The following is a 112,142-nucleotide window of genomic DNA, read 5'->3' as shown; positions in this document are numbered from 1 at the left end:
CTCACGGTCGAGGACACGCCTTTCCTCGCCCAGGATCAGGAAACACGCCCCGATCTCGGCAAATAGGAATTCGGCCGGTTATACAGCCAGGGCTCCGGTGCAGACCGGGGCCCTGGCTGTGACCGGGCTTACCCGACCGGAGGTCAGACGCCCTCGCTGATGGCTTCCTCCGAGTCCAGGCAGGCCTGGCACTCCTCCTCCACCAGCAGCGCGTTGATGGCCACGGCAACCCGGTAGGCGTCACCCGCCGCCGGCACGAGTTGGGCTGCAGGATCGGCTGCGTTGCCGACGGCCCAGACCCGCTCCACGGACGTGCGTCCGATATCGTCCGTGACGACGCAGCCGTCGTCGCGCATGTCGCAGCCGAGGGCATCGAGTAGTGGCAGTCCCGCGTCCGAACCCGGCTCGCAGAAGACGGCCGAACACGGGACCAGCGGTCCGTCGTCGAGCTGCACGCCGCGAAGGGGCCGAGGTGTGCCGTCGCCGATCGGTCCCAGGACCAGACCCTGCACGTGTCCCTCCATGATGCGGATGCCGCGCGTCCGGAGGCGGCGCTCGTCATCCTCGGACAGCGGGGCGAGGTCGTGGGGGAAGAAGGTGACGTCGTCGGACCATTGGCGCACGAGAAGTGCCTGGTGGAGGGACGTCGGAGTGGAACCGAGGACCCCGAGCGCCTGGTCGCGGACCTCCCACCCGTGGCAGTACGGGCATTGGAGCAGGCCGCGACCCCAGGCCTCCCGTGCCCCGGGCACCTCGGGAAGGACGTCGCGCAGACCGGTGGCGACGACGATGTGCCTCCCCTCCACCGACGTGCCACCTGAGATCGCGACGGACCATCCTTCTCCGTCTTCGCGGGCATCCTCGGCGGTACCGTCGAAGAACGTGACTCCGTAGGGGTCGAGGTCGCGCCGAGCGAGGGCGACGAGGTGGTCCGGCGCGGTCCCATCCCTTGTGATGAAGCCGTAGGCCGCATCGGCCGGGGCATTACGTGGTTTTCCGGTGTCGATGACCGCAACGGTGCGGCGTGCTCGTCCGAGGACGAGCGCGGCGCTCAGGCCCGACACTCCCCCACCGATGATGACGACGTCGTATCTCTGCTGGCTGTCCATCCCTCTATCCGATCATGCGTCACCGCGCTGATGCGGAGCGAGATTTCGCTTGCGGTCAGGTGAGCGGACCGGTGGGTTGCTTGCCAGGGGTCGAAATACCGAGGGCTGCGACGAGGGAGGCGAAGCGCTCGCTCCCCGTGAGGTCCTCGACCAGGACTGCCCTGCCGTCGGCGTCGGCCAGGGGTATCTGCCAGTTCGGGTACTCGTCGTTGGTGCCGGGTTGATTCTGGGTGCGCCGCTCTCCTACCGCGTCGGCGAGAGCGACGCCCAGGAGGACGGACGGCGTCTCCGCGATGAAGGCGTGCAGCGCCTCCACGGTCTCCTGCACGCTTGCTTCCCCCTTCGTCAGCAGGTTCCGCTCCCGCAGGAGGGAGATGAACTTCTCCTGGGCCGCGCGATCCTCGGCCTGCTCCTCCTCCGCAGGCCGGCTGAGGAGGCCCAGCCTGTCCCGCAGCTTCACGTGTTCACCCGCGAGGTAGCCAGCGCTCGGCGGAAGGTCGTGGACGGTCACCGTCGTCAGACAGCCCTTGCGGTAGGACTCGGGAGGCAGGGGCCCGTCCTCGTCCTGCTCGAACCAGAGGATCGAGGTGCCGAGGATCCCGCGCTCCCCCAGGTATTCCTGCACGCCGGGCTCGAACACGCCGAGGTCCTCGCCGACCACGATGGCCCGGGCGCGCTCCGCCTCGAGCGCCAGAATGCCGATCAGGGCCTTGTGGTCGTAGTAGACGTATGCTCCGGCCCCGGGCTCCTGGCCCTGCGGGATCCACCACAGGCGGAACAGCCCGAGGATGTGGTCCACCCGGATACCACCCGCATGCCGCAGGATGTTGCGGAGCATGTCCCGGAACGGTGCGTATCCTGCTTCGGCGAGCCGCTCCGGATGCCACGGCGGCTGGCTCCAGTCCTGGCCGTGCTGGTTGAACATGTCCGGCGGGGCCCCGACGCTGATACCGGCGGCCAGGACGTCCTGCAGCGCCCAGGCATCGGCGCCGCTCGGATGCACGCCGACGGCGAGGTCATGCACCACGCCGATCGACATGCCCGCACCCGTGGCTTCGAGCTGCGCCTCCTGCAGTTGCTCGTCGACGAGCCACTGCAGCCACTCGTGGAATTCGATGCGCGCGGCGTGCTGCTCCGCGAAGGCTCGTGCACCGGCCGAACCCGGCCGTCCGACGTCGTTCCACTCCGGAGCGCCGGGCTCGAGCGTCTCTGCGAGCGCCGACCACAGCGCGAAGTCGGCCAGCCCCTGGCCCTGGTGGGCGCGGTAGGCGTCGAAGTCGTGCTGGCGCTGTTCCGGCCGCTTGACGGCGTGGACGAGTTCCAGCGCTTCCAGCTTCGCCGCGTAGGACGAGTTCCGGTCCAGCAGGTCTGTCTGGGTATTGGCCTCGGCGAAGCCTGCGGCGAGTTCGGCGATCCGGTTGCGGGGGGCGTCGCCGAGCCGGGCGTACTCGGGGATGTCCTCGATGCGGAGGTAGAGCGGATGGAAGTAGCGCCGGGTCGTGGGCAGGTACGGTGACGGCTCCACGGGGGGCACCGGCTCGGCGGCATGCAGTGGATTCACCAGCACGAAGCCTCCACCGTGCCCTGCGGCCGCCTGGGCGATCAGGCCGAGGTCGGCGAGGTCGCCGATGCCCCATGAACCGGAGGAACGGACGGAGTAGAGCTGTGCCATGAGGCCCCAGGTGCGTTGATGCATCAGCGCGGCCGTGGTGCTCAGGCGGTCCGGGGTCACCACGAGGGTGCAGGACGTCTCCTGTCCGTCCACGCGCGCATGGAGGGTGTGCCAGCCGAGGGGCAGGGCGTGTGGCAGGGCGGCCTCGCGTCGCTCGACGTCCTGCCCGTCGACTCGGCGCGTACCGGTTGCACGGGCCACCGTTCCCGTATAGCGGACCCCATCCTCATCGACGGCCCACACCTCCGCATCCGCATCCACCGGTACGTGCAGCGGAACGGCATCGGTATCACTCTGGCGCACGACGACGACGGCGGGCAGCACGGATCGCCAGGGGCCGGTCTCGGCATCCTCCAGGGCCCGGTCTATAGCGGCGTCCGATGACGCGTCTACGCCGAGGGCCGCGAGAACGGTCGCGAGCGTCTCCCGAGAGACCTTGGCCGGCTCACCGTCCCAGCCCTTGAAGCTCGTGCCGACCCGGTGCGCCTCGGCGAGCTGCTCGAGGGGCGTGGGGGTCACCGGGTCGGATTCTTCGGGGTGCGTCGTGTCGGCCATGGTTCCAATCTAGGCGTGTATCAGCGGCCTGCGCATCCGGTCCTCGGCCTGCTGTCCTGTTTGACCCGGGTCCGCGGATGAGCCGCATCTCCACCCGATACATGGACGGGTAGCAGTCCGTGGGCCCACCCACAAGGGCTTCGCAGGCGCGCGCCAGGTTGGCGGTGCCTCCCTCGACGGTGCCACCGTGAATCATGGCTTATTTCCTCGAGTACCTCGTCCCTGCGGAGAGCGGCGGAGCAGAGATACCGGTCGACGACGCCAACGACGGCTCCACGGTGCCGGTCAGTGAAACCGCCGAGCGGGTGGTCCACGTCGACGCCCTGCCCGCCCGCAGCAGGATCGCGGCGGAATCACTCGAGGATGCCCGGACCGAGGCGGAGCAGCTCCTCCTGCACAGCAAGGCGGATGCGGGGGAGCTCTTCGACGACCCCGACGATTCCCTGGAGGCAGGGTCCGGACTGCGCGTCGGCGGATTTCGTGAGGGCCGCGGGTGGAGCGACGACTGAGCCGCTACCAGGTGTCTTTCCTGTAGGTGCTGTTGAGCCGTGCGATCAGCGCTCCGAGACTCTTCAGGTCCTCGGGTCTCCAGCTGCCCATCAACGCGGTGAAGGCGATGCGTCGACCCGTCTGCGCGGCCGCGAGTTGCTGCTCACCGAGGCTCGTCAGCAGGACGCGTTGCGATCGGGCGTCGAACGGATCGAGCTGCCGGCTGACGAGGCCCAGCCGCTCGAGCGCGGCAAGCTGCCGGCTGACGGATGGTTTGCCCACACCGATGCTCAGGGCGATATCCGTTGCCCGCAGCGATCCCTCCCTCTGCAGGAGGGTCAGGATTCCATAGGCAGCCGGCTCCATCTCGGGATGCACGGTCTTCGCGAGTGCGTGGGAGGTGGTGCGCTCGCGGCGCCACAGCACGCTCGTCTGCTCTTCGAGCACTTCGATGGCATGCTCGAACTCGGCGCCGTCGGGACCCTTCGCTGTCTCCATGGGGGAAGCGTATAGATGCCCGGGGCAAGCAGGAACCCAATTCCCGGAAAAGTCCGAGTATGTCAGCGCGCGGGTGCCCCATTGGTGCGTACGAAGTCGCGGTGCATCTCCGTCTGGCTCAGTGCCGACAGGAGCTGGAAGCCGTGCAGGCCGTCCCAGCCCGCGGTCCAGGTCATGCGCGAAGCGAGCTCCCATACCGTCGGTTGCTCGGGGACGGCATCCCCCAGGATCACCGCCACCTCACGTGCGCGCTTCAACTGGTGGTCCGCGCACTCGGCGGCCCGATCCGCGAGGCCCGAGAACCGGTAGCCGTGCCCGGGCAGTACCTCGTACCCGTCGAAGGGGTGGAGGAGATTGATGGATGCCACGTAGTCGGCCAGCGGGTTCGACGACGTCACTCCGCCGAGGCCCAGGCCCGGGAACACGGTCGGCAGGACGTGGTCCCCGGTGAGGATGATGCGGCGGTCGTCGTCGCGCAGGCAGATGTGTCCTGCGGTGTGGCCCGGCGTGGACATCACGGTGATACCGAATCCGGGTACCGGCAGGACATCACCGTCCGAAAGCCCGTGGTCGACCGCCAGCACGAGCCCCTCGGGTGACCGGTCCACGTACTGGACGAGTTCGTGCCGCCGCTGCTCGGGAACGCCCCAGGCCTCGAGCCGTCCGAGGGCCTCGTCCAGATCCAGGAGCCGGTGGCTGTGCTTCTCCAGTGCCCGTCGTTCCACCGCGTGCATCCCCAGCTCAGCGCCGGACTCCCGGCGCAGTCGCGCCGCCATCCCCACATGGTCGGGGTGCAGGTGCGTACCGGTGATACCGGTGACGACGTCGGCTCCCGATGTACCCGGTGCGACGACGGCGAGAGCCGCGACCAGCCGATCCCAGTTCGCATCGGAGTCCCAGCCGGGGTCGACGACGTGGACGCCGCCGTCCCTCTCCCGGAGCAGGTAGGTGAAGGAGTAGGCGAGGTGCCCACCGGGCATTGCCTGCGCCAGCGCCCAGACGTCGTCGCGCACCTGCTCCAGTGACGGCAGCTCTCCCCGCCCGATCGCGTCCACCTGCTGCGTGCTCGTACTGTTCATGCGTCCTTCCCCGGTGGTCCTTCCCCCTTGAGCAGGCAGTGGACTCCGGGGCCAGTCATCGCCCTGCCGCCGCGGTGGGGCTGAATGCCCCACCGCGGGCATACGGACGCTCCTCGTCAACCGCCGAACAGGGCAGCGACGCGGGTGAGGGTCTGGAAGACCCCGTAGGCGAGCGGCACTCCGACGAGTGCCCAGACGACGGCGATACGTGCTCGTGTCATGTCAGGCCTCCCTTACTGATTCTCGTTGTGCGTCCCTGACCGGCTCATGGAAGCGGGGGTCGACAGGCTTGATGAGCAGGTTGGCGATGAAGCCGACGATCAGGAGGCCCACCATGGTGAGGAGTGCGGGCTGGTAGGCGCCGGCGGTCAACTCGCCGGGGGTGCCCTGCGAGTCGAGGAACGCATTCACGATCAGGGGTCCGGCGATGCCCGCTGCCGACCAGGCGGTGAGGAGCCGACCATGGATCGCTCCGACCTCGTAGGTCCCGAAGAGGTCGCGAAGGTACGCCGGCACGGTGGCGAAGCCGCCACCGTAGAAGGAGATGATGACGAAGGCCAGCACCACGAAGAGCAGTGTCGTGGAGGAACCCGCCAGGGCAAGCACCAGGTAGAGGGCAGCACCGACGCCGAGGTACACCATGTAGATGCGCTTGCGGCCGATGATGTCCGACGTCGTCGACCAGATGAAGCGTCCACCCATGTTGCCGATCGAGAGCAGGCCGACGAACCCGCCGGCGACGGCGACGGTCACGGCCGTCGTCCCGTCGGCGCCGCGGAAGAAGTCCTGGATCATCGGTGAGGCCTGTTCCAGGATGCCGATGCCGGCCGTGACGTTGCAGAACAGGACGATCCAGACGAGCCAGAACTGGCGGGTCTTGATCGCGTTCGCTGCCGAGACGTTGTCGGTCGTGACGAGCGGCTTGGACTTCAGCTGTGAGGGATCGAAGCCGTCCGGCTTCCAGCCGTCGGCGGGCACCTTGATGGTGAAGGCGCCGAACATCATGTAGATGAAGTACAGGACGGCGAGGGTCAGGAACAACTTCCCCACGGCGTCGCCGCTGGCTACCCAGCCTTCGGCCCCTGAGTTCGGGTCATACATGCGGAGCAGTTGAGTGGACAGCGGACTCGCGATGAGCGCTCCTCCGCCGAACCCCATGATGGCCATGCCCGTCGCCAGCCCCGGACGGTCGGGGAACCATTTGATGAGCGTGGACACGGGTGAGATATATCCGATGCCGAGGCCGATGCCGCCGATGAAGCCGTAGCCGAGGTAGACGAGCCACAGCTGATTGGTGAAGATGCCCAGCGCTCCGACCAGGAAACCGGAGGTCCAGAAGAGGGCCGAGGTGAACATTGCCTTGCGGGGACCGTTGTGGTCCACCCAGGTGCCGAGGACGGCGGCGCTGAGGCCGAGCATCACGATCGCGATCGAGAAGATGATGCCGATCTGCGTCAGCGTTGCGTCGAAGTGGGCGGTCAGCGCCGTCTTGTAGACGCTCGTCGCATAGGCCTGCCCGATGCAGAGGTGGACGGCGAGTGCCGCCGGTGGAATGAGCCATCGGTTGAACCCCGGTGGCGCGATGGTGTGGTCGCGGTCAAGCCAACTCATCGATAACCCTTCTGTGAGCATGAGTGGCCGCCCCCCGGCCATTGTTTATGAGGGCAATTATGCTGTGCGTCACAGCGTTCGGTGACCGGACCACGATCGGCGGTATTTCTGGCGCGACGAACGGTACTGTGCAGCACAGAATAACCAGCAGGCTTACTAATTCGCCTACACTGGCGCTCATGACCAGCACGCAACAGCACACCGACACCAAACTCCGGCGGGGCATCTCGGGCCCGCTGCTGTATCTCTTCATCCTCGGCGACGTCCTCGGTGCCGGTGTCTATGCACTGGTCGGGGTGATCTCCGCGGAGGTGGGCGGCGCCATCTGGATGCCGCTCATGGTGGCTCTGGCGCTGGCCCTCCTGACCGCCGGCTCCTATGCCGAACTCGTCACGAAGTATCCGAAGGCCGGCGGTGCAGCGGTCTTCGCCGAACGGGCCTTCAGGAAGCCGTTCATCTCGTTCCTCGTCGGGTTCTGCATGCTGGCGGCGGGAGTCACGAGTGCCGCCGGGCTGGCGCAGGCCTTCGCGGGCGGTTACCTGACCACGTTCGTCGATGTACCCGCGGTCCCCGCGGCTCTCGTCTTCCTCGTGCTCCTGGCACTGCTCAACATGCGTGGCATCAAGGAATCGGTGCGCAGCAACGTGGTCATGACCGTCATCGAGGTCTCCGGGCTGGTCCTGGTGATCGTCGTCGTCGGAATCTTCGTGGCCGGCGGCAACGGGGACATCTCGCGCGTCAACGAGTTCCCACCAGGGGTCGGTGCCGCCTCCGCCGTCCTGGCCGCCTCGCTGATCGCCTATTACTCCTTTGTCGGTTTCGAGGTATCGGCCAACGTGGCCGAAGAGGTCAAGGACGTCAGCCGCGTGTACCCGAAGGCACTCTTCGGTGCTCTGTTGACCGCCGGCGTCGTCTACCTCCTGATCGGCCTCGCCTCCTCCGCGGCGCTCGCTCCGGCTGACCTCGCGGGCTCGAGCTCCCCGCTGCTCGACGTCGTGGCCGCAACCGGTGCAGGCATCCCGGCCTGGCTGTTCAGCCTCGTGGCCCTCATCGCGGTGGCCAACGGCGCACTCCTGACCATGATCATGTCCAGCCGCCTCACCTACGGCATGGCTGAGCAGGGGCTTTTCCCCTCGGTCTTCGGCCGCGTCCTGCCCCACCGCCGCACCCCGTGGGTGGCAATCGTCGCGACGACCCTCGTGGCCATGGCGCTAACCCTCACCGGCGGGCTCGAATCACTGTCCCAGACGGTCGTCCTGCTCCTGCTGTTCGTGTTCCTCAGCACCAACATCGCCGTGATCGTCCTCAAGAAGGACACAGTGGAGCACAAGCATTTCCGCATTCCGGTGGTCGTCCCGTACCTGGCGATCGCGTCCTGCGTCCTCCTGCTCACGCAGCAGACCGCCGAGATCTGGCTCCGCACCGGAATCCTCCTCGCGGTCGGCCTTGCCCTGTACGGCGCGCAGCGGCTGGTGCGTGGCCGGGCGAAGGCGCCGTCCGGCTCCTGAACCGGCAAGCCTGGTCACGAGACCGGCGGCTCGCCGATCACCACGCGTGAGGAGCGGGCCTGCGTGTACTGGGTAGGGAGGTGTCCAGCCGCCATGCGTGCAGCCATTCCGGAAGCACCATGTCCGCGGGTGGCGGCCCGAACGCCCTGATGATTTCGTCATTACCCACCGGGCCCGCCTTGGACACGAGGCGGGTGGCGATGTAGGCGCGTGCGTGGATCTCGCCGTCGACGACGGCCCGCTGCTCGAAGTAGATGGCGCGTTCGTCCAGGCCGATGATGCGCGTCTCGACGGTGTACCGCTGCCCGAGTTGCAGGGACTTGCGGAAGCTGATGGTCTCCCCGGCCGCTACCGGGCTCCACCCTCGTCGGCGCATCTGCCGCCAGACACCGCTGCGCACCATGAGGTCGAACCGCCCGAGATCGAAGACCGAGAAGTACATCCCGTTGTTCATGTGCATCGCGATATCGATGTCCGTGAGGAGAACCCGCAGCCTGATGCTGCTCGGGTCCCAGATGCTGAGAGCCGAGCGCCTGCGGGATCTGAGCAGCAGCAGTATTGTACGGATGATCAGGTGCATGGCGCCATATTACTCGGCGGTAACATAGTTGGCCCTCACCACCGCGCCTACACTCGGTGGATGAACCAACCCTCCCCGCACGCCCTTCCCTTCGGCCGGTACCGGGAGCTGTTGGACCAGGACTACCGCACCCTCGCGGACCTCGTGCACCCCACCCTCGACCGCCCGGTGCCGGCGTGCCCCGGCTGGAACGGTGAGGACCTCGTAAGGCACACGGCGATCGTCTTCCTGCACAAGGCGGAGACCATCAGGACGGGCGAGAGGCCTAGCCACGGGTGGCCTCCGGTCAGCGTGGGCAGCCTTCCTCCCCAGGCGCTCCTCGCCTACTGCTATGCCCGCCTCGTCGAGCAGTTCGACAGCCACGAGCCCGAGGATCGAGCGGAGACCTGGGTTCCGGAGGACCAGACCGTCGGTTTCTGGATCCGCCGCCTGACCCACGAGACGTCGATCCACCGCTTCGACCTCGAGGATGCCGCAGGTGGTCCGGTCACGTCCATGGACGCCGACCTGGCACTGGACGGCATCGACGAGGTGCTGACCGTGATGCTCCGGCGCGGCAGGCCGGACCCGGCGGCGAGCGGCACGACACTCCGGCTCGAAACCGGCGGGGACTCCTGGGACATCCGACTCGACGCGACGCGCGCCGTCGTGGATCGGCATGCAGCGGTGAACGGGCAGGCAATGGTGCGCGCCGACGCCGAGCCGATGCTCCTCTGGCTCTGGGGCCGCGCGCCGGAGCCCGCTTCTGTCCCGGAGGCCGCCGTCGAACTCCGCGAACGGTTGTCCCGCGCCCTCTGAACGGAACAATTCCTGCGGAGCATCGGTTGCCGCCACCAGGAAGCTATCCAGCACGAGGAGCAATCATGACCGCCAGTACGCAGATCCAGCTCATCAGGCGTCCGGTCGGCACGCCGACCGAGGAGGACTTCGCCACGGTGACGGTGGACCTCCCCGGCCTCGGACCCGACGAGGTGCGGGTCCGCAACGAGTTCGTGTCCGTCGACCCGTACATGCGTGGACGCATGAACGAATCGAAGTCCTACATCCAGCCGTTCGGCCTGAACGAGACCATGACGGGCGGGGCCGTGGGCCGGGTGGTGGAGTCCACCTCGGACGTCCTCCCCGTCGGCACGGCAGTCCTCCACGGGCTCGGTTGGCGTGACCTCGCCCAGGGTCCGGCGACGCAGTTCACCGCCCTGCCGGACACGGGCCTCTCCCTCTCCGTCTTCCTCGGAGCTGCCGGCATGACCGGCCTCACCGCCTACGCCGGCCTCAAGCGCGTAGCCGGTCTCAGGGAGGGCGATGTGGTGTTCATCTCTGGCGCTGCCGGCGCCGTCGGCTCCATGGCGGGACAGCTCGCCCGTAAGCTCGGCGCCTCCCGCGTCATCGGTTCAGCCGGTTCCGCGGAAAAGGTGTCGCTGCTCAAGGAGAAGTACGGCTACGACGAGGCCTTCAACTACAGGGACGCCCCGGTCCGCAGGCAACTGCGCGCGGCCACACCCGACGGCATCGACGTCTACTTCGACAATGTGGGCGGCGACCACCTGGAGGCAGCCCTCGATCGCCTCAACACCGGAGGCCGGGCGGCCCTGTGCGGTGCGATCTCCCAGTACAACAGCACCGAGCGCTCACCCGGTCCCGACAACATGGCGAACCTCGTCACGCGCTCGCTGAAGCTGGAGGGGTTCATCGTCGCGCAGCACCAGGATCTGCAGCCCGAATTCGCCGGGAAGATGACGGGTTGGCTGGCTGATGGCAGCGTTGTCTTCGACGAGACGGTGGTGGACGGGATCGGCAACGCCGTCGGCGCCTTCCTGGACATGATGAACGGCGCGAACACCGGCAAGATGCTCGTCCGCGCCTGACGGGCGCGCTGACGGGCGGGTCCCGGCGCTACACGCTCAGCGGAAGTATCCTCGGGTCGGTGGCGGAGCGAATCCTGCTCCGGCCGGACCCGGGCTACCTCGTCACGAAGCGCAACCAGTTCCTGGTCACCGTGCCGTCGGGCGGTGGTTCCTAGTCGTCGCCCGCCGCGCGCAGCGTGGCCTCGAGCCGCCGGCGCTGGTCCGCCGGCAGGAGGGTGCGGTACTGCGGGAATTCGGTCAGGAACTCACGCACCCGCGGGCAGTAGGGCACGACGGCGATGCGGCGCCGGTGGGCGTTGAGGAGTACCTGGCGGATGAGGGCCGGTTCGACGTCGATGGCGTCGAACCGCGGGTCGACGACGGCCTGGATCAGGACCGCGTGCGGTCCCTTCATCTCGTACTTCACGTGACCCACCATGGTGCCGTCGCTGAAGAGCTCGAACCGGGAAAAGAGGGAATTGTCCCGGAATCCGCTGCGGGTGCGCGCCGGTTCGGTACGGGCCTCCGCCTGCACCTCGCGCCGCTCGATCTCCTCCACCAGCAACTCGTACTGGTGCAGCGCATCCATGGGCGGGAAGTCCCGGTCGAGCAGGCGATAGGTCTGGTTACAGAGGACCCGCAACTGGCGGGTGGAGACGACGGTGAGGTCTTCGGGGAAGTCTGCATCCTCCGCACGGGGCGCGGGGCTCGGCGGGACCTGCTCAGGGGCGCGCCATCCGAACTGCTCCGGCTCAGCGAGCTGCACGGACTGCGGACGGTAATCGACGAAAGAGGAAGTTTCCATGGTCAGCTCCACGATGGTGGTTCGATGGCCCGCTGCTAGGCCCTGCTGGAACTATAGGCTCAATCTCTCCGCATGTGCAAACAAGTACCCTTACCAATTCCCCGACGCATGGGTTCACACCTCCCCTTTGCCCGCTTGATCGAATCTTGATGTCCCCCTCAGGAGGGCTTGATGGGCGACGGGCTACCGTGACGTGAGCACTTGGCCCCCTTGCCCGTGCAGACCTGCGTCCGAGGAGATTCCTGTGCAATTCGAGACCGCCTACACGGCCATGACGACGTCGTTCCTGACTCTTCGCGAGGTGCACCTGCACTACCTCAATTCCGGTGGCTCCTTCGACGAACTCGAGGTCGACGCCTACCTCCACGGGCTCGCCCCGCTCCCCCGCGAGGAACGGAACTGCCTCGCCCAGGCCCTCAACGAGCTCCTCGACGACCTCCTCGCCGCGGGCCTACCCGCCTGCGCAGCCAGGGCTACCTACAGCGGCTCATTCCCCGCTGATGGGGACCAGGGTGTCGGTCGTGTTGACGCCACCGTCGCGGGCGGGACAGTCTTGGGCTGATACCACCCCGCGAGCAGGAGTTCCCCCATGGCAGTCGCCCCCACCGTCCAACTGCGAGGCGGCGCCCACCTCCCCCTCCTCGGCCTCGGCACCTGGCCGCTCGACGACGACCAGGCGGCGGAGACCGTCAGCCTTGCCATCGGAACGGGATACCGCCTCATTGACACGGCTGAGAACTACCGCAACGAGAAGGGAGTGGGCGAGGGCATCCGCCGCTCCGGGATCGATCGCGAGGAACTGTTCATCACCACGAAGTTCAATAGCGAGCACCACAGCGTTGACGGCGTGCGGCGCGCCTTCGAGACGAGTAGCCGCCTGCTCGGACTGGACTACATCGATCTGCTCCTCGTCCACTGGCCGAATCCCGAGAAGGGCCACCACGTCGAGGCCGTGCAGGGTATTGCCGCTCTGATGGAACAGGGTCTCGTGCGCGCGATAGGCACGTCGAACTACAAGCCGTCCCACCTCCAGCAGGTGATCGACGCCGGGATCGTGCCCGACGTGAACCAGATCCAACTCGACCCCCAGCGTCCCCGCATCGAGGAGCGCGCCTTCCACAACGAGCACGGCATCGTCACCCAGTCGTGGAGCCCCCTGGGTCAAGGCAGCGGACTGCTCGACGAGCCCGGTGTCGTCGCCATCGCGAAGGCGCACGGCCGGACCACTGCCCAGGTAGTACTGCGGTGGCACGTGCAGCAGGGAATGGTCGCGATCCCGAAGTCCTCACATCCTGAGCGCCTCGCCCAGAACCTCGACATCTTCGATTTCGAGCTCTCCGGTGCCGAGCTCGCCCAGCTCTACATGCTGGAGTCGGGCGAGGCGGAGATCGTCGACTCGGACCAGTTCGGCCACTGAGCACGGCCCTCCTTGCTTCCGGGATTCCTTGACAGCGTCCGCAGCCGTGGGGAAGGTAGTAAGCACGCTTAGTTCACGGTCGGACGGATATCTCCGGTAACGGCTGGAACATCGACCGGAAGGAAGACGATCATGGCGGACGCAACCGGCAATCAGACCCCCGACACCCCGGATTCCGGCGAGGACGACCTCCGAGGCAGGAAGGTTCCCGAACTCCGCGACCAGGCGAAGGAGGATGGTGTCTCGGGCACGTCCGGGATGCGCAAGGACGAGCTCGTCGAGGCGATCGTCGAAGCGGAGGAAGGCTCGGGAGACGAACTGGACGGGTCTTCCGACGACGTCGGTGCAGGGCCCGACGACGGAAAGATCCGGACGGGACCGGACACCTCGAAGTCCCTCAAGTACTCGCAGGAGATCACCTCGCCCGATGAGGATCCCGAGCGCGAGGGGCGCAGCCTGGCCACCACCCATCACGAGGTCATCAAGCAGTGGGCGGAAACGCGCGGCGGGCGGCCTGCGACAGTCGACGGGACCGAACACGGCGATCACCTCGGCGTACTCCGGCTCGATTTCACCGGCGAGACGGACAAGCTGCGGCACGTGAGCTGGGACGAGTGGTTCAGGACGTTCGACGAACGCCAGTTGAATTTCATCTACCAGGAGCAGCGCAAGGACGGCAACCAGTCGACCTTCTTCATCCTCGAGAGCCCGAACCGCGAGGATGCCTGACGGCCATCAGCATTCAGGCTGACACGCTTCCGGGCATATCCTTGGCGTGGCGACGTCCCGCCCGGGTGCCGCGACGTCCTGACGTCCTTCCACCGGGCGCGCGGGACGCACCGACGTAACCAGGAAGGACTCTGCCCGCTTGCTCGAGATCGCCGTCATCCTCGCCGCCGGCTTCTGGGCGGGCATGATCAACGTCGTGGTGGGCTCCGGAACGCTCGTGACGTTCCCGACCCTGCTGCTCTTCGGCTACCCACCGATCGTCGCGAACATCTCGAACAATATCGGGCTCGTCGGCGGTGGCCTGTCCGGCTCATGGGGCTACCGCCGCGAGATCGCCGCGAACAAGCGGCTCCTCCTGCGGCTGCTCCCCCTGTCGGTCCTCGGTGGTCTGGGCGGGGCATTCCTGCTGCTGATCCTGCCCGCGGAGGCCTTCCAGGCCATCGTGCCCGTGCTGATCATCATCGGCCTCGCGATGGTGGCGCTCGCTCCCCGGGTCCAGCGGGCTGCCGCAGCCAAGGCCGGCGACACCGCTCCCGATGCCCGGCCGTCGCGCCGTCCGGCGCTGCTCCTCCTGGCCGGAATCGGCGTCCTCGGTGTCTATGGGGGTTACTTCGGCGCAGCGCAGGGCATCCTGATCGTCGGCCTGATGAGCATGGTGACCGTCGAGAGCCTCCAGCGGATCAACGCCATCAAGAACGTGCTCACCACGGCCGTCAACGGAGTCGCCGCCGTGACGTTCATGCTGTTCGCGTGGGACTCGATCAACTGGGCGCTCGTCCTCATCATCGCCGTCGGCGCGACGCTGGGCGGCTTCCTCGGCGCCAGGGTGGGGCGGAAGCTCTCCCCGCTCGCCCTGCGCGCCACCATCCTCGTGATCGGCACCGCCGCGCTGATCCGCATCGTCTTCTTCGGCTGACCCGGCTACACCTCCCACTCCCCGCCCAGAACTCCAGGATCCTCATGCGACGCTTCTCCTGGACGCCATCAAGCGGCACTACGACGAGGGCGCTCCGGAGTGCTGGGAGAAGGAGCACATCTCCATGTACGCCACGATGCACCCGCACGAAAACTTCGCGGAAACCTTCGCCCATTACCTGCACATCTGCGACACGGTGCACACCGCTCCCGCCGTCGTCGCCAAGCTGGACTTCGTCCACAAGCTGCGTGTGCGGGTCGGGGAGCCTGTCGAGGGCACCCTTTGGCAGTAGGAGGCCCTACGGCCAGAGCATCTCCTGGCGCCAGCCCTCACCGAAGCGGGTGTAGAGCAGGCGGGTGTGGCGGCGGTCCTGGTCCGCCTGCCAGAACTCGACGGCGTCCGGAGCCACGGTGAAGACCGTCCACGTGGTCGAAGCGATCCCTTCCGTGGCCTCGATGCGTCGCACCTGGTCGTCGACCGCCGCATCGAGCTCCTTGCGGCCCGGCATCACGGAGCTCTGGCTGCCGGCCAGTACGAGCGCGCGGGCCACGGGGTGCCTCCGCTGGAAATCGGCACGGTTCTCCTCGGTGCCGCCGGTGGACACCGCGCCCCGGATCCGCACCTGGCGGCCGGCGGCGGGCCAGAAGAAGGTCAGGGCAGCCGACGGGTTCGCGGTGAGTTGCCTGCCCTTGGGGCTGTCCATGCTCGAGGCGATCTGAAAGCCGTCCTTCGTCAGATCCTTGAGGATCACCACCCGGGAATCCGGTAGTCCGTCCTCGCCCACCGTGGAGAGGTTCACGGCATGCGGAGCGGCGACGCCATCCTCCACCGCCCGCTGCAGCCATTCGACGAAGAGGTCGATCGGGGAGCTGGGCGCCGTCGTCGGGTCGAAGGGCGGCATCTCGTCGGGGAAGACGGGGACGCCGCGGACGATGTCGCGGATCAGGACTGGATCGCTCATGCCGTCAGCCTAGCCCGGGGGTGTGACGGCCCGCAGCCGCGGAGGACGCGGAGCAGGACCAGCGATACTCATCGGCGGCGATCGCGCAAACCGGCTCGGGGCCCACCGCCGTGATGCCGATCCTGTCTCCTGCGGCATAGAGTCGATGGATGCCAGCGCATCAGGACCAGTACGTAGGACCACGTGACCTCACTCGATGGTCGTCGCCGGTCGGTCGGTTCCTCGTCCGGTGCGTCCGTCCGCTCGCTCGGTGGATCGGCCCGCACGCAGCGCTCCTGCTCCTCATCGCCGTGGGCGGCGGGGTCGCCGCGGCCCTGACGGCGGCCTCGGCCGAGGTCTACGAGTCCGTGGTCGAGCGCAACGGGGTCGCGGCCCTGGACCAACCGGCCCTGGATCTCGCGGTCTCGCTCCGCGAGGATTGGTTCAACGCCTTCATCACGGGCTACACCAACATCGGCGGCCCGATCGGCATGCCCGTGCTCGCCATCTCGATCATGGTGCTGCTCGCCGTGCGCCGTCGATCCTGGACACCCGTGATCCTGCTCCCGGCAGCCGCCTTCGGCTCCCTGCTCATGACGGTTGCGGGCAAGGACGCCATCGGACGCCTGCGTCCCCCGATCGGGCTCGCCGTACCTCCCTACGAGTCGTCGCCCTCGTTCCCCAGTGGGCATTCCCTCAACGCCATCGTGATCGCCGGGATCGTCGCCTACCTGCTCGTGGTGCGGCAGAACCGTCGGCGCGCGCGGGGGATCACCATCATCGTGGCCATCCTCTTCGCCGTCACCATGGGCCTCAGCCGGGTGTACCTCGGCCACCACTGGCTCACGGATGTGCTGGTCGCCTGGACGCTCGGGATCGCATGGCTGGCCGTCGTCATCACCGCCCACCGACTCTTCCTGACGTTCCGCCTGCACCGGGCGGCGCTGAGGGAGACACGCGCCTGAGCCGCCGGACGGGCTCGACGCCATCTGCTCGGCTTGTTCGCCCCGCGTACCGTCGACGAACAGGTAAGCAGAATCAATGATTTTCCTTCGGGACCGCGAACTTCCCCTGACACATCGACGCCTTCATACTTGCTGGGTGCAGAAAGCACTTCCCTCCTAGGAACGGACGACGATGTCGGAGAACTCAGGGTCGCAGGGCTCGCAATCGGTGCTGCGGCGGAAACCCATCGATAATGTCGAGGACGAGACGGGCCGCTCCGGCCTGTTCAAGAGCCTCGGCCTGTGGCAACTGACCGCGATCGGCGTCGGCGGCATCATCGGTGTGGGAATCTTCACCCTTGCCGGCCTCGTGGCGAACGGCGGTGAGGACGGAACCCCGGTCGGTCCGGCCGTCCTGATCTCGTTCCTCGTCGCAGGGCTCGCGAGTGCCGCAGCCGCCCTGTCCTATGCCGAATTCGCCGGAATGATCCCCCGCGCGGGCTCCGCGTACACCTACGGCTACGTAGCGCTCGGCGAGATCATCGGGTGGTTCATCGGGTGGGACCTCCTGCTCGAGTACATTGCCATCGTGGCGGTCGTCGCCATCGGCATCTCGGGGTACTTCACCGAGTTCATGTCCGGGATCGGCGTCACCGTGCCGACCTGGATGCAGGGGACGCCGGACACCATCGAGGGTGGCCTGGTGAATGTCCCCGCGATCGTGGTGTGCCTGCTGATCACGTTCATCCTGAGCCGCGGCACCAAGACCTTCGGCCGGTTCGAGCTCATCGCCGTGGGCCTCAAGATCCTCCTCATCCTCGGGATCGTCGGCCTCGGTTTCTTCTACGTGAACGCCGAGAACTACTCGCCGTTCCTGCCGTCGGGCTTCGGCGCCGTCTTCACGGGAGCCGCTACCGTCTTCTTCGCGGTCTTCGGTTACGACGCGATGAGCACCGCGGCGGAGGAGGCGACGGACGGCAAGAAGCACATGCCGAAGGCCATCCTCCTGTCCCTCCTGATCGCCATGGTGCTGTACGTCCTCGCGACCCTCGTCCTCACGGGCATGCAGAACTACCAGGACATCAGCCCCACCGCCGGCTTCGCGTCGGCGTTCCAGTCCGTGGGCCTCCCGGTCGTCGCGACCATCATCTCGGCCTTCGCGGTGATCTCCATCCTCACCGTCATGCTCACCTTCCTCCTCGGCGTGACTCGCGTCTGGTTCTCGATGAGCCGCGACGGACTCCTCCCGGCCTGGTTCTCCACGACGGACAAGAACGGCACGCCCCAGCGGGTCACCTGGATCGCAGGTATCGCCTCGGCCCTGCTCGCCGGGGTCTTCCCCATCCGCGCCGTCGCGGACCTCACCAACATCGGCATCCTCGCGGCGTTCGTCGTCGTCTGCATCGCGGTGATCGTGCTGCGCCGGACGCGGCCCGAGGTCCCCCGCACCTTCCGGCTTCCGCTGATGCCGGTCGTCCCTGCCTTCGGCGTCCTCGCGTCGCTGTTCCTGATGCTGCAACTGGACTGGGAGACGTGGGTACGGTTCGGCGTCTGGCTCCTGATCGGCCTCGCCCTGTACTTCTTCTACGGCCGGAAGCACTCGCTGATGAACCCCGACAGCCCGCGGCACGCCCTGCTGAGGACTGACTCCTAGCGCCGACCGCACGTCCGGGCGTGCGGTAACGGGGAGGACGCGGGATGATGGTGCCCTGGAGCAGCAGCTCCGGGGCACCCGCCCAGCCGAGCAGGAGAAGCACGATGTCCCAGGATCCCTACCCGAGCGAACGTCCTTCCACCCAGCCCCTCCCTCCGTATCAGCAGCCGTACCAGCAGCCGTACGCATCGGGCAGCTACCAACCGGGCTTCTATCAGCCGTCCTACCAGTCGATGGAGGGTGAGAAGGCGGCGCAACTCTCCCTCATCCTCGGGCTGGTGGGGTTCTTCGTGGCCGGATTCGTCCTCGGGCCGCTTGCTATCTGGCAGGCATCGAAGGCGGAGAGCTTCGGCGTGCAGGCAACGGCCGGCAAGGTCCTCGGCTGGATCGTCACCATCCTCAACGTCCTGGCTGTCCTCGCAGTCGTCCTCTTCTTCGTCCTCTTCCTCGCGGGTATCAGCGCATCGGCGGGCTACAGCACCTGATCGGGCAGGGTCGCCGGTGACGCACGGGTGAGGGACCCGGCGGCCGGTCCGCGGACGACGGCCTAGAGGGTCGGGAAGAGGCTGCCGGTCTGGCGCTCCGCGTCGAAGAGATGCGACGTCGGACCGGTTCCAACGATCAGCGGATCAGGCGTGCCGACGACGCCGTGGTCCTTCTCGTCGTAGTCGAGGACGGACAGGACATACCGCAGGGCTTCGATCCGCGCCCGCTTCTTGTCGTTGCTCTTGACGACCGTCCACGGAGCATCGGCCGTGTTCGTGTAGAAGAACATGGCCTCCTTCGCCTCCGTGTACTCATCCCACTTGTCGAGTGACTGCAGGTCCATGGGACTCAGTTTCCAGCGCCGCACCGGGTCCGTGTGGCGCTGGGCGAAGCGGCGCCGCTGCTCCTCGCGCGACACCGAAAACCAGAACTTGATGAGGTGGGTGTCGCTGCGCACGAGCATCCGCTCCAGTTCCGGGGCCTGGCGCATGAACTCGAGGTACTCGGTGGGCGTGCAGAAGCCCATGACGCGTTCGACGCCGGCGCGGTTGTACCAGGACCTGTCGAACAGCACGATCTCGCCGCCCGACGGAAGCACGGTCACATAGCGCTGGAAGTACCACTGCGTCTGTTCGCGCTCGCTCGGCTTGTCCAGCGCCACGATCCTTGCACCGCGCGGATTGAGGTTCTCCGTGAACCGCTTGATGGTCCCACCCTTGCCCGCCGCATCCCGCCCCTCGAAGAGAACCGCCACCTTCGCGCGGTTCTCCCTGACCCACCCCTGCATCTTGAGCAGCTCGATCTGCAGTGCGCGCTTCGCCTTCTGGTACTCGCGCTCCGTCATCCGGACGTCGTACGGGTAGTCCTCCCGCCACGTCGGCTGATCCGGATGGGGCAGGAGCACATGATTCTCGCCCTCGGCATGCGGCGTCGGCACCGGGACGGCCGGCGGCGCGCAGGGGGCTTCGTCGGCGGAAGAACGTGCTTCCCGCTCCTCCGTGAGCTCGTTTGCTGCGCCCGGTCCGTGTGTCATGTCCGTCTCCTCCTGCTGCACCCATGGGAGGGCTTCCCGTAGCACCGGCGCCATCGTGGATTGGCGATGCACCATGGCCGCGTCGATCCTTCATCGTGGCAGACGAAGCGCCGACCGGCACTCCGACCCGACGTCGCCGAGCCGGGTGGACGGATCGACACGGCCTTGCTAGTTCCGGGAATGCCGAGCGCGCGGCGCGGGTTGGAGGGGGTGCAGGATCCGACGGACCAGGAGGTCATGATGAGCACCACCACGCGAACGGCAGAGGAAGAGTGGCTGCGCTTCCGGGAAGCTCGTGACGCGGCGCTGGCGGAGACGCACGGCTGGCTGACGCTGACCTCCTTCCAGTGGCTTGCCGATGCTCCCTCAGGGGTCGAACTGGTCCCCGGGCTCTGGTCGGAGACGGATGGGACCGCCCGCGTGACTGCCCGAGCCGCCCACGCGCTCACGGACCTGACGAACGGCCGTTCGATAGACGGCACCGTCACGGCGACGCTCGACGACGAGGAATCACTGTCCTGGGTCGCCTCCGACGGGCCGGATGGACGCCGCATCGTGGTGGAGCTCGCTCGTCGTGCAGGCCGTTATGCCATCCGGACCAGGGACGCCGAAGCGCCCACCCTCACCGGGTTCACGGGCGTGCCCGTCTTCGAGTACCGGCCCGACCTCGTGGTGGAAGGGCGATTCGAGCCCTACCACGAACCGGTCGACGAGCCCATCGGCACGGCCCACCCCGAGGTACCCGGAATGCACCGCTCGGTCGGCGACGTCGTGTTCCGGCTTCCGGGTGAGGACGGCGACTTTCGGCTGCGCGCCTCGCAGGAGAACACCGGGACCCTCGCCATCACGTTCCACGATGCTACCAACGGCGTCACGACGGCCCCCTGGCGCAAGGTGACCACGCGCCGACCGCGCCGGGATGGCACCGTGATCCTCGATTTCAACAGGACGGTCAATTATCCGAGCGCGTTCACGCCGTTCGGCACGTGCCCGGCGCCCGTGGACGGGAACGTCATCGGGGCCGCCGTCGAGGCCGGCGAGAAGATGCCACGCCCCTGACGCACCCCTCGGTTGTCGGTTCCCAGGCTGGGCGTCCGATCAGGCAGGCGAACGATCGGTTCGCAGGCTCATGATGCCCTCGCGGATCCGGCTTCTGACCGTCCCTGTTGCGGTTCCGACCCGCCGCGCCGTCTCGTCATAGGTCAGCCCGCCGAAGTAAGCGAGATCGAGGGCCTCCCGCTGCAGTGGCTGGAGGCCGCCCAGAGGGGTGGCGAGTTGCCTGGCCCCGTGATGGTCGAGGACGTCCTGCACCACCGTTGTAGGGCCGGCCGCGGAATCGGGACGCGCCCTGGCGCCGGCCGCTTCGACCGGCGACATCACCGAACGGACCCGATCGATGGCTTTCCGTCGCGCGATCGAGAGGATCCAGGTCGGCGCGCTGTCCTGGTCGGGATCGAAGGATGCGGCCTTCGACCAGAGCTCCAGGAAGATCTCCTGCGCCACCTCCTCGCTCATCACGGGATCCGCGACGACCCTCCGGACGAGCCCGAATACGCGGGGTGCTGCCAGCCTGTACAGCTCCGCAAAAGCAGCCGTGTCCGCCTGGGCGACGCGGGCGAGGAGCACCACCAGCGCGTTGTCTGCCTCCTGGCTTCCCCCGAACGCGGGGGTTGCGGATATGGCGGATGTCCCGGACGTCACCGGATCACGGTCCGAAGCCGGACGGGGTGAGGAAGACGCTGGAACAGGTGCATGGAAGACCTCCGGCAGGAAATAGCTAACTAAATGAGCAATATACCTCTCTAACTATCTCCTGCACAGCCCGCTCCCTCCGCCTGCTTCCCGGGGTAGATGCTCCGGGTCTCGGTCCGACGGTTCCGGTTGGTGATCCAGTCGGTCGGATAGATCTTCGGCAGGATGTTCACAAGCGCCAAGGAGGCGTAGATGACCGTGTTGATGGCGACGAACACGGCAAGGATCGCCGGCTTCGTGTGCCAGACGGATGGTGGCATACGTGCAGTTGTCGGCGACGACGATGATGCGATCGGGCCGGTGCGACTGGCTCTTGAGCGACGCGATGGTCTGCGGGAGGGAGGCCTCTTCGTTATGGGCGGGGATGAGGGCGGTGACCGTTATCTCGCCTGCGAACCCGCCATGGTTGGCGCCCATGACGACTTTGGGGGCGAGGGGCTGGTGGCCGGGGTTCATGGATCGGCGGGACGTGGTGGTGATGCGCCGCTCCACCAGGGCGAGTCCGGTGCCTGCCAGGAGCGCCAGGGCGATGGCGGCGAGGATGATGCTCACCTCCGGAGCGTCGGAGCTGTAGAGGACGCTCCACAGTCCGATGACGGCGTCGTTCGGTTCGGTGATCGTGGAATCGGGTCCATTCGCCGCGACGGCAACCCATAGCAGAGCGGCGGCGGCAGTGACCAAACCGACGATCACGAGACCGACGATGCGGTCGAGCTTGCCCTTGAACGCGTAGGGCGCCGCGCTGCCAGCGGAGGCACTGCGGTGCTTCTCCTCCGGGTCTTCCCTGTCAGCCTCAATCGGGTCCCACGCGGAGATCGAAGAAAGGATCAATGAAGGGCGTGGGTTCCGTGGCAGCTCGTCCGGGCCGAGCAGCAGGACTGGTGAGGGAGGCGCACCCGATGCCGGCAGCACCGGGTGCGGAGCACAATAGTGGTGTGACCGAGGCATTCGATGCTCTGATTCCACGCCCCCGCCGGGAGCTGGCGCCCGGTGCCGTGCATCTTCCGGACTGGCTCGACGCCGGACGGCAGCGCGAACTGGTGGCGCTCTGCCGCTCGTGGGCGAGCGGCCCCGTGCCGATGCGCGCCGTGAGGATGCCGAACGGCGGCGTCATGTCCGTGAGGAGCGTCAGCCTCGGCTGGCACTGGCTCCCCTACCGGTACAGCCGCACGGCCGACGACGTCGGAGGCGCCGTCGTCGCACCCTTCCCGGACGTGCTGGGTGACTTGGGCCGCGAGGCCGTGGAAGCCGCCTACGGACCGGACGACGGCTCGCGGTACGAACCCGATGCCGCGCTCATCAACTATTACGACGACGCCGCGAAGATGGGCATGCACCAGGACCGGGAGGAGCGCGTCAACGCTCCCGTGGTGTCCCTCAGCCTCGGCACGGCATGCACCTTCCGCTTCGGCAACACGGAGAACCGCAACCGCCCCTGGCAGGACGTCGAACTCGCCTCGGGCGATCTCTTCGTCTTCGGAGGTCCTTCCCGCTTCGCTTACCACGGGGTCATCAGGACGCTGCCGGGAACGGCCCCGACCGGCATCGGCTTCGAGGGCCGGCTCAACATCACCCTCCGTCAGACCGGACTCGGCTGACCTCCGGCAAGGATGATCCCCCGCGCGTAGGCGGCCTGGCCTGCGTGCTGGACGGCGTCGTCGACCACGCTCACGAGCCGGACCAGCAGCGTGACCGGAGGATCCCACCGCTCATCCACCACCCTGCCGAGGTCCGCGTCGCTGAGGCCTGCGACGAGGCCCTGCGAAAGGTCATGGACGGCATCGAAGTAGTCGAGCAACTGTTCGGCCGAGGCGACCTTCACGGAGTCAACCTGAGCGGACGAGTGCCCGTACCCGGTGTCCGTCCGGTCCAGTTCAAGTCCCCACCGGTCGGCATACCCGCCCGTCAGCCACAGCTCGTCACGGCCGAACGCGTCCGCGAGGTGGCTGTCCTCGACGCGCGTCAGGTGCCAGATCAGCCACGCGATCGAGTTCGCCGAGCCGCCCGGGCGGAGGGAGAGCTGATGTGCGTCGAGGCCGTCGACGGCGGCCCGGACAAGTTCGGGCAGCCGGCTGAACGCCTCTGCCAGCGCCTCGACCGACGCCATCAGGCGTTGTGCCCCGCGTGGTCGGCTCGGGAGGCCAGAAGGCGGGCGAAACGGCGGCGCTGCGCCGCCGGGATGAGCGAGAGGTACTGCGGATGGGCGGCCAGGAAATTTTGTGCCTCGGGGCAGTAGGGCACGACAGCGAGCCGACGGCGGTGCGCGTTGAGGAGGACCGCCTGCATCAGAACGGGCTCGAGTCCCATGCGGCGGAACCGAGGATCGATGACGGAGTGCAGCAGGAGCACGTGGCTTCCGCGCATTTCGTACTGCATGTACCCCGCCATGACGCCATCGCGGAAGAGCTCGAACCGGGAGAAGAGTGCGTTGTCGCGGAACGTCTCGCGGGCAGCCACATCGGTCCCGCGCCGTTCGGCCTGGCGTTCACGGCGCTCGAGCTCCTCGACCAGGGCCTCGTACTGCTCCCGGGTCTCGAGGGCCGGGTGGTCCGTGTCCAGCTGCTCGTAGGTGCGGTTGCACAGCAGGCGTAGCTCACGCGTGCTGACGTCCGTGAAGTCTGCGGGGAAGTCCAGATCCTGCGACTGGCGCACCGGGGCGAGGTGCCTGGACCGCCCGTTCCAGGGCGGCGAGGGCTCGTCCTTGCGTGCGGTGGGATGGTCGAACATCTGCGGCAGGCGTTCCATGGTTAGCTCCACGTCCGGTGGGTCCACGGCCGTCTGCTCGACCAGTAGGTGCAGTTTAGGTGACCTGCGTCATATTAGAAAGCCCGGCAGGCTGTCAAGCGCTGTCGGAATGCTTGTGGATACCCGACTCGCGGTAGAACCCCTCGATATGGTCCCTCACCAGGTGCGCCGCGTGAGCTCCCTGACCTCCGACGACGGCCGCAAGGATAGCGCGGTGCTCCCGGCGCAGCCGTTCCGAGGTGGTGGTCCAGACGGGCAGGCCCGCAGTCAGGCGCTGGGTGTAGTCGGCGATCGACCCTCGAAGTGATCCCATCATGGCCCCGATCAGCACGTTACCCGCGGCCTCTGCGAGCGCGACGTGGAAGAGGGCATCGCGCTCGAGGAACCCGGCGGGTCCGTCGTGGTGCCTGTCCATCTCGTCGAGGAGCGCCGCGGCCCGCTCGAGGGCAGGAGAATCCCGCGAGGCGTGCTCCACGCACCATGTCTCGAGCAGGAGCCGTGTCTCGACGATGTCCTTGATGGGCAGGTGCGCACTTGCCACGTGGAGCCTCAGCGCGGAGTCCAGGGCGAGTGCCGGGTTGCCCGTGATGATCGTGCCCGCCTGCGGACCGGACCCGACGCCGGCCCGTACGACGCCGAGTGCCTCGAGGACGCGGGTTCCTTCCCGCACGGATGCGCGGCTGATGTTCAGATGCTCCGCCATGGTGCGCTCTCCGGGCAGGCGTGAACCGATGGCGAGCCGCCCCGCAGCCAGTTCCTGTTCGAGCCAGACCGAGACCACCTGATGGTTGCGCATGCCGCCATCCTAGCTTGTGTGGTCTGACCACAGGACGTAGTATCTGTGGTCGGACCTCAGGTCCTCTGCGTTACCCGCACCCGCCCGACGAACGAAGGCACGCCATGCAGACACTCCCCAGCGCAGCTGTTCCGCCGGCCCTCAAACGCCGCATCCCTCGAGTTGCGGACCTCGCTCCCCTCATGCAGTTCAAGAAGCCGGAGTTCGGCGCGGCAGCGAGACTGCAGCGGGCCAATACCACCTGGGACCTGCGCGACATGGCGAAGCGGCGCACTCCCACGGCCCCCTTCGACTACACCGACGGCGCCGCCGAAGCGGAAATCTCTCTTGGCCGGGCGCGCGAAGCCTTCCTCGATCTGGAGTTCCGGCCGGGCATCCTCCGCAATGTGCAGACGGTCAGCACCGTCACGCCCATCCTCGGCGGCAACTCCGCGCTGCCCTTCGGTATCGCACCGACAGGATTCACCCGCATGATGCAGTCCGAGGGCGAGTACGCCGGGTCGCAGGCCGCGGAGGCGGCGGGAATCCCCTACACGCTCTCGACGATGGGCACCGCTTCCATCGAGGACGTCGCGCAGGCCGCTCCCAACGGACGCAACTGGTTCCAGCTCTACCTGTGGACGGACCGGGACCGCTCGATGGAGCTCATCGCCCGTGCCGCCGCCGCCGGGAACGATACCCTCATGGTCACCGTGGACACCGCCGTCGCCGGCGCCCGCCTCCGCGATGTCCGCAACGGCATGACCATTCCGCCGGCCCTCACCCTGAAGACCGTTCTCGACGCCTCCTACCGTCCGGCCTGGTGGTTCAACTTCCTCACGCACGAGCCGCTCTCCTTCGCCTCGCTCTCGCGCTATTCAGGCACGGTCGCGGATCTCATCAACTCGATGTTCGATCCCACGCTCACCTACGAGGACCTCGACTGGCTGCGCAGCGTCTGGAAGGGGAACCTCGTGGTGAAGGGGATCCAGACGCTCGACGACGCGAAGAAGGCCGTGGACCACGGAGCCGACGGGATCATCCTGTCCAACCACGGTGGCCGACAGCTCGACCGCGCTCCGATCCCCCTCCATCTGCTGCCGCGCGTGGCCGCCGAGCTGAAGGGCAAGACGGACATCATCCTCGATACCGGCATCATGAGTGGCGGCGATATCGTCGCGGCCGTAGCCCTCGGCGCGGATTTCACACTGATCGGTCGGGCGTACCTCTACGGACTCATGGCCGGCGGGCGCAAGGGCGTGGACCGCACCATCGAGATCCTCGGAACGCAGACCGCCCGCACCATGCAGCTGCTCGGCGTGAACCGCATCGAGGACCTCAATCCTGATCACGTCCGCCTGCTCGGTGACGCGACCGCGGATGTGGAGCTACCCAGGGCCGCCGTGACCCTCTGACTGCGGCCCGCCACCAGTACCACATCGTCGTCGGCACATCCTCATTTTCGTCAGTGGTCGCGGTGCCTGCCCCTGTGCCCGTTCCGGGTGCACGATTATCGGGTCCATGCTGCGGCAGCCCACGGCAGGGCCGCGGACCGGTTCGACGAAAGGGACCAACCTATGGCGGACATTGGTGGAATGGCCGACAAGGCCAAGGACTATGCACAGGACAACCCGGAAAAGGTGGACCAGGCCAAAGACAAGGCAAAGGACACCCTCGACGGCAAAGACGGCGAAAAAAAGTAACCCGTAACCGTCGACGGAGGCCGGACCGCCCAGGTGGTCCGGCCTTCCGTCTTGACTTCCACACCCTGGAACGGATGCCACCATCCGGCGGCCTCTCCGGCCCAGCTCGCTAGCTGTCGGCCGGCCCGGAGACAGGGAATGCGATGTGTGCCACCGGTTCGTCCTCGGGTCCTGTGCTGGGGTCGGCGAAGTAGTACTCGCGAGGCGGTCCTGTCTGCATGAGGTCACTCCGGGTGATCCAAGCCTCGACGGCGTCGTACGCGGAGAGGATGTCCGGGTAACGGATCTGGGCGCGGCTGATGGTGACGAACGCTTCGTGGTGCGCCGGCTCCACCCTGGTTGGCAAGGTCGCCTCGATGGCTCGTCCGGGGTCGATGGGGACTGCCGACTCGACGGGTCCGTCGCTGTCCTCGGAGACGTCGCCGTGGTAGATCACGATCGATGCCGCCGTCTGTCCTCCGACAGTAGCGGCGGCTGCAAGTTGTCGCAGCCCTGCCTGTACGATCCAATCGCTCAGATGTGCGACGTCGACGTAGTCCTGTTCGGTAAGGAGCGTCTGCGTGGGTACTCTGCGAGTTGTTACGGGGAACATGGTGTAGGAATCCTTTCCACCGGTAATGACCTGGGCGAGGTGCTCGACGACGGTGCGGCGGTCGTTGAACTCCGCGACAGCCCGGCTCCACCAGGCTGCGATGTGGGAGTCACGTTGTTCGCGCGGTGCCTGCATCAGCTCTGCTACTGATCGCATCGGCATACCGGCGCGCCGCAGCATCCTGATCAACCGTGCGTCGCGCAGTTGCTCGGAGGCATACAAGCGGTAGCCCGACTGCGGATCCCACTTCTCCGGCACCAACAGCCCGTTCTGGGCGTAGAGACGCAGAGCTTTGGGTGAGAGTCGCGCACGCTGCGCGAAGACCCCTGCTGTGAGCCAGGTCGAATCAGTCATCAGCCCTCCCTCGAGCGGCCACCGACCGCCGTGGAGTCCAGCATCGACCCCGCCCCAAGGGCGAAGTCAACACCCTCCCGCAACCCACTATCGAGGGAAGCATCGTCCTGATCGGGAAAGCCTCGATCCCGGTCTATCATTCATCCAGTGGACCTGCCTGGGGCGGGTTCGGAAACATAAGTCTGGGGAGACGAATATGGAGCGTGGGCGGATGCATTATCCGTTGCGTTACAGGCGCGCGCGATCGCTGCTGTACGTGATCGGCCTGTTCTGGCTGTGGCTGTGGCTCGGCAGCGCGGCCCTGATGGAAGGCCTCTACCACTCGCCGCTGCACGCGGCCCTGGCTGTGTATGCCCTCGCCGTCGCTGTCCTGGTTTCCCTCCCCACGGCGTTGCTGGCCGCACTCCGCATGATCCTCACGCACCCGCAGCGCACAGCCCTCATCGTTCCCCTTCCCGTAGCCTCCCGTCGGGCTGGCGAGACCGCCCACTGGTGGTACGGCAAAAAAGTCTCCTGAACAAGGAACTCATCGTCCGAGGTCCGCACTCGGGCGAATCTATCGTCCGTGGCTCGCTCCACGCCGGCCAGGTCTCGACACAGCTGGGCCCCGATGCCGGCTGCTTCCGCCTGTGGCGTGAATGTGCTGGACGCTCCTCCTGCACTGCTGGCACGCTGAAGGGGTCCGGATCCTTCGACGACGGGGAAACACCATCGCTTCGTCCACCCGCCCTCCGACCCCCGGTCCCCGGACCGGCGCTGCGCGCCTCGAACGCCGGAACGTCCTCGTGGGCATCCTGTTCGGCTGCGGCATCATCGCCTTCCTCGACGAGGCCGTGTTCCACCAACTCCTGCACTGGCACCACTTCTACGACCGCTCCACGCCGGCGGCCGGCCTCGTGTCCGATGGCCTCTTCCATGCGTTCAGCTGGTTCGCGACCGTCGCCTCCCTCTTCCTGTTCGCCGACCTCAGGCGACGCGGGTCACTGCACACCCGCCGATGGTTGGGCGGCATCCTCGTGGGTGTCGGCGCCTTCCAACTGTTCGACGGACTCGTGCAGCACAAGCTCCTCGACCTGCACGAGATCCGGTACGGCGTGAACCTCCTCCCCTATGACCTGATGTGGAACGGAGCGGCGCTGGCGTTCCTCGTGGCCGGGCTACTCGTAGTGCTGGCGGTGCGGCGCACAGAGGGCGGGACCAGGGGGAAGGGCGGGGGCAGGGACCCGGACGCGCAGCATGCCTGACGTCCTCCACCGAGTGGCTCTTGACAACCCGCTCCTGCAGCATGCGTTCGTTCCGCACCACGGAGAGGCCGGGACCGGGTCCGGCACGGGTGACCTCAGCGCCGTCGCCCTGGAAACCGCCGTCGTCCTCGTGTGGCTGGGGCTCGCCGCGGGCTATCTCGTCGCGGGCCGCGCCGCCGTGCTGCGCGGGCGGACGCAGTGGCCGGTGCGGCGCACGGTGTCCTGGCTCACCGGCATCGGGCTGGGCCTTGCCGTGACAGCTGGTCCCATCTCCTCGACGGCTGCGGGGAGCCTCACGGTGCACACCGCTGTCCACCTCGTCCTCGGCCTGCTCGTCCCCCTCCTGCTGGTACTCGGCAGGCCCGCGACCCTGGTCCTCCGGGCCGTCTCCGCTGGTGCAGGTCGGCGACTCACCGGAATGGCCGGGAGCGCGCCGCTCCGGATGATCGGGCATCCCGTGGTCGCGCTGCTGCTCACCGTGGTGCCGATGGCGTTCCTCTACTGGGACGGAACGGCCCTTCCACTGCTCCACCACCCCTTGCTCGGGCCACTGATCCACGTGCACTTCGTGGCCTCGGGCGCACTCTTCACCTACGCCGTCGTCGGACTGGATCCCAACCCCCACCGGGCTTCCGAAGGGGTTCGCGCGGCCGCGATCCTCGCGTCGATCGCGGCGCACGGGGTCGTGGCCAAACACCTCTACTCCGCCGCCGGTCGTGGTGGGCTACCGCCCGACGCCGAGCAGGCGGCCCAGCTCATGTACTACGGCGGGGACGCGGTGCACGTCCTGCTGCTCGTGGTCTTCTGCGCGCACATCTACCGCCGTACCGGCAGGCACCTCCCCCGGCTCCCGATACGGCACAGCTCGGATGGTTCGCCCGACCGGGTTGTGTAACCTTGCCGGAGCGGGCCGAGGGTCCGGCAGCCACCGAAGGATCCCCATGCCACGCTTCATCCCCCTTGCGGGACTCTCCCTTGCCGCCCTTCTCGCACTGACGGCGTGCTCGTCGTCGCCGGCATCGAGCGGACCGTCCGAGTCCCCATCGGCCACCAGCGGGACCGGGGCGGGCAGCGAGGAGACGGGGTCCTACTCCTCCGACGACCTCGCGACCATCCTCGGGACCGTGACGCAGGCGGACGGGACATCCCTGCAGATGATCCCGACCGCGCAGATCGAACAGAGCATGGACCAGGCCCGGCAGTTCCTCGACGCCGTGACAGTCACTCCCGAGGACTGCAAGGTCTTCGTGTCGAACAGTCTCGAGGCGCCCGAAGGCGCGGGGGTTGCGACGGGCGTCTCCAGCTCCAACGGGGACGCCGTCCAGACCATCGTGTCGGCCGCATCCTCCGCGGACATCGACTCCTCCAAGGGCCTCGCGGCAGTTCCTGCAGCAGCGCTGGAGGTCTGCTCGTCGTTCAGCGTCGACGCGCAGGGCGTGGTGATCGAACAGACCGTCGAAGCGGTGGATGCCTCGACGAAGGCCGAGGGCACCGTGGGAACCTCGTCCGTGCAGTCGTCCTCGGACGGCGGGAAGCAGCAGACCATGACGATCATCGGCACACGCGGGGACCTCGCCGTGACGGCCCTCCGCACTGCCAAGGACACCCTGCCGGACGGCACCCAGGACGAACTCCAGGACCTCGTCGACGCCACGCTCACCGCCGCCGAGCGAGGCTGAGCCGAACGCCCCGGAGGGGACAAGTATCGAAGGACGCGCACGAGGTTACGGATCTCCGGGCACCTCCTCGTCGACGTAGGCTGAGTGGGATGCGGCCCGGGCCTGTCGCAGAATCGTTGGAAGGGTAACCAGCACGTGAAGAATTCCTCCTGGGTCGAACATGCCATCTGGTGGCAGGTCTACCCCCTCGGTTTCGTCGGGGCCGAGAAGTCGGCCGTCGAGCGGCCGTCCGCCGAACACCGGCTCCTGGACCTGGTGCCGTGGCTCGACTACGTGGTCGGGCTCGGAGCATCGGGGCTGGCCCTCGGCCCCGTCTTCGCCTCCGAGACGCACGGGTACGACACCACGGACTACTTCCGGATCGACCCCCGCCTCGGCACGCTCGAGGACTTCGACACCCTCGTGGCCGAAGCCCACCAGCGCGGATTGCGGATCCTGCTCGACGGCGTCTTCAACCACGCAGGGCGTTCGTTCGCCGCGTTCCAGGATGTCCTGGCCCAAGGTCCGGAAGCCGCCACCGCGAGCTGGTTCACGCTGGAGTGGCCGGAGGGTGCGGGTCCCGGCGTCGAGCCCCGTTACCGCGACTTCGAGGGCCACCACCATCTCGTGGCCCTCAACCACGACGAACCGGCCGTCGCGGACTTCGTCGTCGACGTGATGGAGTACTGGCTAGGCCGGGGCGCGGACGGCTGGCGCCTCGATGCCGCCTACGCCGTCCCGTCGTCGTTCTGGGCAGGCGTGACCGCACGTGTCCGGGCATCCCATCCGGACGCCTACTTCGTCGGCGAGTACATCCACGGCGACTACGCAGCCGAGGTGCGTGCCGGGGGCCTCGATTCGGTCACCCAGTACGAACTGTGGAAGGCGGTCTGGAGCTCCCTCAATGATGCCAACTTCTTCGAACTGGCGGCCGCCCTCGATCGCCACAACGCGCTCCTCGCCTCCTTCGCGCCGCTGACCTTCATCGGCAACCACGACGTCACCCGCATCGCGAGCAAGGTGACTGATTCCGCGCTGGTGCCGCACGCCGTCGTGCTCCTCCTCACGGTGGGCGGGACGCCGTCCATCTACTACGGGGACGAGCAGGGCTACCGCGGGGTCAAGGAGGACAGGGCAGGGGGCGACGACGACGTCAGGCCCCTGTTCCCGCCCTCTCCCGAAGCCCTGTCCCCTCTCGGGAAGCCGGTCTTCGACGTCCACCACCAGCTGATCGGCCTCCGACGGCGCCACCCCTGGCTGCACCGCGCGACGACGCAGGTCCTGGACCTGTCGAACGAGGTGTTCGCCTACCGCGTGGCCGCCGATGGACCGGATGCCCTGGTGGTGGCCCTGAACCTGTCCGACGGCGAGCGTCGGGTCGACGCCGGAGGTGCGGCCACCGTCCTGGCCGGCGCAGCAACGGTCGACGGCGGCAGGGCACTGGTCCCCGCTCGTGGCTGGGTGGTGCTCGGCTAGCGGGGACCTTCCCGGCCCCGGCCCCCGGTCAGGGGCCGGGGATAGCTGTCGCGTCAGCCGGCCAAGGGGATAATGAGTGCAGGTCCAGTACAGGAAGGAAGCCCGATGAGCCCGCAGTACCCCCAGGGGGACCTCGACTCGGTCGACTTCACACCCTGGCCGCGCCCCGTCCCCCTGCACGTCCTGAACGGCGTGAAGAAGTTGCTGCTCGTGGCCGCGATTCTCCTCGGAATGCATCAACTGCTGCCTGGCACGAGCATCGGATCGTCATTGAGCAGCACGTTCACCCTCCTGGTGGTGATGTCCTGGCTCAGTCCGCTCGCGCGGATTTTGGCGGCACGTCCCTGGGCACGGAAGTCCGCCGACGAGTAGCAGGTATCACCGCACGAATTGATCACGAAAAAGCGAGGCCCCCGTGGGCGGGAGCCTCGCTTCTTGGTGCGGAATCGTGGAGCTTAGGGGAATCGAACCCCTGACCTTTTCATTGCGAACGAAACGCTCTACCAACTGAGCTAAAGCCCCGCACATCTCTTCCGGACACCAACACTGTACCCAAGAGGACGGCCTGATCCCAAAGTGCCGTGCACGGCGGGATACCACTCCGGAAGGTCGGCCCCCGAGAGTAGTCTTCTCGCCATGCCCAGCAATCCCCGACGGACGGCTCCTGCGCCGCTGCACGACGACGGCGTGAGGCCCTGGCCGGCCCTCTGGTCACTCGTCATCGGCTTCTTCATGATCCTCGTCGACTCGACGATCGTCTCCGTCGCGACGCCCGCCATCATGGCCGGGCTCGATGCCGGCATCGACAGCGTCATCTGGGTGACCAGCGCCTATCTGCTGGCCTTCGCCGTCCCCCTGCTCGTTGCCGGTCGGCTCGGCGACCGCTTCGGGCCGAAGCGGATCTACCTCGTGGGCCTCGTGGTCTTCACCCTCTCGAGCGCGTGGTGCGGATTGTCGGGAAGCGTGGAGGTACTCATCATCGCCCGCGTCTTCCAGGGCCTCGGCGCCGCACTGATGACGCCGCAGACCATGTCCGTCATCACCCGGATCTTCCCGCCGGATCGCCGGGGTGCGGCCATGGGACTGTGGGGCTCGGTCGCCGGCATCGCAACCCTCGTCGGCCCCGTCCTCGGCGGTGTCCTGGTCGATACCTCCGGGTGGGAGTGGATCTTCTTCATCAACGTCCCCGTCGGCGTCGTCGGGTTCATCCTCGCCTACCGCCTCGTCCCCACCCTGCAGACGACGTCGCAGGGGTTCGACCTACCCGGGGTGTTCCTCAGCGCGGTCGGCCTGTTCTGCCTGGTGTTCGGCATCCAGGAGGGCGAGAGCTACGACTGGGGAACGATTGCGGGACCCCTCTCCGTCTGGTCGCTGATCATCACGGGCCTGGTGCTCCTCGTCGCCTTCGTGATCTGGCAGAAGATCACCCGAGGCGAGCCCCTGGTACCGCTCGGGCTCTTCGGCGACCGCAACTTCTCGCTGGCCAACACCTCGATCACGGCCATGGGGTTCTCCATCACCACCATGACGTTGCCGCTCATGCTCTACGCACAGACGGTCAGGGGCCTGTCCCCCACTCAGGCCGCCCTCCTGCTGACCCCGATGGCCGTCATCTCGGGCGTCCTCGCACCCTTCGTCGGCAAGTACGTGCAGCGCAACAACCCTAAGTACATGGCCGTCGCCGGGTTCGCCGGCATGGCCGCCGCCCTGTTCTGGCTGGGAGTCATCCTCACTCCCGATGTCCCGATCTGGTATCTCCTCCTGCCCATCTCCCTGCTCGGGCTCGCCAGCGCAGGGATCTGGGCGCCGGTCTCCCTCACGGCCACCCGCAACCTCGCACCGTCCCTCGCCGGAGCCGGCTCGGGTGTGTACAACACCACGCGCCAGATGGGCGCGGTCCTCGGCAGCGCGGCCATCGCCGCGATCATGCAGTCACGCCTGATGACGAACCTGGGCGATGGCGGGATGACAGCCACCCCGGGTACCGCTCTTCCCGATGAGGCGAGGGCCGGGTACGCCCTCGCGATGGGCCAATCGCTCTACCTGCCGGCCATCGTGATTCTCGTCGGCTTCGCCGCCGCGCTGTTCTTCGCAAAACCCCAGCAGAACCGGGTGTGGCAGGGCGACGCCGGAGCCGTGGGAGGCTCGGAGGCCGACGTGCCCCTCGAGGACAGCACCACCAGGCAAGGAGGAGCGACACCCACCGAGTCCTGAGCTGTTGCCTCTGGGAACTACCGGTAGTCTTCTGCCATGGCTGATGAGACGAAGGACACACCGGGAACCACCGCGGCGAACGCTCAGAAGGATCCGGCGACGCCCGATACCAAGGATGTCTCCGACGATTTCGTCGTGCGGGACCACACTTCTCCCTCGGGCATGAGGTACACGACGACCACCGGGCGCCTGGTGCTGCGACGCGAGGAGACGAAGGACGGCAAGGCCGACGGGTTCAAGCCCAAGGCCGAGATCTTCATCGTCGCGTACACGAAGCAGGACGCCGAGCCGGGCCGCCCCGTCACGTTCGCCTTCAACGGTGGCCCCGGGTCCGCTTCCGTCTGGCTGCATCTCGGCCTGCTCGGCCCCCGCCTCGTCGATTCCGGAGATGTGGGGACCATGACTCCGGCGCCGTTCGGGCTTGTCGACAACCCCGACAGCCTCCTCGAGTCGAGCGACCTCGTCATGGTCGATCCGGTCAACACCGGCTTCTCCCGCGTCGTCGAGGGCGAGAAGGCCGACGAGTTCCACGCCTTCGAGCAGGACAGGGACCTCGTGGCGGAGGTCATCCGGCTCTGGACGACGCGCAACAACCGCTGGCTCTCCCCGAAGTACCTCGTCGGCGAGTCCTACGGGACGCTGCGTGCCGTCGCCGTCGCCGGGCGACTCTTCGACGCGTACGGCATGGCCGTCAACGGGCTGGGACTCATCTCCACGGTGCTCAACATGTCCACCCTGCGCTTCTTCCCCGGCAGCGACCTCCCCTACGCCCTGCACCTGCCCACCTACGCGGCGATCGCGCACTATCACGGCCGCCACGGGGATCGGGAGCTCCCCGACGTCGTCCGTGACGCCGAGGAGTACGCCGCCGGGGACTTCGGCTACGCGCTCACGCAGGGCAGCAGGCTGACCGCCGAACAGCACGAGGAGGTCGTCGCGCGGCTCCATGCCATCACCACGCTGGACGAGGCCTTCATCCGGCGCACCAATTTCCGCTGGGCGTACCATGAGTTCGCTGCGGAGATCCTCCGATCCGAGGGATTGGCCGTCGGTCGTATCGATGGCCGCTTCACCGCGAGGCCGGGCAATCTGCAGGCCTCGGACGCCCTGGATGATCCGAGCATCCGGGCGATCACGGGCCCCTACTCGGCGGCGATGAACCACTACGTCCGCGCCGAGCTCGGCTACGAGAACGACCTCCCCTACGAGATCCTCACCGCCCGGGTCCAGCCCTGGAGCTACCGCACCTTCGAAGGCGCGCCGGTCGATGTTTCGGGTGTCCTGGAACGGCTCCTGGTCCACAACCCGAACCTTCGGGTACACGTGGACTACGGCTATCACGACGGCGCTACGCCGCACTTCGCCGCCGAATACGTGTGGGCCCACATGAAACTCGACGACGACGCCCGGGCCCGCTTCACCCACCACTACCATGAGGCCGGCCACATGATGTACCTGAACCCGGTAGCACGGGATGCGCAATTGCGCGCGCTGAGGGCCTTCGTCGCCGAGCCGCAGCCCGGCCAGGAATAGTACGTAGGATGATGAATGCGGCCGGCGGCGACAGTCCGGTCCCCGACCTCAAGGAGTTCATCATGCTGAAAAGGATCCTCTTGGCCCTGGTGCCCGTCATCGTCTCCCGCGTCATGAGCAAGCGTGGCGCAGCCCAGGCGCCTCGAGCCAACAAGATGCGCTACAACGGCAAGTAGGCGCTCCAGGGTGGCGCCGGGCGCGGGAGAGGATTGATCATCGCACTGCGAGACGAGGACGGCTTCGCCGATATCCGCTCGTACGCGGCGATCGGAGACGGCCGGACGGTCGCCCTGGTGGCACTGGATGGTTCGATCGACTGGTATCCCACTCCGGATCTCGACTCGACGCCGGCCTTTGCCCGCCTCCTCGATGCGAACGAGGGCTTCATGGCCCTGGCTCCAACGGAGGAGTTCTCCGTGGAACGGCGGTACGCGGACGGTTCGAACGTCCTCGAGACCCTGTACACCACGTCCTCCGGGACAGCTCGCGTCACCGACTCGCTCAACACCGGTGTCGCCGGGAGGTTGCCCTGGGGTGAGCTGGCACGGCGCATCGACGGGCTCACCGGAACCGTGGACATGGCCTGGTCCGTCGCTCCCGGCACCTGTTTCGGCACGGCCTCGCCGTGGCTCGACAGGGGCTCGGAGGATCCGGTGCTGCGGATCGACGCCGTCGGACTGGGCATCCGGGGTATCAATCACGGCCTGAAGGCACCGGAGGGCCGGTCCGTGGAAGGCGCCTTCACCACCTCGGAAGGTTCCCGCCACCTCGTCGCCGTCGTCTCCACGCATGGCGAGCCGCTCCCCCTGCCGGACCCACAGACCATCGACGACGGCATGGACCGAACCATCCTCAACTGGCAGACGTGGTCGGACAACTTCGCCTACGACGGCGACTACCGCCACGCCGTCCTCCGCAGTGCCCTCACCCTGAAGCTGCTGCTGCACAGCCCGTCCGGGTCCATCGCCGCCGCTGCGACAACCTCCCTCCCGGAAAGCGCTGAGGGCGGGAAGAACTGGGATTACCGCTACGCGTGGGTGCGCGACACCGCGTACACGCTGCACTCCCTCACCCGCGCCGGACTCCGCGAAGAAGTCCATGCCGCTGTGTCGTGGATGCTCAAGAACCTTCGCTCGCAGGGCGCCGACCTCGAGGTGTTCACACGGCTGAACGGCGATATACCCGAGGGCACGCACAGGCCGGACCTGACGGGGTGGCGGAACATCGGTCCGGTCGTGGATGGCAACCCCGCCGCCGGGCAGCTGCAGCTGGGCGTCTTCGGGGACGTGTTCGACATCGTGTGGCAGTACGTGCAGGCGGGACACGTCCTGGATCCGGCGACGATGCGGCAACTCGCGGACCTCGCGGACCTGACCTGCGACATCTGGCGGCGGCGCGACGCCGGCATGTGGGAACTGCCGGAGGAACGCCACTACATCACGTCGAAGCTCGGCTGCTGGAACGCACTCCGATGCGCGGTGCTCCTCTCGGAGCACGGACAGCTGCAGGGCCCGGTGGAGCGGTGGGCCGCAGAGCGCGATCGCATCAACGACTGGGTCCACGAGAACGGCTGGTCGGAGGAGCGCCAGAGCTATGTCTGGTACCCGGGCTCCACCGACCTCGACGCCTCGATCCTCCTGCACGCCATGAGCGGGTTCGACACCGGCCCGCGGATGTCCTCCACCATCGACGCGCTGCGGGACGAGCTCGGCGCCGGCCCCCTGCTGTACCGCTACAGCGGCATGCAGGAGGAAGAAGCTACGTTCGTCGCCTGCGCCTACTGGATGGTGTCGGCACTCGTCAGCGTCGGCAGGCGCGACGAAGCGGTGGACCTGATGGAGGAGCTCCTGCCCCTCGCGAACGACGTCGGGATCATGTCCGAGATGATCGAGCCCTCCGACAACTCGTTCATGGGCAATGTCCCGCAGGGCCTGAGCCACCTGGCGCTGATCGTCGCCGCGCTGTCCATCTCCGGCAAGTCCTGAGGACCCCGGCATGCGGCGGGGGCGGGGAACCGGACGGACGCACGGCACCGCACCGGTTCGCGCGGCGTGCAGGACCTGTCAGGCCGTGGCGAAGTAGACCCACACGCCGATGACCCACGTGGTCCCGGCAAGGCAGGCGAGGGCGAGCTCCGCGAGGATACCGAGGCCCGTCGCCTTCAGGGCGTGAAGGCTCGAAGTGACGGCCGCACGGGCGTCCCGCTGCCGCGCGTACTCGCTCGCGAACAGCCCGAGGGCGAAACCGACGAAGAGCCCCACGACCGGGATCACGAACATCCCGATGACACCCAGCAGTACGCCGATGGTCACCGACCGGCCGGGGATGCGGCGCTGCTTGAGCGTCCGCCCGGTGAGGACCACCCCTGCGCCGAGGCCCGCTCCCGCCAGGACGGTGCCGATCGCGAAGACGACCCATCCTTCCGTACTCGCCACGGTCAGGGCCCAGGTGAGCAGCGACACGATTATGAGGATGCTCCCCGGAAGGATCGGTACCACAACTCCTGCGATACCGACTGCGATGAGCGCACCGCACACCACTGTCATGAAGACCTGTAGATCCATGGGTCAAGTCTTGCACTGCCTTGCGCGACGCGACGCTGTGGAGCGGTACCGACGCGTCACACCATGGAATACTGGGAGAATACTAAGCCAACTTAGCGAGCCCGAGGGCCCTGAAATCAGGAGGACCAGTGAGCACACCAGGAACAGGGAACAGGGACGACGAGCGCCGCGGCGCGGACAACGGCCCGCGGCACGAGGACAGCCCCACAGAACTGATGGACACAGGTCGCTCCGGCGCAGGAGCCACCAGCGCCGGCCGTGCGGACAGTGGCGCAGGCCCGGATCGCCCCGCGGGTTCATCCCGCGCCTCAGCGAACGACGACGGCGCGGGCGACTACGTGCCCGGCGGGTACTCTTCGGACGACGACACCAGTGGTGAGTACGTCCCGGGCATGTATTCGGATCCGTCGTCGGGTGACAGGACCACCACGGACACCCCCACCCGTGAGCACACGAGGCCTACACCCGTCTCCGCCTCGCGTGACACAGCAGCCCACCGCGATGCGCCGAAGACCCAGGCACACACCCAGGTGGTGCCCGTCACGGCGTCGAAGTCCCGAGATGAGCCCCGCGACGCGGACCGTGACCGCCAGTACCCACGAGCAGCTGCTGCCGGAGCCGGCACCGGCTCGGGTCTGCCGAGCCTCGAGGACCGCAAGCTCATCCACCAGCGCGAGAAGGAACACTTCGGTGGCATGAAGTTCGGCTCCGCCTTCTTCGGCTGGCTGACTGCCACCGGTATGTTCGTCCTGCTCTCAACCCTCGTCGGGGCTGTCGCCGGGATCTTCGGTTACGGCGCAAACCTCTCGGCGTCGGACCTGACCAACGGTTCCGGTGAGGCGCAGAGCATGGGCATCACCGCGGCCGTCGTGCTCGGCATCATCCTGCTGCTCTCCTACTACGCCGGTGGTTACGTCGCCGGACGGATGGCGCGCTTCAGCGGTGTGAAGCAGGGTGTGGCCGTATGGCTGTGGGCTGTCATCATTGCCGTGGTGCTCGCCATCATCGGCCTCATCGTCGGCAACCAGGCCAATGTGACCGAGCGCTTCCAGGGCCTCGGCGTCCCCTCCGCGCAGGACCTCACGGGCCCCGGCCTGATAGGACTCCTCATCGTGGCCGCCATCGCCCTCGTCGGCGCGATCCTCGGCGGTCTCGCCGGCATGCGATACCACCGGAAGATCGACCGCACCGATTTCGATGCCCTCGAAGAGACCGCCTGAACCCAGCGTGAGGAGCCCCTGGTAGCCCGCTTCATGCGCAGGCCCGGCCAGAACAGCCCTGTTCTACAGAACAACCCCGGACTCGGAAGAGTCCGGGGTTGTTGTGTCGACAGGAGGTCTCAGGGCGAGGGCATTCCGCCGTTGACGTTCAGCGTCTCGCCAAGGACGTAGCTCGCCTCGGACGACGCCAGGAAGACATAGGCGGGTGCGAGCTCGGTCGGCTGACCCGCCCGTCCCAAGGGGGTGTCCTTCCCGAACTCGGGCAATGCCTCCGCGGGTTGGCCACCGGAGGGCTGCAGCGGAGTCCAGATGGGACCCGGAGCCACGGCGTTGACCCGGATACCTTTCGGAGCAAGCTGCTGCGCGAGGCCCTTGGTGAAGTTGTTGATCGCGGCCTTGGTGCTCGCGTAGTCCACGAGGGTCGGTGACGGCTCGTATGCCTGGATGGAGGTCGAATTGATGATCGCGGATCCGGGCTTGAGGTGCTTGAGCGCTTCCTTCGTCACGCGGAAGAACGAGTAGATGTTCGTCTTGTACGTGTGGTCCAGCTGCTCGTCGCTCAGGTCCTCGAGGGATTCGACGGCCACCTGCTTCCCGGCGTTGTTCACGAGGATGTCCAGGCCATCGAGGCCCTGTGCTGCCTGCTGGACCAGCGAGATGCAGTAGGCGGGGTCCTTCAGGTCACCCGGGATGCAGACGGCCGTGCGGCCCTCGGCCTCGATGATCCCCTTGATCACCTGCGCGTCCTCCTCCTCTTCCGGGAGGTAGGACAGGGCGACGTCGGCCCCCTCCCGGGCGTAGGCGATGGCGACGGCTGCACCGATGCCGGAGTCCGCGCCGGTGATGAGGGCCTTGCGTCCCACGAGGCGTCCGGTCCCCCGGTACGAGGTCTCACCGCGGTCCGCCTTGATCTCCATGTCGGCCTCGAGCCCGGGCTCGGGCGTCTGGTCGGCCGGTGGCGTGATGCTCTCGAACCTCGTCACGGGGTTCTGGAAGGTGTACTGGTCGGTCGTTCCTGTCGTGCTCTCCGAGGTCATACGTGTGCTCCCTGTGCAGAAGGCGAGTCCCGCGCCGCAGTGGCGCCGAGAAGGGCGGTCGGCCCAGCGACCAAGCTAAGCCTGCTTACTACCCTAGGCGGGCGGGGTTACCCCTACAAGCAGGTTCGAGGGCCGGGAAGGGATGGCGCGACCCAGCTCGCATGGCTACGCTGAGCCCGGCCGGATCAGCGCGGAGGGGAACCCTCAGCGGGGGAGAACGGTCAGAACACCGCTGAGAACAGACCGGCGCCGACGCTCAGGACCAGGGCGACGATGACGAGCCAGATGATCGGGGTGCGGAGCTTGCGCATGGAATCCATAGTCCGACCAGTCTAGTCGCGGTCCAGCAGGGCGATGCCGAGGTCGCCGCCCAGGAAGTGCGGAAATAATATGCGGCCCGCCACGGCTGACATCGACATGGAGCAGCGCATCGCAGTCACGGGATCGACCGGCACGATAGGCGGCGGCGTCGCCCGGATGCTCGCGGGCGAGGGATTCCCCCTGGTGCTGCCGGTCCGTTCGCCCGACCGCGCCCAGCACCTCCCGGAGTCCGTGGTGCGGCAGACCACCTATGCGGATTTCGACTCCTCGGTGGATGCCCTCGCCGGCGTCGACACCCTCTTCATGGTGTCGGCCGCGGAGGAGGCCGACCGCGTGGCGACGCACCGCACCTTCATTGACGCGGCCGCGGAGGCGGGCGTGCGGCACATCGTCTACACCTCGTTCCTCGGGGCAGCACCGGATGCCGCATTCCTCCTCGGCCGCGACCACTGGTACACCGAGGAGCACATCCGCCGATCCGGCATGAGCTGGACCTTCCTCCGGGACAACCTGTACCTCGACTTCGTTCCCGCCCTCGCGGAGGACGGCGTCATCCGCGGCCCCGCCGGAGAAGGCCGGCTCTCCGCCGTCGCGCAGGCCGACGTCGCCCGGTCCGCCGCCGCCGTGCTGCGCTCACCCGACGACCACGCGGGGACGGCGTACCACCTGACCGGACCGGAGGCCTTCACCCTCGCCGAGGCGGCCGCGACCATCACCGAGCTCACCCCCGCAACGATCCGCTTCGAGGACCAGACCTACGAGGCGGCCATGGAGTCCCGGGCGCACCACGGCGCACCGCGCTGGCTGGTCGAGGCCTGGGTCAGCACCTACACGGCGATCGCACGCGGCGAGATGGCGGACGTCTCGCACGACGTCGAGCGCCTCACCGGCCGCCGCCCACTCGGGCTGCGCGACCTGCTCGCGCAGGAAGGCTAGGCCGCCGCCATGCGCAGGGACGTCGTACCTGATCCGCACTCGAGCCGCGCCTTCTACAAGTTCCTCACGTCCGTAGTGGTCCCGAGGCCCATCGCCTGGATCTCCTCGACGTCGGTGGACGGCGTGGACAACCTCGCCCCGCACTCGTTCTTCACCATCGCATCGGTCAACCCGCCGATTGTGCAGTTCACCTCGGTAGGCCGCAAGGATTCGGTCCGCAACATCGAGGCCACCGGCGAGTTCGTGGTCAGCTTCACGCCGGAGGACCTCTTCGAAGCCGTCAACGCGACCGGCACCGACTTCCCGCCGAACGTCAGCGAGTTCGACGCCGTAGGCCTCACCCGGGAGCCCAGCGCAACGGTCACGCCGCCCCGCGTCCTGGAATCACCCGTGGCCCTCGAATGCCGGCTCCACCTCATCCAGGACATGGGGAATTGCACGCTCGTTTTCGGGGAAGTGCTGCACGCGGTGGTGTCCGAGGAAACTCTCGACGGCGGCCTCCCCTCCATCGACGCGCTCCGACCACTGTCACGGCTCGGCAGGAACGAGTGGGGGACTGCGGGGCGGATCCGCGAGATCACGCGGATACCGGTCGGGGAATGGCCGGGACACTACGACGACGGCAACCCGGCACAGCACCCCTGAACACCTGCCCGCACACCTCTCGTGTCCAAGGATCGGCGATCAGGTTTCGTCCAGCGGGCTCCCGTAGAATGAAACCATCTACGGGCTAGCACCCCACCCCTGGCTGGGAAGCCGACCGCGACCCCCAGGGACATTCATGAGCATTGCCGCAGCTGCGCGTACCGTCCGTATTTCCAGGCCGAACGACGTCGTCGCCTCCTACTCGGTGCTGCTGAAGCAGGTCCGCAAGGAAGGCCTCCTGAACCGGCGCCGCCGCTTCTACATCGGCGTGTTCGCCCTCCTGGCCCTGACCATGGGCGCCGCGTGGACCGGCTTCGCCCTCCTGGGCGACACCTGGTACCAACTCCTCATCGCAGCCGTCCTCGGCATCGCCCTCACCCAGGTCGCGTTCCTCGCCCACGAAGCCTCCCACCGCCAGATCTTCCACACCCGCACCGCCAACGACTGGTCCGGACGCATCCTCGCCGCCGGCATCGTCGGCATCAGCTACGCCTGGTGGATGGACAAACACACCCGCCACCACAACGACCCCAACACCCGCGGCAAAGACCCCGACATCGAACTCGACACCATCAGCTTCCTCGAAGAAGACGCCGCCAAAGCCCGCGGCCTCCACGCCTGGATCACCCGCCGCCAGGGCTACCTCTTCTTCCCCCTGCTCACCCTCGAAGGCATCAACCTCCACGCCCGCTCCATCAGCACCCTCTTCACCCGCCGCACCATCAAAGGACGCTGGATCGAACTCGCCCTCCTGGGCGCACGCTTCGGCGCCTATCTGGGCATCCTGTTCTGGTTCCTGCCCGTCGGCCTGGCGTTCGCGTTCCTCGGCGTGCAGCTGGCCGTGTTCGGGGTATACATGGGCGCCAGCTTCGCCCCCAACCACAAGGGCATGCCCCTGATCCCCAAGGACAGCACCCTGGACTTCTTCCAGAAACAGGTCCTCACCTCCCGCAACATCCGCGGCGGCACGTTCATCAACAACGCCTTCGGCGGCCTGAACTTCCAGATCGAACACCACCTCTTCCCCGACATGCCCCGCCCACACCTACGCCGGGCCGCGATCATCGTCCGCGAACACTGCGAACGCCTCCGCGTCCCCTACACCGAAGTCGGCGTCAAAGCCTCCTACAGCGCCGTCATCACCTACCTCAACCGCGTCGGACTCGCCGCACGCGACCCCTTCGACTGCCCCATCATCAACCAATACCGCCGACGCTAGACACACACCGAGCGCCCTCGATATCGCATCATGCACCCTGAAACGCAAGCGGTCCGGGATACAGGCTTCGCAGGTTCGTCCGCGACGGCTGATTCGCTACGGTTGGGACATGTTCTTCCTCTTCGGCCTCACCACGCGTGAGAACCTTCAGTTCACCCGATCAGCAACCTGCCATTACTGCGGACTGCACGCTCCGCAACAGGTGATCCTGCGGAAGACCAAACTGTCCGTGTTCTTCATTCCGCTCCTGACCCTGAAGAGGACCCGGCTGCAGGTCTGCACGAACTGCGGCGGCACTTCCCGGCTCAGCGGCTCCGAGCAGCGAGCCCTCGCCCACTAGCCGTACGCACCCTCAGCACCGCAGCTGCGCACCGTCAGACCGGGTCATTACTCGCCCGGGTGCTGCGGAAGCTCATCCGCACGGAATTCGACGAATGTCAGCTGCTGGGAAGCTCGACGGTCCCCCTGATCATGCTGACGCTCGAGTGCGCGGGGTTGCCGTCGAATGGTTCGTCAGAGATATCTACGATCGGAAACTGCGCGAGGTCGATATCAGCGGGTACGGCGAAGCGGCCGCTGTCACCGTCCATCAGGCCGATGCTGTACATCTCCTGGAGGTCCGGGGCAATGAGCCACACCTCGCGGTAACCCTCCGGCTGCGTTCCGGTGATCGCGACGTCCAGGCTGCGCGTTCCATCCTCGGCAAGCGAGACGATCGCCTCACCCGACCCCGAGTATCCGGGCAAGGGTGTCAGCTCCGTCTCGGCCAGGGTGACCCCTTCGCCTCCTCCGCCCAATGACACGATTCCCCACAGCACGCCTCCTCCGATGGCAACACCCACTACCGCAGCTGCCGCAAGTCCCCAGACCGAGAATCGGCGTACCGGCCGGTCGGCGCCCTTCGCCTTCAACGGGATCGGGGGCGCGACCCGGCCCGAGGCTGCGACGCGGGGCTCGGGGGTGGCCGACGGCAGGTCCACCGAAAGACCGAGCTCGGCTTTGATGGCTTCCCACACCGCCGGTGCGGGTTGCTCGAGCGGACTCACCGACCGGCCGTCCTTTCCGATCACGACGATATTCCGTAGTCCTTCCAGGTCACGGGTGCAGTCGGGGCAGTTTTCGAGATGCTGCCGCGACCATGCATCAAGGGGCTCATCCAGTGCTGCAGGGCCGATGGATTCCGGGTCAAGATGCCGCATTCCATGTCCCCAGTCGATCGCGTAAGTGGATGAGACTCCTTCGTATGTGGCTCTTGACGGTTCCCAGTGGTATATCGAGCCGGGCCGCGATTTGCTGGTGCGTCATGTCTTCGTAGAAGGCCAGCCTGAGGATGGACTTCTGGGGCTCTCCGAGCAGTTCGAGCTCTGTACCGAGCACTACCCGGTCCGTGATGGTGTCGACATCCTGATGCCGCGTGTCGCCGGCTTCGGCGTTCGCCCCGGTCTGCACCACCAGTCGATGTTGCGTGTTCCGCGCGGACAAACCGTCGAGGATGACATTCTTGCTGATGCCGAGGATCCATGCGGGTACCGCCCCTGAGTTCGGGTCGAAGCTGTCCCTGAACCGCCAGGCCCTGACGAAGACGTCCTGGGTGATGTCCGCGGCCGCTGCTCGGTCCTGCATCGCCCTCAAGGCCAACGTGTAGACAAGCGGTGAGAAACACCGGTATGCCGCGGCCATCGCTTCTTCGTCTCCCTCTGAAAATTGCACGTCGAGCTGCCGCGTCCACTCAGTGCCTGGAGGGGTCAAGCTTCACTCCTAAAGCGCGGGTGCCGGTGCCGGTGCCACGCTCGACCGACGCCCTGCGATCCTTGGCACTTACCCCACAAGACTCAGAGCGGTAAGGCTGTGAGCACTACATTATCCTCATAGTCGCCCTCCTCCGGCAGCCAGTCGCCCCCACAGGTGATGATCTTGAGCTGGTGATCGCCGTCGCGCTTGAAGATCTCCGATCCATTCAGGGTGGCCTTGGGGACGTTCCGCACATCGGAAACCCGGTAGGTCAGTGAGCGGCCGTCCTCCAGGCCGACCGTCACGATCGTCCCGATGCTCACGTCCTTCAGCTGGGCGAAGGGCATTACCTCCGTGAGGCTGTCGACGTGGGCCGCTATCACCGCGTTCCCGGTCTCCGCGCCGGGGGCAGGCCCATACCGATACCAGCCCGCCTCCCAGAAACTATCCGGGATCTCCATCGCGTTCTTGTCGTCGATCCCGACATCGAGCACCCTCACGGAGATGTCGGTACCCGCGATGTCCAAGGCCACGGGCGACGGGTCCCGTGGCTCCCAGGCGGCGTCGGCCGGTCGAACCGGGACGGGCCCCACGGCGATACCAGCGGAGGCACCGACCGTCGGCTCGGGCGTGGCATCCGCCGCGGCCGGCGCGACAGGATCAGCCGCGGCCGGCCCTACTGAATCCGGCGCGGCCGGCGCCGCAGAATCCGGCGCGGCCGTGAGTGCAGCTGAGGATGGTTGCTCCGCGGGCAAAGAACCAGGACCTTGCGCACATCCACCGAGGAAGAGAGCGGCGAGGACGGCCAGGGAGACCGATGCGTGTCCAGGTTGCACTGTCGAGATCCTTCCGGGAGGAGCGGTATGGGTGTGGGGAGGAGGGGTGGCCCTCCTCCCCACTGAACTGCTGGTGCTAACTCCGCACGGCACGCCTGCGGGAAGCGGCAACTGCACCGCCGAGCAGGACGACCAGGAAGGCTCCGAGTCCGAGTGCTGCTCCGTTGTCATCCTCCGCCGCGAGTCCGGACTGGCCACCGGGCACAGCACCGGGAGCTGAATGCAGTCCTTCGATCACTTGGGTGGCGAGCGCCAGGTTGCCGGCCTCCAGGCTCCCCCAGGCGTAGACGATCGTCGACGTTCCCTCAGCGAGGTTGAGATCTGCAGGGCCGATGACGGGCTCGGTGGTGCCCGTCGCCGCAACCGCTGCCGACACCGTGCCGGCATCGGTGGTCAGTGTCGCCTCGGCCGGATTGCTCAGGTTCTGGACGACTGCCGCGCCACCAGCCAGGACATCGACGGCGGGGGCGGCGGCTACATGCCTAACCGTGAGCCGTGACTTCCCCGCCTCGACGGCCGAGACGTCGTTCGTGAAGAAGTTGGCCGTGGGGTTACCCCCGGCATCGAGATTCGCCGTCGCGGTGTAGTTCCCACCCGCGGCGAGGGTGACGTCGACAGGACCGATCACGGCCGCGCTCGCATCAGGAGCATCGGACGCGGTCACGGCAAGCTGGTAGTTTCCGGCGGGCAACTCGAGCGGACCTGCCAGCTCACCCGGGGCGAAATCGTCCAGTGTGAGAGCACCATTGACATACACGTCGACGGTGAGGTCGGGAACCCCGTGCAGGACGGACAGGGACGCGGTCGTCGGCGCCTCGGCGGCAGATGCCGGGACGGCCAGGGTGACCCCTCCCAGGATGACGGCGGCTCCTACGGCGTACAAGCTTCTTTGCATGACAACTCTCCTTCATTGGGGCCCGACAGGGGCCACTTTCGCTGACACCCGGTATTACCCGGACGAGCGGCGCTTTGGATGCAAGGAGATGAAACTTTTTTCGCCCGCGAGTTTCAGATCAGGCGTTCCAGAGCCCGTAGGAGTCGGCCAGCGAAGAGATCTTCTGTGCGCGTGCCAGCCGCGGCAGGTAGGACCCGTCACCGACGATGGCGCCCGCGGCGTGTTCGCGCAGGAGCTCCGTGGCCCAACTGATCTCGGACTCGCTCGGTGACAGGCCGCGGTTGATCGTGTCGGTCGCATCGGTCAGCAGGCACAACTTGCCCGTCATGCCCATGGATGCCGTGACCTTGCATGCCTCGAGCAGTTCGTCACCCAGAGCACCGACGGTGGGCCCGTCGATCGGACCGGGAAGCTGCCCCACGCGCGAAGCCACGACGAGCTTGGACCGCGCATACGCGAGCGCCATCGGATCATCCGAGGCCCCGGTGTCCCGGCGGAAATCGCCGACGCCGAAGGCCAGGCGGAACGTTCCGGGAGCACTGGCGATCGCCGTCGCGTTCTCGATGCCCAGCGCGGACTCGACCAGCGCCAGGACCGGCGTACCGGCCTGCAGGCGCATGGCGGTATGGGTCACCTGCTCAGGCTTCTCGGTCATGGCGAGCATGACGCCGCGCAGGCCGGGGGCTTTCGACAGGGCGGCCAGGTCATCGGCCCAGTACTCCGTCTCGATCCCGTTGACACGGACCCAGGCGGTCATTCCCGTGGACAGCGCCTCGACGACGCGCTCGCGGGCCTCGCCCTTGCCTGCTGCGGGAACGGCGTCCTCCATGTCGAACACCACGGAATCGGCCTCGGAGGTGAGGGCGGGGATGAAGTTGTCCTCGGAAGCAGCGGAAGCAAGCAGCCAGGATCGGGAGAGCTTGGCGGGCAGCGCGGCGGCGCGGCTGTTTCTGAGGGAGGTGGCCATCCTCAAACAGTACTGAGGACTGCTGCGCATTATCCACCGGAGACGGAGGGTGACACGTGAACACTACGACCAAAAGGAGCGCCCTCGGGACCCGGACCTGCACTTCAGCTGACCAGCGACTCCCTCTGCTGACGGCGGACGGGATCCTCGAGCGTCGGCTCGGCTATAGTGACGACGTCGGACGCGATGGGCGTCGTGCCTGAAAAAGAGGCAATAAGGGCGAAGCGGCTCGAGGCACATACGGAAAGCACCCACCAACGTCCGGGGTGACCGTGTGCATCCCTCGCCGCTGCCCCGACGTCCGTCCTGAAAAGATTCCTGATGGCCACTGTCTCCGCCCGTATCGTGTCCGCTCTCCAACCCGCTGTCACCGAGGTATTCGGCGTGATGGGCAACGGGAACGCCCACTTCCTCGACGCCGTCATGGCGCTACCCGATTCCATGCACTACACAGCCGTGCGGCATGAAGCGGGTGCTGTCGCTGCCGCGGACGCCTACTTTCGCGCCAGCGGGCGACTCGCAGTCGCCACCACGACCTATGGTGCGGGCTTCACCAATGCACTCACGCCCCTGGCGGAAGCGGTGCAGGCCCAGATTCCGCTCGTCCTGGTGGTCGGCGACGCCCCCACCACCGGCGCCCGCCCCTGGGACGTCGACCAGGTCCATCTGGCGAAGGGGCTCGGTGCCACCACGTTCACCGTCTCCGCCACCCGCGCCCTCGCCGTCACGGCGGCGGCGATGGACCACGCGCTGCGCTACCGGCAGGCTGTGGTGCTCGCCATCCCGTATGACCTGGCGGGCATGGAAGCAGTCCACGAGGACCTGCCTCCCACGACGACGGCCGGTCCCCTGGCGATGCCCCATGCCGACGACATCGAGCGCATCGCATCCCTCCTGTCCGCGGCGACGCGGCCGCTCATCCTCGCCGGCCGCGGCGCCTGGGCCAGCGGTGCGCAGGACGCTGCGACCGGCCTCGCTGAACGTATCGGTGCCCTGACGGCGACCTCCGGGCTCGGGGCCGGATTCTTCGGCGACAACCCGGCGGGACTCGGAATAGCGGGCGGATGGGCATCCGAGCGCACCGCCCGCCTGATCGGGCAGGCCGATGTCGTCCTCGTTCTGGGAGCGCGGCTCAACCAGTTCACGACGCGCTTCGGACACTCCTTCGACAGCTCCGCCAGCGTCGTACAGGTCGATGTGGAGACCGGCCCCACCGCCCCCGGGGTGACGGATTACCTCCGTGGTGATGCCCGAGCGGTGGCTGAAGCGCTATTCAGGACGGTGGACCGGGTGACGGACCAGCGATGGAGCGACGTCGCCGCAGCAGAGGCCCTTCACGCCCACCACGCCCGCGACGACGGGGACCTGACAGCCCCCGACGGGCGACTCGATCCACGGAGCCTGTGCCGGACCCTCGATCGGCTCCTCCCCGAGGACCGCTCGATCGTGCAGGACGGCGGGCACTTCATCGGCTGGGCGCCGAGTTACTTCCGCGTCCCAGCGCCGAACCGCCTGATCATGGTCGGGACGGCGTACCAGACCATCGGCCTCGGCCTTCCGAGTGCCGTCGGTGCCGCACGCGCCCTGCCGGAATCGACCGTGGTCCTCTGTACGGGAGACGGCGGCGCGCTCATGGCGCTGGCCGACCTCGACTCCTTCATCCGGACGGCGAGACGGGCGGTCATCGTCGTCTTCAATGACGCCGCCTACGGTGCCGAGATCCACCAGTACGCGGTCCGGGGCATCCATCCCGGGCCCATGATGATCGACGAGGTGGACTTCGCGGCGCTCGCAATTGCCCTCGGCGCCACCGGCAGGACCATCAGGACACTCGCGGACCTCGATGGAGTGAAGGACTGGCTGGCGTCCGACGACGACGGCGTGCTGCTGCTCGACTGCAAGGTCTCGCAGCAGGTCGTGGCGCCGTACATGCAGGAGATCGTCGCCGTCGCGACCGGCGGCAGATAGCCGTGCCGACGTCGAGCCGTCGCTGCATCAGGCTGCCGATGTACGTTCCCGCGCGGCGGCTCCGGTCCTTCAGGTGCTTCCGAATCTTCCCCGGAGGGATTCCACGCCGGAGCCGGTCACATGGGCCAGCCCGGCCGAGCGACCGGCTGCGACGAGAAGCAGGTCCACCACGCGCCCCTGCACCTGCGGTCCCTCCCCCGATGACCAGCGTGCGTCGGTGGCGATGAGTTGGAGTCCCTGGAGGCGCGGGGGAGCTCCGAGCAACCGGTTTGCTGCAACGTAGGCCAGAACCGGTACCGCGAGGTCGGTGTGCACCGTGTGGCAGCGCTTCAGCGGGCGTGCAATGTCCTGGCCGTGTACGAGCAGGTCCATCAGCGGGTCTATGGGACCACTGCCGGGAATCCGGCGGGACGACCTGGCGCTCTCACGCAACTGCTGGATGAGTTCAGCAGTCGTGAATCTCGATGCCCGGTCGCGCGCTGTGTCCGACACCATCCGGTGGAAATTTCCGCGGGCCTTGATGGCCGCCAGCGCGAGGAAACCGACCGACGCCCTGGTGGGGATCGTCAGGTGGGCCACTACCTCCCGCACGGTTCACGCCGAGCACAGGGACCGTGTGGTCCACTCGGCCTCGCCGATGCCTTCCAGGAAGTCGCGCAGATGGTGCCTTTCGGCTTTCACTGCCGCGTTGATCTCAGCTGGTTCCATGATGGAGGCTCCTCGGCAGGTGGTGCGGTGACACGAGCAGTGTTGCAGTCCGCACTCGGAAGTGCCAGAGGCTCTGGTGGTCCCGATCGGCAACACCTTCCGTACAGGCGAGGCTGCGCCTCACCGACCGGCCGTCTGAAGCACAGCGTTATTCCGGCAGGTAGGGCCGGTAGGGGTCAAGGGTTCCGTCGACAACGGGTACGAGGAGGGAGACGTCCCCTTCGCTGGTCGAAGCGGTGAGCGCCGTCCTTGCGCCAGGCGCGTCCCCCGCGGTCCGGAGCACCGTCTCCACTGTGTCGAGCCCGACCCTTCCCTGCGCCGGGATGGTCAGGGTGGTGTCTTCGTCGGAGTCGCTGATGGTGATGTCGATCGGCTGGTCGCCGTCGTTCTCGAGCGTGCCCAGGACTCGCGCAGGCTGTTCCTTGCCGGAGGTGACCAGGAGGACACTGCGGAGATCGACCCTGCCGACGCTCTTGTCATCTCCGACGGCTGTTGAATTCCAGTTGTCCCCGCCGGCCGTGGCACAGCCCGACAGCACGAAGGCAGTAAGGAGGAACGCCCCGGCAGTCGACCTGGAGCGGTTGACCGTCGGGCTGGCCTGAGCGTCTTCTGCAGTGTTCATCTGGTCGAGTCCTTCGGAGGGAGTTGGGTAAAGGTCCACTCCGACCGTACTCAGCCCGCGCGACCCGGGGTAAGGGGTGATGCGCGACCGCAACCACACTTCAGGTTGACGTCGAGGGAACACCCAGAGGACCTTCAGGAAGACTCCTCGAGTACCGCACCCCTGCTTCGTCCGGAAACCGCCTCAGGCCTTCGGCCGGAGGTCATAGATGCGACGCAGCTTGCCGCTGGAGCGGACGAGTGAGCCCTGCTCGACGATCCGGACGGTGCAGGTGGAGCCGATGTGCGTCTTGATCTGGTGCTGCAGTTCCTTCGCGGCGGCCGCGCCGTCGGCCGGAGCGACGCCGTCGCGCACCTCGATGTTGATGGTGAGCTGGTCCATCCGCTGGCCCTCGGGCCGGGTCAGTTCGAGCTGGAAGTGGGGGCTCAGTGCCGGGATGGCGAGCGCCAGTTCCTCCACCTGCGTGGGAAACAGGTTCACTCCGCGCACGATCACCATGTCGTCGCTGCGGCCTGTGATGCGCTCCATCCTGCGCATGCCCGGACGGGCCGTACCGGGGAGCAGCCGCGTGAGGTCATGCGTCCGGTAGCGGATGATCGGCAGGGCCTCCTTGGTGAGCGAGGTGAACACGAGTTCACCCGCTGCGCCGTCGTCGAGCACCTTCTCCGTGAAGGGGTCGATGATCTCCGGCCTGAAGTGGTCCTCCCAGACGTGGGACCCGTCCTTGGACTCCACGCACTCGCCCGCGACACCCGGACCCATGACCTCGGACAAGCCGTAGATGTCGCAGGCGTCGAAGCCCATGCGTCCCTCGAGCTCCTGCCGCATCCCTTCCGTCCACGGCTCGGCGCCGAGCACGCCAGTCTTCAGCGACGTCGACCTCGGGTCGATGCCGGCGGCGGCCATGGCGTCAAGGATGGTCAGCAGGTAGGTGGGCGTCGCGAGGATGGCGTCCGGCTCGAAGTCGCGGATGAGCTGGACCTGCCGCTCGGTCTGGCCGCCGGAGATGGGGATCACGGTGCAGCCGAGGCGCTCGGCCCCCGCATGGGCGCCCAGGCCACCCGTGAACAGGCCGTACCCGTAGGCGTTGTGGACCTTCCACCCGGCTTTCACACCCGAGGCCCGCAGGGAGCGGGCGACCAGGGACGCCCACCGTCCCAGATCGCCCGCGGTGTATCCGACGACGGTCGGCTGGCCCGTGGTGCCCGACGACGCGTGGATGCGGGCGATCTGATCCTGCGGCACGGCGAACATGCCGAAGGGATAGGTGCTGCGCAGATCCTCCTTCGTGGTGAAGGGGAACTTCGCCAGGTCCTCGAGACCGTGGAGATCGTCCGGATGCACCCCGGCGTCGTCGAACTTCCGCTTGTACAGGGGTACGTTCGCGTAGGCGTGGTGAAGCGTGGCCCGCAACCTCTCGAACTGCACCGACTCCAGGTGATCGCGCGTCCACGTCTCCTCCGGATCCAGCGTCGAGGGATCGGCCGCCGAGGCTCGCAGGGTCAGGGATGGCATGGTGCTCCTTGGAAGTGCAGGACGGCGACGGGACGAACGGACGGCAGGACTGCCCTAGCTGTGGAGCGCGTTCGTGGCCGACGCCTCGTCCGCCTCGAGCGGTGCGCCCTTCGTCTCCTTGGCCAGGGTCGCACCGATGAAGGAGATGACGCAGAGGGCCATGATGTAGAGCCCGATGGAACCGGACCAGCCCGTGCTGCCGAGGAGTGCCTGGGCGATCAGCGGTGCGAAGGCACCGCCGAGGATGGCACCCAGGGCGTAGCCGATCCCGATGCCGGAGTATCGGACGTTGGCGGGGAACATCTCCGCGTACATCGCGGACATGGGCCCGTAGGACAGTCCGAGTCCGATGGTGAGGATGAAGATGGCAATGCCGTAGGCCCAGATGTTCCGGGTATCGATCATCATGAACATCGGGATCATCCAGACGAAAATGAGCGCGTACCCGATCTGGAAGGTGCGTACACGGCCGATGCGGTCGGAGAGGATGCCGCCGTAGAGGGTGAAGATCAGCCAGCCGAAGGATGCCAGCAGGGTTGCGAGGAGGACGGGCGCTGCAGGCATGCCCAGGCTCTTCTGCGCATAGGAGGAGAGGAAGGCGATGACGAGGTAGCCGGCGGCGTTGTTGCCGATGAAGATCACGGCAGCCAGGATGACCTGCTTCTTGTTGGTCTTCAGCAGGCTCCGCAGCGGGGTGGCCGTATCGCGCTTGCGGTCGATCATGCGCTTGAAGACGGGGCTTTCGGCGACGGCCGAGCGGATGAAGTACCCGACCACGATCAGGACGACGGACAGCAGGAACGGGATGCGCCACCCCCACGCGAGGAAGGCCTCGGCCGACATGGAGCTGCGCAGCAGGAACAGGACCGCGGTGGCCAGGATCATGCCGACCGGAACGCCGATCTGCGGGTAGGCGCCCCAGAATCCACGCTTGTTCACAGGTGCGTGTTCGACGGCCATGAGGGCCGCACCACCCCACTCGCCACCGGCCGAGAAGCCCTGCAGGATGCGCAGCAGCATCAGGAGGATAGGGGCCCAGACGCCGATCTGCGCGTACGTGGGAAGCAGGCCGATCAGGGCCGTTGCCGAGCCCATCATGACCAGTGTGAAGACGAGCATGGCCTTGCGCCCGATGCGGTCACCGAGGCGTCCGGCGATGACGGCTCCGAGGGGCCGGAAGAAGAAGCTGATGCCGATGGTGGCCCAGGCGACGAGTTGGGCGAGGCCCTCGCTCTCCCCCTCGAGGGGACCGAAGTAGAGGGTCGCGAAGACGAGGCCCGCGGCCTGGGCGAAGATGAAGAAGTCGTACCACTCGATCGTGGTGCCGACCATCGTGCCTGCCAGGACCCTGCGGTCCGCGGCGCTCATGCGCGAGCCGGGCTCTGCCTGCGGCCGCTCTGGTGCTAGTGCCATGAAAACTCCCTTGTTTTCCGTTGTGTGCTGCTGATGCCCGCGGGGCTCCGGTCCTTGCAGCAGCCAAGGGTGGTCCGCGGTCGGTCAATGCCCCAAACATTACCGAACGATCGTTCATTCGGTAATGCCCGGGTGGATCGTGTTCCTTTTGTGACGTCCTTCCGAAGCGTCCTGCGCGGTTCCTTAGAGCGAGGACTCGATCGCCCGAGCGGCTCGGGCGACACGCAGCCCGAACTCCTCGACGGGTGCGTCGTTCCGGACGTAGACGACGGCGATCGCGGCGGGCAGCTGGCCCCGGACCTGAATCGGAGCCGCGACGGAGCTGACGCCGGGAAGAACCTCGTCGTGGCTCGCGGCATACCCCAGGGCAGCCGCCGCCCGTGACTCCTCCCGATAGGGCCGGCCCGGAGCGAGCTGCTCCCACCGCGCCTCGGTCAGGGCCGACTGGATGGCGATACCGGGTGCTCCTGCGTCGAACCGGTGGCGCGAGCCCGGCCGCTGGACCAGCGTGCCCACTCCGTGCGGGGGCTCGACCGCGACGAGCGTGACGCAGTGCTGCCGGTCCCACACCGCGATGAAGGCCGTCATCTGCAGGTCCGCCGCGAGGAGGGTCAGCTCCGGCAGGGCCGCGGTCTGCAGCCGCGGAGCCACTCCCCTGGCCAGGTTGGCGAGGCCGGGTCCCGCAAGGAACCGGCCGCCGGCGTCCCGCACCACCAGGGCGTGCTCCTCGAGCGTCCGCAGGATCCTGTAGGCGATCGAGCGATGCACGCCCAGGGCCTCCGAGAGCTGCGCCGTCGTCCTGCCGTCCGGGGCGTCGGCGAGGATCTCCAGCGCGCGGATTCCTCGCGAGAGCGTCTGGGAGGGCGGCGTCGTCGTGCCGGCTCCGGCGTCCAGGGTGTCCACGTCAGGCAAATGCCCGTCCTCGCCGGCGGTCCGGCGAGGCGGTCAGGATCGGAGAGAAGAACGAGGCCAGCCCTGCCGTGTCGGCCAGCGGCAGGACATGTGCCACGTACTGATCAGGGCGGACGACGACGACGACGCCCGCGCGGTCCAGCCCACGAAGGTCGAAGATGTCGGCGTGCGGGTCCGCCGCGTACACCTTCTCGTAGTCGGTCAGGCCGAAGGGACCGACCGCGGGCTTGAACTCCGGCGGTACCCGGGCGATGTCCACCTGGGTATGGTCCTGCTGGTAGACGACCTTCACGTCGAACCACGCATCTCTGTCGATCCCCTCGGGCGTTGCAGCGAGCGGAGAATCGGCGGCCGAGCCGATCCACCGTGCCAGGTCTGCGACCCCCGATGCAGCACCCGGCTCCGCGCGGTCGGCGAAGACGTAGATCCGCCAGCGGCCGTCCGCCGTCGCGTGGTGGCCGAGATGCACCGGAACGCCGTCGCAGACGCGCACCACGGGGGCGGACTTGAATCGCTTCCCGATGGGGAAGCCTGTCGCCAGTTTCTGGTGCTGGGTTTCTGCGACCAGGATGGAGGGCTGGTACTGGGTCATGAAACCGGCCGGGAACTCAGCGGTACGCACGTAGAAGTCCTCGAGCTCGGACGGACTGGCGAACTCTTCCGGCCTCCTGGCCATGAGCGTCGACCATTCCTTGTCGAACTCGATGAGGTTCTTCGCGACGACCTGGCGTTCAGCGGAGTACGTGGCCAGGAGCTCCTCGGGACTCCGGCCCTCGAGCACGTGCCCGAGCTTCCAGCCGAGATTGAAGCCGTCCTGCATCGAGACATTCATGCCCTGGCCTGCCTTGGCGCTGTGCGTGTGGCAGGCGTCCCCCGTGATGAACACCCGCGGAGTGCGGGTGCCCACCTGCTCCGGCAGGACGTCGTCGAACCTGTCGGTGAGGCGGTGCCCCACCTCGTAGACGCTGTGCCACGCGACATTCCGGACGTCGAGGGTGTACGGGCTGAGGATGGCATTCGCCTTCGCGATGATCTGGTCGATGGTCGTCCGCCGGACCGCACCGTCGTCATCGGGGCTGGTCTCACCGAGGTCCACGTACATGCGGAAGAGGTGTCCGCCCTCGCGGGGGATCAGGAGGATGCTGCCGCCCCCGCCGGACTGGATGGCGCACTTACGGCGGATGTCGGGGAAGTCGGTGACCGCGACGGCGTCCATGACTCCCCACGCGTGGTTCGCCTTGTCCCCTGCGAGCGTGCAGCCGATTGCCTGGCGGACCTTGCTGCGGGCGCCGTCGGCACCCACGACGTACTTCGCACGAATGGTACGGGTTGCGCCCTCGTGCTCGCCCGAGGTGCGGGTGACGGTGACCCGCACCGGGTACTGGTGCCCGTCGTCGACCTCCAGACCTACAAATTCGAAGCCGTAATCGGGCTCCATGCGGGTAGGTGCGTTCTTCATGAACTCGGCGAAGTAATCGAGGACGCGGGCCTGATTGACGATCAGGTGGGGGAACTCGCTGATCCCGGCCGGATCGTCGACGGGCCGGGCTGTCCGGACGATGCGCGAGGGGTCCTTCGGGTCCGGCTTCCAGAAGGCCATCTCGACGATCCGGTACGCCTCCTCCGTGATGCGCTGGGCGAAGCCGAAGGCCTGGAAGGTCTCGACGCTTCGCGCCTGGATGCCGTCGGCTTGCCCGATGGGAAGCCGGCCCGGTCGCCGTTCGACGATGCGCGTGGTGATGCCCGGGAATTGCGAGAGCTGTGCGGCGGTGATCATGCCCGCGGGTCCGGTGCCGATGATGAGGACGTCGACCTCGTCGGGAAGGTCCCGCGGCCGATCCAGGCCTACACCTGCTGGCGGCTGGACCCGGGGATCGCCCGAGACGTAGCCGTGGTGGTGGAATTGCACGGGCTGACCTCACTTCGTCGTGATGGGGTGCCGGAGGATGGGTTCGATAATCGAACGGCCTGTTCCACTATCGTTCGCCGATGCTAGACCCCGTGACGGCAGGACGTAAAGCCGCCTTTACGGGTCTGCAGTCTCCCGCTACTATTCGTATACGATTTCGTACTCGATGAGGAGTGTTGCGTGGAACCGGTAGCCGAAAGCCTCCTGGCGGCGACCCGCAAGATCATTGCGGTGCACATCAACTACCCCAGCCGAGCGGCACAACGGGGACGCACCCCAGAGCAGCCGTCCTACTTCCTAAAGCCCCCCTCATCCCTCGCCCTCTCCGGTACGGGTGTCGAACGTCCCGCCGGATGCGAGTTGCTCGGATTCGAGGGCGAGATCGCCCTCGTGATCGGTGCCCCCGCCCGTCGTGTAACCCCCGCAGACGCCTGGGGTCACGTGCGGTGGGTCACGGCCGGCAACGACCTCGGCGTCTACGACCTCCGCTACGCAGACAAGGGTTCCAACCTCCGATCCAAAGGCGGCGACGGCTTCACGCCGGTGGGGCCCGCGCTGATCCCGGCCGCCGACGTCGACCCTGCCGCTCTCCGCATCCGCACCTGGCACAACGGTGTGCTGGTCCAGGATGACACCACCGCCGATCTCCTGTTCCCGTTCGCCCGCCTCATCGCCGACCTGTCGCAACACCTCACCCTCGAAACCGGCGACATCATCCTGACCGGCACCCCGGCGGGCGCATCCGTCGCCCGACCCGGTGACCTCCTCGAGGTCGAAGTGACCTCCGGCGTCCTCTCCACGGGGCGGCTCACCACGCCCGTCAGCAATGGAACGACGCCGTTCGCAGATTTCGGTGCGCAACCCAGGGCCGACGACGTCCAGCGCGAGGAGGCCTACGGTTCCCGGGAGGCAGCAGGACTGGGCGATCCGGTACCGGTGCTCACTCCCGAGCTCAAGGCCCGCCTCGAACGGGTGTCCACCGCAACGCTGTCGTCGCAGCTACGCAAGCGCGGCCTGAACAACGTCAGCATCGACGGGCTCTCCTCCACGAAACCGGGAAAGAGGGTCGTCGGCATCGCCCGCACCCTGCGCTATGTGCCGAACCGCGAGGACCTCTTCACCGCACACGGTGGCGGGTACAACGCGCAGAAACGTGCCATCGACACCGTGAACGAGGGCGAGATCCTCGTCATGGAAGCCCGCGGCGAGAAGGGCACCGGCACCGTCGGCGACATCCTGGCGCTGCGGGCCCAGGTCCGGGGTGCCGCGGCGATCATCACCGACGGCGGCGTCCGGGACTTCGCGACCGTGGCCGCCATGGACATGCCCACCTTCTATGCCAATCCCCACCCCGCCGTCCTCGGTCGGCGCCACATCCCCTGGGACACCGACGTCACCATCGCGTGTGGAGGCACCACGGTGCAGCCCGGCGACATCATCGTCGCGGATGCCGACGGCATCCTCGTTCTTCCGCCGGCCCTCGCCGAGGAGCTCGCCAACGAGGCCGTCGCGCAGGAGCGCGAGGAGACCTTCATCGCCGAGATGGTCACCGAGGGGCACGGCATCGACGGACTGTACCCGCTGAACGCGGCCTGGCGTGCGCGCTACGAGGACTGGCGCTCCGATGACTGACGTGACGGCTGCCGTATCGTCGGGCAGCAAATCACAGCAGGCCTACGCCGCGGTGAAGGCGCAGATCGTCGACGGCGCCTACCCTGCGGGGCATCGCCTCGTCCTCGCCAAGATCGCCCATGACCTCGGCGTCAGCGTCGTCCCCGTGCGGGAAGCGATTCGCAGACTGGAAGCGGAGGGGCTCGTCACCTTCGAGCGGAACATCGGAGCGACGGTCGCGGGCATCGACCCCACAGAATACCTCTACACGATGCAGACCCTGAGCCTCGTCGAGGGAGCGGCCACGGCCCTGTCCGCGCCCCTGATAGGGCCCGATGACATCGCCCGTGCCCGTGCGGTCAACGAGGAGATGCGCGCCTGCCTGGAGCACTTCGACCCGCTGCGCTTCACCCGCCTGAACCAGGACTTCCACGCGATCCTCTTCGAGCACTGCCCGAATCCGCACATCCTCGACCTCGTGCACCGCGGCTGGAACCGCCTAGCCTCCCTGCGGTCGTCGACCTTCCGCTTCGTCCCCGGCCGCGCCCGCGCATCGGTCGGGGAACACGAGGGCCTGCTCCGCCTGATCGAGGGAGCCGCCGACCCCGACGAGATCGAGCGCGCAGCCCGCGCCCACCGCACTGCCACCCTCGAGGCCTACCTCGCGCACTCCGCCAACGACCACCGTTAGGACACCCGATGACGACTCCAAGCGCAGGAACGACAGCAGGACCGCAGCAGTACATCCCCGAGGGCCTGCCCTCCCATATCCAGCACTACATCGGCGGCCGGTTCGTCGATTCCATCGGAGGGGCGACCTTCGATGTCCTCGACCCGGTATCCAATACCACCTACGCGACGGCAGCGGCCGGCCAGAAGGAAGACATCGACGTCGCCGTCACAGCCGCCCGTGAGGCGTTCGTACACGGGCCGTGGCCGCGGATGAAGCCCCGGGAGCGGGCGCGAGTGCTGAACCGGATCGCCGATGCCGTCGAGGCCCAGGAATCGAGGCTCGCGGAACTGGAGACCTTCGACACCGGTCTGCCGATCACCCAGGCGAAGGGCCAGGCCCTCCGCGCTGCGGAGAACTTCCGCTTCTTCGCGGACCTTATCGTGGCCCAGTTCGACGACGCCATGAAGGTCCCCGGTTCCCAGATCAACTACGTCAACCGCAAGCCGATCGGCGTCGCCGGGCTCATCACGCCCTGGAATACGCCCTTCATGCTCGAGTCCTGGAAGCTGGCGCCCGCCCTGGCCACCGGCAACACCGTGGTCCTGAAGCCGGCCGAGTTCACCCCGCTCTCCGCGTCGCTCTGGGCGCAGATCTTCAAGGACGCCGGCCTGCCCGACGGCGTCTTCAACCTCGTCAACGGACTCGGGGAGGAAGCCGGCGACGCCCTCGTGAAGCACCCCGACGTCCCGCTGATCTCCTTCACGGGCGAGACCACCACGGGCCAGACGATCTTCCGCAATGCAGCGGCCAACCTCAAGGGCCTCTCGATGGAGCTCGGCGGGAAGTCGCCCTGCATCGTCTTCGCGGATGCAGATATCGACGCCGCCATCGACTCGGCCCTGTTCGGGGTGTTCTCCCTCAACGGCGAGCGCTGCACCGCGGGGTCCCGCATCCTCGTCGAGCGGGCAGTCTACGACGAGTTCTGCGAGAAGTACGCTGGTCGGGCGAAGACGATCATCGTCGGGGATCCGCACGACCCGAAGACCGAGGTCGGCGCCCTGGTGCATCCCGAACACTTCGCGAAGGTCGCGTCCTACGTGGAGATCGGCAAGACCGAGGGACGCCTCCTCGCCGGTGGCGGCCGCCCCGACCACCTTCCCGAGGGCAACTACATCGCGCCCACGGTATTCGCCGACGTCGCCCCCGACGCCCGGATCTTCCAGGAGGAGATCTTCGGCCCCGTCGTCGCCATCACCCCGTTCGAGACGGATGATGAGGCCCTGGATCTGGCCAACAACACGAAGTACGGACTCGCCGCCTACGTCTGGACGAAGGACCTCACCCGGGCACACACCTTCGCGCAGAACGTCGAAGCGGGCATGGTCTGGCTCAACAGCCACAACGTCCGCGACCTCCGCACCCCCTTCGGCGGTGTCAAGGCCTCCGGACTCGGCCACGAGGGCGGTTACCGCTCCATCGACTTCTACACCGACCAGCAGGCCGTGCACATCACCCTCGGCACGGTCCACACCCCGAAGTTCGGGAACATCGAGGACTCAGCCGCCAACGAAGGCTGATCCCCACCTGTTCCCTCAACGGAGAGAGACATCATGTCCCACCGCATCCCCACCCCGTCGGTCCCGGCACCGGACATCGTCCGCTGTGCCTACATGGAGATCGTGGTCACCGATCTCGCCCGCTCACGCGAGTTCTACGTCGACGTCCTCGGCCTGCATGTCACCGAGGAGAACGACGACGCGATCTACCTGCGCTCCCTCGAGGAGTTCATCCATCACAACCTGGTCCTGCGCAAGGGGCCCCTGGCCGCCGTCGCGGCCTTCGCCTACCGCGTGAGGTCGCCGGCCGAGGTCGACGCCGCGGAGGCGTACTACAGGGAACTGGGCTGCCGCACCGAGCGCCGGGCGGAAGGGTTCACCAAGGGCGTCGGGGACTCGGTCCGCGTCGAGGATCCGCTCGGCTTCCCCTACGAGTTCTTCTACGACGTCGAGCACGTGGAGCGCCTCACCCAGCGCTACGACCTCTACTCCGCCGGCGAACTGGTGCGCCTGGACCACTTCAACCAGGTCACCCCCGACGTCCCGCGGGGCCGGGCGTACCTCGAGGACCTCGGCTTCCGCGTCTCGGAGGACATCCAGGATTCCGACGGCGTGACCTACGCCGTCTGGATGCACCGCAAGCAGACCGTCCACGACACAGCCCTGACCGGCGGCAACGGGCCCCGCATGCACCACGTCGCGTTCGCGACCCACGAGAAGCACAACATCATCCAGATCTGCGACAAGATGGGCGCTCTGCGGATCAGCGACCGGATCGAGCGCGGGCCCGGACGCCACGGCGTCTCCAACGCCTTCTACCTCTATATCCTCGATCCCGACGGCCACCGCATCGAGATCTACTGCCAGGACTACTACACGGGTGACCCCGACAACCCGACCATCACCTGGGACGTCCACGACAACCAGCGCCGCGACTGGTGGGGCAACGCCGTCGTTCCGTCCTGGTACACGGAAGCCTCGCTGGTCCTCGACCTCGACGGGAACCCGCAACCCGTCACCGAGCGGGACGAGAGGAGCGAGCAGGCAGTCACCGTCGGTGCAGACGGCTTCTCCTACACCCGCAGGGACGACGGCGGCGCACCCGCGGAGGGTTTCAAGCTCGGCACCCAGCTCTGACTTTTCCCGGACCACCGAAGGACTCCCGATGCTCGATCCGCAGGCCATCAGCGGCATAGCCGACGAACTACTCGACGCTGCCCGGACACGGACGCCCGTCCCCCTGCTCACGTCCCGCTACCCGGGCATGACCGTGGAGGACTCCTATGCCGTGCAGCGACTCTGGTGCCGGCGCAACGAGGAAGCCGGCCGAACGCTCGTAGGGCGGAAGATCGGCCTCACCTCGCGCGCCATGCAGGCGGCCACTGGGATCACCGAGCCCGACTACGGTGCCATCTTCGACGACATGGTGCTCGAGACCGGGTGCTCGGTCAGGTGGGACCAGTACTCGCACCCAAGGGTGGAGGTGGAGCTCGCCTTCGTGCTGAAAGCCGACCTCTCGGGACCGGGCTGCACCATCTTCGACGTGCTGAACGCGACGGACTACGTGGTGCCTGCGCTGGAGATCCTCGACTCGCGGATCGAGATGGAGGGCCGCACCATCGTGGACACCATTTCCGACAACGCGGCGATGGGCGCCATGGTGATCGGCGGCCGCCCGGTGCGGCCGGACGCCGTCGACCTGCGCTGGGTCTCCGCCATCCTCTACAAGAACCAGGTGGTGGAGGAGACCGGGGTCGCGGCCGGAGTCCTGGACCACCCTGCCGCCGGTGTGCACTGGCTCGCCAACAAGATCGCCGCCCACGGTGACGGGCTGAAGGCCGGCGCCATCATCCTCGCCGGATCCTTCACCCGACCGATGTGGGTGCACGCGGGCGATACCGTCCACGCCGACTACGGACCCCTGGGAGCCGTCACATGCCGCTTCGTCTAGCCCCCACCTTCGCCGACGTTCTGGCCTCGGCGCATCGTCCCCTCACCGGGATGTGGGTCTGCTCCGGCAGCCCGCTCGTCGCCGAGATCTGTGCCGGATCGGGTCTGGACTGGCTGCTCATCGATGCCGAACACAGCCCCAACGGGCTCGAATCGAACCTCGCCCAACTCCAAGCCGTCTCCGGCTATCCGGTCCAGGTGCTCGTCAGACCCCCCGTCAACGACACCGTGATCATCAAGCAGTACCTCGACCTCGGGGCACAGAACCTCCTGATCCCCATGGTCTCCTCCGTCGCGGACGCCGAAGCCGCCGTCGCCGCCACCCGGTATCCGCCCGAGGGTGTCCGGGGCGTCGGCTCCGCCCTGGCGCGCGCCGCACGCTGGAACAGGGTGCCGGACTACCTGGCGGATGCGTCCGCCACGATCAGCCTGACCGTGCAGATCGAGTCCACGGCCGCCGTCGAGGCCGTGGACGACATCCTTGCGGTGGACGGCGTCGACGCGATCTTCGTCGGGCCCTCCGACCTCGCGGCCTCCATGGGACTCCTCAGCCAGCAGGAACACCCACAGGTGCGCGCCGCCGTTGAACACTGCCTTGCAGCAGCCGAGCGGGCCGGCACACCGGCCGGAGTCAATGCGTTCAACTCGACGACGGCCCGGCACTACCTCGACGCCGGTGCCCGCTTCGTCCTGGTCGGGGCCGACGTCGCACTCCTCGCCCGGGGCTCCGAGGCCCTGGCCGCCGACTTCATCCCGGCCTCCGACGGCGATTCCCCGGCCGGCTACTGACGTTGTCTTCGCACGGTGCCGCACTGTCGTGGCATCGTGCACGGACGTACGCAGGGGCCCGTCAAGTTATTTGTCATGGAACCGCCCTGCAACGCTGCCGAAACGGGCGCTTCGCACAGTGGAGTCATGAAACGCTCCACCGGTTCCACTGCTGCTTCACTCCGATGCGACTCCTGCGGGCAACTGCCCGAGCCCGGTAAGGTCCGGCTGACACTCGCCAATGTGGCCGTGATGCTGCCCATAGAACTGGCCGTCCACGCCGTGGTGGTCCAGACGCACCTGAGCTATCCGCTCAAGGTGCTCCTCCTGGCCCTCACGGCGACCGCGCTGGTGATCTGGGTGGCGGAGCCCTCCGTGATGAGGTTCCTGCGGACCTGGCTGCACGCCCCTGCGTTGAAGCAGCGCGGGCGACTCGACGCCGCGGCGGATCTGTGGCGGGCGCGCGTCAGGGTCGACGACACCCCCGGAGCCCTGGAACGCATCTCCCACCAGCTGGCCCGTCGCGGAGTCAACATCATGTCACTCCACATCCACCCCGGATCAGGGGCAAGCATCGATGAATTCGTCCTCGCCGCCCCGACAGGAATCGGGGAGCAGGACCTCGTGCGGGCCCTCCTCCTGGGCGGCGGGGCCTCCGCCCAGGTCTGGCCTTCCACTGCGCTGGCCCTCGCCGACGGACAGACCAAAGCACTGTCACTTGCCTGCCACGTGGTGCAGGACCCCTCGGAGCTGCCGTACGCAGTCACCGAACTCCTCTCCGCTGATCCAGTAGTGCCGCCATCGCCCGCCGTCCGGTCCTTCGTCGAAGGGGCCGAACTCCTCAAGATTCCCTCCCCGACCGGGGAACCGATGGTCTTCTCCCGGGCAGGGGAACCCTTCACTGCCGCAGAATCCGCACGAGCCCACCGGCTGTCCGAGTTGGCGGCGATGGCCGCGCACTGCTGCGCTCTTCATGGCCGAGGCGACTGACTGCGATCGGACCTGATGACAGGGCTGAGCGTGATGGTCCTTCCCCGGTCCTCGCTAGCTCAGGTCTGTGATGAGTGCTGATGCAGCGCAGTCACGGATGCCGTTGATCCCTGCAACCGTGGTGTCCTTGTCCTCATAGGGCTCACTGGTGACGAGGGTGGCACCGTCATCTCCCGTGAGCCGGAACCGGAAATGGTCCTGTTCGCGATATATCTCGAATCGTCCTGCCACAGCTGCCTCCTGGGTCGTGCAGCGCTGTCCCTTGCCCCTCGGGTGTGCCGCCGGGCTACGGCGGAGGGGACGACGCTGTCATACCCATTCGACACGATTCGGTTCCCGTCGGCAACCACTCCCGAAGTCCCACGATAGGCAACGGGCAGGAGCCAGCGGGTGGCAGCGACACGGGCTGCACGCGCACCGTAGGGGAGGTCTGCTTACTAAACTGTGCTGGACCACCGGACGACTTCTCACACCAAGCAGGTGAGCGTCGCCCTCGGTGTCACCGTCTCATCAGCTCCCTGCACGTCACTCCTCGGTGAGGATTGCTGCAGGCGAGCCCTCGCACATCCGACTGGGAGAACAAATCATGACCACCGCACCTACGCCCCGCGCGGGCACCCGTACCAACGTCCAGAAAGCAGCCCTCGCCGTGGGAGCCGTGTTCCTTCTCGTGGGCCTGCTCGGCTTCATCCCCGGCATCACCAGCCAGTACGACCAGCTCAGCTTCGCCGGCCACGAATCCGGAGCACTGCTTCTCGGCCTGTTCCAGGTGTCCGTCCTGCACAACATCGTGCACCTGCTCTTCGGGGCAGCCGGGATTGCCATGTCGCGCACCATCAGCGGGGCCCGCTCATACCTGCTGTACGGGGGGATCATCTACCTGGTCCTGTGGATCTACGGCCTGGTCATCGACCAGAACTCGGCCGGCAACTTCGTCCCCCTCAACGACGCCGACAACTGGCTGCACCTGCTCCTGGGAATCGGCATGATCGCGCTGGCACTGCTGCTCACACGCGACCGCGACCGCGACCGCACCGCCACGAAGCACGCATAACGCACCTGACTGATCGACCCGACCTCACCGGTCGACGCCACACCTCCAGAGTGGGACCCCGGACGAGTTCCGGGGTCCCACTCCCGGCTTCGGCGGCACTACCGACAACAGCCTCCCGGGCAGTTCGCGTGGTGGCTGCTACCTGCTCGGGATTTCGGCCGACCGGCGGGTCTTGATGTCGGCCTTGCCACTGCTCTGGCTGTCCTGTGGTTCGGCCGGTGTGTGCAGGGTGATGAGCATATCGCCCAATTTCCTGATCCTGGTTCCACTGTCGGGGTCGATGCCGACGCCGGAGATGATGGCGCCCTGCATGAGAACCAGCCAGCAGTAGGCGAAATCGTCGGGATCAGTGAGTCCCATCGCGGTCGCGGCTGCCTCGAGGCTGGAACGTATCTCGTTGAGGTAGACCAGGCTGGCCGCACCCACGGGATGAAGGGGACCGGTTTCGAGCAGGGCGCGGATGTAGGGGCAGCCGGTGAAGCCGGGGGCGTGGAACCACTCGTCGAAGATGTCGAAGATCGCGAGCAGCTGCTCCCGGGGTGTATCCGCCCGGCGCTGGGACTCGGCCGTAAGGTAACCGGTCGTGAAGAGGTGCTGTCGGCGCTCGAAGAACGCCATGACGAGGTCGTCCTTGGACGGGAAGTGGCTGTAGAAAGTGGCCTTCGCGACACCCGCGGTGGCGATGATCTCGTTGACGCCGACGGCCCGGATGCCCCGCTCCACGAACAGGTCGTAGGAAGCTGCGAGGATCCGCTCCCGCGCATCCTTCACAGATGTTGTGACTTCAGCAACCACAGGGACTCCTTGAAGTTGAGACACTGGTACCTGAAGTCTACAAGTAGACAGACTGGTCTGTTTTCTGGTTAGAATCGATTCCGGCCATCCCCCCAATGGCCGCAATCGCGGAGAAGTTTGAGACCGTATCCGCGATGCTGGCACCGGCGGTTCTTCTGGGACCGTCCGGTGCCGGCACCATTAACCGTCCACCCGGGCATGATCAGGACGGAGTGCAGGTAGGTGAGTACCGTGTACTCCTCGGCGGGGCTCCTGCCCGTGGCCCCCAGGTTTCGTCTTCAGGTGCTCGATGACGGGATCCTGGTCCTTCAGTGGGACAGATCCCTCGAAGTGACCGTTGCCGACGCCGTCGAACTCATCAGGCGCAAGGAACTCCTCGCTCCTGGTAGATGCTCCCCCCTACTGGTCGAACTCAATGGAATGGTCACCATGGCGCGGCACGCATTCGTCCTGATGGCGGAATCACTGGACGTCTCGGCAGCCGCGATCGTCGGCTCCTGCCCTGTAGAGAAGATCCTGGTGACGCACTTCGAAGCCGTTCATCGCCCCCCGTACCCGGTGGCGTACTTCGAAAGCCGGAGTCAGGCCCTCGAGTCGCTGCATGAACGAACCCTCCTCACCCGATGAGCGCCCGGATGATGCTGGTGAGGAAGCACCCGGTCCTCGTGGGTGGCTCCGTCGAGCCGGAGCACATTTCGGGCCTGGTTTCACCACGTCGCACAGCTCGCAGAATTCGTCCTGGTGCGTCTGTCCCGAGGCTTAGACTGGTCATCGCAGGGTCGCCCGTTCGGGCGCATCTGGTGGGCGCCCCCGTCCATGACCAGCCCTCGAAGACCTCTCTTTTCCTGGTCGATGACGACTCCCATCGACCCTCACCGGTTCCGCGTGCGCGGAATCGGTGCCCGGACCTCCACCACCTCGGAAAGCTGCCCTACCCGTGCCCCTGCCCCCTGCCGCATCCCGCCTCGCGAACCTGGAGGCATTCCTCTTCGACCTCGACGGCGTGCTCACACCCACTGCCGAGGTCCACATGCGCGCCTGGTCGCGACTCTTCACGTCGTATCTCGCCGCCAAGGGTCTTGACCAGACCTACACGGACGATGACTACTTCACCTTCATCGACGGTCGTCCCCGCTACGACGGCGTGCGGGCGTTCCTCGCATCGCGCGGCGTGACCCTGCCGGAGGGGACTCCCGACGACCCACCGGAACTGGAGACTGTCTGTGGACTGGGGAACCGGAAGAACAGGACCTTCAATGACACGCTTCGGGATCAGGGCGTCACGGCATACCGGGGCTCCGTCGCGCTGCTGGACGCCGCCGCGGCCAGCGGTCTTCGCGTCGCGGTGGTGACGAGCTCACGCAATGGGACCGCCGTCCTCGCAGCCGCCGGGCTCAGCGATCGTTTCGGGGTCGTCGTCGATGGACTGCTGTCGGCGGGACACGGGCTACCAGGCAAACCCGCTCCGGATACCTACCTGCACGCCGCCGAGCTCCTCGGTCTTCCCGCTGCGGCATGCGCGGTCGTCGAGGACGCCCCGTCCGGGATCGATGCCGGCCGGGCCGGCGACTTCGGTCTCGTGATCGGTGTGGACCGTGGGGTAGGCGCGGCGACGCTGCTCGCCCGCGGTGCCGACCTCGTCATCGACGACCTTGCCGAACTCATCCCGTTCCTCCCCGCCAGCTAAGTGCTGCCGCTCCCACCCGCACCACAGGACACACCATGAATCTGATTACCGCAGACCCCGTCGACCGCAACCACTTCCCCGTGGACGAGTGGGCGCTCGTCGAGACGGAGTTCGACGTCGCCCAGCAGGGCCGCAACGAGACGCTGTTCACCGTCGGGAACGGCTACCTCGGCCTGAGGGGCAACCTCGACGAGGGTAGGGACGGTCACGCCTACGGTACCTACGTCAACGGTTTTCACGAGACATGGCCGATCCAGCACGCGGAGGAGGCATACGGATTCGCACGCGTCGGACAGACGATCGTGAATGTGCCCGATGCCAAGATCATCCGTCTGTACGTCGACGACGAACCGTTCGTTCTGTCCAAAGCGGACATCCTTCGGCATTCGCGGCGCCTCGACTTCAGCGACGGCCTCCTGACCCGTGAGATCGAGTGGCGCACTCCCTCCGGGAAGCACGTACTCATCCGGTCGCGCCGCATGGTGTCCTTCACGGATCGACACCTCGCGATCATCGACTACGAGGTCGAAATGCTCGATGCCGAAGCCTCCATCCTCATCTCCAGCCAGTTGCTCAACCGGCAGGACGGCGTGGATGAGTACCAGGTGAATCTCCTCAAGGAAGGCGGGGCGTTCGATCCCCGCAAAGCGGAGTCGTTCCGCGACCGGGTGCTCCAGCCACGGCTCAAGCGCATCGAGGACACCCGGTACCTGCTCGGCTTCAGCACGACGAACTCCCGGATGACCATCGCCTGCGGGATCGAGCACGATCTGCTCACCGACAACGAGTGGGATCAGACCTCGCACATCGAGGACGACCTCGCGACCCACGCCTATCGGATCAAGGCCAAGCCGGGTCGACCCGTCCGGCTCCTCAAGAACATCAGCTATCACACCTCGCGCAGCGTGCCCGCGCGCGAACTGGCCGATCGCTGCAGCCGCACCCTGGATCGTGCACGCGAAATGTCCACCGAAGAGCACTTCCGACAGCAACGCGCCTGGCTGACCGACTTCTGGTCACGCTCGGACGTCGAGATCGAGGGCCAGCCGGCCATCCAGCAGGCCGTGCGATGGAACCTCTTCCAGTTGGCCCAGTCCACGGCCCGGACCGATGGCGGTGGCATCGCCGCGAAGGGCGTCTCCGGCTCCGGCTATGGCGGGCACTACTTCTGGGACACCGAGGTCTATGTCCTGCCCTTCCTCAGCTACACGGCTCCCGTCGTCGCACGCAACGCGCTCCGTTTCCGTCAGTCGATGCTCGAACCGGCCCGAGCGCGTGCGGCCGAACTCAACCAGCGCGGCGCGCTGTTTCCCTGGCGCACCATCAATGGTGAGGAGTCTTCGGCGTACTACGCGGCCAGCACCGCCCAGTACCACATCGACGCGGACATCTCCTATGCCCTCATGCAGTACGTAGCAGCGACGGGTGACGACGACTTCCTCAACCGCGGTGCGATCGACATCCTCGTCGAAACGGCGCGGATGTGGGCCGATCTCGGCTTCTGGCGGAGCAACGGCGACGACAACTTCCATATCCACGGTGTCACGGGCCCCGACGAGTACACGACCGTCGTCAACGACAACCTCTATACCAACGTGATGGCCCGGGCCAATCTCCGCTCCGCGGTGCGTGCAGTCGCATCGCTCCAGGCCATCGACGGCCCCGCGCATGCCCGGATGGTCGCCCGTCTGGGGCTCGGAGATGACGAGCTGGACGAATGGGCACGCGCCGCGGAGAGGATGCACATCCCCTTCGACGAACGCGCCGGCATCCACCCCCAGGACGCTGCGTTCCTCGAGAAGGAGCTGTGGGACCTCGAGAACACCCCTCCGAGCAAGCGCCCCCTCCTGCTGCACTACCATCCCCTGGTGATCTACCGCTTCCAGGTGCTCAAGCAGGCCGACGTCGTGCTCGCACTGCACCTGCAGGGCCACGAGTTCACGACACGGCAGAAACGCTCCGACTTCGAGTACTACGAAGCCCTGACCACGGGCGATTCGACCCTGTCTGCCGTGGTCCAGTCGATCATCGCAGCCGAGGTCGGATACCACGACCTCGCGCTCCGATACTTTCTGTCCTCCCTGTTCGTGGACCTCGCCGATCTGCACCGCAACACCTCCGACGGCATCCACGTCGCGTCGACCGGCGGAGTCTGGAGCGCCCTCGTCTACGGCTTCGGAGGGATGCGCGATCACAATGGCCGGATCACGCTGGAGCCGAGGCTGCCCGAGGCGTGGACCAGGGTGAGCTTCCGCATCACCCTGCGCGGCACCCGTGTGCGGGCGGACGTGATGCAGGACGCGATCACCCTGACGGTGGAAACAGGTGACACTGCCACGGTCTCGGTGCACGGCCGACCCATCGAGTTGACGGCCGGCTTCCCTGTCACAGTCCCGCTCGACGACCAGGGACCGCGCCTCACCGGCGCCCCCACCACGAGTGACATCGAAGGGAGCCGCCGCGCTGACGGTTCCCTGGTGACCGCTTCGATCCCGAGGATCACCGTCAACCCGTAGCACCGCGGCGAAGGCTGTGTGGAACCAGTCCTGGCCCACACGTCAGCCGACCGTGTGGGCCAGGGATGTGGCCTAGCGTGCCGAGCTTGTAGCCGTGGCGGGCGCGTCGTCCGCAGTGATGAGGATGTTGCCCTCGGAGATGGACTCGGACAGCACATCGTGTTCGATCGAGGTGGCGAGCGACTTCTCCTTGACGAAGCACATCAGCACGGAGGCGATCAGTGCCAGTGGGACCATCCAGATGAAGATTGGGGTGAGCGCGTCGTTGTAGGAGGAGATGACCGCGTCCCTGATGGGCGCGGGCAAACCAGCTACGAGGGCAGGTGTCAGGGAATTCGATCCTGCGGCCTCTCCCCCGGTTGCCATGGCCGGCAGCCTTTCGGCGAGCAGTCCGGTGAGGCGACTGGCGAAGAGGCTCCCGACTACTGCCGAACCGAGCGTGGCGCCGATCTGGCGGAAGAAGTTGTTCGACGCGGTCGCGGTTCCCACCTCACGCAGCGCGAACGAGTTCTGCACGATCAGCACCATGATCTGCATGCTCAGGCCCAGCCCGAGCCCCATCACGGCCAGGTATGCGCAGATGGTCCAGAGGGGCGCTCCGGGCGTCAGGGTGGAGAGCAGTCCCAGGGCGACCGCGACCAGCAGTCCGCCCGCAATGGGCATCCATTTGTATCGCCCGGTCCGGCTGACAAGCTGTCCGGAGACGACCGAGGCGACCAGGAGCGCACCCATCATGGGGATCATGAGCAGACCCGAGGTGGTTGCGTCGACGCTGAAGGCCATCTGGAGATAGGTCGGCAGGTACCCGATCGCACCGAACATGGCCACGCCGATGAACAGACCGGCAATGGTGGCGAGGTTGAAGTTGAGGTCCCTGAAGAGGTGCAGAGGGATGATCGGCTCCGCTGTCCGGCGCTCGACGGCGACGAACGCCGCTGCTGCCACGACGGTCGCGGCGATCAGACCGAGGATGATCGGATCGCTCCACGCGTATTTGCTACCGCCCCAGGTGGCGAAAAGTACGAGGGCCGTGGTCGAGATGGCCAGCAGCGCCATGCCGCCGAGATCCAGGCGCGGCCTTCCGGAGTGCTTGGGCAGTTTGAGGAAGAACACGGCGCCGGCCAGGGCCAGCAGTCCGAGCGGAATGTTGATCCAGAACACCCAGCGCCAGCCGGGGCCCTCGGTGAACCAGCCGCCCAGCAGGGGGCCGGCGACCGAGGCGATGGCGAAGACCCCGCCCATCAGGCCCATGTACTTGCCGCGCTCGCGCGGGGGAACGACATCGGCGATGACCGCCTGGGACAGGATCATCAGACCGCCGCCGCCGAGGCCCTGGATGACCCTCGCGGTGATGAGGATAGCCATGTCATTGGCCAGGGCACCTACGACCGATCCGATCATGAACAGCACGATGGCCGCCATCAGCAGGGCCCTGCGTCCCATCAGGTCCCCGAGCTTCCCGTAAATGGGCATGGTGATGGTCGAGGTCAGGATGAACGCGGTGATGACCCACAGCATGTTGTCGACGCCGTTGAGCTCGCCGACGATGGTGGGCAGTGCTGTGCTGAGAACGGTCTGGTTCAGCGAGGCCAGGAGCATCGAGAGCATCAGCCCGATGAAGAGCAGCACCATATGCTGTTTTCCTTCGGCCGGCGCCGCAGCGGGAACAGCTTCGGTTTTCACAGGAGTTTCCTTTGTACTGAATGGAACAGGGAGAGGGCGGGCGCCAGGTCATCGGGCGCCAGGCCGGCAGCGGGACTGTACCGGCCGGAAGCGACGGTGAAGCGCAAGGGGATGCTGGCCGTCATGACGATGATGCGTGCAACATCAGCCACGTCCGCGGGCTGGTCTTCCTCACCCATCCCCGCGAACCACTGCGGGTTCTCGGCAAGGAGGCCGGTCAGGGCGCCGCGCACCAGGTCCTCGGCCTCGTTCATCCGCTCGACCATACGGTGGACCAGATGGGGGTACTGCCGCGTCAACTCACGGCGTCGCACCTGGTCCACACCCTCGTACGCGCTCAGGGCGACCGCCAGCAGGAGGCGCGAGACCTGACCGAGGACATCGCGGTGGAAGGAGAAGCCTTCGAGCAGGGCCGGATCCATCACCGGCGTCCGCAGGCCCAGCACGGCGTCCTCCTTGGACGGGAAGTAATTGAAGAAGGTGCGCTGTGAAACTCCTGCGCGGGCGGTGATCGTTTCCACCGTGGCGGAATCCAGCCCCCGTTCCAGGACCGACGCAACCGCAGCCTGATGCAGGGTCAACCAGGTTTCCGCCTTCTGGCGGTCACGCAGGGAGGGCAGGACTGTCGAACTCATCCCGCTAGTTTTGCGCACCTGCAAACAATGCACAAATGCACTTCGAGTGATCTACCTCAGGGACCCGAATGATGAGAGGTGCGAACGCCGTCCCGCTCCCTAGAGCTGGTCCTCGAGGTGGAAGACCTCATCGAGCCGCACGAAACCCTCGTCCGGACGCCCATCGAGCGCCACGAAGAACGGCGCCATGTCCGCCTGCCAACGCGCATTGACCTCGGTCCCGGCCATCGCCGCCTGGGAGGCAGCGAAGTCCTCACACTCGACATAGCCGATCAGCAGGCCATCAGGACGCAGGAACAGCGAGTAGTTGTGCCACCCGGTGTCCTTGAGGGCGCGGGCCATGTCCGGCCAGATCGCGGCGTGGCGCTCGCGGTACTCGGGGATGCGCTCCGGCTGCACCTGGAGTTGGAAACAGACGCGTTCCATGGGTAGTCCTTCTTCCACGAGCAGTGTTGGTCAGATCAGGGAGACGTGGCGGTGCTCGACGCCGAGGAGGGAGGCCGCCGCCTTTACGTCGGCCGCACGATGTCCGATGCACAGCGCCCAGTGGTGGCCGATGCCCGTCCGGCTCCACTCGTCCACCCAGAGTCCGGGATCGCCCCCGAAGTCCACGCGCGACGTCGTATTGCCGATGGCGAGCAGCGGGCCGGGCACCACGGTGCCCTCGGACGTGATGAAGACGTAGGAGCCGTCCGGGTCCTGGCCGATGCCGAAGGTCGTCACGGGGCCGTGCCGCACGTCGAACTCGACCGAGACGCCCCAGCCACGCTTCCCGTGGTAGACACCGAGCCCCCGTAGCAGCGGATCGGCCGCGCTGACGGCGAGGTGCGCCGGTCCGTCGTGGCCCATCTCCACAACATTGTCGAAGAAGTTCAGCGCCTGGATCTCGGTGAAGGATCCACCGGCTCCCATGGCCTGGGCAGCGAGCATGGCGATCGAGGTCCGCAGCTCGTACTCGCCGGCCATGGGCACACCTCGCGCGGTGAGGATCGAGGCGCCGAGGATCATGCCGGCCCCGAGGCGTTCGTGCTGCTCGCCGGCGAGGCCGCGGTGGTAGTAGGCCAGGGAATCGAGGTCGAATTCGGTGACGAGCCGGTCGAGTCCCACGGAGACCTTCGCGCCCCACGCGAAGTCGTCGTCGTCCACCGATCGATCCACCGTGAACAGGTTGCGGGCCAGGGCCATGCGCTCACGCACCTGCTCATCCGTGACCTCGCCGACGAACTCGCGCAGATCGTCGAACTCGATCACCTCCACATGCGAGCCGAACGTCGTCGACACCGTCGTCAGATCGGTGGAGACATCGAGCATCCCCGGGTAAACGTGGCCCATGAGTCCATGGCGGGCGTGCCGGAGCCTGCCACGAACACCGGCCGCGTGCACCCACTGGTTGATGCGCTGCCACGCCGACTCCTGCTTGAGGTGGCCGGACACGGAGCGGAAGGGGATGCCCGCACGCTTGAAGACGTTGGCGACCTCGGGCACCGGGCACTGCCCGCAGTAGGCGAGCCACGCCCCGGTATCGACGTTCGCGTGGTCCATGGCCTCCGTGGGCTGGAGATCGATGACCAGCACCGGGGTCTGCGACCGTTGGGCGATCGGGAGCACCATGGAGGACGTGAGGTAGGTGGTGAGGAAGATGACGATCAGGTCGCAGTCGGCGCGGCGCAATTCCTCCGCGGCCAGTGCCGCCTCTCGAGCGTCGGACACGAAGCCGGCATCGGTGACCTCGGCGTCGAGTTCCTTGAACCGGGAAGTCACATAGCGCGCGGACTCCTGCAGCTGCGGCAGGAGGTCGGGGAACTGCGGCCAGTAGGCGCCGAGGCCGCCCGAGACCAGGCCGATGCGGGTAGGGCGACGGCGGATCGGCTCGAGGAGGGTCGAGAGGACCAGCGGTGCGGCGGGCTCGCTTCGGGATTCGGTGGTCATGGGTGGCTCCTGGAGCGGGCGGTGGGACGACGAGAAGGACCTGGATGTGGGCTGACGCGGTCCGGCGAGGCGACGCGTGCAATGCGGAGAAGGCGGGGCACCCGCGAGGGCGCCCCGCCGGCAGGCGACTAGAAGTCGTAGTCGTCGATGTTCTCCGCGTTGAACTGTGTGGGCGGACCGACCAGCACGATGCCGCCGTCCCCGATCTCACGTTCGCCGAGCTCTCCGGCCTCGAAGGTGTCGCCGACCTCGCCGGTGATCGTCCCGTCGGCCAGGGCCTTGCCTGCGAAAGCCGCCACATAGCCGAGCTGAGCCGGGTCCCAGAGCGCGAACTCGGAGACCGTGCCGTCCTTGACGAATGGGCGCATCTCGTTCGGCAGGCCGAGACCTGTCAGGGCGACTTTCCCCTTGTACTCGGAGGTGGAGAGGTACCGGGCCGTCGCGGCGATGCCGACCGTGGTGGGCGAGATGATGCCCTTCAGGTCCGGGTACGCCTGCAGCAGGCCCTGCGCCTCCTGGAAGGACTTGGTATCGTCGTCATCGCCGTAGACCTTGGCGACGAGCTCGATATTCGCGTAGTCCGGGTTGGACGCCAATTCCTCCTCCATGAACTTGATCCACTCGTTCTGGTTGGTGGCGTTGGCTGTGGCGGACAGGATCGCGATCTCGCCCTCCCCTCCGATCTGCTCGGAGATGAGGTCCAGCTGGATCAGCGCCACGTCCTTGGCGTTGACCTGGCTGACGAAGAGGTCGCGGTAGTCCGGGTTGGTGTCGGAGTCGAACGCCACGATCTTGGCGCCCGCGGTACGGGCTTCCTCGAGGGCGGGGCCTACGGCGTCGGGATCGTTCGCCGCGATCACGATCACGTTGGTGCCGCGCTGCGTCTCGGCGTTGATGAAGGACACCTGGCTGGAGGCGCTGGCATCGAGCGGGCCGACCACCTCCGAGGAAGCGAACCCGGCCTCTGTCGCGCCGTCCTCGCCGCCTCCCAGCACCACGTCGGTGTAGGGGTTGTTGAGCTGCTTGGGGATGAAGGTGATGGTCTGCTCGCCGTCGGACCCGCTGCCACCCTCGCTGTCGCCTTCGGACGCCGCACCGCCGCCGCAGGCACTGAGGACCAGGGCAGCACTGGTTGCGAGGGCTGCGAACGCTGCCCGCCGTCCGGTCGATCCGGAAGAAATGAACCTCATTGTTTTTCCTTTCGATGGGCGCCGGGGACCGGCGCCGGGTGCAACCCCAGGGGAACGGCTAGGGAAGTGGAGCAGAACGGACACGCCTGGAGTGGCGGGCCTGCTTGATGGCGGCGGCGACGTTGGGCGCCACCACCGAGATGATGAGCAAGGAGCCCGTCACGATGATGAGGACCACCTCGGAGACGCGATCCAGCTTCAGCGCATAGTTGATGGTGCCGATCAGCAGGACCCCGGCGAGTACGCCCGGGATGGAGCCCTTTCCGCCGAAGATCGATACGCCGCCCAGCAGCACCGCTGCGATGACCGCGAGTTCGAGCCCGCTCGCGTTGTCGCTGCGGGCACTGGAGTAGCGGAGGGTCCAGTAGATGCCGGCCAGGGCGGACACGGTGCCGGTGGCCAGGTACAGGAGGAACTTGGAGCGGGCGACGTCGATGCCGACGAAGGTCGCTGCCTCCTTGCTGTAGCCGAGTGCGAAGAGCCCCCGGCCGAACGGGGTGAAGTGCAGCACGATCGCGAAGGCGATGATCAATACGACGACGCCGACCATGACGGTGGGGATACCCGTGCCGCCGATCTTCGACGTGAAGAAGGCGGTCAGGCCGGGCGGGAAGTTCGCGACGGCGTTGTCCCCGATCACCACGAGGGCCAGGCCGCGGAAGAGCGCGAGCGTGCCGATGGTCACCGCGAGGGACGGCAGCCCCAGGTAGGCGATCAGCACTCCGTTGAAGGCGCCCGCGACCAGGCCGGCGAGCACGCAGATCACCAGGACGAGTGCGATGGGCATGCCACCCTGCCACAGCACGCCCATGAGGGCGCTGGTCAGGCCGGCGATGCTCGCGACCGAGAGGTCGATCTCCCCCGAGATGATGACGAGCGTCATGGGCAGGGCGATCAGCAGCGTGGGGATGACGTCGAGCAGCAGGAAACCGACGGTCACGGGCGAGGCGAACCGCGGTATGACGATGCACGCATACAGCACGACGACGAGGAGCACGTAGATCATGACGGCATCGCGCCCCAGCAGGATCCGGGCCGCCCCTGTCCGGCCCTTGGGGACGGCCAGCACGGTCGAGGTGTCTGCTGCGCCGCGTCGTCCAGGCTTCTGGCGCTTCTCCGTCCCGGGCCTGGTGCTTCCGGGTGATGCGGTCATGCGCCTGCCTTTCGCTGCAGTCTCCGACGGCTCGCCGTCGGGGTGGACGATGGTCCCGGAACCGGTGGGGTCAGACATTCCGAGCCTCCGCGATCCGGAGCTTGCGGGCCGCCCGCACACCGGCGATACGATCGATGACGACGGCAGCGAGGATCAGGATGCCCACGATGGCCTGCTGCCAGAACTTGTCGACGCGCAGGGCCGTGAGCGCGCTGGTGATGGTGGTCAGCAGCAGGGCGCCGATCGCCGCTCCCACCACGGTGCCACTGCCGCCGAAGATCGCAACTCCTCCGACCACTGCGGCGGCGACGACGTCGAGCTCGAGTCCCGAGCCCGTCGTGGCGCCCACGGAGTTGAAGCGGCTCGCGTAGAGGACACCGGCCAGTCCTGCCAGCGCTCCGTTCACCACGAAGGCCATCAGGACGCGGCGTGTGACGGGAATGCCGAACAGTCTCGCCGCCTCGGGGTCCGATCCGATCGCGTAGAGGTCACGGCCGGGCCGCGTGCCGAGCATGTAGACCGCCACGATCGCGACGACGACGACGGCGATGAGGGTGATCACGGGGAAGCCCAGGACCGTGTCGACGGAGAGGTTGCCGAACGCCTCGGGGCGATCGCCGGCAAAGTACTGGGTGCCGCCCGCCCAGGCGTTGTTGATGCCGCGGAAGATGTAGAGCGTGCCGAGCGTGATGACGAGGGCCGGCACCTTGGCGACGGTGATCAGCAGGCCGTTCACCGCCCCGAGGACCGCACCGAAGAGGATCCCGATGCCGAAGACGGCGATGATCGGCAGGTTCGGGGCGGCCACGAAGACGCTGCCCGTCTCGAAGGCCACGAGCCCGAGGATGGAGCCGACCGAGAGGTCGATGTTCCGGGTGATAATCACGAGCGTCTGGCCGACGGCGAGGATCATGAGGATCGTGGCGTTCAGCAACAGGTCCTTGATCCCCTGCTCGCTGAGGAACAGCGGGTTGAGGGCAGCCGTCACGGTGACGAGGATGACGAGGGCGAGGATGACGGGCAGCTCGCGGAGCTTCAGGACCGATCCGAGGGCGGAGCGCCGCTGGTGCCCGGGGGCGGGATGTGCGGGAGCCGCACTCTTGCTGTCGAGGCTCATCGCGATGACTCCAGGGCTGCGGTTGCGGCGTGCATGACGGTTTCGGCGGTGGCCTCCGAGCGGTCCAGCCTGCCGGTGATCCGGCCCTCACGCATCACCAGGACACGATCGGCCATGCCGAGGACCTCGGGCAGTTCGGAGGAGATCATCAGGATGGCGATGCCCCGGCCGGCAAGCTCGGAGATCAGGCGGTGCACCTCACTCTTCGTGCCGACGTCGATACCTCGGGTCGGCTCGTCGATGATGAGGAGCTTGGGGTCCGTGGCGAGCCACTTCGCGAGGACGACCTTCTGCTGGTTCCCGCCGGAGAGCGTCGAGACCGGGTGCTCGGGCGAGCCCGACTTCACCTGCAGGCGCTTGCCCCAGGTCTCGGCCGCTTCCCGCTCCGCCCTCGTACTGATGAGGCCGAACTTCGCGAGCGAGTGGCGGAGCGTCAGGGCCGCGTTGCGCTCGACCGACAGCTCCATGACGAGCCCCTGCTTCCGTCGGTCCTCCGGCACGAAGCCGATACCGGCGTCGATCGATGCCCGCGGATCCTTGCTGCGGAGCTTCTGCCCGAGCATCTCGACCGTGCCCGACTCGTACCGGTCGATACCGAAGACCGCCCGCGCCACCTCCGTGCGCCCGGCCCCGACGAGTCCGGACAGCGCGACGATCTCGCCGGCCCGCACCTCGAAGTCGATGTCGTGGAAGACGCCGGGGCGCGTCAGGCCGCTGACCCGCAGCACGACGTCGCCCCGCTCCGTCTCGCTCTTCGGAAACAGGGCGTCGATGTCGCGGCCCACCATCTCGCGGACGATCGCCTCGACCGTCGTCGCACGCGTCTCGTGCGTCGCGATGTAGGTGCCGTCGCGCATGACCGTGATGCGGTCGCACAGTCCGAAGACCTCGTCGAAGCGATGCGAGATGAAGAGGATGCCACTGCCGGCATCGCGCAGTCGGCGGGCGACGGCGAACAGGCGCTCCACCTCGACGCCGCTGAGCGCCGCCGTCGGCTCGTCCATGACCAGGACGCGGGCGTCCAGCGAGATGGCCTTGGCGATCTCGATGATCTGCTGGTCCGCGATGGAGAGGCCCTCCGCAACGCGGTCAGGATCTATGGGGACGCCCAGCTGGTCGAACAGATCCTTGGCCCTGCGGCGCATCTCGACCCGGCTGATGAGGCCGAAGCGCCCTTTGGGCTGGCGCCCGATGAAGATGTTCTCGGCGACCGTGAGATCGGGGAAGAGCGTGGGCTCCTGATAGATGACCGAGATGCCCGCGGCCTTGCTGTCGGCGACGTTGCGGAAACTGACAGCCTGCCCATCGACGGTGAATTCCCCGGCGTCGGGCTGGTGCACCCCGGCGAGGATCTTCACGAGGGTCGACTTCCCGGCCCCGTTCTCCCCCACCAGTGCGTGGATCTCGCCCGCGACGAGATCGATGGTCCCGTCGGCGAGGGCAACAACCGGACCGAAGGTCTTCAGAGCTCCCCGAAGGGTCAGCACGGACCGCCGTACCGGAGCGTTCGGGTCCGTGGCACCACTTTCACGACCATCCAGGTGCGTCATTGCAACTCCTCGAGGAAAATGAATCGTTTCAGAGCAACGGTTCATTTCGAATAGTAGGCGTGACCCCGATCACCGTCAACAGCCCGAGACCGACCTGTGACCTTACGTCCGAGAGGCGGACGCGGCCCTCAACCGGCGGCGTGCACCGCCGCCGTCGTGCTGCCGCGCTCCACCAGCTCGGGATCGAAGATGACCTGCCGGCGGCGTGACGAGGGACTCTCGATCTCCTCGAGGAGGAGCTCGACCGCGGTGCGTCCCATGAGTTCGGTCGGCTTGCGGACGCTCGTCAGGGGCACCACGGCCGAGGCGGAGAAGTCGATGTCGTCATAGCCGATCAGTGCCAGGTCCTCGGGGATGCGGAGGCCGCGGATCAGCAGGACGGCCTGCATCACCCCGATGGCGAGGAGATCGTTGGCGCAGAAGATGCCGTCCGGCAGCTCGCCCGGAGTCCGCTGCGCGATTCCGCCCCCCACGTCGCGTCCGGCGAGGACCGTCATCGCGTCCGCCTCCACGACTTCGAGGACAGCGTCGTCGTGCTCCTTGACGGCCTGACGAGCGCCCGCCAGGCGATCAGCAACCTGCTGGAATTCCGCCTTGGCGCCGACGAAGACGATGCGCCTGCGGCCCGCCTCCAGGAGGTGGCGGACAGCCATGTAGCCACCGGCGACGTCGTCCACGGATACCGAGCTGCAACGCCGCTGCGCGTCCACGCGGTCCACCAGCACCACGGGCATGCCGCGCTTGCGGAGGGTCTCGACGCGCGGGCCGACGTCCCCGACGGGCGAGATGAGCATGCCCTGGACGCGCTGTTGCTCGAAGACGTCGATGTACCGGGCCTCGCGCTCCACGTCCTGGCCGCTGTCGCCGAGCACGACGGTACTGCCGTTCTCGGCGGCGCAGTCCTCTGCCGCTCGGGCGAGTGAGGAGAAGAACGGGTTGCCGACGTCGAGCACGATCAGCCCGATGGTGCGGCTCTGGCCCGCACGCAGTTGGCGTGCCGCGTCGTTGCGTACGAAACCGAGGTGGTCGATGGCGGTCTGGACGCGCTCCCGCGTGGAGGACGAGACGCGCGTGGGGTGGTTGAGCACGTTCGAAACGGTGCCGACGGCGACGCCCGCGCGATCTGCGACGTCCTTGATGCTGACGGGTCGGCTGTCCATGGGTTCCTCGACGCTCGGGTCCTGGCCCGGGGAGTGCGGCAGGACTGTTGACACTCGGTCTGGAGCAAGGATAACTTTGAAACGTGCCAATGAAACGATTCAACGGCGCAGTACTTGTCCTTCTTCTCCCAGGCCGTCCCCTGAAGCGGAAGACACCCGATAAAACGCCGTCCGGGATGTGACGAAGCACCCCGGTCGCCACCACGCTGGAGAGAGTACATGACTGTCATCGACGACATCGCCGCAGAGTTGGATCAGCTCGCTATCGAGGTTCCCTCGTGGGCCTATGGCAATTCCGGGACCCGCTTCAAGGTGTTCGCGACGCCCGGAACGCCGCGCACGGTGCAGGAGAAGATCGCGGACGCCGCCATGGTGCACCGGCTCACCGGCCTCGCGCCCAGCGTCGCCCTGCACATCCCGTGGGACAAGGTCGATGACTACGGCGTCCTCTCCTCCTACGCCGCCGACCACGGCATGGAACTCGGCACCATCAACAGCAACACGTTCCAGGATGACGACTACAAGTTCGGCAGCCTGACGCACAGCGACGCCGCGGTGCGGAACAAGGCGATCGACCACATGTACGAGTGCATCGAGGTCATGAACGTCACGGGCTCCCGTGACCTTAAGATCTGGCTGGCGGATGGCTCCAACTATCCGGGGCAGGCCGACATGCGCTCGCGCCAGGACTGGCTGCAGGACTCGCTCCTCAAGGTCTACGACCGCCTCGGCGACGGCCAGCGCCTCGTCCTGGAGTACAAGTTCTTCGAGCCGGCGTTCTATCACACCGACGTCCCGGACTGGGGCACGTCCTACGCCCATTGCCTGCAGCTGGGCGAGAAGGCCCTCGTCTGCCTCGATACCGGACACCACGCACCCGGCACCAACATCGAGTTCATCGTGGCGCAGCTCATCCGCCTCGGAAAGCTCGGCTCCTTCGACTTCAACTCACGGTTCTACGCCGACGACGACCTGATCGTCGGCGCCGCCGATCCCTTCCAGCTCTTCCGGATCATGGCGGAGGTGGTCCGCGGTGACGGACTCTCGCCCGAGAGCGGAATTGCCCTCATGCTCGACCAGTGCCACAACCTCGAGGAGAAGATCCCCGGGCAGATCCGCTCCGTCCTGAACGTGCAGGAGATGACGGCGCGCGCACTGCTCATCGACAGGACCGCATTGACGGCAGCGCAGGAGTCCGGTGACGTCCTCGGCGCCAACGCAATCATGATGGACGCCTTCTATACGGACGTCCGTCCGGGCCTGGCCCAGTGGCGCGAGACGAAGGGGCTTCCTGCGGATCCCATGGAGGCCTACCGCGCCAGCGGCTACCAGGACCGGATCAACACCGACCGACAGGGCGGCCAGCAGGCCGGATGGGGAGCATGACAGTGACGACGACGACGACAGGGCAGGCAAGCGCCTCCACGAACGGCTCCACCAACCAGACCGTCAGTGACCTCATCGGGCGGTCCAACCGCCTGGGCGCGGACAAGCGGAACACGAACTACGCCGGTGGCAACACCTCCGCCAAGGGCTTGGGTTTCGACCCTGCAACCGGCGAGGACGTCGAGCTGCTCTGGGTCAAGGGCTCCGGTGGTGATCTCGGGACGTTGAAGGAGTCCGGCCTCGCCGTTCTGCGGCTCGACCGGATGCAGGCCCTGCGCCGCGTGTACCCGGGGGTCGACCGCGAGGACGAGATGGTCGCGGCGTTCGATTACACACTGCACGGCAAGGGTGGCGCGGCCCCTTCCATCGACACCGCGATGCACGGCCTCGTCGACGCCGCGCACGTGGACCACCTGCACCCCGATTCCGGCATCGCGATCGCGACGGCGGCCGACGGCGAGGCGCTGACCAAGACGATCTTCGGGTCGAAGGTCGTGTGGGTGCCCTGGCGCCGGCCCGGCTTCCAGCTCGGACTCGATATCGCCGCCATCAAGGAAGCGGACCCCGAGGCCATCGGCACCATCCTCGGCGGCCACGGCATCACGGCGTGGGGGGACACCTCTGCCGAGGCCGAGGCGAACTCCCTGTGGATCATCGAGACCGCCGAGAGGTACATCGCCGAACACGGCACGGCCGAGCCCTTCGGTCCGGCCCTCGAGGGCTATGCAGCACTGTCCGGGGATGAGCGCCGCGCGAAGGCTGCTGCGCTCGCACCGACCATCCGCGGCCTCGCGTCCACGGACAAGGCGCAGGTGGGCCACTTCACCGACGATCCCCGCGTCCTGGACTTCCTCGCATCCACCGCGCACCCGCGCCTGGGCGCCCTGGGCACCAGTTGCCCCGACCACTTCCTCCGCACCAAGGTGAAACCGCTCATCCTCGACCTCCCGGCCGGTGCCGACGTCGAGAGTTGCCTCCTGCGGCTGCGTGAACTGCACGCCGAGTACAGGACGGACTACGCCTCCTACTACGAGCGCCACGCGACGCCGGATTCGCCTGCCATGCGTGGTGCCGACCCGGCGATCGTGCTGGTTCCCGGCGTCGGCATGTTCTCCTTCGGAGCCAACAAGCAGACCGCGCGGGTAGCCGGGGAGTTCTACCTCAACGCGATCAACGTGATGCGCGGCGCCGAGGCCATCTCGACCTACTCACCCATCGAGGAGAGCGAGAAGTTCCGCATCGAGTACTGGGCGCTGGAGGAGGCGAAGCTGGCGCGCCTGCCGAAGCCGAAATCCCATGCCGGGCGCATCGCGCTCGTGACGGGAGCGGCATCGGGTATCGGCAAGGCCATCGCCACCCGCCTCGCCGCCGAGGGTGCCTGCGTGGTCATCGCGGACCTGAACATCGACAGCGCGAGCGCCGTCGCGGAGGAACTCGGCGGTCCCGACGTCGCCATCGGCGTCCAGGCCGACGTGACGGACCTGGCCCAGGTGCAGGAAGCCGTCCGGGCCACAGTGCTCGCCTTCGGTGGACTCGACCTCGTGGTGAACAATGCGGGCCTGTCCATCTCGAAGCCGCTCCTGGAAACCACCGAGAAGGACTGGGACCTGCAGCACAACGTCATGGCGAAGGGTTCCTTCCTCATGTCGCAGGCCGCCGCCAAGGTACTCATCGAGCAGGACATGGGCGGGGACATCATCTACATCTCCTCCAAGAACTCGGTCTTCGCTGGTCCCAACAACATCGCGTACAGCGCCACCAAGGCTGACCAGGCGCACCAGGTTCGGCTGCTCGCGGCCGAGCTCGGGGGCTACGGCGTCCGCGTCAACGGCATCAACCCCGACGGCGTGGTCCGCGGCTCGGGGATCTTCGCCGGGGGCTGGGGAGCCAAGCGCGCCGCTGTCTACGGCGTGGAGGAGGAGAAATTGGGCGAGTACTACGCGCAGCGCACGCTTCTCAAGCGCGAGGTGCTGCCGGAGAACGTGGCCAACGCGGTCGCCGTCCTGACCTCCGCCGAGCTCTCGCACACCACCGGCCTGCACATCCCGGTGGACGCGGGCGTCGCCGCGGCGTTCCTCCGCTGACGTGGGCGGTCGTCAGGGGGTGGCCTTCGCCGCCATCGACATCGGGGCTTCCTCCGGCCGCGTCATCCTAGGCAGGCTGACGGATGCAGGTCCGGACCTGCAGACCGTGCATCGCTTCGCCAATGGAGCCCAGTTCCTCGGCGGCGCCTTGCGTTGGGACATCGAGGCGCTGTTCGCCGAGGTCCTCGCCGGACTCGCGGCTGCCGCGCAAGCGGCGGCCGCGGCCGGGGACACCGTCACGAGCATCGGGATCGACACGTGGGCGGTGGACTACGGACTGGTGGACGACGCCGGCGCCCTCCGCCACCTGCCTTTCAGCTACCGTGATGGCCGGACCGGGACGAGCATCGGCGTGGTGCATCGAGCCGTCCCGCCCGGACAGCTGTACGGGCGGACCGGGCTGCAGTTCCTGCCCTTCAACACGGTGTATCAGCTGGCCGCCGAGCGATCGCTGGAGGGCGTGCAGGCCCTGCTGATCCCCGACCTCCTCGCCTACCGCCTCACCGGCGAGCGACGCACCGAAGCCACGAACGCCTCCACCACAGGACTGCTCGATGCCCGGACCGGTACCTGGGCGGTGGATCTCTTCGGCCCGCTGGGCCTGCGGGAGGACCTCTTCCCACCCCTCGTGGAGCCCGGCTCCACCATCGGTACCCTGTTGCCCGCAATCGCGCGGAAGACCGGATTGCCGGAGGCGACCGCAGTTCTCGCGGTCGGATCGCATGACACGGCCTCCGCCGTCGCGGCAGTCCCTGCGGAGTCGGCCCACTTCGCGTACATCTCCTCGGGGACATGGTCACTCGTGGGGGTCGAGCTGGACGCACCGATCCTGACCGACGAGAGCCGCACCGCGAACTTCACGAACGAGCGCGGCGTGGACGGCACCATCCGCTACCTCCGCAATACCGGGGGGCTCTGGCTGCTGCAGGAGTGCCTTCGGGAGTGGTCCGTCGAGGGACCCTCACCGGATCTGGCCGAGCTACTCGCGGCCGCGGCGGCGCTACCCGCGGGCGGTCCGATCATCGATGCCGACAGCACCGACTTCCTCGCGCCCGACGGCATGCCCGGGCGTATCCTGCGGGCAGCCGTGGCGTCGGGTGGGAGCATCCCCTCGTCGCGGGAGGCACTTGTGCGGTGCATCATGGACAGCCTCGCCGAGGCCTACGCCCGCACCCTCCAGGATGCCGCGCGGCTCTCGGGACACCGGATCGATGTCATCCATGTGGTGGGTGGCGGATCGCAGAACGCCCTGCTCTGCCAGCTGACGGCGGATCGGACGGGCCTGCCGGTCCTCGCGGGCCCCGTGGAGGCCACCGCGCTCGGCAACCTCCTCGTCCAGGCGAGAGCAGCCGGGTTGCTCGACGCCGGGACGGGCCTCGCAGGCATCAGGCGCGCGGCGCGCGCCGCGGCCAGTACAGTCCGCTACGACGCCGCGGACAAAGCGGCGCTGACGTCAGCGGGGTAGTCGCAACACCACCGGACCCTTCGCCGTCGACGGATCGACAACCACGCCGCGCTGCACCATCTCGGCGAGTCCCCGTTGGACGAGCCGACGTGCAGCACGACGGGCAGGCTCATGCACCGTGGTGCCGTCGGCTCCGAATGCCGCTGCCGCGTCGGCGGGATCGACGTCCGAGCCCCGGGATCCGGCGCTCAGGCGCGCGAGGAGCCACTCCTCGAGGGCTGTGTCGATCGGACGCACCTTCCGAACCCGGCAGGCGTCGCTGCAGTACGCCACGTCCTCCCAGTTCCGCTCCCACTTCTTGCGCCACTCGATCCGGCGGCCGCACGACCGGCAGGTCTTCGACTCGCGGGCAGCTCGGGGCGCCTTCGAACGGGACCCCACTACCGCCTCCGACCGGGGGTCGGGGGACAGCGTGAAGAAACGCACCGGTCGGCGGTCACATGCGTCCGAAGATGGACCGTATTACCGCGAAGACCCCGTAGCAGATGAGGCCGACGGCAACGGCGGTCAGCACGTACACCCCTCCCGGGTGGTACTGCAACGCCTTCAGGCTGCCGTCCAGCCCGGTGGACTCCTGCGGGTTGCGGTCAAGTCCGGCGATGACGAACAGACCGCCTACCAGCAGCAGTGCGATTCCCTTCGCGACATGGCCCACGACGCCGAACACTTCGATCACCCGACCGCGTGCCGTGTCCTCGAACGTCCGGAGCTCCGGGCGGAAAGTCCGGCGCACGCCCTTGATGACGAAATGGGCACCGATCCCGAGGATTACTCCGGCGGTCACGAACACGAGCACCACTCCGAAGCTCGACGTGAGCAGGGAGCGCGTGAAGTCGACCGTCGACTGGGAAGAGTCGGGGCCGTCGCCGAGGGCGAAGCGCGCGAACGTGCCAGCCATGGATCCGTAGATGACCACGAGCGAGCCCGACGAGATGTGCTTGCCGATCCGCTCCCTCCTGCCGAGGTGACGTGCCCGCAGCGTCGCCTCGCTGAACTGCCACAGTGCCAGTCCGGCGCAGCCCACAGCGCAGATCCACATGATCGCGGTGCCGAGGTTCCCCTCGGCCACTTCCTCCAGGGCTCCCGTCGGTTCCGCCTCGCCCTTTCCGCCGAAGGCGAGGCGGAGAGCGATGATGCCGATCAGGATGTGCACCACCGCGAGCGCCGCGAACCCGAGGCGCGCCGCTACATCCAGGGCGCGTGCGTCGGACACCGATTCGACGGCATCGGCGGCCCGGCTTGCCGCGCTCCGCTGGTCGGCGTTGCTGTCCGTCGTCATCGCAACCGCCTCCCGTCGTCGCCTGCGCGTACCGCCGCGGGCCATCGGACGGAAACACCAAGCAGGTGTTGTCCAAGTTTAGGAGAAGGTGACGGCAGGACGGTCGGAAACCGACACCTTGCGCCGACCGCGCTCCGCTGCCTGCTCCGATCCCTTCCCGGCCTCCATCAGGCACCGATCCGATACCAGCGGCACGGCTCCCAAGCCTTGAGCCGGCCGTCCCGACACGGGACACTGGTCATGCCAGTCCCTTCGGCATGTCAGCGCACACCGTGGTCTCACCCAAACCGATTCGTCGGACGTCGCTGCCCCGACTACTTGGAGCGCCCATGCTGAATGACGACATCGTGACGGAGAGCGGTTCGCTGCGCCTGGCGCAGGAGCGTGACCTGATCACCGCCCTCGAGGGAATAGAGATCAGCGCGGACCTCGCGCTCGCTGTGATCGAGGCAGCGGACGTCCGGGCGTTCGCGGAGGCGCTCGGTCGGCTCGACGTCGCCTTCTGGGCCGAGGTCACCGGACTCGACGCCCTGGCGCGGATTGAGGGAGCACCGGGGGCACGTACGCGAGGACAGGAGATCCTCGACTGGGCGACCGAGCAGGGTGATGCCCGCCTGGCCAGTCGCTGTCATGCCCTGATCGCCATGATGGATCTCCTCGCAGGGCATTCCGGGTCAGGCGCTGAACAGGCGACCATCGCCGTGACACTCCTCGACGGTTCGGAGCTGCCGCGCCTGCGGGCGAAGCTGCTGACGCGGCAGGCCATCGGCTTGCTGGGCGCGGGTCTCCTCCAGCACGGATTCGCCGTGTCACGGCGAGCGCTGGCTCTCGCCGAACACCTGGACGACAATGATCTCCTGGCACAGCTCGCTTCCAATGCCTTCCATGCGGCACTCGACGAGGCCATGCCGGAGGAGGCGACGTTCTGGCTGGAGCGGCTCCAGGCCGTGATAGCCGCCTCTCCTGAGCTCGAGACGGAGTTGGGAGACGTGCTCGCGCGCGGTCACCTCGCAGCCCACCGCCCCTGGGATGCCCTCGACGTCCTGCAGCGTTCGGACGAAGCCGACACCGCGACGTCCCAGCCGGAGACGAAGGCCTACCGGATGCTCCTTCTCGCTCAGGCCCATCATGGAGTCGGTGACCTGGCTTCCGCACGGAGCGCACTCGACCGGGCGGAGCATCTCACCGCGCGCCACGCGCTCGAGGAAGTGGCTTCGATGATCCTCGAGGAGCGCGCTGCCGTGGCCGCGTCCGCGGCCGATTTCCGTCTTGCCTACGAACTGCACCGGCAGTTCCACCACACCGCCAGGACGCGCTGGATCGAAGCGCGACGTTCACAGGTGGACCATCTGTTCGCCGAGCAGAACGTGACGGAGGCCATCGAGAGGGCCGAGCAGGCGGAGGCCGCCGTCGCCGTCGATCCACTCACCAAGGTACGCAACCGACGTTGGGTCGAGGACTCACTTCCCGAGGTGGTCCGCAGATGGCAGACCGGCGGAAGATGGACGGGTTCGCTGGCGATCCTCGACCTGGACCACTTCAAGCAGGTCAACGATCGCTACGGGCACCCGGCGGGGGACGACGTCCTCGTCGCCGTCGCCGGGTGCCTGGAACAGGGCTCGGGCGTCAGGTACGTTGCCCGCATCGGCGGTGAGGAGTTCCTGCTGGTCCTGGAGCAGCAGGCTGACCAGCAGGAAGTAGCGGGCGGCGTCCTGTCCTCCCTGCGCAGCCTCGAATGGCCCCACATACACCTCGGGCTGCATCTCACCGCGAGCATCGGCTTCGCGGACTGCACACCGGGGGCGTCATCGGCGGACCTTCTGCGGGAGGCGGACCGGAATCTGTACAGGGCGAAGCGGGCCGGCAGGGACCGGGCGGTCGGCCCCTGGTAGTCCGGGGTGCTCTCCGCCAAGGCAGCTCGACCCGCCCCACCTATCGGCCCCCGCATGCGAACCCCGTGGAACCGACGCTGACGGGACCGGGGTGGTCAGTCCCGTTGCACGAGCCACTCCCCGAGCGCCGCGCGCACCAGTTCGGCACCACCCTTGCCGCCGTAATGCGCGGCGAAGCGCGGGTCCGCCACGTACATGTCACCGAGACCGCGAAGGTACTCCTCCGACAGGGAGCCGTCCTGTTCGCGGGGAACCCCCGGAACATCCGACAGCCAGGCGATGTGGCGCTCGGCGAGACGCTGGGCCTCCTCGCTATCAGGCGACGCGCCCCTCGATGCGGCGGCGATCCAGCGGGCGGTGAGGTCTGCCACGTCCCGCTGGAATTCCGCCCGCTCGTCGTCGCTCTTGCCGCGCCACCACGAGTTGCCCTGCCCATAGGCGTCCTGCCCCCACCGATCCACCACCTCCCGCTCGTAGCGCGTGTGGTCGAATCCGCTGAACATCCTCTCCGGCATGGGTTCATCTCCTCGCTCGAGGGCCTCCACCGTGGTGAGGACCGCACTGATCTGCAGGTCGAGCCGTTGCTGCTCGCCGCGGAGGTGGTCGAGGTGGGCCCGCAGGGCCGACGCAGGGCTGTCGCTGCGCCCGTCGTCGATCACGTCCCGGATGACCGGCAGCGGCAGTCCCAGCGACCTCAGCAACAGGATGCGCTGGAGCCTCACAAGGGCCGCGGAGTCGTAGTACCGGTATCCGTTCGCCCCGATGCGGGTCGCGTCCAGCAGACCGATGTCGCCATAGTGGCGCAGTGTCCGGCTCGTGGTTCCGGCCAGCCGGGCAACAGCCGCGATGGGATGGTCCACCTCGTCCTCCTCCGTCCGCCGCACGGGAGGCGCCGGTACCTACAACGGTAGGAATTGACGCACGGTCAAGGTCAAGTCCCCTGGTTGCTGGTTGCGCCCTGCGCATCGATCAGGGAGGGTGACGAGGTCCCACCCGTCCGGCGATCAGCTGTACCAGAACCACTGCGGCGGGCGCCACGAGGCCGGGACTATGTGCGCATTGAACGTGCCACATTCGGAGCAGCTGTAACTGGCGCTCGCAGGAATGAGATCCGTGGAATGCTCCGCCTGCCGAGCGGGGACGAACTCCTCGAAGATCAGGTACTCATCGGTGCGGCACTGGGGGCAGGAGGGTGATTCGCCCGTGTCCGCGAGTGGAAGGGATGAGCTGCTGGTGTGCAGGCTTCGCCCGTGGTGGATTGTTGTCATGAGATGCACCATTCCCGTCTTGCAACCGACGCTGGGTGCAAGGAGTGAGGGTATTTGTACCTCGAATATAGACTCCCGCCACGCATTGCGGAAGGACCCGTCTCGTGCTGCCCGCGGCCATGCGGCCGGATTCCTACCGGCTGGCACAATGGGCCACATGACCGCCAGGGCTCCGAGATCCGCAGCAGCACTGCCTCCCGAGCAGGCTGCACCCATGCGCCGCGCCCTCGGGCAGAGTGCCGACGTCACCGTCTTCGTGGACGGCACCGCCCACCGCCTCCCCGCGGAGGCGCAGGCAGCCGTCGTCGACCTCCTCTCCCGCCTGTCCGACGGCGACGCCGTACAGGTGACCTCCGTGGCTGAACTGCTCACCACCTCGCAGGCGGCCGAGCTCGCCGGGATCTCCCACAGCTACCTGCGCAAGCTCACCGATGCCGGCACCCTGCCGGTCGAGTACCGCGGTTCGCACCGGCGTATCCGCCGGGCCGACGTCGAGGACTGGTTGCGGAGCCAGCTCCGCCGCAAGGAGCTGTCCGCGGTCACTGATGTGACCGGCTCCCCGGATCAGCCGCACTCCTGAGCGCACTCCTCGACGCCGGTCAGGCCCGCTCGAAGCGGGGCCGCGACCGCCACCGATCGGCCTTGAGTGCGAGGTGCAACTCGAGCCGCACCATGCCCGCGAGCGGATCGACGCCGATGATGGAGCGGATCCTCGTGAGCCGGTTGTATACGCTGCTGCGGTGGAGGTGCAGCTGGGTGGCGACGTCCTGCACCGAACCGTTCTTGTCGTACAGCAGCTCGAGGACAGGCAGGAGTTCGCCGAGCCGGTCGGCCTCGCTCAATTCCGCGAAGTGAATACTGCCGAGGGCGGGAGCCTGCCAGCCGACGGCGCCCAGGAACTGGTAGACGCCGATATCGGCGTACGAGCATGGCACGCCCAGTTGCGGATCGACGGCGACCGCCTGCACCGTGTGCTGCGCCTGCAGCAGTGCCCCTGCCAGCGCCCGGGGATCGGCGGCCGGCTCGCTCAGCCCGAGGACGGATCGACCTGCGAGCCGGCCGGCACGTTTCGCCACCTCGGCCCGGTACCTGTCGAGGACCTGATGCAGGGCATTGCGTCCGACCTCGGCGTGGCACAGCAGGACCGAGAACTCCGCGGCACCGGCACTGAAGAGGACGGGTGCGACGCCGACCGTCGCCTGGAGCGCGAGCGTGCGCTGAAGGAGCGCGGCCTCGTTGGGATCGGCGTCTCCTGACGGTGCGGCCTCCGGCAGTTCGTGGACCACCGCCACACGCCACGGACCGTTCCCTGCCAGTTCCCGCCACCCACGGAGCTCCTCGACGGCTGTGGCAACACCGTGGCACGCCGCGAGGAAGGTTGCCTCGCGCTGCGTCCGCCGCTCGGACGACGCCGTGTCCGTCTCGAGGAGCAGTTCTGCGAGACGATCGATGGCCGGCCGCACCGCGGGCAGCGCGGCGAGGATGCCCTCGGCGGGATCCTCGTTGGACTGCTGCTGCACCCACAGGTACCCCACGCGGAAGCCCCGCACCAGCAGGGGCACGCATACCCGCCCGAGCATGCCTAGCTCCTCGTTGGCTGGAACGGCAACAGGGCGGACGGCCTGGCCGATCCCGTGGCGCAGCTGCCACTCGCTCACGTCCGCGGGGACCTTCTTGCTCAGGAGGAAATTGACCCGGACACGGTCCGCCGACGTCTGGTGGCTGCTGTAGGCGAGGAGGACGCCGTCGGGATCCTCGAGCGAGAGCCCGCGTTCGAGTCCCCGAGCTATGGATTCGACGACGTCCTCTATGACCTGGTTCTGCACAGCCCAAGAGTAAGCAGGTGGGACGCCTGGGCGACATCTGCCGCAACTCTGCTCGACATCTGTCGAGCGCGTCGCCGCGCATCGACGTGCTAGTGGCGCAGGTCACATGCGGCAACAGTCCCGGATCGACGGGCCTCCCAGCTCACGAGCTGATTACCGGTCCCGTTCAACTCCGTTCGAGCGACGAAAGGAGTGGAGCCGAGCAGGCACACGGTCCTTATTCTGGTTCTACCCCCGTCCGCCCCGATCGCAGCCTGGAGAATCCCATGATCATCGGCGTCCCCAAAGAAGTGAAGAACAACGAGTTCCGCGTCGCCATCACCGCGTCCGGCGTCCACGAGTTCAGGGCCCACGGCCACACCGTCCTGGTGGAGCGGGGAGCAGGCATCGGTTCGAGTATCACCGACGCCGCGTATGAGGCGGCGGGCGCGGAACTGGTCGATGCCGCGGACGAGGTCTGGGCGCGGGCGGACATGGTCATGAAGGTCAAGGAGCCGGTCCCCGCCGAGTACCACCGCTTCCGCGAGGGACTTATCCTCTTCACGTACCTCCACCTGGCCGCCGAGCCCGAGCTGACTCGTGCGTTGCTCGACTCCGGTGTTACGGCGATCGCCTACGAAACGGTGCAGGACGGCCGCTCGCTCCCCCTCCTGGCGCCGATGTCCGAGGTCGCGGGCCGGCTCTCCGTACAGGTCGGCGCCCAGGTGATGACCGCGCCCGCCGGCGGGCCCGGCCTGCTACTCGGCGGTGTCGCGGGTGTCCGTTCCGCCAAGGTCGTTGTTCTCGGCGCGGGTGTGGCGGGAACCAATGCGACGGCGATGGCTGTCGGCACGGGCGCGGACGTCACGATCCTCGACATCAACATCGCGCGGCTCCGGGAGATCGACGCCCTCTATGCCGGACGCGTGAAGACCGTCGCGTCGAACGCGCTCGAGATCGAGACGTCCGTCCTCGAGGCCGACCTCGTGATCGGGTCCGTGCTCATTCCCGGCGCACGTGCTCCCAAGCTCGTCACCAACGCCCTCGTGGCGCGCATGAAGCCCGGTAGCGTCCTCGTGGACATCGCGGTGGACCAGGGCGGCTGCTTCGAGGACTCGCGCGTCACCACCCACGAGGATCCGACGTTCACCGTGCACGGGTCGCTGTTCTACTGCGTGGGCAACATGCCCGGCGCGGTTCCCCACACGTCCACCTACGCCCTGACCAACGTCACCCTCCGCTACGCCGTCGCACTGGCCGACAAGGGCGTCCGCCGTGCATTCGAAGCCGATCCCGCGCTCGCGCGTGGCCTGAACGTCGCCTCGGGCAGGGTGGCCCACCACTCCGTGTCAGAGGCGCACGGGCTCGATCTTGCGGGTGACTGGTTGGCACTCGTCTAGTCGGGACGTAGGTGGGGATGTTCTTCACCGCGCCGCGACGGCCAGGAACGTGATGGGAACTTTGGGACCCGCCACTGCCGTGGTCCTGGTCCTGGTCCTGGAAGCGCCCGTACCATCGGAGGAGAAGTCCTCCGGTCCATGGACTTCCTCCTGTGCGGCCTTGGGACGGAGACCCTCGAGTTCACAGCAGCGGTTGCTCTTTTCATCAGCATCCGGGGGTGGTGATCGGGCCGAACCTCTCCCAGCAACGAATACAAGCGTCGGGTAGGGGCTGTCGGTCGCGAATGTTTATAGTTGGCCTGCTCACCCTCAGCCTCTAGCCTGAGGAGGTGTTCGTCCGATGAGAGCACAACACCGGACCGAGTATTCGGTGAGGTGGTGCCGGCGATCAGCACACACCGTCAAGGGTGTGTGCCAGGATCACCGGCGCCGCCGCCTCGTCATACCACTGCCGCGTTGGCCGCCGGACTATTCTGCTGTCGGTCGATGCAGCGGGGTCTTGCGCTGTGCGTAGTGATGCCCCGAAGAATCTGTGTAGACGTCGATGGAGCTGAAGGTGGCGTCTGCCAGGTCCTCGGCCGCGTCGTGGAGATGAATGACCGGTCGGGCTCCGTCGGTGCGGTCTGCTGGTCCCAGGAATGTCCGGGCAGCAGTATCGAGTCCGTCGAAGATCGAGGTACGGGCCCTCTTCTTCTCGGGTGTCCGTGGTTCCCATCCAGCGGGCTGCACCACGTCGAGCGGATCGGGTCCTGGCGGCCCGTCGACGCTGCTCGTCGTGGGTACGGAGGCTGTGGCGCGGTCACGGCTGGGCTGCTTGCGCTGATTGCGATAAATCTTCATCAGGCACCTGATTCTTTGTGGGTTGACATTCTACTCCTTGAACCCCCCGTCTTCCCCGGCACGTCCCCACCTCCGGAGAGAGACAACTGATTCCGTACCACCTGGACTCAGTGCCGGGCGTGATACAGGCGTACATCCATGACGTTTAGGTCCCTGATGGCGGCATGAAGGAGCACCTGCCTGTCCTCCAGGGCACTGCTGGACAGCCCGGATGAGAACCTGTCGTCCGGCGAGGACCCGCTGGGGTCACCGCTCGTCGTGCTGGTCCCGACAGCCAGGACCCGAACGACGTCGCTTGCAGGGGTCGCCCTGACGTCTCCTGGCGAAGTGCGCTCTTTCTGGCTTCGGGGGAATTCCTGGTCCTGTGAGTCGGGACGTGTCATCTCTCGTTCTCATCTCTGTGCTCGACGTGCCTGTGTCGCCTACCGCCCCGAAAGCGAGCCGCTCGGATGGAATCTGTTGATCGCCGGAAGCGGCGCCTGCGGGGCCGAGCCGGCGCCTACCGCTTCCCGGTGACGATCAGGTGCTTACAGTGTGCGCCTGCCAGCCAGGATTGCACCGTCGTCGTTGCGCGCTGGCACTGAGCCGGCACGCTCCCGCCATCGGGCAACGCTACTTGATTCGGTCGGTCATCGCCGCCGAGGTCATGACAGACGGTGCGGTCATGACAGACGGCGTGGTCGTGGGTTTGGTCCGCTACGAAGCAGCAGCTGCAGGTCGTCATCTGCTGGGGACAAGGAGCAGGGTCAACACGACGCGTGGTCGGGCATATGGTGTGTCTCTATGAGTTCGATCGAACAATTCAAGGTGGAGCGTGCGCGGCTCGTACGCCTGGCGGCCGGCCTGCTGGACGATCGGGCCGAAGGTGAAGACATGGTCCAGCAGGCCTGGTTGCGGTTCCACGGCAACGCGACCGTAATCGACAATGTGCCCGCCTGGCTGACCGTGGTCACCACCCGCTTGTGCCTGGACCGTCTTCGGTCGAAGGTTCCGCAGCCGATTGAACCGACGGATCAGGCTGATTCGGGTGTCGAAGGGGATCCAGCGGATCAGGTGGTCCTGGCGGACACCGTCGGTGTCGCATTGCAGGTTGTCCTCGAACGCCTGTCGCCCACCGAGCGGGTGGCATTCGTATTGCACGACACCTTCGGCGTCGACTTCGGCACTATCGCAGCTACCCTCTCTGTCTCATCGGCTGCCGCTCGCAAGCTGGCTTCACGAGCGCGTACGAAAGTCGGGACTGCGACAGCAGAGGGCACTGCTGCTGACTGGCAGGTGGTCGATGCATTCCTTGCAGCTGCTCGAGGCGGCAACTTCGCGCGGCTTCTCCACCTCCTCGCACCAGGTGTTGTCGTCACCGCGGACGCCGAGGCCATCGCAGCTGGTACTCCTGCGCGGGTCGAGGGGCGGGAGGAGGTCGCCGCGATGTTCGACGGTGCCGCCAAAGCCGCGCTGCCCGTATTCCTGGAGGGTCGCCCTGGTGCCGCCTGGTTCCAGCATGGACAGCCCCGCGTCGCCTTCGACTTCACGGTCGCCCGTGGTGTGGTGCACGCCATCACCTTCCGTGCCCAGCAGGACGTGTTGGCATCACTGACACGACGAGTCGCCGCACAGGGCAGAGAGTCCCCCAGTCCGCACCACTGATGATCGGTGGTCACATTTCCGACCTCCTACTCGTCATAAGGGTGGGACTCGCACCGAATCCTTCACCATTCGATCGCACCACATGAAAAGGACCCGACGATGAGAACCATGACCTGCAAGCAGCTCGGTGGTCCCTGCGAGCTCGTGCTTCGCGGCGATTCTGCCGATGACGTCATCAAGGCCCAGGACCGGCACCTCAAGGATTCCGTCAGGTCCGGGGACACGACGCATCAGGACGCCCTCGAGGCGATGAAGAACCGATGGAGGAATCCGGTCAAGGGCATGGGCTGGTACCGCGATACCAAGAAGGCCTTTGCGGCGCTTCCGGAAGCCTGACCTGCCCGGCCTCACCCACGGGGACGTCGACGAGGACTCGGGGGGCCGAGCGGACAGGTCGACGACCCGTTCGCACCCGCCCTGATCAAGCCGTGCAGGCTATCCCAGGACGCTCGCCGTGGGCTCTGCCGGTGCCGATAGCGTGCGACAAGCAGTTCATCGGTTATTCACATGGGCAACAGGTGAGGATCGGAGCGCCGTGCCTAGGCTCGAAACATGGCAACCACCTCACGCAGATCACTGATCAGTGCCGGCCTCGGTGCCGGCGTCATCGTCGCCCTACCCGGTGCTGCTGTCGCTGTCGCCAGCGTGCCCACCGTCCGGGACTCGGGCGTCCGCACGGATCCGTTCACGCTCGGCATCGCCTCGGGAGAACCGTCTTCGGACGGTTTCGTACTGTGGACCCGTCTCGCCGTCGACCCCCTTGCGGAGAACGGTCTTGGTGGGATGCCCTCCCGCCCGGTCGCAGTGGCTTGGGAGGTCGCCGAGGACGCCCGGATGACGAAGGTGGTGGCCCGCGGCGTCGAACAAGCAAGCCTCGAGAACGCCCACTCGGTGCACGTCGAGTTGGCCGGCCTCCGAGCAGGCAGAGAATATTTCTATCGCTTTCGAACAGGGCGCCACATCAGCGTGACGGGTCGGACCCTGACCAGCCCTGGCGCAGGTGAAACACCTGGTGCCCTGGCGATGGCATTCGCCAGTTGCGCGCAGTACGAGCACGGCTATTTCACCGGCTACCGGCACCTCGCGGAGGACCATCCGGATCTCGTCCTGCATCTGGGCGACTACCTGTATGAATACCGCAAGAACGACTACGTCATCAGCGGAGGTAACCCCCGCGATCACGAGGGTCCTGAGACCGTCACTCTTGAGGGCTACCGGCAGCGCCACGCGCAGTACAAGTCCGACGTCGACCTGCAGGCGGCGCACGCGATCGCGCCCTGGCTGGTGGTGTGGGATGACCATGAGGTGGATAACAACTGGGCGGACGACATTCCCGAGAACCTCGATGCAGCACAGCAGAACGACACCCTCGATCGCTTTCGTATGCGCCGAGCGGCAGCGTTCAAGGCCTACTACGAGAACATGCCACTACGCGCTTCGTCCGTACCGTCTGGCCCGGACATGAAGATATTCCGCACCATTCAGTGGGGACAGCTGGCGGCCTTCCACATGATGGATACCCGTCAGTACCGTGACGATCAGCTTGCGGGCGATGGCTTCAGGAAGAACGTGGCTGGGCGTCTCGAGGAGAACCGCACCATGACGGGTATCGAGCAGGAGAAATGGCTCCTGGACGGCTTCAGGAACTCCCCCCAGCGCTGCGACATCCTCGGACAGCAGGTTTTCTTCACCGAGCGCGACCGCGACCAGGCACCGGAGATCGACGACGTCTCGATGGACGGCTGGGACGGCTATGCAGCATCGAGGCGCCGCATCACCCAGGGCTGGGTGGACGCGAAAGTGCGCAACGCCGTCGTCCTCACCGGCGATGTGCACCGCAACTGGGCAAACGACGTCAAGGTGGACTACAAGGATCCGGAGTCGTCGATAGTCGGCACCGAACTCGTCAGTACCTCTATAACGTCCACGGGAAACGGCACCGGGTCGACGACGGACCCCGTCATGGCGTGGAATCCGCACCTCAAGTTCTACAACGACCAACGGGGCTACGTGAACACCCGGATCACTCCGGACTCCATGACCGCTGACTTCCGGGTGCTGGACTACGTCACCGCGCCCGGCTCCCCCATCAGTACCAAGGCGTCATTCCGCATCGACGACGGAGCCCCCGGACTTCAGGTACGCAACTAGGCTGCTCCGGGCTGCGGCATTCCCGGCTGTCCACCATGTCCCGTTCCCCATCTGTCGCGAGGTCTACGATCGCCGACCTCGCGACGGGTGGGGTACTGCTCTGCTTCGGGTGCCCTAGGCCAGTGCTCCCATGGGGTCCCAGGCCGGCAACACTGTGGGTTCGGCGTCCAGCGCCTGCCGCAGCTCCGGGGACAGCCGCGACTTGTCGACCACGACTTCGAAGACGTATTCGTCGAACCAGTTGTCTGCCATGGTGAAGAAACCCTGGTCGCCGGCTTCCTCGCCCCAGCTGTTCTCCACCCGCCAACGGCGCGTTTCGCCGTCGAGCACGTCGACGCCGGTCAGGAGCATGGCGTGGGTCATGGCTGATTCGCCGAAGCGGACACGCGATTCCTTGTCCGTAGCCAGTTCGACATCATAAAGCCCGGCGTAGTCGTAAAGTCGGGCATCCCAGATGCCGTCCTGACGCACCATGTGTGGCCCCGTATCGCAGCCGAACCAGACCGGTTCGCCATCCAGGATGGCATCCCTGGCCAACCGCTTGGCCAGGCCGATGTCCACGTTGAGATATAGCACCGGTTCCGCGTCGACCACATTGCCCAGGTGCTCAACGGTCAAGGTGGTTCCCTTCGGGTGCTCCGTCCGAGGGTCGTCGACCAGGCAGACGTAGTCCTCGAGGTCGATGGTGGTGTATTTGGCCAGGAATTGTTGTGGCGTCAGGGTGCCCTCTCGATGGAAGGACTTAGCATCGTCGGTGTATTGCCATTCGAAGGCGGACGGCGGGGTGCCCAGGTGGAGCGTGAGGATCCGGTGGACCTCAGCGATGATGCGGGCCCTCGTCTGTTCCTGCCCTGCGGTGTCACCGTCGTGGCGGAGCTGGCGCAGCTCCTGCGCCCCACGGCGCAGGAGGGTACGCAGGACGCGGTTCATGCGGCCCGTGTTGGACGAGGACTCGGTTTCCGGCATCACCGATTTCGGCACGGCGCCGTATTTGCGGAAGATGTTCACCGCCATGTTCCACTGGCCGCCGTCGCCCAGGACGCTCTGCAGCAGGAACTGCACCAGACGGTCGTCCTCGCCGCGCTCCGCGGTTTCCAGGATGGACTCCAGGAAGTAGTTGGCGCGCTCCAGCTTGTCGAAATACATGGCGTAGTTCTGGGAGAACTCGAACTCCTTCACGCCCAGAGTCTGCTTTGCGCCGACTCGCAGAAGGTTCAGTGCCGCAAAGAGCCAGCAGCGGCCGGACTTCTTCTGGTGGGTGACCTTCCAGTCGTCGATGCGGTTCGAGACGGGGGCGGAAAGGGCTGTTGCCAACTGGTGGTCGATGGCGAGCTCATCGACGCTGACACGCACAATGGCATTCTGTTTGTGCTTCAGCGCGGGATCCGCAGCGAAGGACTCGTGCAGGGCCGTGAGTTGCCCCGCGGTCAGGGACGCGACCGTAAGGTCCAGCGAAGTAGTCATCGTACCGTTCTATCCCGATTGCCGCACGGGCACAATCCCCCTCCGGCCATTGGCCAGAGACTACCGCTGGCGGCAAGATGCCGGGCAGGGCGGTAGAAGAGGCAATGGCGCGACATCTCCTCCACGATCCAAGGAGTACCGCATTGCGCATGCCTTGTTCTCAGTACTGATTCTCGAGCTTCTCAGCGAACCAATGCTGAGAACAAGCCACTGGGGATGACCGGAAGCACTGGTTTCTTGTCGGGCCCTCGCCTCACCCGAAAGCAGAAGGACCTCGCCGAACCGTCCGCGTCATGTCCTTGCCAAAATCGTCGTTCGGAAATACGATCTCTGATAATTCAGCGAAACGCCTTCGTTGGATGCATTGCGGGAATCTTCGCTGCGCCGCCCGGCTCTAGCATCGGGCCTGGAAGCAACGTGACCCGGCGATGCCCGCCCGTGGCCCCTGTTCTGGCTTGCCGGGTAGTCCGTGCGATTCAATGATGAGCCATAGGGCGGTTTCCCATTTCAGGTGATCAACGACTTCAGCCGGTGTTCCGCAACTCTGCAGAGGCCGATGTGCACGGGGCGTGGGAGCGTTTCGTGCGGGGCGAGGACGATATCTACGGTGTGCGGCCGGAAGTGGCAATTTCCTGGCAGCGGTCCCGGGATCAATACCGTGTGGATCCGTTCCTGTCCGAGGTGCCTAACGCTGTCTCCCAGGTCACGCACTCCCTGGATCAGGATGTCGTCTTCGCGGAGCTGGGTTTCTGTGCTGCCGCGATGGCACAGGAGGTGGCCGACGCCGGAGGCGTCGTGACCATCGCCGACGCCAATGGCAGGGTCCTGTCGGCCTGGGGTGATAAGGCCACCAGGTCGATCGCCACCGCCGGCGGCCTCGCACCCTGGTTCTGTTGGTCCGAAAGTGCGGTCGGCACGAACAGTATGGGCACCGCACTGACAGCTCACCGGGCGGTGATGATCAAGCAGTCCGAACACTGGTGCCAAGCCTTCCACGACTGGTCCTGCGGGGCGATCGCGATACGCGACCTGGTCAGCAGGGCGCCGCTGGCCGTCCTGAACATCTCGAGTTGGCGCAAGGACCTACCCCTCTCGGCGAAGAGGTGGCTGGAGAAGTCCGCTGCCCACACCCAGAACAGTCTGCGTAAGCGCGCCCAGGACAGCGGCGGCGAACTGCTCGCCGCTTATGCCCAGGCTCGGGGCACGTCGAACAGGCCCCTGGTCGCTGTCGACACGGCAGGATCGGTCGTGATCGCCGACGACACCGCCAGCGTCATGCTGGGCGTACCGGCCAATATGCCCGCCGTCGACCCGGTGATCCGGTGGACCCCGCAACTTCCCACCCTCATTCATGCCGCTCGCTATGCCACCAAACGGTCCACCTCGGACCCGGGGTGGACCGGCTCGACGCAGATCTTCACCCCCCTGGCCGACCAACCATCACCGATCGGGATCCGCCCGGTCTTCCTGCACAGCTACCTGATCGGACACCTGATCTCCTTCGGCGTCTCCGACGGCGAGCAGTTCCCGCGCACCGAAACAGGCACCGTCATGCCGGGAAAGGCCCGTCGGATCGTGGCAATGCGCGAAGAGAACCGGATGGTGCTCCTAGGAACAGCAGAGGTCGCCGTGGCCGAATCCGACGGCAACCAGGTATGGCTGCACACCGACCAGGGCCGACTACCAGCGGCCCTGTCCGGCCTGGACAAACTCGAGAACGACCTTGCCGACACCGGCGGCTTCCTGCGGGTACACCGCCAATATCTGGTCAACCTCAGCCGCGTCCGGGAAGTCGAACGCCGCGACAAAGGCGAACTCCTCCTCGTCATGGACGACCCCGACAACACCCTGATCCCGGTATCCCGACGAAACACCCCAGCAGTACGCCGCGCACTGAACATCTGAACCCCACCCGACACCCGAGCATGACCGCGTCACCCACCGTAGCCGTGATGGTCGTGCGCGATCCAAGCTCCACTCCACGGTTGCTGTCCTTGCGCAGAATCTCCTCAGTGTTGGTGCACTTCGCAGGAGCAGTACATGTTTCGGCACGTGTAGCACGCGGGCATCGTCTTGCAGCGCGGACACGGTTGGCAATCGACCGGCTCTAGGTGCCGGTCAGCATTCGTCGCTGAGTAGGGCTCCCCGCAGTGGTAGCACGGCGGCCGCATCTTGTCTTTCTCCACGTCGCTCATGTCGATATCCGGCATCAGAAGTCAGCCACGCCCGCGACCACCAGGCCGGCCATCAGCAGGAACGCGATCCCGGTCAACAGATCCGTACGTATGCGGGGGATGAAGTTGGCGATGGTGCGGCCGATCTGGTGTCCGGCCAGCGACAGCACGAAGGTAGTGAAGGCGAACAGGAAGGGTGCAATCCAAGGAGAGAAGCCTGCGAGACCGAGGGCCGCGCCCGCCGCCAGGTTGTCGATCGCCAGCGGCACAGGCAACCAGCGCCTAGCCGTTTTCATATCCATGTCGGCATGATCGGGTGATCGAAGTGCCCTGATTGTAAGGAACAGGCCGTACCCGCCAAGACCCGCAACGGCGATCGCCTCGGCGGCATCGGCCATCCCGGTCGTAGACATCCTGGATCCCAGGTACCCGCCGCCAAGCATCCCGACGAGCGGTGCCATACCATCCCAGAAGGCGAAGATGGCGGATGTCTTGACGGACGTACGCCAGGACGGTTTGAGTCCCCCAAGGACGAGCGAAGTCCGGAAATTGTCCATACCCAGACCGAATCCGAGTGTCATCAGGGCGATCATTACGTCCCTTTCAATACGGTGCGGGACAGCTGGACCGGCGTGCCGGCCGTCTTTCCCGGCGTCGCTCCGACTGCCCGCTTCGTGCGGCCTACCTTCGCGCGAGGAATCAGCGGGCCGTCCTTCGGCCGCTGTGGGTCGTTGGCCGCCGCAACCGCCGCCTCCACCAGCCCGTGATCGGGAGAGAGGTGACACACCGGGTCAGTGCGGGCGGCGTCACCGGTGAGGGCGAAGGCCTGGCAGCGACAGCCGCCGAAGTCGATCTCCTTGCGGTCACAGCTACGGCAGGGGTCCGGCATCCACGCGTCACCGCGGTACTGCTGAAACAGTGGGGACTCAGTCCAGATCCACTCCAGCGAGTGCTCCCGCACGGTGGCAGGGGGCAGATTGAGGCCGCGAGCCAGCTCATGGGCGGCCGGGCACGGCAACGCCTCACCGTTGGGCACCACGGTGAACTGGCGACTGGCCCAGCCGTCCATGCAGGGCTTGGGGTACTTGCTGTAGTAGTCGGGGATGACGTAGATGATGTCGATCCGGTCCCCGATCCGCTCCCGGGCTGCCTGCACCACCGCTTCCGCACCCTCCAGCTGGTCTCTGGTCGGCAGCAACTCGGCCTGGTTGGGGCCCGCCCAGCCGGCATACTGCGTGTTCGCCAGCTCCACACGGTCAGCCTCCATCGCCTCCGCCATGTCGAGGATGCCGCCGATGCGGTCGATGTTCTGACGGTGTAGTACGACGTTGAGGGTGAGTGGCCAGCCCAGCTTCTTGATGAGCCCCGCGGCCACCCGCTTGCGCTCGAACGAGGAAGTGACGGCAATTTGGTCCGACAAGGCCTGGTCATCGGCCTGGATGCTGAGCTGCACGTGGTCGAGACCGGCTGCGCGGAGTTGTTCCGCGCGACGGGTGGATAGGCCGAGCCCACTGGTGATCAGGTTGGTGTACAGACCCAACTGGTTGGCGTGCTGCACCAACTCGACGATGTCGTGGCGCTGCAGCGGCTCGCCGCCCGAGAGGTGCAGCTGAAGCACGCCCAGGTCGGCGGCTTCGGAGAATACCCGCTTCCACTCCTCGGTACTCAGCTCGTCGCGATAGTCGTCGAGCTGGAGAGGATTGGAGCAGTAGCCGCACTGCAATGGACAGGAGTACGTGAGCTCTGCGAGCAGTCCGTATGGCTTATCCATGGTCTACCTCCATGCCGTGCTTCGTGACGAGATCGGCCACGAAGCGTTGAACGTCGCCGTCGGCGACCTGGTCGTATCGGCCGCGCAGCTCGGCCCCGATTTCTGCGATAGTCCGCTGCGAGTCGCATAACTCCACGATTGCAGCGCCGGTGGCATTGATGACCCAGACCGTCTCGGGTGAGAGCAGCGCGTGTTCTCCGCGTGCGGCGTTGAAGACCATCCGTACGTGCGGAGCCAGCCGTGGTCGGGCAGTCGGGTCAGTGATGTCCATAGCCCTGCTCCATGGCATCGAGCATGCTCCACAGCACGTCGCACTTGAATGATAGCGCCGCCACCGCGGCTGCCTGCGTCTCCGGGGTCACGCAGTGCTTGCGGACGATCTCGAGACCGTGCTCCGAGTCGCGGGGGGCCTGGGTGAGGCGGGACCGGAAGTAAGCGAGACCCTCCGGATCGATCCAGGTGTAGTAGCGTTCGAATGCCGCGAGCCGGTTTGCCATCAGGTTGGGTGCGAACAACTCGGTCAGCGAGGACGCAACGGCTTCCACCCACGGCTTGGTACGCGTGAAGGTGACATAGGCGTCGACGGCGAATCGCACACCGGGGAGCAGGTGCCGTGAGTCCTCGACCTCTGCACGGGTCAAGCCGACGGCCTCGCTCAGGCGCAGCCAGGACTCGATTCCGCCGGTTCCCTCGGTGGTACCGTCGTGGTCTATGACGCGCTGGACCCAGCGGCGCCGTACCTCACGGTCAGGGCAGCTGCTGAGGATCGCCCCGTCCTTCCGGGGAATGTTCACCTGATAGTAGAAGCGATTGGCCACCCACCCTCGGATCTCCTCCCGGCTGGACTCTCCATCATTCATCCGACGATGGAAGGGATGCTCGCTGTGGTACTGCTTGGCGTGCGCGCGGAGCGTCTCCTCGAGTTCATCGGGTGTGAGTACTACCGTCATCGTTGCTCCTTAGATTTCAATTTCCAGCCCGTCCACGGCGACCTCCAGGCCATGGCGATGGAGGTCCATCCGTTCCGGCGAATCGTCGAGCAAGATCGGATTGGTGTTGTTGATGTGAGTATAAATTTTGCGATCGATGGGTAACGGCGACAGCAACTCAAGGCTGCCGCCCGGCCCACTGATAGGTACATGTCCCATGTCCCGCGAGGTCTTGCTGGCCAGGCCGAGGCTGGGCATCTCGTCATCATGCCAGCAGGTGCCATCAACCAATAAGGCGGAGGAACCTGTCAACTCCTCCAGGAGGTCGGGCGTGAGTTGCTGGACGCACGGGAGGTAGACCAGGCTTCGACCGCTGGTGGTGTCGGTGACGCGGTAACCCACGACCCGGCCTTCCGACGCGGCCCCGGGGAAGCGCATCCGCTTTTCGGTGGGGACATCGAACGCGGAGTACGAGAGCCCCTCCCCCAACAGCACCTCGGCGCCAGGGATCACGGGTCGCCACGTGACCGGACAGTACGCCTCGAGCGTCCGCAAGATCCCGGTTCCGGTGGAAAGTGTCTCGTAGACCGACTCCGTTGCGTGAACCTCGAGTCCGCGGCCCTCCCGCATCAGGAGCAGTCCGAGGGTGTGATCGAGTTCCGCGTCAGTGAGCAGCACGGCCTGCAGACGGCCCACACTCCCATCGTCGGGATGTAGTCCTGGAAAGGACTCGATCTGTGACTGGATGTCTGGTGAGGCGTTGATGAGGAACCATTGCTGGCGGTCGTTCGAGCTTATCGCGATGGATGATTGGGAGCGCGGGGTGCAGGGGCGTGAGCCGTTTCGTACGGCTCGGCACTGGGGGCAAGCGCAGTTCCATTGCGGGAACCCGCCGCCGGCGGCTGATCCCAGTACGCGTACCCACATGTGCGATGACACCCTTTGTGTTGTGTGGTTGGTGGGGTGCCGGGCCGTGGTGGCCCGGCACCTCACCGTGTTGTGTTACTTGGTGGCGACGTAGGCGGTTACCTCGGACGACACGCGGATTTCTTTGAGGGTGGGGGATTCCCACTTCTGCAGGTTGTTATGTGCGGTCATGTTCTGTTTTCCTTTCGTTCTCTGATCGGGTCCCTGGCTGGGTCCCGGTATGGTCCCTTGATGGGTGTGGGTGGGGTTCAGCTGGGCAGGGCGAAAGCGATCAGCGCGCTGCCGTGGCCGGCGGCGAGCATTCCGGGGATGATGCCTTCGAGCCATCCGCCCCAGCCCACGGGAACAACGACGTACTGCTTGCCGTCGACGCTGTAGGTCGAGGAGCTGCCGTGGTGGCCGCTGCCACACTGGAATTCCCAGAGCTTCTCGCCGGTTCGGGCGTCGAGAGCGACGAACTCACCGGTCGGGGTGCCTGCGAAGACCAGGTCGCCTGCTGTGGCGAGCACGGACGCGGCCATGGGGTAATCGATACGCCAGCGCCACTTCTCCTCGCCGTGGCTATCGAACGCACTGACCGATCCGGCCATGTCGTCGATGTCCACTGCGACACCAGCACCCCAGTACGGCATGCCTTCCTTGAACTCGCGGCGGCGGCGAGTCGCGGTAGCACCGACGTCGGCTACTGGCACGTAGAACAGTTCGGTCTTCGGGCTGTATGCCGCGTGCGTCCATTCCTTCGCGCCGGCCGGGCCGGGGTAGAAGTGAACTGGCTCGCCTTCCTTGTCCGGGTACTTACGGGGAGTGACCTTCCCGTCCCGGGTGATGACTCCCCAGTCGATCCGGTCCACGAAGGGAGTGACGTGCTGCAGTTCACCGTTGGTGCGGTCCAGCACGAAGAAGTAACCGTTTTTATCGAAGTGGCCCAGCAATTTCTTGCCATCGCGCTCGAACAGGGTCATCTCCATCGTGGAGTCGTAGTCCCACAGATCGTGCGGAGTGAACTGGTAGTGCCACTTGATCTCACCTGAGTCGACGTCCAGCGCAACGACGCTGTCGGTGTAGAGGTTGTCTCCCTCTCGGACCTCGCCGTCGAAGTCAGGTGCCGGGTTACCGGTGCCCGCGTAGTACAGGTTCGTCTCCGGGTCATAGGTTCCGCTCACCCAGTGGTTCGCACCGCCGCGCTGCCAGGCCTCGCCGTCAGCGGGCCAGGTCTCCGAACCCGGCTCGCCGGGCTTGGGCACGGTGTACGTGCGCCAGCGCTGCTCGCCGGTCTCCAGGTCCCACGCGTCAATGTGGCCGCGGACACCGAACTCGCCGCCGGCACTGCCGGTGATGAGCAGGTCCTTGATGACCGTCGGAGCCAGCGAAGCACTCTCTGCGGCGCGCACGTCGCCGATGGTCTTCTGCCACACCTTCTGGCCGTTGGTCGCATCAAGCGCCAGCAACTGGGCGTTCGGGGTCACGAAGTAGACCTTGCCGTTGGCCACCGCGCAACCGCGGTTGACGTTGCCGCAGCACAGCGAGACGTCATAGGGCACCGCGTGCTTGTAGCGCCACAGTTCCTTACCCGTCGCCGCCTCCAGGGCCCAGAAATGGCCATCCCAACCGGTGACATACATGACGCCATCGACGATCAGCGGGCAGGTCTCGAATGCGTAGGTCGACGCACCCGCGATCAGGCCTGTCTGCCCGGCCTGGAAAATCCAGGCTGGGGTGATCTGGCTGACGTTCTCGGCGTTGATCTGATCCAGCAGGCTGTACCGCTGCCCGTCATAGGCGCCGTAGTACGTGAGCCAGTTATGCGACTCCGAACGCGCATTCAGGAGACGTTCGTAATCAATGTTTTCCGTTACCGCGGGGGCGACACCGGGCACGGCGCTCAAAGCGCCATGGTCGATGGCCTGGCCGGCATCTATATATTCAATGGTCATTGGGTCAGTTCCTTCCTATGGTCGGGGCTGTGCAGGGCGATCCAGGCGGGCTTCCGGGGGCACTTCTCCCCGCACGACGATCGCAGCGGTCAGACCGCGGCCCTCGTCATTGCCTCCCGGCGAGCTGTACCAGTAATAGCCAGGACCATCCAGGGTGAGCGTCGCCTGACCCCTGGACCCATTGACCAACCAAAGGAACTTCTGGTCACCATTACTGGGCAGCAGGCAGGAGTGCGTGTTCGTGTCATCGTTGATGACCGTCAACTCGAGCTGACCGCCGTGCGGCAGGACCAAGATCGCCGGTTCCCAGGCAATCTCGTCCTCGTTGATCCGGATCGTGGCTTCCATCGTGCCATCGGGACGCTCCGTCGCCTCAGCGATAGAGCCGGTCGCCAAAATCCGACCCATGGTTCCTTTGTTCTGCACGTCCAAGCCAAGCCTGGCCAACATCTCGGACCGCTCTTCATTCATAACTTCTTCAGCAATAGCCACTGGACATCACCTCCTCGTGAAATCACACACGTATTAACCGAACTCCCTGCAAACCAAACCAGAGTCCACTGGCTCATGAGGGCCAGTTGAAAGACAACCGTAGAACCACCCCAACCCCACTACCAGACCCCACCGCAAGACCCCCCAACCACACCGCTCACCCCCCTCACTGTGCCGCTCGTCACACAAAACCCCCACACACCACCCCACACAGCACCGCCGGCGGTCGCCAACACAGGGGGCGCGATAACGCACCCTCGCTTGAGGTAAGCCGGCTTCTTGACCTTCTTGCATCTGGACTGTCGTCACTCCTGGCTGCTTCCGGTAAAGGCCCTGCGCGAGTACTGCTGCATGTCGCTTTTACTGGTTGCCACTTCCCTTGGATCCAGCTTGCCGGGGACTTGCCAACTGCAATCATTGAATGGTGTTCCAGGGACAAAAGGGCGCATGGCGGTCGAAATTGAAGACCGAAAGCGGATAGGTTCACGGCAGTTGCCGATGATGGGTCCAGGACATACTCTTCGAAGCGAACAAGAACCGCCTTACAAAGGTCTTGTCACCGATGGCCTGACTTAGAAACTCATTGCCGCCCGGGTTATCGAGGAAGCGCACAACTCATGCTCCTCGGTGGCACTCCGGCTAACCCGCAGTGCCACCACCCGATGCACGACCAACACGCAAGTAGCGCGACGCCGCCAATCTTCGCGTGCCTGCCCGTCAACCGTCCAGCAACTACGCGTCGGACGAACCCGCAGCACCACCTGATCAGAAGGAGAACCACCATGACACTGACCCTCACGGATGCTCGCACCATCATCGATGCAGCCGAGGCCAAAGCCTTGGAGATCCGCCAGCCCATGAACATCGCCGTGGTCGATGTCGGCGGCAACGTCATTTCCCACGTCCGGATGGACGGCGCCTGGCTCGGCGGCATCGACATCGCCATCAACAAGGCCTTCACCGCCAGGGCCTTCGACATACAGACCAAGGAACTGGGCGAGAACTCCCAGCCCGGCCAGCAGTACTACGGCATCGCCGCCAGCAATCACGGCCGGATCATCATCTTTGCCGGCGGTATCCCCATCACCCGTGGCGGCGAAGTGATCGGCGCCGTCGGCGTCAGCGGCGGCACCGGCGAACAGGACCAGGCCGTCGCCGAGGTCGGCGTCGAAGCTGCTTCCGAATAAGGACACTCCGACGGGTGCCCTGCCGCTACCACTGGGTCAGGGCGCCCGGCACGCGGAACAAATATCCGGTGAGTGAGCTGTACGGGATTTTGCGATCCTGTACAGCTCACTCAGGATAGACGTTTCCTGCAAGCCATCACACGATGGGCTGATCCCGGAGCGACCAGCCAGGAACGCAGTATGAACCTCGCTCGACACGGCAGGCAACGGCTGACCTCGCCATCGCCATGACGGGTGACATCGGCCGCCGGTAACCAGGCGTATGACAGGCAGAGACGACTGTCATCGGTCGAACCGGTCAAGATTCATGACCTTGTCCCAAGCAGACGCGAAGTCGCGGAGGAACTTCTCCTCGGCATTCCGGCTTGCATACACTTCCGCCAGCGCACGCAACTCGGAATTGTTCGCAAAGATAAGGTCTGTACGACTTGCAACCCAGCGGAACTCGTCGGTGTGCCGATCGCGACCCTCGTAGATTGCTTCCGCCGTTCCATCGACCGTCTTCGGTGCCCACATGGTGTCCATATCGAGCAGGTTGACGAAGAAATCATTGGTCAGTGAGCCCGGCGTCGAGGTGAGCACGCCGAGGGAAGATTGGTCATGGTTCGCACCGATAACGTGCAGACCGCCGAGCAACACTGCCATCTCGGGGCCACTCAGGGTCAGCTGGCTTGCACGCTCGACGAGTTGCACTTCGGACGGCATCCGGTTGGTCTTGCTCAGGTAACTGCGGAATGCGTCCGCAGTCGGTTCGAGCACTGCAAACCATCCGGGGTCGGTCCACTCCTGCGTCGCATCCGTGCGTCCCGGCCGGAACGGCACCTCGATGATATGACCGGCTCTGGCTGCGGCATGTTCGATCGCGGCGCACCCACCGAGCACGATCAGGTCGGCGAGCGAGATCTTCTTACCGGCACGCTGGGAATCGTTGAACTGTTCACGGATCTGCTCAAGCGTGCTCAACACTGTCACCAGCGCTTCAGGCTCGTTGACGGCCCAGCTTCGTTGCGGTTCGAGACGGATGCGCGCACCATTCGCCCCACCGCGCTTGTCGCTGTTTCGGAAGGTGGAAGCCGAAGCCCACGCCGTCGAGACCAGTTGCCCCACCGCCAGACCCGACTCGAGCAGTTCGCTCTTCAACGCAGCGATGTCGTCAGCATCGATGAGCTCGTGGTCGACGTCGGGCAGTGGATCCTGCCATAATAACGGCTCGGACGGGACGAGTGACCCCAGGTAGCGCTCGGCCGGGCCCATATCTATGTGCGTGAGCTTGAACCAAGCCCGAGCGAAGGCATCCGCCAACTGATCCGGATGCTCCAGAAAACGTCGTGCGATCGCTTCGTATGCCGGATCCTCCTGCAAAGCCAGGTCCGTCGTCAGCATCGTCGGGACATGCGTCTTGGACGGGTCGTGGGCATCAGGGACGGTGCCGGCACCGGCACCATTGCTAGGGATCCATTGCCATAGCCCGGCAGGGCTGAGTGCCACTTCCCACTCATAGGCGAACAGTGTCTCCAAAAAGCTGTTATCCCATGTGGTGGGAGTCGCTGTCCAAATCCCTTCGAGTCCGCTGCTGACGGCGTCGGCGCCCTTGCCCGTTCCGAAACTGTTCGACCAGCCCAGACCTTGGAGCTCGAGCGGTGCGGCGTCGGGTTCGGCCCCGAGGCTGGTGCCGGGATCGGCCGCTCCGTGGCTCTTGCCGAACGTATGCCCGCCCACATTCAACGCGACGGTCTCTTCGTCGTTCAATCCCATTCGACGGTACGTCTGACGGATATCGCGGGCGGAGGCCAACGGGTCGGGCACCGTCGCCGGGCCCTGTGGGTCGACGTAGATCAGTCCCATCTCGCTGGCCGCCAGGGGCTCCTCCAAATCACGGATGCCGCTGTGTCGCTCGTCGGTGAGCCACCTGGCTTCCGGTCCCCAGTAGGTGTCATCGGCCTCCCACGCATCTTCCCGGCCGCCGGCGAATCCGAACGTCTTGAAGCCCATCGTCTCCAGCGCACGGTTACCCGCGAAGACCATCAGGTCGGCCCATGAAATTTTGCCGCCGTGTTTCTGCTTCACCGGCCACAGGAGTCTGCGCGCCTTGTCCAGGTTGCGGTTGTCAGGCCATCCGTTCAAGGGGGCAAAGCGCTGCATCCCCGCTCCGGGACCTCCCCGACCGTCTCCGATCCGGTAGGTGCCGGCACTGTGCCAGGCCATCCGCAGCACAAGCGGTCCGTAGTGTCCGAAGTCGGCGGGCCACCAGTCCTGCGACGTCGTCAACACGCCGTCCACATCGCGTGCCAGCTCTTCGAGGTCGAGCGAGAGGAATTCCTTCGCGTAGTCGAAGTCCTCGCCCAGCGGATTGGCGGCGCGGATCGGTCGAGCCAACGACTTCAGGTCGAGCCTGTCGGGCGCCCCGGTCTGGGGCTTGCCGCTCGCCGCAGGCTGACCACGCCGGGTGGTCTTCCGGCGCGCGTTCACGGTCTGGTCGTATGTTTGGTGGACATAGGCGTCAGGATTCCCAGACATGGCTACTCCTTCAGCGAGCCTCTAAGGACTCTAAGTGTGACTGGGTGTCTGGTGGGGTGGCGATGAAAAACCATTGTTGTAAGCATTGTTGTGTTGTGTGGTTGGTGGGGTGCCGGGCCGTGGTGGCCCGGCACCTCACCGTGTTGTGTTACTTGGTGGCGACGTAGGCGGTTACCTCGGACG

General features: G+C 66.7%; 112 protein-coding genes and 1 tRNA gene (1 of these 113 running past the window's edge). 55 read left to right on the top strand and 58 right to left on the bottom strand.

What is annotated here, in order from left to right:
- Positions 1–66: the end of a YtxH domain-containing protein gene (locus tag RCH21_RS04200; RefSeq protein WP_326963328.1), read on the top strand. It extends 363 nt beyond the left edge of the window; 66 of the gene's 429 nt are visible here — the last part of the coding sequence; its start codon lies beyond the left edge, outside the window; it ends in the stop codon at positions 64–66.
- A gap of 77 nt (positions 67–143) precedes the next feature.
- On the opposite strand, the gene RCH21_RS04195 is transcribed toward RCH21_RS04200, so the two are convergent.
- On the bottom strand, positions 144–1,109 hold the full coding sequence (locus RCH21_RS04195) for an NAD(P)/FAD-dependent oxidoreductase (protein ID WP_326963327.1): 966 nt from the start codon (positions 1,107–1,109) through the stop codon (positions 144–146).
- Positions 1,110–1,164: 55 nt separating this feature from the next.
- On the bottom strand, positions 1,165–3,336 hold the full coding sequence (gene malQ / locus RCH21_RS04190) for a 4-alpha-glucanotransferase (RefSeq protein WP_326963326.1): 2,172 nt from the start codon (positions 3,334–3,336) through the stop codon (positions 1,165–1,167).
- Positions 3,337–3,530: 194 nt separating this feature from the next.
- Between malQ and RCH21_RS04185 the strand changes: the two genes are divergently transcribed.
- Positions 3,531–3,845 (top strand): hypothetical protein, encoded by a 315-nt coding sequence (locus RCH21_RS04185; protein WP_326963325.1) that lies wholly within the window; start codon positions 3,531–3,533, stop codon positions 3,843–3,845.
- A gap of 4 nt (positions 3,846–3,849) precedes the next feature.
- On the opposite strand, the gene RCH21_RS04180 is transcribed toward RCH21_RS04185, so the two are convergent.
- The 4 genes from RCH21_RS04180 to RCH21_RS04170 all read right to left on the bottom strand — a co-directional run bounded on the left by RCH21_RS04180 (position 3,850) and on the right by RCH21_RS04170 (position 7,013).
- Positions 3,850–4,323, bottom strand: coding sequence for a MarR family winged helix-turn-helix transcriptional regulator (locus tag RCH21_RS04180; protein WP_326963324.1), 474 nt, complete (start codon positions 4,321–4,323; stop codon positions 3,850–3,852).
- A 62-nt stretch (positions 4,324–4,385) separates the two neighbouring features.
- Positions 4,386–5,402 carry an MBL fold metallo-hydrolase gene (locus RCH21_RS04175; protein WP_326963323.1) on the bottom strand — a complete coding sequence of 339 codons (1,017 nt, stop codon included), beginning with the start codon at positions 5,400–5,402 and terminating at the stop codon, positions 4,386–4,388.
- Between the two features lie 116 nt (positions 5,403–5,518).
- The gene (locus tag RCH21_RS17155; RefSeq protein WP_442784662.1) at positions 5,519–5,623 is read right to left on the bottom strand and encodes an MFS transporter small subunit; all 105 of its coding nucleotides are present in this window, start codon (positions 5,621–5,623) and stop codon (positions 5,519–5,521) included.
- A 1-nt stretch (position 5,624) separates the two neighbouring features.
- Positions 5,625–7,013 (bottom strand): OFA family MFS transporter, encoded by a 1,389-nt coding sequence (locus RCH21_RS04170; protein WP_326963322.1) that lies wholly within the window; start codon positions 7,011–7,013, stop codon positions 5,625–5,627.
- A 179-nt stretch (positions 7,014–7,192) separates the two neighbouring features.
- Between RCH21_RS04170 and RCH21_RS04165 the strand changes: the two genes are divergently transcribed.
- A complete protein-coding gene (locus tag RCH21_RS04165; RefSeq protein ID WP_326963321.1) occupies positions 7,193–8,521 on the top strand; it encodes an APC family permease in 1,329 nt (442 codons plus the stop codon).
- 37 nt (positions 8,522–8,558) lie between these two features.
- On the opposite strand, the gene RCH21_RS04160 is transcribed toward RCH21_RS04165, so the two are convergent.
- Positions 8,559–9,101 (bottom strand): acyl-CoA thioesterase, encoded by a 543-nt coding sequence (locus RCH21_RS04160; RefSeq protein WP_326963320.1) that lies wholly within the window; start codon positions 9,099–9,101, stop codon positions 8,559–8,561.
- Positions 9,102–9,161: 60 nt separating this feature from the next.
- Here RCH21_RS04160 and RCH21_RS04155 point away from each other — a divergent pair, with 60 nt between their 5' ends.
- Positions 9,162–9,899 (top strand): maleylpyruvate isomerase family mycothiol-dependent enzyme, encoded by a 738-nt coding sequence (locus RCH21_RS04155; RefSeq protein WP_326963319.1) that lies wholly within the window; start codon positions 9,162–9,164, stop codon positions 9,897–9,899.
- 65 nt (positions 9,900–9,964) lie between these two features.
- On the top strand, positions 9,965–10,966 hold the full coding sequence (locus RCH21_RS04150; protein WP_326963318.1) for an NADP-dependent oxidoreductase: 1,002 nt from the start codon (positions 9,965–9,967) through the stop codon (positions 10,964–10,966).
- Between the two features lie 151 nt (positions 10,967–11,117).
- Here the strand turns inward: RCH21_RS04150 and RCH21_RS04145 are convergent, their stop codons facing one another.
- A complete protein-coding gene (locus RCH21_RS04145; protein WP_120147509.1) occupies positions 11,118–11,750 on the bottom strand; it encodes a GNAT family N-acetyltransferase in 633 nt (210 codons plus the stop codon).
- Between the two features lie 244 nt (positions 11,751–11,994).
- Here RCH21_RS04145 and RCH21_RS04140 point away from each other — a divergent pair, with 244 nt between their 5' ends.
- From RCH21_RS04140 to RCH21_RS04120, 5 genes are all read left to right on the top strand, one after another.
- Positions 11,995–12,312: a hypothetical protein gene (locus tag RCH21_RS04140; RefSeq protein WP_120147510.1), complete on the top strand. Its 318-nt coding sequence runs from the start codon at positions 11,995–11,997 to the stop codon at positions 12,310–12,312.
- A gap of 27 nt (positions 12,313–12,339) precedes the next feature.
- Positions 12,340–13,167 (top strand): aldo/keto reductase, encoded by an 828-nt coding sequence (locus RCH21_RS04135; RefSeq protein WP_326963317.1) that lies wholly within the window; start codon positions 12,340–12,342, stop codon positions 13,165–13,167.
- 132 nt (positions 13,168–13,299) lie between these two features.
- On the top strand, positions 13,300–13,896 hold the full coding sequence (locus RCH21_RS04130) for a Rho termination factor N-terminal domain-containing protein (protein WP_326963316.1): 597 nt from the start codon (positions 13,300–13,302) through the stop codon (positions 13,894–13,896).
- 139 nt (positions 13,897–14,035) lie between these two features.
- Positions 14,036–14,812, top strand: a complete 777-nt coding sequence (locus tag RCH21_RS04125; protein ID WP_326963315.1) for a sulfite exporter TauE/SafE family protein — start codon at positions 14,036–14,038, stop codon at positions 14,810–14,812.
- Positions 14,813–14,870: 58 nt separating this feature from the next.
- Positions 14,871–15,104 carry a putative zinc-binding metallopeptidase gene (locus RCH21_RS04120; protein ID WP_326963771.1) on the top strand — a complete coding sequence of 78 codons (234 nt, stop codon included), beginning with the start codon at positions 14,871–14,873 and terminating at the stop codon, positions 15,102–15,104.
- 6 nt (positions 15,105–15,110) lie between these two features.
- On the opposite strand, the gene RCH21_RS04115 is transcribed toward RCH21_RS04120, so the two are convergent.
- Positions 15,111–15,773, bottom strand: a complete 663-nt coding sequence (locus tag RCH21_RS04115; RefSeq protein ID WP_326963314.1) for a pyridoxine/pyridoxamine 5'-phosphate oxidase — start codon at positions 15,771–15,773, stop codon at positions 15,111–15,113.
- 149 nt (positions 15,774–15,922) lie between these two features.
- On the opposite strand from RCH21_RS04115, the gene RCH21_RS04110 reads away from it, so the two are divergent.
- From RCH21_RS04110 to RCH21_RS04100, 3 genes are all read left to right on the top strand, one after another.
- The gene (locus tag RCH21_RS04110) at positions 15,923–16,717 is read left to right on the top strand and encodes a phosphatase PAP2 family protein (RefSeq protein ID WP_326963313.1); all 795 of its coding nucleotides are present in this window, start codon (positions 15,923–15,925) and stop codon (positions 16,715–16,717) included.
- A 172-nt stretch (positions 16,718–16,889) separates the two neighbouring features.
- Positions 16,890–18,350, top strand: a complete 1,461-nt coding sequence (locus RCH21_RS04105) for an amino acid permease (protein WP_326963312.1) — start codon at positions 16,890–16,892, stop codon at positions 18,348–18,350.
- A gap of 104 nt (positions 18,351–18,454) precedes the next feature.
- Positions 18,455–18,835, top strand: coding sequence for a DUF4870 domain-containing protein (locus RCH21_RS04100; RefSeq protein WP_326963311.1), 381 nt, complete (start codon positions 18,455–18,457; stop codon positions 18,833–18,835).
- 62 nt (positions 18,836–18,897) lie between these two features.
- On the opposite strand, the gene ppk2 is transcribed toward RCH21_RS04100, so the two are convergent.
- Positions 18,898–19,869 carry a polyphosphate kinase 2 gene (ppk2, locus tag RCH21_RS04095; RefSeq protein ID WP_326963310.1) on the bottom strand — a complete coding sequence of 324 codons (972 nt, stop codon included), beginning with the start codon at positions 19,867–19,869 and terminating at the stop codon, positions 18,898–18,900.
- Positions 19,870–20,109: 240 nt separating this feature from the next.
- Here ppk2 and RCH21_RS04090 point away from each other — a divergent pair, with 240 nt between their 5' ends.
- Positions 20,110–20,928, top strand: coding sequence for a DUF1684 domain-containing protein (locus RCH21_RS04090; RefSeq protein ID WP_326963309.1), 819 nt, complete (start codon positions 20,110–20,112; stop codon positions 20,926–20,928).
- A 39-nt stretch (positions 20,929–20,967) separates the two neighbouring features.
- Here the strand turns inward: RCH21_RS04090 and RCH21_RS04085 are convergent, their stop codons facing one another.
- A complete protein-coding gene (locus RCH21_RS04085; protein ID WP_326963308.1) occupies positions 20,968–21,570 on the bottom strand; it encodes a sigma-70 family RNA polymerase sigma factor in 603 nt (200 codons plus the stop codon).
- A gap of 105 nt (positions 21,571–21,675) precedes the next feature.
- Entirely contained in the window at positions 21,676–22,452 is a 777-nt protein-coding gene (locus RCH21_RS04080; RefSeq protein WP_326963307.1) for a glycosyltransferase, read from the bottom strand.
- A 104-nt stretch (positions 22,453–22,556) separates the two neighbouring features.
- Here RCH21_RS04080 and RCH21_RS04075 point away from each other — a divergent pair, with 104 nt between their 5' ends.
- Positions 22,557–23,219: an alpha-ketoglutarate-dependent dioxygenase AlkB family protein gene (locus tag RCH21_RS04075; protein ID WP_326963306.1), complete on the top strand. Its 663-nt coding sequence runs from the start codon at positions 22,557–22,559 to the stop codon at positions 23,217–23,219.
- Here RCH21_RS04075 and RCH21_RS04070 read toward each other — a convergent pair.
- The 3 genes from RCH21_RS04070 to RCH21_RS04060 all read right to left on the bottom strand — a co-directional run bounded on the left by RCH21_RS04070 (position 23,201) and on the right by RCH21_RS04060 (position 25,162).
- Positions 23,201–23,728, bottom strand: coding sequence for a mycothiol transferase (locus RCH21_RS04070; RefSeq protein WP_326963305.1), 528 nt, complete (start codon positions 23,726–23,728; stop codon positions 23,201–23,203). The two genes, RCH21_RS04075 and RCH21_RS04070, sit on opposite strands and share 19 nt — an antisense overlap.
- On the bottom strand, positions 23,728–24,366 hold the full coding sequence (locus RCH21_RS04065; RefSeq protein WP_326963304.1) for a GNAT family N-acetyltransferase: 639 nt from the start codon (positions 24,364–24,366) through the stop codon (positions 23,728–23,730). The genes RCH21_RS04070 and RCH21_RS04065 overlap by 1 nt, the downstream gene beginning before the upstream one ends.
- Before the next feature lie 94 nt (positions 24,367–24,460).
- Positions 24,461–25,162, bottom strand: coding sequence for a FadR/GntR family transcriptional regulator (locus RCH21_RS04060; RefSeq protein ID WP_326963303.1), 702 nt, complete (start codon positions 25,160–25,162; stop codon positions 24,461–24,463).
- A gap of 104 nt (positions 25,163–25,266) precedes the next feature.
- On the opposite strand from RCH21_RS04060, the gene RCH21_RS04055 reads away from it, so the two are divergent.
- Both RCH21_RS04055 and RCH21_RS04050 read left to right on the top strand, forming a co-directional pair.
- Positions 25,267–26,556: an alpha-hydroxy acid oxidase gene (locus tag RCH21_RS04055; RefSeq protein WP_326963302.1), complete on the top strand. Its 1,290-nt coding sequence runs from the start codon at positions 25,267–25,269 to the stop codon at positions 26,554–26,556.
- 180 nt (positions 26,557–26,736) lie between these two features.
- A complete protein-coding gene (locus RCH21_RS04050) occupies positions 26,737–26,844 on the top strand; it encodes an Rv0909 family putative TA system antitoxin (RefSeq protein ID WP_326963301.1) in 108 nt (35 codons plus the stop codon).
- Between the two features lie 109 nt (positions 26,845–26,953).
- Here the strand turns inward: RCH21_RS04050 and RCH21_RS04045 are convergent, their stop codons facing one another.
- The gene (locus RCH21_RS04045) at positions 26,954–27,790 is read right to left on the bottom strand and encodes a MerR family transcriptional regulator (RefSeq protein WP_326963300.1); all 837 of its coding nucleotides are present in this window, start codon (positions 27,788–27,790) and stop codon (positions 26,954–26,956) included.
- Between the two features lie 211 nt (positions 27,791–28,001).
- On the opposite strand from RCH21_RS04045, the gene RCH21_RS04040 reads away from it, so the two are divergent.
- The 6 genes from RCH21_RS04040 (at position 28,002) to RCH21_RS04015 (ending at position 32,540) form a co-directional block, all read left to right on the top strand.
- Positions 28,002–28,307 carry a hypothetical protein gene (locus tag RCH21_RS04040; RefSeq protein WP_326963299.1) on the top strand — a complete coding sequence of 102 codons (306 nt, stop codon included), beginning with the start codon at positions 28,002–28,004 and terminating at the stop codon, positions 28,305–28,307.
- A gap of 121 nt (positions 28,308–28,428) precedes the next feature.
- On the top strand, positions 28,429–29,034 hold the full coding sequence (locus tag RCH21_RS04035; RefSeq protein ID WP_326963298.1) for a DUF2243 domain-containing protein: 606 nt from the start codon (positions 28,429–28,431) through the stop codon (positions 29,032–29,034).
- Positions 29,027–29,929, top strand: coding sequence for a cytochrome c oxidase assembly protein (locus RCH21_RS04030; protein WP_326963297.1), 903 nt, complete (start codon positions 29,027–29,029; stop codon positions 29,927–29,929). Before RCH21_RS04035 ends, RCH21_RS04030 begins: the two co-directional genes overlap by 8 nt.
- Before the next feature lie 46 nt (positions 29,930–29,975).
- Positions 29,976–30,713 (top strand): hypothetical protein, encoded by a 738-nt coding sequence (locus RCH21_RS04025; RefSeq protein ID WP_326963296.1) that lies wholly within the window; start codon positions 29,976–29,978, stop codon positions 30,711–30,713.
- A 135-nt stretch (positions 30,714–30,848) separates the two neighbouring features.
- Positions 30,849–32,168 carry an alpha-amylase family glycosyl hydrolase gene (locus tag RCH21_RS04020; protein WP_326963295.1) on the top strand — a complete coding sequence of 440 codons (1,320 nt, stop codon included), beginning with the start codon at positions 30,849–30,851 and terminating at the stop codon, positions 32,166–32,168.
- A gap of 105 nt (positions 32,169–32,273) precedes the next feature.
- Entirely contained in the window at positions 32,274–32,540 is a 267-nt protein-coding gene (locus RCH21_RS04015; RefSeq protein WP_120147530.1) for a hypothetical protein, read from the top strand.
- A 77-nt stretch (positions 32,541–32,617) separates the two neighbouring features.
- Here RCH21_RS04015 and RCH21_RS04010 read toward each other — a convergent pair.
- A tRNA-Ala gene (locus RCH21_RS04010) sits at positions 32,618–32,690 on the bottom strand.
- A gap of 114 nt (positions 32,691–32,804) precedes the next feature.
- Between RCH21_RS04010 and RCH21_RS04005 the strand changes: the two genes are divergently transcribed.
- From RCH21_RS04005 to RCH21_RS03990, 4 genes are read left to right on the top strand one after another with little or no spacing between them, the layout of a single operon-like run.
- On the top strand, positions 32,805–34,382 hold the full coding sequence (locus RCH21_RS04005) for a DHA2 family efflux MFS transporter permease subunit (RefSeq protein ID WP_326963294.1): 1,578 nt from the start codon (positions 32,805–32,807) through the stop codon (positions 34,380–34,382).
- A 36-nt stretch (positions 34,383–34,418) separates the two neighbouring features.
- Positions 34,419–35,915, top strand: coding sequence for a S10 family peptidase (locus RCH21_RS04000; protein ID WP_326963293.1), 1,497 nt, complete (start codon positions 34,419–34,421; stop codon positions 35,913–35,915).
- Between the two features lie 8 nt (positions 35,916–35,923).
- Positions 35,924–36,091 carry a hypothetical protein gene (locus RCH21_RS03995; RefSeq protein ID WP_182976853.1) on the top strand — a complete coding sequence of 56 codons (168 nt, stop codon included), beginning with the start codon at positions 35,924–35,926 and terminating at the stop codon, positions 36,089–36,091.
- Positions 36,092–36,127: 36 nt separating this feature from the next.
- On the top strand, positions 36,128–37,900 hold the full coding sequence (locus tag RCH21_RS03990; protein WP_442784679.1) for a glycoside hydrolase family 15 protein: 1,773 nt from the start codon (positions 36,128–36,130) through the stop codon (positions 37,898–37,900).
- A gap of 78 nt (positions 37,901–37,978) precedes the next feature.
- On the opposite strand, the gene RCH21_RS03985 is transcribed toward RCH21_RS03990, so the two are convergent.
- Entirely contained in the window at positions 37,979–38,479 is a 501-nt protein-coding gene (locus RCH21_RS03985) for a DUF456 domain-containing protein (RefSeq protein ID WP_326963291.1), read from the bottom strand.
- A gap of 128 nt (positions 38,480–38,607) precedes the next feature.
- On the opposite strand from RCH21_RS03985, the gene RCH21_RS03980 reads away from it, so the two are divergent.
- Positions 38,608–39,699: a Yip1 family protein gene (locus tag RCH21_RS03980; protein WP_326963290.1), complete on the top strand. Its 1,092-nt coding sequence runs from the start codon at positions 38,608–38,610 to the stop codon at positions 39,697–39,699.
- A gap of 119 nt (positions 39,700–39,818) precedes the next feature.
- Here RCH21_RS03980 and RCH21_RS03975 read toward each other — a convergent pair whose 3' ends face one another.
- On the bottom strand, positions 39,819–40,736 hold the full coding sequence (locus RCH21_RS03975; protein WP_326963289.1) for an SDR family oxidoreductase: 918 nt from the start codon (positions 40,734–40,736) through the stop codon (positions 39,819–39,821).
- A 390-nt stretch (positions 40,737–41,126) separates the two neighbouring features.
- Here RCH21_RS03975 and RCH21_RS03970 point away from each other — a divergent pair, with 390 nt between their 5' ends.
- The 4 genes from RCH21_RS03970 (at position 41,127) to RCH21_RS03955 (ending at position 44,197) form a co-directional block, all read left to right on the top strand.
- Entirely contained in the window at positions 41,127–41,993 is an 867-nt protein-coding gene (locus RCH21_RS03970; RefSeq protein ID WP_326963288.1) for an SDR family oxidoreductase, read from the top strand.
- Between the two features lie 9 nt (positions 41,994–42,002).
- Complete coding sequence (locus RCH21_RS03965; protein ID WP_326963287.1) at positions 42,003–42,638, top strand: flavin reductase family protein; 636 nt, start codon at positions 42,003–42,005, stop codon at positions 42,636–42,638.
- A gap of 136 nt (positions 42,639–42,774) precedes the next feature.
- Entirely contained in the window at positions 42,775–43,857 is a 1,083-nt protein-coding gene (locus tag RCH21_RS03960) for a fatty acid desaturase family protein (protein WP_326963286.1), read from the top strand.
- Between the two features lie 109 nt (positions 43,858–43,966).
- Entirely contained in the window at positions 43,967–44,197 is a 231-nt protein-coding gene (locus RCH21_RS03955; protein ID WP_120150154.1) for a zinc-ribbon domain-containing protein, read from the top strand.
- Positions 44,198–44,294: 97 nt separating this feature from the next.
- Here RCH21_RS03955 and RCH21_RS03950 read toward each other — a convergent pair whose 3' ends face one another.
- The 6 genes from RCH21_RS03950 to RCH21_RS03925 form a co-directional block, all read right to left on the bottom strand.
- On the bottom strand, positions 44,295–44,927 hold the full coding sequence (locus RCH21_RS03950; protein ID WP_326963285.1) for an anti-sigma factor: 633 nt from the start codon (positions 44,925–44,927) through the stop codon (positions 44,295–44,297).
- Between the two features lie 115 nt (positions 44,928–45,042).
- Positions 45,043–45,537: an RNA polymerase sigma factor gene (locus RCH21_RS03945; protein WP_442784678.1), complete on the bottom strand. Its 495-nt coding sequence runs from the start codon at positions 45,535–45,537 to the stop codon at positions 45,043–45,045.
- A 152-nt stretch (positions 45,538–45,689) separates the two neighbouring features.
- Positions 45,690–46,424: a class F sortase gene (locus tag RCH21_RS03940; protein ID WP_326963284.1), complete on the bottom strand. Its 735-nt coding sequence runs from the start codon at positions 46,422–46,424 to the stop codon at positions 45,690–45,692.
- Between the two features lie 76 nt (positions 46,425–46,500).
- A complete protein-coding gene (locus tag RCH21_RS03935) occupies positions 46,501–47,319 on the bottom strand; it encodes a DUF4397 domain-containing protein (protein WP_326963283.1) in 819 nt (272 codons plus the stop codon).
- A 118-nt stretch (positions 47,320–47,437) separates the two neighbouring features.
- Positions 47,438–48,286, bottom strand: a complete 849-nt coding sequence (locus RCH21_RS03930) for an HpcH/HpaI aldolase/citrate lyase family protein (protein ID WP_120150158.1) — start codon at positions 48,284–48,286, stop codon at positions 47,438–47,440.
- Positions 48,287–48,390: 104 nt separating this feature from the next.
- Positions 48,391–48,537, bottom strand: coding sequence for a hypothetical protein (locus RCH21_RS03925; protein WP_326963282.1), 147 nt, complete (start codon positions 48,535–48,537; stop codon positions 48,391–48,393).
- A 70-nt stretch (positions 48,538–48,607) separates the two neighbouring features.
- Between RCH21_RS03925 and RCH21_RS03920 the strand changes: the two genes are divergently transcribed.
- Positions 48,608–50,254: a thiamine pyrophosphate-binding protein gene (locus RCH21_RS03920; protein WP_326963281.1), complete on the top strand. Its 1,647-nt coding sequence runs from the start codon at positions 48,608–48,610 to the stop codon at positions 50,252–50,254.
- 69 nt (positions 50,255–50,323) lie between these two features.
- Here RCH21_RS03920 and RCH21_RS03915 read toward each other — a convergent pair whose 3' ends face one another.
- The 6 genes from RCH21_RS03915 to RCH21_RS03890 form a co-directional block, all read right to left on the bottom strand.
- Positions 50,324–50,845 carry a maleylpyruvate isomerase family mycothiol-dependent enzyme gene (locus RCH21_RS03915; protein ID WP_326963280.1) on the bottom strand — a complete coding sequence of 174 codons (522 nt, stop codon included), beginning with the start codon at positions 50,843–50,845 and terminating at the stop codon, positions 50,324–50,326.
- Positions 50,846–51,110: 265 nt separating this feature from the next.
- Positions 51,111–51,584 (bottom strand): hypothetical protein, encoded by a 474-nt coding sequence (locus tag RCH21_RS03910; protein WP_326963279.1) that lies wholly within the window; start codon positions 51,582–51,584, stop codon positions 51,111–51,113.
- 183 nt (positions 51,585–51,767) lie between these two features.
- The gene (gene paaK / locus RCH21_RS03905) at positions 51,768–53,099 is read right to left on the bottom strand and encodes a phenylacetate--CoA ligase PaaK (protein ID WP_326963278.1); all 1,332 of its coding nucleotides are present in this window, start codon (positions 53,097–53,099) and stop codon (positions 51,768–51,770) included.
- A gap of 54 nt (positions 53,100–53,153) precedes the next feature.
- A complete protein-coding gene (locus tag RCH21_RS03900) occupies positions 53,154–54,512 on the bottom strand; it encodes an MFS transporter (RefSeq protein WP_235830820.1) in 1,359 nt (452 codons plus the stop codon).
- Positions 54,513–54,695: 183 nt separating this feature from the next.
- Positions 54,696–55,415, bottom strand: coding sequence for an IclR family transcriptional regulator (locus tag RCH21_RS03895; RefSeq protein WP_442784677.1), 720 nt, complete (start codon positions 55,413–55,415; stop codon positions 54,696–54,698).
- A 1-nt stretch (position 55,416) separates the two neighbouring features.
- On the bottom strand, positions 55,417–57,333 hold the full coding sequence (locus tag RCH21_RS03890; RefSeq protein ID WP_326963276.1) for an FAD-binding monooxygenase: 1,917 nt from the start codon (positions 57,331–57,333) through the stop codon (positions 55,417–55,419).
- A gap of 180 nt (positions 57,334–57,513) precedes the next feature.
- On the opposite strand from RCH21_RS03890, the gene RCH21_RS03885 reads away from it, so the two are divergent.
- From RCH21_RS03885 to RCH21_RS03855, 7 genes are all read left to right on the top strand, one after another.
- Positions 57,514–58,965, top strand: a complete 1,452-nt coding sequence (locus RCH21_RS03885) for a fumarylacetoacetate hydrolase family protein (RefSeq protein WP_326963275.1) — start codon at positions 57,514–57,516, stop codon at positions 58,963–58,965.
- Complete coding sequence (locus tag RCH21_RS03880) at positions 58,958–59,635, top strand: GntR family transcriptional regulator (protein ID WP_326963274.1); 678 nt, start codon at positions 58,958–58,960, stop codon at positions 59,633–59,635. Before RCH21_RS03885 ends, RCH21_RS03880 begins: the two co-directional genes overlap by 8 nt.
- Positions 59,636–59,643: 8 nt before the next feature.
- Complete coding sequence (gene hpaE, locus RCH21_RS03875) at positions 59,644–61,194, top strand: 5-carboxymethyl-2-hydroxymuconate semialdehyde dehydrogenase (protein ID WP_326963273.1); 1,551 nt, start codon at positions 59,644–59,646, stop codon at positions 61,192–61,194.
- Between the two features lie 33 nt (positions 61,195–61,227).
- Complete coding sequence (gene hpaD, locus RCH21_RS03870; RefSeq protein WP_326963272.1) at positions 61,228–62,310, top strand: 3,4-dihydroxyphenylacetate 2,3-dioxygenase; 1,083 nt, start codon at positions 61,228–61,230, stop codon at positions 62,308–62,310.
- Between the two features lie 28 nt (positions 62,311–62,338).
- The gene (gene hpaH, locus RCH21_RS03865) at positions 62,339–63,124 is read left to right on the top strand and encodes a 2-oxo-hept-4-ene-1,7-dioate hydratase (RefSeq protein ID WP_326963271.1); all 786 of its coding nucleotides are present in this window, start codon (positions 62,339–62,341) and stop codon (positions 63,122–63,124) included.
- Positions 63,109–63,912: an HpcH/HpaI aldolase family protein gene (locus RCH21_RS03860; protein WP_326963270.1), complete on the top strand. Its 804-nt coding sequence runs from the start codon at positions 63,109–63,111 to the stop codon at positions 63,910–63,912. Before hpaH ends, RCH21_RS03860 begins: the two co-directional genes overlap by 16 nt.
- Positions 63,913–64,038: 126 nt before the next feature.
- Complete coding sequence (locus RCH21_RS03855) at positions 64,039–64,881, top strand: amino acid-binding protein (protein WP_326963269.1); 843 nt, start codon at positions 64,039–64,041, stop codon at positions 64,879–64,881.
- A gap of 54 nt (positions 64,882–64,935) precedes the next feature.
- Here the strand turns inward: RCH21_RS03855 and RCH21_RS03850 are convergent, their stop codons facing one another.
- On the bottom strand, positions 64,936–65,112 hold the full coding sequence (locus RCH21_RS03850; RefSeq protein ID WP_120150171.1) for a YegP family protein: 177 nt from the start codon (positions 65,110–65,112) through the stop codon (positions 64,936–64,938).
- Positions 65,113–65,467: 355 nt separating this feature from the next.
- On the opposite strand from RCH21_RS03850, the gene RCH21_RS03845 reads away from it, so the two are divergent.
- Entirely contained in the window at positions 65,468–65,935 is a 468-nt protein-coding gene (locus RCH21_RS03845) for a DUF4383 domain-containing protein (RefSeq protein WP_326963268.1), read from the top strand.
- A gap of 138 nt (positions 65,936–66,073) precedes the next feature.
- Here RCH21_RS03845 and RCH21_RS03840 read toward each other — a convergent pair whose 3' ends face one another.
- Positions 66,074–66,730 carry a TetR/AcrR family transcriptional regulator gene (locus tag RCH21_RS03840; RefSeq protein ID WP_326963267.1) on the bottom strand — a complete coding sequence of 219 codons (657 nt, stop codon included), beginning with the start codon at positions 66,728–66,730 and terminating at the stop codon, positions 66,074–66,076.
- A 222-nt stretch (positions 66,731–66,952) separates the two neighbouring features.
- On the opposite strand from RCH21_RS03840, the gene RCH21_RS03835 reads away from it, so the two are divergent.
- The 3 genes from RCH21_RS03835 to RCH21_RS03825 all read left to right on the top strand — a co-directional run bounded on the left by RCH21_RS03835 (position 66,953) and on the right by RCH21_RS03825 (position 70,933).
- Positions 66,953–67,357, top strand: a complete 405-nt coding sequence (locus tag RCH21_RS03835) for a DUF7793 family protein (protein WP_326963266.1) — start codon at positions 66,953–66,955, stop codon at positions 67,355–67,357.
- A gap of 316 nt (positions 67,358–67,673) precedes the next feature.
- Positions 67,674–68,417 carry an HAD family hydrolase gene (locus tag RCH21_RS03830; RefSeq protein ID WP_235830825.1) on the top strand — a complete coding sequence of 248 codons (744 nt, stop codon included), beginning with the start codon at positions 67,674–67,676 and terminating at the stop codon, positions 68,415–68,417.
- A 35-nt stretch (positions 68,418–68,452) separates the two neighbouring features.
- The gene (locus tag RCH21_RS03825) at positions 68,453–70,933 is read left to right on the top strand and encodes a glycoside hydrolase family 65 protein (RefSeq protein ID WP_326963265.1); all 2,481 of its coding nucleotides are present in this window, start codon (positions 68,453–68,455) and stop codon (positions 70,931–70,933) included.
- A gap of 72 nt (positions 70,934–71,005) precedes the next feature.
- Here the strand turns inward: RCH21_RS03825 and RCH21_RS03820 are convergent, their stop codons facing one another.
- From RCH21_RS03820 to RCH21_RS03780, 9 genes are all read right to left on the bottom strand, one after another.
- Positions 71,006–72,565, bottom strand: a complete 1,560-nt coding sequence (locus RCH21_RS03820; protein WP_326963769.1) for an MDR family MFS transporter — start codon at positions 72,563–72,565, stop codon at positions 71,006–71,008.
- A gap of 47 nt (positions 72,566–72,612) precedes the next feature.
- Positions 72,613–73,251 (bottom strand): TetR/AcrR family transcriptional regulator, encoded by a 639-nt coding sequence (locus RCH21_RS03815; RefSeq protein ID WP_326963264.1) that lies wholly within the window; start codon positions 73,249–73,251, stop codon positions 72,613–72,615.
- A 99-nt stretch (positions 73,252–73,350) separates the two neighbouring features.
- Positions 73,351–73,677 carry an L-rhamnose mutarotase gene (locus tag RCH21_RS03810; protein WP_120150177.1) on the bottom strand — a complete coding sequence of 109 codons (327 nt, stop codon included), beginning with the start codon at positions 73,675–73,677 and terminating at the stop codon, positions 73,351–73,353.
- A 30-nt stretch (positions 73,678–73,707) separates the two neighbouring features.
- The gene (locus tag RCH21_RS03805) at positions 73,708–75,180 is read right to left on the bottom strand and encodes an L-fucose/L-arabinose isomerase family protein (RefSeq protein WP_326963263.1); all 1,473 of its coding nucleotides are present in this window, start codon (positions 75,178–75,180) and stop codon (positions 73,708–73,710) included.
- 128 nt (positions 75,181–75,308) lie between these two features.
- Positions 75,309–76,370, bottom strand: coding sequence for a rhamnose ABC transporter substrate-binding protein (gene rhaS / locus RCH21_RS03800; protein WP_326963262.1), 1,062 nt, complete (start codon positions 76,368–76,370; stop codon positions 75,309–75,311).
- A 58-nt stretch (positions 76,371–76,428) separates the two neighbouring features.
- Positions 76,429–77,601: an ABC transporter permease gene (locus RCH21_RS03795; RefSeq protein WP_326963261.1), complete on the bottom strand. Its 1,173-nt coding sequence runs from the start codon at positions 77,599–77,601 to the stop codon at positions 76,429–76,431.
- On the bottom strand, positions 77,594–78,640 hold the full coding sequence (locus RCH21_RS03790) for an ABC transporter permease (protein WP_326963260.1): 1,047 nt from the start codon (positions 78,638–78,640) through the stop codon (positions 77,594–77,596). The genes RCH21_RS03795 and RCH21_RS03790 overlap by 8 nt, the downstream gene beginning before the upstream one ends.
- Positions 78,637–80,190, bottom strand: coding sequence for a sugar ABC transporter ATP-binding protein (locus tag RCH21_RS03785; protein WP_326963259.1), 1,554 nt, complete (start codon positions 80,188–80,190; stop codon positions 78,637–78,639). Before RCH21_RS03785 ends, RCH21_RS03790 begins: the two co-directional genes overlap by 4 nt.
- Positions 80,191–80,318: 128 nt before the next feature.
- Positions 80,319–81,350, bottom strand: a complete 1,032-nt coding sequence (locus RCH21_RS03780; RefSeq protein ID WP_326963258.1) for a LacI family DNA-binding transcriptional regulator — start codon at positions 81,348–81,350, stop codon at positions 80,319–80,321.
- A 219-nt stretch (positions 81,351–81,569) separates the two neighbouring features.
- On the opposite strand from RCH21_RS03780, the gene rhaI reads away from it, so the two are divergent.
- From rhaI to RCH21_RS03765, 3 genes are read left to right on the top strand one after another with little or no spacing between them, the layout of a single operon-like run.
- Positions 81,570–82,736 carry an L-rhamnose isomerase gene (gene rhaI, locus RCH21_RS03775; RefSeq protein WP_326963257.1) on the top strand — a complete coding sequence of 389 codons (1,167 nt, stop codon included), beginning with the start codon at positions 81,570–81,572 and terminating at the stop codon, positions 82,734–82,736.
- A complete protein-coding gene (locus RCH21_RS03770) occupies positions 82,733–84,820 on the top strand; it encodes a bifunctional aldolase/short-chain dehydrogenase (RefSeq protein ID WP_326963768.1) in 2,088 nt (695 codons plus the stop codon). Before rhaI ends, RCH21_RS03770 begins: the two co-directional genes overlap by 4 nt.
- Before the next feature lies 1 nt (position 84,821).
- Positions 84,822–86,285: a rhamnulokinase gene (locus tag RCH21_RS03765; RefSeq protein WP_326963256.1), complete on the top strand. Its 1,464-nt coding sequence runs from the start codon at positions 84,822–84,824 to the stop codon at positions 86,283–86,285.
- Here the strand turns inward: RCH21_RS03765 and RCH21_RS03760 are convergent.
- Entirely contained in the window at positions 86,274–86,666 is a 393-nt protein-coding gene (locus RCH21_RS03760) for a DUF2256 domain-containing protein (RefSeq protein WP_326963255.1), read from the bottom strand. The two genes, RCH21_RS03765 and RCH21_RS03760, sit on opposite strands and share 12 nt — an antisense overlap.
- Before the next feature lie 55 nt (positions 86,667–86,721).
- Positions 86,722–87,564 carry a DUF1206 domain-containing protein gene (locus RCH21_RS03755; RefSeq protein ID WP_326963254.1) on the bottom strand — a complete coding sequence of 281 codons (843 nt, stop codon included), beginning with the start codon at positions 87,562–87,564 and terminating at the stop codon, positions 86,722–86,724.
- Between the two features lie 329 nt (positions 87,565–87,893).
- On the opposite strand from RCH21_RS03755, the gene RCH21_RS03750 reads away from it, so the two are divergent.
- Positions 87,894–89,456 (top strand): GGDEF domain-containing protein, encoded by a 1,563-nt coding sequence (locus tag RCH21_RS03750; protein WP_326963253.1) that lies wholly within the window; start codon positions 87,894–87,896, stop codon positions 89,454–89,456.
- A 95-nt stretch (positions 89,457–89,551) separates the two neighbouring features.
- Here the strand turns inward: RCH21_RS03750 and RCH21_RS03745 are convergent, their stop codons facing one another.
- Together RCH21_RS03745 and RCH21_RS03740 are read right to left on the bottom strand one after the other, a co-directional pair.
- Positions 89,552–90,316, bottom strand: a complete 765-nt coding sequence (locus tag RCH21_RS03745; protein ID WP_326963252.1) for a MerR family transcriptional regulator — start codon at positions 90,314–90,316, stop codon at positions 89,552–89,554.
- A 144-nt stretch (positions 90,317–90,460) separates the two neighbouring features.
- Positions 90,461–90,724 (bottom strand): hypothetical protein, encoded by a 264-nt coding sequence (locus RCH21_RS03740; RefSeq protein ID WP_182977074.1) that lies wholly within the window; start codon positions 90,722–90,724, stop codon positions 90,461–90,463.
- A gap of 157 nt (positions 90,725–90,881) precedes the next feature.
- Between RCH21_RS03740 and RCH21_RS03735 the strand changes: the two genes are divergently transcribed.
- Complete coding sequence (locus RCH21_RS03735) at positions 90,882–91,304, top strand: helix-turn-helix domain-containing protein (protein ID WP_326963251.1); 423 nt, start codon at positions 90,882–90,884, stop codon at positions 91,302–91,304.
- Positions 91,305–91,323: 19 nt separating this feature from the next.
- Here RCH21_RS03735 and RCH21_RS03730 read toward each other — a convergent pair whose 3' ends face one another.
- The gene (locus RCH21_RS03730; RefSeq protein ID WP_326963250.1) at positions 91,324–92,550 is read right to left on the bottom strand and encodes a PucR family transcriptional regulator; all 1,227 of its coding nucleotides are present in this window, start codon (positions 92,548–92,550) and stop codon (positions 91,324–91,326) included.
- A gap of 266 nt (positions 92,551–92,816) precedes the next feature.
- Between RCH21_RS03730 and ald the strand changes: the two genes are divergently transcribed.
- Positions 92,817–93,929 carry an alanine dehydrogenase gene (gene ald, locus RCH21_RS03725; RefSeq protein ID WP_326963249.1) on the top strand — a complete coding sequence of 371 codons (1,113 nt, stop codon included), beginning with the start codon at positions 92,817–92,819 and terminating at the stop codon, positions 93,927–93,929.
- A 468-nt stretch (positions 93,930–94,397) separates the two neighbouring features.
- Here the strand turns inward: ald and RCH21_RS03720 are convergent, their stop codons facing one another.
- A complete protein-coding gene (locus RCH21_RS03720; protein ID WP_326963248.1) occupies positions 94,398–94,769 on the bottom strand; it encodes a hypothetical protein in 372 nt (123 codons plus the stop codon).
- A 783-nt stretch (positions 94,770–95,552) separates the two neighbouring features.
- Between RCH21_RS03720 and RCH21_RS03715 the strand changes: the two genes are divergently transcribed.
- From RCH21_RS03715 to RCH21_RS03705, 3 genes are all read left to right on the top strand, one after another.
- A complete protein-coding gene (locus tag RCH21_RS03715; RefSeq protein ID WP_326963247.1) occupies positions 95,553–96,413 on the top strand; it encodes a sigma factor-like helix-turn-helix DNA-binding protein in 861 nt (286 codons plus the stop codon).
- Positions 96,414–96,512: 99 nt separating this feature from the next.
- Positions 96,513–96,749, top strand: coding sequence for a hypothetical protein (locus tag RCH21_RS03710; protein WP_326963246.1), 237 nt, complete (start codon positions 96,513–96,515; stop codon positions 96,747–96,749).
- Between the two features lie 216 nt (positions 96,750–96,965).
- A complete protein-coding gene (locus tag RCH21_RS03705; RefSeq protein WP_326963245.1) occupies positions 96,966–98,564 on the top strand; it encodes an alkaline phosphatase D family protein in 1,599 nt (532 codons plus the stop codon).
- A 114-nt stretch (positions 98,565–98,678) separates the two neighbouring features.
- On the opposite strand, the gene RCH21_RS03700 is transcribed toward RCH21_RS03705, so the two are convergent.
- A complete protein-coding gene (locus RCH21_RS03700) occupies positions 98,679–100,028 on the bottom strand; it encodes an aminopeptidase C (RefSeq protein WP_326963244.1) in 1,350 nt (449 codons plus the stop codon).
- A gap of 531 nt (positions 100,029–100,559) precedes the next feature.
- Between RCH21_RS03700 and RCH21_RS03695 the strand changes: the two genes are divergently transcribed.
- On the top strand, positions 100,560–101,933 hold the full coding sequence (locus RCH21_RS03695; RefSeq protein WP_326963243.1) for a DNA-binding protein: 1,374 nt from the start codon (positions 100,560–100,562) through the stop codon (positions 101,931–101,933).
- Between the two features lie 304 nt (positions 101,934–102,237).
- Here RCH21_RS03695 and RCH21_RS03690 read toward each other — a convergent pair whose 3' ends face one another.
- From RCH21_RS03690 to RCH21_RS03655, 8 genes are all read right to left on the bottom strand, one after another.
- Entirely contained in the window at positions 102,238–102,795 is a 558-nt protein-coding gene (locus tag RCH21_RS03690; RefSeq protein WP_120150210.1) for a manganese efflux pump, read from the bottom strand.
- Positions 102,795–103,973 (bottom strand): pyrroloquinoline quinone biosynthesis protein PqqE, encoded by a 1,179-nt coding sequence (gene pqqE / locus RCH21_RS03685; RefSeq protein ID WP_120150212.1) that lies wholly within the window; start codon positions 103,971–103,973, stop codon positions 102,795–102,797. The genes RCH21_RS03690 and pqqE overlap by 1 nt, the downstream gene beginning before the upstream one ends.
- Positions 103,966–104,244 carry a pyrroloquinoline quinone biosynthesis peptide chaperone PqqD gene (pqqD, locus tag RCH21_RS03680; RefSeq protein WP_120150213.1) on the bottom strand — a complete coding sequence of 93 codons (279 nt, stop codon included), beginning with the start codon at positions 104,242–104,244 and terminating at the stop codon, positions 103,966–103,968. The genes pqqE and pqqD overlap by 8 nt, the downstream gene beginning before the upstream one ends.
- Positions 104,231–104,923 (bottom strand): pyrroloquinoline-quinone synthase PqqC, encoded by a 693-nt coding sequence (pqqC, locus tag RCH21_RS03675; protein WP_120150215.1) that lies wholly within the window; start codon positions 104,921–104,923, stop codon positions 104,231–104,233. Before pqqC ends, pqqD begins: the two co-directional genes overlap by 14 nt.
- 9 nt (positions 104,924–104,932) lie before the next feature.
- Positions 104,933–105,829 (bottom strand): pyrroloquinoline quinone biosynthesis protein PqqB, encoded by an 897-nt coding sequence (gene pqqB / locus RCH21_RS03670; protein ID WP_326963242.1) that lies wholly within the window; start codon positions 105,827–105,829, stop codon positions 104,933–104,935.
- A gap of 75 nt (positions 105,830–105,904) precedes the next feature.
- Positions 105,905–106,000: a pyrroloquinoline quinone precursor peptide PqqA gene (pqqA, locus tag RCH21_RS03665; protein WP_120150852.1), complete on the bottom strand. Its 96-nt coding sequence runs from the start codon at positions 105,998–106,000 to the stop codon at positions 105,905–105,907.
- 77 nt (positions 106,001–106,077) lie between these two features.
- Positions 106,078–107,763 (bottom strand): PQQ-dependent dehydrogenase, methanol/ethanol family, encoded by a 1,686-nt coding sequence (locus RCH21_RS03660; RefSeq protein WP_120150853.1) that lies wholly within the window; start codon positions 107,761–107,763, stop codon positions 106,078–106,080.
- A gap of 15 nt (positions 107,764–107,778) precedes the next feature.
- Positions 107,779–108,255: an MSMEG_3727 family PQQ-associated protein gene (locus tag RCH21_RS03655; RefSeq protein ID WP_220725991.1), complete on the bottom strand. Its 477-nt coding sequence runs from the start codon at positions 108,253–108,255 to the stop codon at positions 107,779–107,781.
- 782 nt (positions 108,256–109,037) lie between these two features.
- Here RCH21_RS03655 and RCH21_RS03650 point away from each other — a divergent pair.
- A complete protein-coding gene (locus RCH21_RS03650; protein ID WP_326963241.1) occupies positions 109,038–109,442 on the top strand; it encodes a GlcG/HbpS family heme-binding protein in 405 nt (134 codons plus the stop codon).
- Positions 109,443–109,724: 282 nt separating this feature from the next.
- Here the strand turns inward: RCH21_RS03650 and katG are convergent, their stop codons facing one another.
- On the bottom strand, positions 109,725–111,959 hold the full coding sequence (gene katG / locus RCH21_RS03645; protein WP_326963240.1) for a catalase/peroxidase HPI: 2,235 nt from the start codon (positions 111,957–111,959) through the stop codon (positions 109,725–109,727).
- Positions 111,960–112,142 lie beyond the last annotated feature (183 nt).

The sequence above is a fragment of the Arthrobacter sp. PL16 genome (assembly GCF_035985055.1).
Taxonomy (GTDB): domain Bacteria; phylum Actinomycetota; class Actinomycetes; order Actinomycetales; family Micrococcaceae; genus Arthrobacter_D; species Arthrobacter_D cheniae.
The sequence above is the reverse complement of the archived record's forward strand: the minus strand, read 5'-3'. Positions and strand labels throughout refer to the sequence as shown.

Excerpts from the sequence above, each read along its gene's own strand:
- RCH21_RS04195 (WP_326963327.1), bottom strand. The coding sequence starts at position 1,109 with ATGGACAGCCAGCAGAGATACGACGTCGTCATCATCGGTGGGGGAGTG.
- malQ (WP_326963326.1), bottom strand. The coding sequence starts at position 3,336 with ATGGCCGACACGACGCACCCCGAAGAATCCGACCCGGTGACCCCCACG.
- RCH21_RS04185 (WP_326963325.1), top strand. The coding sequence starts at position 3,531 with ATGGCTTATTTCCTCGAGTACCTCGTCCCTGCGGAGAGCGGCGGAGCA.
- RCH21_RS04180 (WP_326963324.1), bottom strand. The coding sequence starts at position 4,323 with ATGGAGACAGCGAAGGGTCCCGACGGCGCCGAGTTCGAGCATGCCATC.
- RCH21_RS04175 (WP_326963323.1), bottom strand. The coding sequence starts at position 5,402 with ATGAACAGTACGAGCACGCAGCAGGTGGACGCGATCGGGCGGGGAGAG.
- RCH21_RS17155 (WP_442784662.1), bottom strand. The coding sequence starts at position 5,623 with ATGACACGAGCACGTATCGCCGTCGTCTGGGCACTCGTCGGAGTGCCG.
- RCH21_RS04170 (WP_326963322.1), bottom strand. The coding sequence starts at position 7,013 with ATGAGTTGGCTTGACCGCGACCACACCATCGCGCCACCGGGGTTCAAC.
- RCH21_RS04165 (WP_326963321.1), top strand. The coding sequence starts at position 7,193 with ATGACCAGCACGCAACAGCACACCGACACCAAACTCCGGCGGGGCATC.
- RCH21_RS04160 (WP_326963320.1), bottom strand. The coding sequence starts at position 9,101 with ATGCACCTGATCATCCGTACAATACTGCTGCTGCTCAGATCCCGCAGG.
- RCH21_RS04155 (WP_326963319.1), top strand. The coding sequence starts at position 9,162 with ATGAACCAACCCTCCCCGCACGCCCTTCCCTTCGGCCGGTACCGGGAG.
- RCH21_RS04150 (WP_326963318.1), top strand. The coding sequence starts at position 9,965 with ATGACCGCCAGTACGCAGATCCAGCTCATCAGGCGTCCGGTCGGCACG.
- RCH21_RS04145 (WP_120147509.1), bottom strand. The coding sequence starts at position 11,750 with ATGGAAACTTCCTCTTTCGTCGATTACCGTCCGCAGTCCGTGCAGCTC.
- RCH21_RS04135 (WP_326963317.1), top strand. The coding sequence starts at position 12,340 with ATGGCAGTCGCCCCCACCGTCCAACTGCGAGGCGGCGCCCACCTCCCC.
- RCH21_RS04130 (WP_326963316.1), top strand. The coding sequence starts at position 13,300 with ATGGCGGACGCAACCGGCAATCAGACCCCCGACACCCCGGATTCCGGC.
- RCH21_RS04115 (WP_326963314.1), bottom strand. The coding sequence starts at position 15,773 with ATGAGCGATCCAGTCCTGATCCGCGACATCGTCCGCGGCGTCCCCGTC.
- RCH21_RS04110 (WP_326963313.1), top strand. The coding sequence starts at position 15,923 with ATGCCAGCGCATCAGGACCAGTACGTAGGACCACGTGACCTCACTCGA.
- RCH21_RS04105 (WP_326963312.1), top strand. The coding sequence starts at position 16,890 with ATGTCGGAGAACTCAGGGTCGCAGGGCTCGCAATCGGTGCTGCGGCGG.
- RCH21_RS04100 (WP_326963311.1), top strand. The coding sequence starts at position 18,455 with ATGTCCCAGGATCCCTACCCGAGCGAACGTCCTTCCACCCAGCCCCTC.
- ppk2 (WP_326963310.1), bottom strand. The coding sequence starts at position 19,869 with ATGACACACGGACCGGGCGCAGCAAACGAGCTCACGGAGGAGCGGGAA.
- RCH21_RS04090 (WP_326963309.1), top strand. The coding sequence starts at position 20,110 with ATGAGCACCACCACGCGAACGGCAGAGGAAGAGTGGCTGCGCTTCCGG.
- RCH21_RS04070 (WP_326963305.1), bottom strand. The coding sequence starts at position 23,728 with ATGGCGTCGGTCGAGGCGCTGGCAGAGGCGTTCAGCCGGCTGCCCGAA.
- RCH21_RS04065 (WP_326963304.1), bottom strand. The coding sequence starts at position 24,366 with ATGGAACGCCTGCCGCAGATGTTCGACCATCCCACCGCACGCAAGGAC.
- RCH21_RS04060 (WP_326963303.1), bottom strand. The coding sequence starts at position 25,162 with ATGCGCAACCATCAGGTGGTCTCGGTCTGGCTCGAACAGGAACTGGCT.
- RCH21_RS04055 (WP_326963302.1), top strand. The coding sequence starts at position 25,267 with ATGCAGACACTCCCCAGCGCAGCTGTTCCGCCGGCCCTCAAACGCCGC.
- RCH21_RS04050 (WP_326963301.1), top strand. The coding sequence starts at position 26,737 with ATGGCCGACAAGGCCAAGGACTATGCACAGGACAACCCGGAAAAGGTG.
- RCH21_RS04045 (WP_326963300.1), bottom strand. The coding sequence starts at position 27,790 with ATGACTGATTCGACCTGGCTCACAGCAGGGGTCTTCGCGCAGCGTGCG.
- RCH21_RS04040 (WP_326963299.1), top strand. The coding sequence starts at position 28,002 with ATGCATTATCCGTTGCGTTACAGGCGCGCGCGATCGCTGCTGTACGTG.
- RCH21_RS04035 (WP_326963298.1), top strand. The coding sequence starts at position 28,429 with ATGTGCTGGACGCTCCTCCTGCACTGCTGGCACGCTGAAGGGGTCCGG.
- RCH21_RS04030 (WP_326963297.1), top strand. The coding sequence starts at position 29,027 with ATGCCTGACGTCCTCCACCGAGTGGCTCTTGACAACCCGCTCCTGCAG.
- RCH21_RS04025 (WP_326963296.1), top strand. The coding sequence starts at position 29,976 with ATGCCACGCTTCATCCCCCTTGCGGGACTCTCCCTTGCCGCCCTTCTC.
- RCH21_RS04015 (WP_120147530.1), top strand. The coding sequence starts at position 32,274 with ATGAGCCCGCAGTACCCCCAGGGGGACCTCGACTCGGTCGACTTCACA.
- RCH21_RS04005 (WP_326963294.1), top strand. The coding sequence starts at position 32,805 with ATGCCCAGCAATCCCCGACGGACGGCTCCTGCGCCGCTGCACGACGAC.
- RCH21_RS04000 (WP_326963293.1), top strand. The coding sequence starts at position 34,419 with ATGGCTGATGAGACGAAGGACACACCGGGAACCACCGCGGCGAACGCT.
- RCH21_RS03995 (WP_182976853.1), top strand. The coding sequence starts at position 35,924 with ATGATGAATGCGGCCGGCGGCGACAGTCCGGTCCCCGACCTCAAGGAG.
- RCH21_RS03985 (WP_326963291.1), bottom strand. The coding sequence starts at position 38,479 with ATGGATCTACAGGTCTTCATGACAGTGGTGTGCGGTGCGCTCATCGCA.
- RCH21_RS03975 (WP_326963289.1), bottom strand. The coding sequence starts at position 40,736 with ATGACCTCGGAGAGCACGACAGGAACGACCGACCAGTACACCTTCCAG.
- RCH21_RS03970 (WP_326963288.1), top strand. The coding sequence starts at position 41,127 with ATGCGGCCCGCCACGGCTGACATCGACATGGAGCAGCGCATCGCAGTC.
- RCH21_RS03965 (WP_326963287.1), top strand. The coding sequence starts at position 42,003 with ATGCGCAGGGACGTCGTACCTGATCCGCACTCGAGCCGCGCCTTCTAC.
- RCH21_RS03960 (WP_326963286.1), top strand. The coding sequence starts at position 42,775 with ATGAGCATTGCCGCAGCTGCGCGTACCGTCCGTATTTCCAGGCCGAAC.
- RCH21_RS03955 (WP_120150154.1), top strand. The coding sequence starts at position 43,967 with ATGTTCTTCCTCTTCGGCCTCACCACGCGTGAGAACCTTCAGTTCACC.
- RCH21_RS03945 (WP_442784678.1), bottom strand. The coding sequence starts at position 45,537 with ATGGCCGCGGCATACCGGTGTTTCTCACCGCTTGTCTACACGTTGGCC.
- RCH21_RS03935 (WP_326963283.1), bottom strand. The coding sequence starts at position 47,319 with ATGCAAAGAAGCTTGTACGCCGTAGGAGCCGCCGTCATCCTGGGAGGG.
- RCH21_RS03930 (WP_120150158.1), bottom strand. The coding sequence starts at position 48,286 with ATGGCCACCTCCCTCAGAAACAGCCGCGCCGCCGCGCTGCCCGCCAAG.
- RCH21_RS03920 (WP_326963281.1), top strand. The coding sequence starts at position 48,608 with ATGGCCACTGTCTCCGCCCGTATCGTGTCCGCTCTCCAACCCGCTGTC.
- RCH21_RS03910 (WP_326963279.1), bottom strand. The coding sequence starts at position 51,584 with ATGAACACTGCAGAAGACGCTCAGGCCAGCCCGACGGTCAACCGCTCC.
- paaK (WP_326963278.1), bottom strand. The coding sequence starts at position 53,099 with ATGCCATCCCTGACCCTGCGAGCCTCGGCGGCCGATCCCTCGACGCTG.
- RCH21_RS03900 (WP_235830820.1), bottom strand. The coding sequence starts at position 54,512 with ATGGCACTAGCACCAGAGCGGCCGCAGGCAGAGCCCGGCTCGCGCATG.
- RCH21_RS03880 (WP_326963274.1), top strand. The coding sequence starts at position 58,958 with ATGACTGACGTGACGGCTGCCGTATCGTCGGGCAGCAAATCACAGCAG.
- hpaE (WP_326963273.1), top strand. The coding sequence starts at position 59,644 with ATGACGACTCCAAGCGCAGGAACGACAGCAGGACCGCAGCAGTACATC.
- hpaD (WP_326963272.1), top strand. The coding sequence starts at position 61,228 with ATGTCCCACCGCATCCCCACCCCGTCGGTCCCGGCACCGGACATCGTC.
- hpaH (WP_326963271.1), top strand. The coding sequence starts at position 62,339 with ATGCTCGATCCGCAGGCCATCAGCGGCATAGCCGACGAACTACTCGAC.
- RCH21_RS03860 (WP_326963270.1), top strand. The coding sequence starts at position 63,109 with ATGCCGCTTCGTCTAGCCCCCACCTTCGCCGACGTTCTGGCCTCGGCG.
- RCH21_RS03855 (WP_326963269.1), top strand. The coding sequence starts at position 64,039 with ATGAAACGCTCCACCGGTTCCACTGCTGCTTCACTCCGATGCGACTCC.
- RCH21_RS03845 (WP_326963268.1), top strand. The coding sequence starts at position 65,468 with ATGACCACCGCACCTACGCCCCGCGCGGGCACCCGTACCAACGTCCAG.
- RCH21_RS03825 (WP_326963265.1), top strand. The coding sequence starts at position 68,453 with ATGAATCTGATTACCGCAGACCCCGTCGACCGCAACCACTTCCCCGTG.
- RCH21_RS03820 (WP_326963769.1), bottom strand. The coding sequence starts at position 72,565 with ATGGTGCTGCTCTTCATCGGGCTGATGCTCTCGATGCTCCTGGCCTCG.
- RCH21_RS03815 (WP_326963264.1), bottom strand. The coding sequence starts at position 73,251 with ATGAGTTCGACAGTCCTGCCCTCCCTGCGTGACCGCCAGAAGGCGGAA.
- RCH21_RS03810 (WP_120150177.1), bottom strand. The coding sequence starts at position 73,677 with ATGGAACGCGTCTGTTTCCAACTCCAGGTGCAGCCGGAGCGCATCCCC.
- RCH21_RS03805 (WP_326963263.1), bottom strand. The coding sequence starts at position 75,180 with ATGACCACCGAATCCCGAAGCGAGCCCGCCGCACCGCTGGTCCTCTCG.
- rhaS (WP_326963262.1), bottom strand. The coding sequence starts at position 76,370 with ATGAGGTTCATTTCTTCCGGATCGACCGGACGGCGGGCAGCGTTCGCA.
- RCH21_RS03795 (WP_326963261.1), bottom strand. The coding sequence starts at position 77,601 with ATGTCTGACCCCACCGGTTCCGGGACCATCGTCCACCCCGACGGCGAG.
- RCH21_RS03790 (WP_326963260.1), bottom strand. The coding sequence starts at position 78,640 with ATGAGCCTCGACAGCAAGAGTGCGGCTCCCGCACATCCCGCCCCCGGG.
- RCH21_RS03785 (WP_326963259.1), bottom strand. The coding sequence starts at position 80,190 with ATGACGCACCTGGATGGTCGTGAAAGTGGTGCCACGGACCCGAACGCT.
- RCH21_RS03780 (WP_326963258.1), bottom strand. The coding sequence starts at position 81,350 with ATGGACAGCCGACCCGTCAGCATCAAGGACGTCGCAGATCGCGCGGGC.
- rhaI (WP_326963257.1), top strand. The coding sequence starts at position 81,570 with ATGACTGTCATCGACGACATCGCCGCAGAGTTGGATCAGCTCGCTATC.
- RCH21_RS03770 (WP_326963768.1), top strand. The coding sequence starts at position 82,733 with ATGACAGTGACGACGACGACGACAGGGCAGGCAAGCGCCTCCACGAAC.
- RCH21_RS03755 (WP_326963254.1), bottom strand. The coding sequence starts at position 87,564 with ATGACGACGGACAGCAACGCCGACCAGCGGAGCGCGGCAAGCCGGGCC.
- RCH21_RS03750 (WP_326963253.1), top strand. The coding sequence starts at position 87,894 with ATGCTGAATGACGACATCGTGACGGAGAGCGGTTCGCTGCGCCTGGCG.
- RCH21_RS03740 (WP_182977074.1), bottom strand. The coding sequence starts at position 90,724 with ATGACAACAATCCACCACGGGCGAAGCCTGCACACCAGCAGCTCATCC.
- RCH21_RS03735 (WP_326963251.1), top strand. The coding sequence starts at position 90,882 with ATGACCGCCAGGGCTCCGAGATCCGCAGCAGCACTGCCTCCCGAGCAG.
- ald (WP_326963249.1), top strand. The coding sequence starts at position 92,817 with ATGATCATCGGCGTCCCCAAAGAAGTGAAGAACAACGAGTTCCGCGTC.
- RCH21_RS03720 (WP_326963248.1), bottom strand. The coding sequence starts at position 94,769 with ATGAAGATTTATCGCAATCAGCGCAAGCAGCCCAGCCGTGACCGCGCC.
- RCH21_RS03715 (WP_326963247.1), top strand. The coding sequence starts at position 95,553 with ATGAGTTCGATCGAACAATTCAAGGTGGAGCGTGCGCGGCTCGTACGC.
- RCH21_RS03710 (WP_326963246.1), top strand. The coding sequence starts at position 96,513 with ATGAGAACCATGACCTGCAAGCAGCTCGGTGGTCCCTGCGAGCTCGTG.
- RCH21_RS03705 (WP_326963245.1), top strand. The coding sequence starts at position 96,966 with ATGGCAACCACCTCACGCAGATCACTGATCAGTGCCGGCCTCGGTGCC.
- RCH21_RS03700 (WP_326963244.1), bottom strand. The coding sequence starts at position 100,028 with ATGACTACTTCGCTGGACCTTACGGTCGCGTCCCTGACCGCGGGGCAA.
- RCH21_RS03690 (WP_120150210.1), bottom strand. The coding sequence starts at position 102,795 with ATGATCGCCCTGATGACACTCGGATTCGGTCTGGGTATGGACAATTTC.
- pqqE (WP_120150212.1), bottom strand. The coding sequence starts at position 103,973 with ATGGATAAGCCATACGGACTGCTCGCAGAGCTCACGTACTCCTGTCCA.
- pqqD (WP_120150213.1), bottom strand. The coding sequence starts at position 104,244 with ATGGACATCACTGACCCGACTGCCCGACCACGGCTGGCTCCGCACGTA.
- pqqC (WP_120150215.1), bottom strand. The coding sequence starts at position 104,923 with ATGACGGTAGTACTCACACCCGATGAACTCGAGGAGACGCTCCGCGCG.
- pqqB (WP_326963242.1), bottom strand. The coding sequence starts at position 105,829 with ATGTGGGTACGCGTACTGGGATCAGCCGCCGGCGGCGGGTTCCCGCAA.
- pqqA (WP_120150852.1), bottom strand. The coding sequence starts at position 106,000 with ATGACCGCACATAACAACCTGCAGAAGTGGGAATCCCCCACCCTCAAA.
- RCH21_RS03660 (WP_120150853.1), bottom strand. The coding sequence starts at position 107,763 with ATGACCATTGAATATATAGATGCCGGCCAGGCCATCGACCATGGCGCT.
- RCH21_RS03650 (WP_326963241.1), top strand. The coding sequence starts at position 109,038 with ATGACACTGACCCTCACGGATGCTCGCACCATCATCGATGCAGCCGAG.
- katG (WP_326963240.1), bottom strand. The coding sequence starts at position 111,959 with ATGTCTGGGAATCCTGACGCCTATGTCCACCAAACATACGACCAGACC.